The sequence below is a fragment of the Streptomyces sp. NPDC000878 genome (genome assembly GCF_053599695.1).
In genome coordinates this window covers 1-113678 of sequence record NZ_JBSFMT010000022.1, presented here as the reverse complement: position 1 = coordinate 113678, position 113678 = coordinate 1, and the positions used below count along the sequence as shown (strand labels likewise).

The window sequence follows — 113678 nt, the reverse complement described above, 5'->3', positions numbered from 1 at the left end:
TGACGTACAGCGGAGCGGTGAAGGTCGGCGGCCCCGCCGATGTGCACGAGTTGCAGGACCTGATGATCACCAAGGTCGCGGTCGGCCCGATGAACAACAACGCCTATCTGCTGCGCTGCCGGGCCACGGACGAGCAGTTGCTGATCGACGCGGCGAACGACGCCCATACGTTGATCACACTGATCGGCGACGACGGCATCGCGTCGCTCGTCACCACGCACCAGCACGGGGACCACTGGCAGGCACTCGCGGAGGTCGTCGCGGCCACCGGCGCCCGTACGTACGCGGGCCGGGACGACGCCGAGGGCATCCCCGTACCGACCGACGTACCGGTCGACGACGGAGACACGATCCGCGTGGGGCGCGTGGAACTCACCGCGCGCCACCTGGTCGGACACACGCCGGGCTCGATCGCGCTCGTCTACGACGACCCGCACGGGCATCCGCACGTGTTCACCGGGGACTGCCTCTTCCCCGGCGGCGTGGGCAACACACGCAAGGACCCCGAGGCCTTCGCCAGCCTGATCCACGACGTGGAGACGAAGATCTTCGAGCCGCTCCCGGACGAGAGCTGGGTCTATCCGGGGCACGGCAACGACACCACCCTGGGTGCGGAGCGGCCCCACCTGCCGGAGTGGCACGCACGGGGCTGGTGAGCCCGCCGAACCCCGTTCCAGGGGCGCGCAGTTGGTGAACGCGCGCCCCGTGTGAAACGAACACGCACGCTGGCGCCGTACACGCGCTCCCGGCGTGCGCCCTGGCGCAGTCCACTGGAGGCAGCCCCGCGCAGGATGACGGCTCCTGGGCGGCACGGGCCGCCGACCTGTCGATCCCCGCCCTCGGTCGGCGGCCCCGGCGTTCACAGGGAGCGTTCACAGAAACGCAACACACGTTCCCACTATGCGGACAATTCCGCCTGTGACCTGGACAAATGGCACGCCTCGCTGCCACTCTCCCGCCATGCACCTTGCCCCTCACCTGCTGCGCCGCGCAGTCGCCGCCGCCACCGTCGCCCTGCTCGCCACCGCTGTCGGCTGCGCCCCGCAGCCGGAGGAGGAGAGCGCCGCCAATCCCACCGGGACGGCCGCAGCCACCTGCGCCAAGGGCAAGTTGGCCACCGAGACCTCGGGCAAACTGACGATCGCCACCGACGAGCCCGCGTACGAGCCGTGGTTCAAGGACGACAAGCCCGCCAACGGCGAGGGCTTCGAGTCGGCGGTCGCGTACGCAGTGGCGAAGCAGCTCGGCTACGACAAGGCGAACGTGGTCTGGCAGAGCGTGCCCTTCAACAAGGCGTTCGCGCCCGGGGAGAAGACCTTCGACTTCGACATCAACCAGGTGTCGATCAGCACCGAGCGCAAGAAGGCCGTGGACTTCTCGTCCGGCTACTACGACGTGCGCCAGGCCGTCATCGCGCTGAAGACCTCCAAGGCCGCCAAGGCGACGAGCATCGCGGACCTCAAGGGCCTCAAGCTGGGCGCCCAGGTCGGCACCACGAGCCTCAACTACATCGAGGACGTGGTGAAGCCGACCCAGGAACCGGCCGCGTACGCCAAGAACGACCAGGCCAAGTCCGCGCTGCAGAACGGCCAGGTGGACGCCATCGTCGTCGACCTGCCGACCGCCTTCTACATCACCGCCGCCGAGGTGACCGACGCGAAGATCGTCGGGCAGTTCGAGAACCAGGGCGGTACGCCGGAGCAGTTCGGGCTGGTGCTCGACAAGGGCAGCGCGCTCACCTCCTGCGTGACGACCGCGGTGGACGCCCTGCGCAAGGACGGCACGCTCGCCTCGATCGAGAAGCAGTGGCTGTCGGACGCCGTCGACGCTCCGGTGCTCAAGTGACCGCAGTGAAGGAGGAGTCCGGGCAGGAGGACCCGGGCGACATGCCGGACCGGGGCGACGGTTACGTCCCCTCGCAGCGGCGGATCGACCGTGAACGGTTCAAGCGCACCCGCGCGCGCCGCGCCACGTCGATCGCCGCGGTGTCCACCCTGGTCACCGGGGTCGTCCTCTACCTGGTCGTCGTCAACGCGCCGGGCTGGCCGCGCACCAAGGAGACGTTCTTCAACGGGGAGTACGCGCGCGAGGCGTTCCCCAAGGTCCTCGAAGGGCTGTGGCTCAACGTACGGCTGCTGCTGATCTGCGGCGTCGCGGTGCTCGTCCTGGGCATGCTGATCGCGATCGCCCGTACGCTGCGCGGCCCGGTGTTCTTCCCGGTGCGCGCGCTGGCCGCCGCGTACACGGACTTCTTCCGCGGCCTCCCGCTGATCATCAACCTGATGATCGTCGTCCTGGGCGTCCCGGCGCTGCGGCTCCAGGGCATCACCGTGGACCCGGTGCTCCTCGGCGGTACGGCGCTGACGCTGACGTACTCGGCGTACGTCGCCGAGGTGTTCCGGGCCGGCATCGAGTCCGTGCATCCCTCGCAACGGGCGGCGGCGCGCTCGCTCGGGCTGACCAACCGGCAGGCGCTGCGGCACGTCGTGCTGCCGCAGGCCGTACGGCGCCAGGTGCCGCCGCTGCTGAACGACCTGGTGTCTCTGCAGAAGGACACCGGGCTCGTCTCGATCGGCGGCGCGGTCGACGCCGTACGCGCGGCCGACATCATCGTGGGCCGCAGCCTCAACTACACGCCGTACATCGTCGCGGGACTGGTCTTCGTCGCGCTGACCATCCCGATGACCCGCTTCACCGACTGGGTGACGGCCCGGATGGACCGGCAGCGGGCGCAGGGAGGAACACTGTGAGCGACATCCCCGAGGGCTCCTCCCCCGTGCTGCGTATGGAGTCCGTACGCAAGACGTTCGGCGAGACGGTCGTCCTGCGGGACGTCGATCTGGAGGTCGCCTCCCACACGGTGACCGCCCTGATCGGCGCGTCCGGTTCCGGCAAGTCCACGCTGCTGCGGTGCGCGAACCTGCTGGAGGACATCGACGACGGCGCGATCTGGCTGGACGGCGAGGAGATCACCGACCCGCGCACCGACCAGGACGCTGTGCGCCGCCGGATCGGCGTGGTCTTCCAGGCGTACAACCTCTTTCCGCACATGACCGTCCTGGAGAACATCACCCTCGCCCCGCGCCGCGTCCACGGCGTGGACCGCGCGGAGGCCGAGCAGCACGCCCGTGAGCTGCTGGAGCGGCTCGGGCTCGGCGCGAAGGCGGGCGAGTATCCGGACCGGCTGAGCGGCGGCCAGCAGCAGCGGGCCGCGATCGTCCGCGCCCTGGCCGTACGCCCCCGGCTGCTGCTCCTCGACGAGATCACCGCTGCCCTCGACCCGGAACTCGTGGGCGAGGTCCTCGCCGTCGTCCGGGATCTGAAGGGCGACGGCATGACGATGGTCCTGGCCACCCACGAGATGGGCTTCGCCCGCGATGTCGCGGACCAGGTGTGCTTCCTGGAGGGCGGCGTCGTCCTGGAACGCGGCACGGCGGACCAGGTGTTCGGCGATCCGCAGCAGGAGCGCACCCAGCAGTTCCTGCGGCGGATCGTGGAGGCGGGGCGGCTGTAGGGGCGGTGGGGGCCGATGGTGTTCGGTGAGTTGTGGTCATGCGTCGATGGTGGCATCCACCACTGACAACCGGACTCTCCGCCTCCGCTTGTCCGGCGTACGTCACGCCTCCGCCGCCGCCCCCACCAGCGCGGCGACCCGCTCCACCCCGAACACGTACCCCTGCACACCGCACCCCGCGATGACGCCGTCGGCGCGCAGGGAGACGTACGAGTGGTGCCGGAACGTCTCGCGCTGGTGGATGTTGGAGATGTGGACCTCCAACACCGGCAGGCCGTCGCAGGTGTTGAGCGCGTCCAGGATCGCGACGGACGTGTGGGAGTAGGCGCCGGGGTTGATGACGATGCCGGCGTGGTGGAGGCGTGCCTCCTGGATCCAGTCGACCAACTCGCCCTCGTGGTTGGACTGCCGGAAGTCCACCGTGCCGCCGTGCCCGGCCGCCGCCTTGGCGCACAGGGCTTCGACGTCGGCGAGCGTGTCGGAGCCGTAGATCTCCGGCTGGCGCTGGCCCAGGAGGTTCAGGTTGGGCCCGTTGAGGATCATGATCGGGGCGTTGGCAAGGGTGCGGGGCACAGTTCCTCCGGTCCGTTCAGGGGTGGCGGCCTGTCGAGGACCGCTGCTCAGCCCCGGTTTATCACGGTGCGCCGACAGCGCGGTGGCCCGTACGCTCCCGGCATGACGACGCCCGCCTGTCCCCCCAAGCCCTCACCCGGCGACCGCATCGCCGTCATCTCGCCGGGCGCCGGACTGCCCGGGCTCTTCCCACGCCCGCACGAACTGGGGCTGGAGCGGCTGCGCAAGGAGTTCGGACTCGAACCGGTCGAGTACCCGGCGACCCGGAAGATGGGTGCGACGCCTCAGGAGCGGGCCGACGACATCCACGCGGCGTTCGCCGATCCGGACGTCAGGGCGGTCATCGCGTCGATCGGCGGCGACGACCAGATCACCGTGCTGCCGTTCCTGGACCGGGAGTTGATCCGGGCGAACCCGAAGCCGTTCTTCGGGATGAGCGACAACACCTGCCTGTTGGCGTACCTGTACAACACCGGGATCGTCGGCTTCCACGGCGCGACCGTGATGACGGCGCTCGGGCGTCCCGTGGCCATGGACCCGCTGACCGCCGAGTCCCTGCGGGCCGCCCTGTTCACCTCGGGCGAGTACGAACTGCGGCCCGCCGAGCGCTGGAACGACGTCAACCGCGACTGGGCCGACCCCGCGACCTTCGACAGCGAGCCGGAGACCCGGCCCGGCACCGGCTGGACCTGGGAGAACGCCGACCGTGTGGTGGGGGGCCGCAGTTGGGGCGGCTGTCTGGAGATCGTCGCCTGGCTGCTGATGGCCGACCGCGAGATCTCCCACGATCTGACGGAGTACGACGGCGGCGTGCTGTTCCTGGAGACCTCGGAGGAGTTGCCGAGCGGGGAGGAGGTCTTCCGCATCCTGCGCAACATGGGTGAGCGCGGTCTGCTCCAGCGCTTCTCCGCGCTGCTGATGGCCCGCGCGAAGACCTGGTCCTTCGAGTGTCCCAACAGCCCCGAGGAGGGCGCCCGTTACGCCGCCGAGCAGCGGGAGGCGGTCCAACGCGCGCTGCGCGCCTACGCTCCCGGCATGATGGCCGTCTTCGACGTGGACTTCGGACACACGGATCCGCAGATCGTCATCCCTTATGGAGGGTCGATAAGGGTGGACGGCCTCGACCGGCGCATCACCGTGACGTACTGATCCCGGCCGGCCCCCGCACGCCCCCGTAACGCGCGGTCACCGTGGGTAGTTGACCCGGCATGCACGATGTACGCACGGTAAAGGCGCCTTCCATGGTGCGGCTGGCCACCGCCTCGCTCGCGGGGACGGCCATCGAGTTCTACGACTTCTTCGTCTACGGCACCGCGGCGGCGCTGGTTCTGGGGCCACTGTTCTTCCCGACGTTCTCGCCGCTGGCCGGGACGCTGGCCGCCTTCGGGACGTTCGGGGTGGGCTTCGTCGCCCGGCCGCTGGGGTCGGTGCTGTTCGGGCACATCGGGGACCGGCGCGGGCGACGCCCGGTCCTCGTCGCCTCGCTGCTGCTGACCGGTGCGTCGACGGTCGCGGTCGGCTGCGTGCCGACGTACGAGTCGATCGGCATGGCCGCTCCCGTGCTCCTCCTGGTGCTGCGTTTTCTCCAGGGGCTCGGGCTCGGCGGGGAGTGGGGCGGGGCGGTCCTGCTGACCGCGGAGCACGCGCCCGCCGAACGGCGCGCCCTGTGGGCGAGCTTCCCGCAGATCGGCCCCGCGGTGGGCTTCCTGCTCGCCAATGGCGTGATGCTGGCCCTGTCCGCGTCGCTCACGGAGGCGCAGTTCGCCTCGTGGGGGTGGCGGGTGCCGTTCTGGGCGGCCGGGGTGCTCGCGGTGGCGGGGCTGTGGCTGCGTTCGTCGCTCGCGGAGAGCCCGAGCTTCCTGGAGATCGACGACCACGCGCGCGTGCCGCTCGCCGAGGTGGTGCGCGACCATTGGCGGCTGGTCCTGCTGACGGCGGGCGCGCTCGCGGTCGGCTACGCCGTGTTCTACGCGGTGACGACCTGGTCCCTCGCCTACGGGACGGAACGGCTCGGGGTCAGCCGTACCGTCATGCTGGGCTGCATCATGGCCGCGGTGGTGGTCAAGGGCGCCCTGACACCGGTGGCGGCTCTTCTGGGCGACCGTTACGGCCGCCGGCCCCTGTGTCTCACGGGCTGTGCCGTCGCCGCTCTGTGGATGTGCCCGATGGTCGCGCTGCTGTCGACGGGCGAACCGCTGCCGATGTTCCTCGGCTTCCTGGTCGCGATGATCGCGTTCATCACGATGTTCGCGGTGATCGCCGCCTATCTGCCGGAGCTGTACGAGCCCCGCGTACGGTGCACGGGCGCCGCCGTCGGCTACAACCTCGGCGGGGTTCTGGGCGGCGCGCTCACGCCGATCGTGGCGACGGCGCTGGCCGAGCACGGGGGCCGGATCCCGTGGGGCGTGGGCGTGTATCTGACCGGGATCGCGCTGTTCAGCCTGGGGTGCTTCGCGTTGCTGCCGGAGACCCGGCCGGTGCCCCACCTCGCCGCCGCCGTACCGGCCACGGAGTGACCTGCGGCGGCGGTCAGGGGTTGATCGCCAGCTCCAGGTAGGCCGCGAACAGCACCAGGTGTACGCCTCCCTGGAGCGGCGTGGCCCGCCCGGGCACCACCGTGAGCGAACCCACCACCACGGTCAGGGCGAGCAGCACCATGTGCGTGGCGCCGAGGCCGAGGACCAGTGGCCCGGAGAGCCAGACGGACGCCAGGGCCACGGCGGGGATGGTCAGGCCGATGCTGGCCATCGCGGATCCTAGGGCGAGGTTCAGGCTGGTCTGCACCCGGTCGCGGCGTGCGGAGCGCAGCGCGGCGATGGTCTCGGGAAGCAGCACGAGCAGGGCGATGATCACACCGACGACGGCATGCGGCAGGTCGGCCGCCTCCACGCCGGACTCGATGGTCGGCGACACTCCCTTCGCGAGGCCGACCACACCGACCAGCGCCAGGCTCAGCAGTCCCAGGCTGACCCTGACATCGCGGGCGGTCGGCAGCTCCGCGTGACCGTCCGCGGTGATGACCTCGCCCTGGCTGGTGATCGGCAGGAAGTAGTCGCGGTGCCGCACGGTCTGGGTCGCGACGAACAGGCCGTACAGGGTCAGTGAGGCGAGCGCGGCGAAGGTGAGCTGGGCGGTGGAGAACTCGGGGCCCGGCTTGCTGGTGGTGAACGTCGGCAGCACCAGGCTGAGCGTGGCCAGCGTCGCGACCGTGGCGAGGGCGGCGCCGGTGCCCTCCGGGTTGAAGACCGCGGTCCCGTGGCGGAGCGAGGCGGTGAGGAGGCTCAGCCCGACGATGCCGTTGCAGGTGATCATCACGGCCGCGAAGACGGTGTCCCTGGCCAGGGTGGAGCTCTTGTCCCCGCCGTCGGCCATCAGCGTGACGATCAGGGCGACCTCGATGATCGTGACGGCGACGGCCAGCACGAGGGAGCCGAAGGGTTCACCGACGCGGTGGGCGATCACCTCGGCGTGGTGCACGGCGGCCAGCACCGCTCCCGCGAGCACCAGCGTCACCAGCCCGACGACCACACCGGGAAGGTCGCGCCCCCACGTGAACACGAGCAGGACGACCGCGGCCACCGGCACAACGGCCGTCCACCGCGTCACGAGCGACCGCAGCCGGACGATCATTCAGCGATCGTCGCAGAGGGACCCGGGCCCCGCATGCGCACGCCGACCCGCTGCCCGCCCCTCACACCGCCCCCCTGACGGACTGCGCCCTGGCCCGCGCACCAACCCCTCTGCCGCGCGCCAGGCTCGCGCCGCGAACCGGCTCGTGTGCCCGTGCCCCACCCCGCGCGCAGCCCTGCCACGCGTCGGCCCCGTACCCCGCCCCCGTCCCGCCGCGCACTGCCCTGCTCTGCGCTCTGCGCTCTGCGCTCTGCGCTCCAGGATCGCGCCCCGAACCGAGCTCGGGCCCCGTACCCCGGGCCCTCTCACCGGCCTCCCGCAACCGGTTCGCCCGGCCCGGAGCCCCACGGCGGCAAGGCCCGCCGCCTGCGGGAATTCGCCGGCCTCCGCAGTACGGGTGCTCGGCTCCCAACGAAGCACCGGGAACGGTGGTCGGCGATTCGCCGCGCACCGCTCCCGATGTGGTTGCTCCTGCGTCCGACGCGGTCAGGCGCCGATGCTGTCCTTCGGAGCGCCTTCGCTCTCCTCCTGCGCCGCCTCGGCCGCCGCCTGCTTCTTGGAGGCGATCAGGCTGGTGATCGTGGTGACGATCAGGACCGCGCAGATCACGCCGAGGGAGACCGGTATGGAGATCTCCGGTACATGGACGCCGGACTCGTGCAGCGCGTGCAGCACCAGCTTGACGCCGATGAAGCCGAGGATGACCGACAGGCCGTACGAGAGGTGGACCAGCTTCTTCAGCAGGCCGCCGATGAGGAAGTACAGCTGCCGCAGACCCATCAGGGCGAAGGCGTTGGCGGTGAAGACGATGTACGGGTCCTGGGTCAGGCCGAAGATCGCCGGGATCGAGTCGAGGGCGAACAGGACGTCCGTGGTACCGATCGCGAGCATCACGACCAGCATCGGCGTCATGACGCGCTTGCCGTTCTCCTCGATCCACAGCTTGGTGCCGTGGTAGCGGTCGGCCACACCGAACCGCTTCTCGGCGGCCTTGAGCAGCTTGTTCTCCTCGAACTCCTCGTCCTCGTCGTCGGTACGGGCCTCCTGGATCAGCTTCCAGGCGGTCCAGATGAGGAAGGCACCGAAGATGTAGAACACCCACGCGAAGCTCGCGAGGATCGCGGCGCCGGCGGCGATGAATATCGCACGCAGGACGAGCGCTATGAGAACGCCGACGAGGAGCACTCGCTGCTGGTACTGCGAGGGCACCGCGAACTTCGCCATGATCAGGACGAAGACGAAGAGGTTGTCGACACTCAGCGACTTCTCGGTGATGAAGCCCGCGAAGAACTCGCCGCCGGACTCACCGCCGCCGAACACGAGCAGCCCCAGGCCGAAGAGCCCGGCCAGGGCTATCCAGACGACCGTCCAGATTCCGGCTTCCTTGATCGATACGTCGTGTGGCTTGCGCCCGATGAAGAAGTCCACCGCGATCAGAGCGGCGAGACCCACGATGGTCAGGACCCAAAGGGTCGGGGAAACATTCACTGCGCCTCCGGCAGTACGTAACGGCAAATTTCAGCGTCGTCGCTACCGGAGGTCTCTTCCACCCGCGACAACCCGGCTCCTTCACGCGCCCGGTGCCTGCGGGCCGACGCCCCGGGATCTGGATTGATCCGTATTGACGGGTACGCCGCAGCAGGTAGGGAGTACTCCCCTCCGTGTGGAGAACAGTACCCCAATCACCAAGGAAAGGTAAAGAGATTGGTAAAATAGAATCAAAATCCGCAGGTCAAAGGGCTTTACTGATGCTTGGTGAAGTGCTCGCGGGCGTCAGCGGTTCCATGAACGGCGGGCCGCCGCGACCTGGCTGAGTACCTGCTGGAGCACCTGGCTGCCCTGCGGCACGACCGACGGCTCGTACGTCCAGGCATGGCCGACCCACGGGTCGGCAAGGTGGTCGTCGGGCACCGGGGTGAGTCGCAGAAGCGAACGCCAGAGGGGGTCGAGCAACGGCCCGTACGCGGCGGCGTCCTCGCGGTCGGCGACCATCATGAGATGGACGCCGACGGCAGGGCCCTCGTCCGCGAGATAGCGCAGCTGGGTCACCGCCCGGTCGTCGAAACCGTGCGGGAAGTCGTTGACGATCAGCAGCTGCTGAGCGGTGTCGAGATCGGGCGGCAGCGAGTCGGCCGCGCCGGCGCGCAACGCCATCTGCACCAGGTCGACACGCTGGGTCAGCCTGCCCAGGACGTCAGTGACACCGGCGGCCCCGGCGGCAGGCGGACCCGCGAGCACACCGGTCCGCACGAGTGGTGCGAGAGGCGGGGCGCCCGCGCCCGCCGGGTCGATGACGTGCACGGCGAACTCGCCCGCCGGATGGACGGCCAGCAGCCGGGCCGCGTGCGTCACCGCCGTGTCCATGGCGAGCCGGCGCAGCTCGTCGGAGTCGACGAGCGAGCCGTCGGCCGACTCACCACCGCTGTCGATCCACAGGCCGCGCTCCAACGGCAGCCGGACGAGCATCGGAATGCTCAGGTCGACGCTCTCGGGCAGCCGCAGGTCGCCCAGCCGCAGTGCCATGGGCATCTCCATCGGCACGCGATAACCGCGCCAGACGGGGCTGTCCCAGCGTGCGTACGCCAGGGGCAGCGCGGGCTCGACGACCTCGGCCTCGGCGGTGAGCTGGGAGAGGTCGCGGTCGAGGGCGGCGCGGGCCTGGTCGACGAGCTGGGCGTGCTTGGCACGGGCCGCTTCCCGGGCGCCGTCGCCCTGCCCGCCGAGCCGGTTGCGGGGATCGGCCAGCGCCCGGTCGATCTCCTGTTCCAGGCGCGAGTCAGCGAAGTCCACCGCACTGCGGTACGCGGCGGCGGTGCGCGCCAGGTCCTCGAACATCCCCCAGACCTGGTTGTAGAGCCGCTCGTCCATGGACCACCCGGTCGCGTCACCCGCGACCGGCCGCGGCGGCTGTCCGGGCTGGACCGGGGGTGCGGTCGGTGGGGCCGGTGGCGGAGCTGCCGTACGGCGGCCGGGGTGGCTGTAGTTGACCGGGCCGGCGGCCTGCGTGGCTTCCCCGGCGTGGCCCGCCTGGGGCGAAGCGTCCGGTTGGCCGGCCCGCGCCGGGGTGTTCTGCGGGCCCTCACCCCCGTACGGCGATGAGGGCTGCGGGGAGGCAGAGCCGCCCTGGACCACGGAACCGGCCTGCTCCGGTGTGCTGGAAGGCGGGGTGTCCTGCGGCGCCTGGGCCGCGTACGGCGACGCGGACTGCGCGGGTGCGGGGGATGCCGTCCGACGGGTGCGGTCGCTGTCCGGCGTACGGGGTGGAGGGGGTGCCACCGAGCGGGAGTGGGCCTGGGACACCGCCTCGTTGATGGTGTCCGCGAGGCGGCGGGCCTCGGGGAGGCCCTGGTCGGTGAGGAGTTCAGCGAGGCCGCCGGAGTACCCCTGGCCGATGGCGCGCACCTTCCAGGTGTCCTGTCTGCGGTACAGCTCCAGGGCGACGACGGCCGACTCTGCTTCCAGGCCCGTGATCGTGTAACTGACGACCTCGGCGCCGTCGAGCCCGGTGACGGCGACGAAAGGGGCGGCCACGGCGCCGAAGCGGACCGGGCCGCCCACACCGGACGGCAGGGCGAGCAGCACGCTGATCCGGTGCACGGACTCCGGCATGGCACCCAGATCCACGGCGAGCCGGTGGTCGGCAGCCGCCTGCTTGGAGACCTCCAGGCCGGGGAGCGTGGGAGCACCGGGGTGGGCCACCCACTCGACGCCGTGGACCTTGCCCTGCTCGTCGCCGATCGTGGCCCCCGCCACGATCGGCGCGCCGGCCGAGATCCGCACTTCGAGGCGGACCTGGGAGAGCGGATGGTTCTGCCCCCGGACCAGCTCGGCCGTCATCGCCTTCGTCCCCCCGTGTCGTTCTCTTGCTTCCTTGGGCTGCGCGGGCCCGCTTACAGGTGCGGCAGGATCGCCGGCATCAGGTCCTGGAAGGTGCGGCCGTTGGCCGGGGTACCGAGGGCCGTCATCTGCCAGCCCGCGCCCGCGCGGTGCACCTTCGCCATGATCTGGGCCGTGTACTGGCCACCGCCGTCCAGTGTGTAGCGGGCGAGTTCGTCGCCGTTGGTCTCGTCGACCAGTCGGCAGAACGCGTTCTGCACCTCCTGGAAGGTCTGGCCCGTGAAGGAGTTCACGGTGAAGACGATCTGGTCGATGTGGACCGGCACGCGCGGCAGGTCGACGAGGATCGCCTCGTCGTCACCACCCTGGCCGACACCGCCGACGAGGTTGTCGCCGGTGTGCCGCACGGAGCCGTCGTCACTCACGAGGTGGCGGAAGAACACGACGTCGACGGGCTGCTTGTCGGCGAAGAGCACGGCGGAGGCATCGAGGTCGATCTCCCGTGTGCGCGAGCCGAACAGGCCACGCCGGGGAGCCGCCTGCCAGCCGAGGCCCATGCGCACCGCGGTCAGGGTGCCCCCGTCACTCTTCTGCAGGTTGATGGCCTGACCCTTGGTCAGATTGACGCTGCCACTGGGCGTCCCGCCCTTGGATACGTCCACCACGCGCTGTTCCCCTCTCGAAGCGATCCCCTGTTGCCGCGGGGTCCGCGGATGACCTGAACCCTACGCACGAGCACTGACAGTGCCGAAGCCTCGGGCGCACTTTGTGTCGGTGTTGCAACACTGCGCGTACGACGCAGCTCATGCAGGCCGGCCGGGGTGCCCGACCGGTGCGGCGGCCGGCGCCCCGTGTGCCCTGTGTGGCGGTCAGGCCAGGCCCGCCTCCTTCATCTGGCGCAGTTCCTTCTTCATCTCCGACACCTCGTCGCGCAGCCGGGCGGCGATCTCGAACTGGAGGTCGGCCGCGGCGGCGCGCATCCGTGCCGTCATCTCCTCGATCTGGTCGGCGAGTTCGGCCGCAGGACGGTCGGTCGGCACCGTCTGCCCTGCCTTGCCCTTGCCGGCCCTGGCTCCCTTGGCCGCCTTGCCGCCGAGCGCGGGCACCGGGGCCTTGGCGCCCTTGCCGTCCTTCGACTTGCGGTAGCCCGAGCCGAGGAGCTGTTCCGTGTCGACGTCCTCGCGGGCGATCTGCGCGACGATGTCGTTGATCTTCTTGCGGAGGGGCTGCGGGTCGATGCCCCGCTCCTTGTTGTACGCGACCTGCTTCTCCCGGCGGCGGTTGGTCTCCTCGATGGCCTTCTCCATCGACGGGGTGATCCTGTCCGCGTACATGTGGACCTGGCCCGAGACATTGCGCGCCGCGCGGCCGATGGTCTGGATCAGGGAGGTGCCGGAGCGCAGGAAGCCCTCCTTGTCGGCGTCGAGGATCGACACCAGGGACACCTCGGGCAGGTCGAGGCCCTCCCGGAGGAGGTTGATGCCGACCAGGACGTCGAACTCGCCGGAGCGGAGTTCGCGCAGCAGTTCGACCCGGCGCAGGGTGTCGACGTCGCTGTGCAGATAGCGGACCTGGATGCCGAGTTCCAGGAAGTAGTCGGTGAGGTCCTCGGCCATCTTCTTGGTGAGCGTGGTGACCAGGACACGCTCGTCCTTCTCGGCGCGTGTGCGGATCTCGTGCACCAGGTCGTCGATCTGGCCCTCGGTGGGCTTGACGACCACCTCGGGGTCGATGAGGCCGGTGGGGCGGATGATCTGCTCGACGTAGCCGTCGCCCCGGGACAGCTCGTACTTCCCGGGGGTCGCCGACAGGTACACGGTCTGTCCGATGCGCTGCTGGAACTCCTCCCATTTCAGGGGGCGGTTGTCCAGTGCGGAGGGCAGCCGGAACCCGTGGTCGACGAGGGTGCGCTTGCGGGACGCGTCGCCCTCGTACATGGCGCCGATCTGCGGGACCGTGTTGTGCGACTCGTCGATGACGAGCAGGAAGTCGTCCGGGAAGTAGTCGATCAGGGTGTTCGGCGGGGAGCCGGGGAGGCGGCCGTCGAAGTGCATCGAGTAGTTCTCGACCCCGGAGCAGGAGCCGATCTGGCGGAGCATCTCCAGGTCGTACGTCGTCCGCATCCTCAGGCGCTGGGCCTCCAGGAGCTTGTTCTGTTTCTCCAGTTCGGCGAGGCGTTCGCCGAGTTCCTTCTCGATGTCGTTGACGGCCCGGGCCATGCGCTCCGGCCCTGCCACGTAGTGGGTGGCCGGGAAGACGTACATGTGCTCGTCTTCGCTGATGATCTCGCCGGTGAGCGGGTGCAGGGTGGAGAGGGCCTCGATCTCGTCGCCGAACATCTCGATGCGGACGGCCAGTTCCTCGTAGACCGGGAAGATCTCGATGGTGTCGCCGCGCACGCGGAACGTGCCGCGGGTGAAGGCCAGGTCGTTGCGGGTGTACTGGATGTCGACGAAGCGGCGCAGCAGCTGGTCCCGGTCGATCTCCTCGCCGACCTTGAGGGGGACCATCCGGTCCACGTACTCCTGCGGAGTACCGAGGCCGTAGATGCAGGACACGGAGGCGACCACGATGACGTCCCGCCGGGTGAGCAGCGAGTTGGTCGCGGAGTGGCGCAGCCGTTCGACCTCCTCGTTGACCGAGGAGTCCTTCTCGATGTAGGTGTCCGACTGAGGGACGTACGCCTCGGGCTGGTAGTAGTCGTAGTACGAGACGAAGTACTCGACGGCGTTGTTCGGGAGGAGTTCCCGGAACTCGTTCGCCAGCTGGGCGGCCAGGGTCTTGTTCGGCGCCATGACGAGCGTGGGGCGCTGGAGCTTCTCGATCATCCACGCGGTGGTGGCGGACTTGCCGGTGCCGGTCGCGCCGAGGAGCACGACGTCCTTCTCACCTGCTTCGATGCGCCGAGCCAGCTCGGCGATGGCCGCCGGCTGGTCGCCGCTCGGCTGATAGGGGCTGACGACCTCGAAGGGCGCCACCGTGCGTTCGATCTTGGAAACTGGCCGCATGGCATCCACCGTACGACCACCCACTGACAACGGGTCCTGATCACCGGTTCTGCGGGGTGCGGGAGCTGCGGTGTTCGTGCCGCTGGCCGGGGCGCGGCGAGGGGCGTCGGCCGGGGTGCGGGACGGCGGGGTGGGCCGGGATGCCGGGCTTGTTGTCGGCGGGGCGCCGGTCGGGCTTGCCCATGACCATCAGCGGGTCGAACATCACGACGACGCCGGCCAGCAGGAGGAAGGCCAGCGGGCCGATCATCAGGGGGGCCAGCAGGGCCGCGGGCGAGTCTCCGTCCGGGGTCCCGGACGTGGTGTGGAGGTGGACACTCAGGGCGGCCATGCCCGTGTAGTGCATGCCGCTGACGGCGAGCCCCATGACGAGGCTGGCGCCCACGCTCCACAGGAAGCCGCGGATCTGCCCGGCCGCCCACAGGGCGGCGGTGGCGGCCACGACGGCTATCACGACCGAGGCGGAGACGGTGAGGGTGTTGTACTCCAGCTTCCCGTTGAGGCGCATTCCGGCCATGCCCAGGTAGTGCATGGACGCTATGCCGAGGCCCGTGATGGTGCCGCCGGTGAACAGTGCCGTTCCGCTCGCGCCCCGGTAGCCGACGATGAAGATCCCGATGCCGACCATGAGGATGGCGACGCCCAGGCTGGCGAAGGTCAGCCACATGTCGTACTTGATCGGGGTCTCCTTGACCTTGAACCCCATCATGGCGATGAAGTGCATGGTCCATATGCCGGAGCCGATCGCGGCGGAGCCGAGCGCCAGCCACCCTGGTCGCCACGACTGGGCGACCAGCATCGATCTGGTGGTGCAGCGCAGGCCCAGCGCGCCGCCCAGGCAGGCCATGAGGTAGGCCACCAGCGGTGTGACGAGTCCGTAGCTGAATCCGTCGACCGTGCCCTGCATGTGCGGCTGCCCTTCCGCCCTGTTGCGTCCCGGAATTCCCTGAAATGCGCCCCCGCCCCAGGACCGGCCAGCGGTCAGGGTTGTGGCAGAGAGTATGACTGGCTCCGGAAGGGTCGAACGATTTTCCGGCAAAGAAACACGGCCTTGCCCCACTTGTGCGGCAGGAGTGTGCGGACTCGGGCATCTCCGTTCAATCTGTGTCTGTGCCGCACCTCTCCGTCCGTTGTTCCTCCGCTGTCACTTGTCACTCATGGCTCGTCCGAGCCCGCTCGGCACCCGCGCGCCGGGCGTTGTCAGTGGTGGGTCGTACGGTGGGGCGCATGGACAGCCATGGGCGGGACGAGCGGCGGGAACCGGGGAACCGGCAGCAGGTCGTGTGGGCGGTCGTCGGCACCGACATCGGTCCGCTGCTGCTGGCCGCGACGCACGAAGGTTTGGTGAACGTGGTGTTCCATGCCACGGAGCCGGTGCGTGAGAAGACTGTCGAGCGGCTCGCCTCCCGGCTGGGCGGGGAGCCCGTCGAGGCGCCCGGGTCCCCGCTCCTGGCCGAGGCGATACGCCAGTTCGCGGCGTACTTCGCAGGCGAGCGGCACGATTTCGAGCTGCCGCTCGACTGGTCCCTGATCTCCGGCTTCAACCGCCAGGTGCTGCGCGAACTGGCGTCCGGCGTGCCGTACGGCGCGGTCGTGGGGTACGGCGACCTGGCCGGGCGGGTCGGCCAGCCCGGTGCGGCCCAGGCGGTGGGCGCGGCGATGGGCGCCAATCCGCTGCCGGTCGTGGTGCCGTGCCATCGGGTCGTGGAGAGCGACGGCGGCCTCGGCGGGTTCGGGGGCGGCCTGGAGACCAAGCGGAAGCTGCTCGCGCTCGAAGGGGTGCTGCCCGAGCCGCTGTTCTGAGGGTTCATCTGCGGGACCCGAGGGTTTCATCCAGGAAGGCCCGTCAATACGAGGAGAGGGTCCCGTACGGGAAGAGGTTCCGTGGGGGAACACTGTGCGGAAGCAGGGGGGATCGCACCGGTGACCACATCGTCGGCCCGCGCGGGCGGGGAGTTGGCCGTGCTCCGGCGCCGGATCTCCGGTGTGCTGGTCGCGAGCCAGATTCTCGGCGGGCTCGGCGTGGCCACCGGCGTCGCGCTCGCCTCCGTACTGGCCCAGCGGATCAGCGGTACGGAGTCGCTGTCCGGGCTCGCGCCCACCGCGATGGTCGCGGGCACCGCGGTCGCCTCCCTGCCGCTGGCGGCGCTGATGACCGCGCGCGGGCGGCGGCCAGGGCTGGTCCTGGGCTATCTCGTCGGTGCCCTGGGGGCAGGCGTCGTCGTGATCGCGTCGGTCGTCGACAGCTTTCCGCTGCTGCTGTGCGGCATGGCCGGGTTCGGCGCGGCCTCGGCGGCGAATCTGGGGGCGCGGTTCGCCGCCGCCGATCTCGCCGAGCCGGACCGGCGGGCCCGGGCCATCTCGAACGTCGTGTGGGCGGCCACCATAGGGGCGGTCCTCGGGCCGAACATCGCCGCTCCGGCGGGGCGCAGTGTGTCCGGGCTCGGGATACCCGAGACGGCGGGCCCCTTCCTGTGGGCGGCCGGGATCTTCCTGGTCGCGGCGGTGACGGTGGCCGTCCTGCTGCGCCCCGATCCGCTGCTCACGGCCCGGTCGCTCGCCCCGGTGGAGGAGCGGTCGGCCGAGGGCCGGTCCCTGCGCGCGGGCCTCGCCGCCGTCACCGCCTCGCCGCGTGCCCGGCTCGCGCTGATGACGGTGGCCATGTGCCACACGGCCATGGTCTCGGTCATGTCGATGACCCCGGTCGCACTCGGGCACCACGGCGCGGGCATCGATCTGATCGGGCTGGTCATCAGCGGTCACATCGCGGGCATGTACGCGTTCTCGCCGCTCATGGGGCGGCTGTCCGACCGGGTCGGGCGGCTGTCCGGCATCGGTCTCGCCGTGGGGCTGCTGGCCTGCGCCGCGTTCCTCGCGGGCACGGCCGGCGGCAGTCACGGCCGCACCGCGGTGGGGCTCTTCGTCCTGGGGCTGGGCTGGTCGGCCGGGCTGGTCTCCGGGTCCGCCCTGCTCACGGACTCCGTGCCCGAGGCCGCGCGCGCCGCCGCTCAGGGGCTGTCCGACCTCGTCATGAACACCTCGGCGGGCCTCGGTGGGGCGGCCTCCGGGCTCGTGATGGCCCAGGCGGGCTACGGGTGGCTGAATCTCGCCGCCGCCTGCCTGCTGATACCCGTGGGCGCGCTGGCCCTGTTCACGCGGAGCGGCCTGCGGCGGGTCCGGGGCGCGACAGCGGGCGGCTGAACCGGTTCGGGCCGGTCCTCGCGCCAGGGCCTGTCGTCAAATTCCCGTCGTCCGCCCGAAGGGCGGGCCTCGCGGCGCCAGGTGCGTGCTCTCGGCGTGCCGGACGCGGGCCCTCGTACTGGTTGTACGTGGGCCTGTGTCCGGTGCGGCGAGTGGGGGTCCCCCCTCTGGGGGAGCGTGCATGGCGCCGCGAGGCAGGCGGGAATTTGACGACAGGCCCTAGGGGTGGCCAGGACGCGGGAGCGGTAGCAGACTCCGCCGTGCGCACAGCCGCTGGCATCCGAAGTCACGGGGCCGAAGGGACGGCGATCACGTATGAGCGGGAACAGGGCAGTCGCGTATCTCAAGCCGGGCGCGGTCGAGGTCAGGAGCATCGACTACCCGACGCTTGAACTCCAGGACGGGCCGGGAGTCGCTCCCCAGAACGTCGGCAGGAAATGCCGGCACGGGGTGATTCTCAAGGTGCTCGCCAGCAACATCTGCGGAAGTGACCAGCACATGGTGCGGGGCCGTACGACCGCGCCCGAGGGGCTGGTCCTCGGACACGAGATCACCGGAGAGGTCGTCGAACGCGGGCCGGACGTCGAGTACGTCGACGTCGGGGACATCGTCTCCGTACCGTTCAACATCGCCTGTGGGCGGTGCCGCAACTGCAAGGAAGGCAAGACCGGCATCTGCCTGAACGTCAACCCGGCCCGTCCGGGGGCGGCTTATGGCTATGTCGACATGGGTGGCTGGGTAGGCGGGCAGGCCGAGTACGCGATGGTGCCGTACGCGGACTTCAACCTGCTGAGGTTCCCCGACCCCGACCAGGCGCGCGAGAAGCTCCTCGACCTGACCATGCTGTCGGACATCTTCCCGACCGGTTTCCACGGCGCGGTCACCGCGGGCGCGGGTGTCGGTTCGACGGTGTACGTCGCAGGGGCGGGCCCGGTCGGCCTGGCCGCCGCAGCGTCGGCACAGCTCCTGGGCGCCGCCGTCGTCATCGTCGGCGATCTCAACGCCGAACGCCTCGCCCAGGCGCGGAGTTTCGGCTGCGAGACCGTCGACGTCTCACGCGGCGACATCGAGGGGCAGCTCGCCCAGATCCTCGGGGAGCCCGAGGTGGACGCGGCGGTCGACGCGGTCGGCTTCGAGGCCCGGGCGCACGGCCCGGACGCCCCGGAGGCACCCGCGACGGTCCTCAACTCCCTGATGGGTGTCACGCGCGCGGGAGGCGCCCTGGGCATCCCGGGGCTGTACGTCACGGACGACCCGGGCGGCATCGACGGGGACGCGAGGTCGGGGACCCTGAAGATGCGGCTCGGCCTCGGCTGGGCGAAGAGCCACGCCTTCACCACCGGACAGTGCCCGGTGATGAAGTACCACCGTGGGCTGATGCGGGCGATCCTGCACGAGCGCGTGCACATCGCCAAGGCCGTCAACGCGACCGTGATCGGCCTGGACGACGCCCCGCGCGGCTACGCCGAGTTTGACCAGGGCGCGAGCCGCAAGTACGTCCTCGATCCGCACGGGGCGCTGGCCGACGTACGACCGGTCTGATCTCCCGAGACCGGTCTCCGGCGCTCGGAAGGGGGTGCCCACGCGCGGGCACCCCCTTCTCGTCCTCTCCTGTGCCCTACGCGTAGTGCCGCGCCTCGAAGACGTTGCCGTCGGGGTCGCGGAAGTAGAAGCTCCGCCTCGCCATGCCCCGGGCGCCGTAGGAGTCGTACGAGATGTCCGAGACGGGTACGTCCCGTTCCTCCAGGCGGGATCGCAGGGCGTCGAAGGAGTCCGGGGACAGGGACAGGCACACGTGGTTGACGGGGTGGCCCGCGCTGTCGGCGGACCCGGGGAGCATGTTCATGCGCTCCGCCAGGGAGAGGGGCGCGAGGTCGAAGATGGTCTCCTCGTTGAGGCGTACGGAGGGGAAGGACACCGTCCCCGCGGCGAATTCGGTGATCCTCAGAGGCTCCATGCCGACCGCCTTCTCGTAGAAGTCGGCGGCGGCGAGCGGGTCGCGTACCCAGAGGACGACATGGTCGAGACGTGTCGAGTTGTCCGTCATGAACCCCAGGCTGGTGGCGTCTGCCACAGGCCGCAAGGGTTTGACCACGTGCACCGCCCGCCAGAGATGAGGGAAGACCGAACGACAGGAAGCAGGCACGTGATGCTGGTGGTGTCCGAAGAAGTGCGGGAAGCGGTCGACGCGCGTCGACCCGTGGTGGCCCTGGAGTCCACGATCATCGCGCACGGGCTGCCGCGCCCGCGCAACCTTCAGGTGGCGCTGGAACTGGAGGACGTCGTACGGCAGGAGGGCGCCGTACCGGCCACGATCGCCGTGCTGGACGGGCGCCCCCATGTCGGCCTGGACAAGGAGCAGCTGGAGCGGGTCGCGAACGAGGACGGGATCCGCAAGCTGGGTCACCGCGATCTGCCGCTCGCGGTGGCCGCCGGGGCGAGCGGGGCGACCACCGTGTCGGCGACCGCACTGCTGGCCGCACGCGCGGGCGTACGGGTGTTCGCCACGGGTGGGCTCGGCGGGGTGCACCGGGAGTGGACGGTGACCCAGGACGAGTCGGCCGACCTGGGGCTGCTGGCGCGCACCAGGATCACGGTCGTCTGCGCGGGCGTGAAGTCGATCCTGGATGTGCCGGCCACCTTGCAGCGGCTGGAGACCCTCGGGGTCGCCGTGGCCGGTTTCGGCACCGGCAACTTCCCCGGCTTCTACCTCTCCGACTCCGGGCACCCGGTGGACTGGACGCTCGACACGCCGGAGCAGGTCGCGGACGTGATGCGGGCCCAGGACGCGCTCGATTCGCCGGAGTCGGCGTTCATCGTCGCCAATCCGGTGCCCGCGGAGGAGCAACTGGATCCCGGGCTCCACGCGCGCGTGCTGGCCGACGCGCTGCACGCGCTCGAAGAGCAGGGCGTGAGCGGGCAGGCCGTGACGCCGTTCCTGCTCGACTACCTGGTGCGGCACACCGACGGCGCCTCGCTGAGCGCCAACCTGGCAGCGGTCCGCGGCAACGTACGGCTCGCGGGACGGATCGCGGCGGCCTGGGCCGGGGCGTGACGGAGCCGGGCGGAGCGCTGCTCGTCGTCGGGGACGTCATCACGGACATCGTCGCCCGGCACCGGGGTCCGCTCGCGGCGGGGACCGACACGACCGCCGCGATCCGGACCCTGCCGGGCGGTGCGGGCGCCAACGTGGCCTGCTGGGCGGCCCATTGGGGCCGCTCGGAGGTCCGGCTGCTCGGACGGGTGGGTGCGGACGCGGCCGAGTGGCACGAGCGCGAGCTGACGGCCTGCGGGGTACGGCCCCACCTCGTCGTCGATCCGGAGGCGCCGACCGGGACGGTGATCTGCCTGGTGGACGCGGACGCGGCGGCCGAGCGCACGCTCGTGACCCAGAGCGGTGCCTCGCTGCGGTTGAACCCCGCCGACTGGTCGGACGCACTGCTCGACGGGGTCGCACGGCTGCATCTCTCGGGCTATCTGCTGTTCTCGGAGCCGAGCCGGGCGCTCGTGGCGGTGGCCCTGGAGTCGGCACGCGCGCGTGGCGTACCGGTGAGCCTGGATCCGGCGTCGGCGGGCTTCCTCGTCGAACTGGGGGTCGACCGCTGCCTGGATCTCATGTCCGGGGTGGACATCCTGCTGCCGAGCCGCGACGAGGCCTGTCTCCTCACCGGGTTGCCCGACCCGGCGGACGCGGCGGCCAAGCTGAGCCGCCACGTCCCGCTGGTGGTCGCCAAGCAGGGTGCCGAAGGCGCGATCGTGGCCCGCGCGGGGACCGTGTGCGCCCGTGTCCCGGCCGTGCCCGCGACGCCCCGGGACACGACGGGCGCCGGCGACGCCTTCACCGGCGCGTTCCTCGCCGCCCTGCTGACGGGCGCCGGACCCGAGGACGCGGCGGCGGAGGGGTGCCGGGCGGGCGCGCGGGCGGTGGAACGCGTGGGCGGGAGGCCGCCGGTTGCCAGTTGAGCGGTCGGTGAGCCGTGCCGCCGACCGCCGTCGGCTACCCCTTGCGTCCCCACGCCGAGATCATCGGTGCCGTGGCCAGGTCCATCCCGCCCGCGGCGACGTTGGCCAGGTGGCGGTCGATGTCCTCGTCCGTGGCATGCCCCCCGGCGACGAGCCGCTCCCGGATCTGACGGATCGTCGCGGACTCCAGCGCGGCGCAGGCGGGCGAGGTGACCGGGAAGTACGCGTCGGCCTGGACGTTGCGCAGGCCCGCCTCGCGCAGCAGCCGCGGGAGTTTGCGGCCGTACGCCAGATCGGCACCGCTGTCCGCGAGCAGCTCGCGGAAGCTGTGCCGCAGCCGGTTGGCGAGCTGCTGCTCGGGGCCGTGCTCGTCGGGGCAGAGCAGGGGCTGCAGAGCGGGATCGGCGTCCTCGACCAGCAGGCGTCCGCCGGGGCGCAGCGACTTGATCATCGAGCGCAACGCCCGTTCCCGGTCCGGCACATGGACGAGGACGAGCCGGGCGTGCACGAGGTCGAACCCCTCCCCCGGCGGCTCGTCGGCGCCGACGTCGTGGACGCGTACGTCGACGGGCGGACGGGCTGCCGGGGCGACCCACGTGGTGTCGAGGTCGGTCGCGACGACCTTTCCGGTCGGGCCGACCTTCTTGCCCAGCCAGGAGACCACCGAGGTGCCCCCGACGCCGACCTCCCAGCAACGCCAGCCGGCTCCGACGCCGAACCCTTCGAAGTGCCGGAAGGTCGTGGGATCGAAGAGGGCGGCGAAGGCGTCGAAGCGTTGTCCCGCCTCGGTCTGCCGGTTGTCGAGGAGATACCCGTCGGTTCGCGTCATGCCGAGATCATCCCAGTCATCCGCTTTGTTCGGCCGGGTCGACGCTCCCGTACGACGAGATGTCCGACGGTCGAGCCCTCCCCCGACGAAAACGGAGCGGAACCTTCCGTTCCCACAGGCTCCTCCGGCGTTCGCGAAGGGCTGGCAAACTGGCGAGCCAGACGCACGGTGCGGACAGTGCGGCACGAGGAGAGTCACGCGAGGAGATCCGAAGGAGGTCCAGATGTCCATGGCAGGGAATCTGCGGAGGGTCACGAGCCTGGGCAGGGTCGGCGGTCTCCGCGGAGTGGCACGGCTGGCGCGGCGGCGCCCGCGTGTCGACCTGAGTCACCACGCCCGGTCACCGCTGGGCTCCGCGGTCGTGAACTGCGTGGCCTACGAGGACGGCGTCCGGGTCCCGGCCGGCCGGGACCTGGTCGACGCCGTGCGGCGGGTCCGCAAGAGCGACGAGGGCTTCGTCTGGCTCGGCCTCCACGAGCCGACGGACCAGGAGTTCGCGGGCATCGCCCAGCTCTTCGACCTGCACCCGCTCGCGGTCGAGGACGCGGTCGACGCCCACCAGCGCCCGAAGCTGGAGCGGTACGGCGAAACACTGTTCGCGGTGTTCAAGACGGTCTGCTACGTCGAGCACACCGAACTCACGGCGACGAGCGAGGTGGTGAACACCGGCGAGATCATGGTCTTCGTCGGCCAGGACTTCGTGATCACGGTACGACATGGCCGGCACGGCTCACTGGGCCCGCTGCGCGAGGGCCTGGAGGCCGACCCGCAGCAGCTCGCCAAGGGCCCGGCAGCCGTGCTGCACGCGATCGCGGACCATGTGGTCGACGACTTTCTGCAGGTCACGGACGCGGTGCAGGCGGACATCGACCAGGTCGAGACGGATGTGTTCGCGATGAACGGCGCGCGGGTCGACCCCGGCCGGATCTACCAGCTCAAGCGTGAACTCCTGGAGCTGAAGCGGGCCGTGGCTCCGCTGAACCGCCCGCTGCAGGAGCTGGCGACGCGGCCGATACGGGTGATCGACCCGGAGATACAGGCGTACTTCCGGGACGTCTCCGACCATCAGCTGCGGGCGACGGAGCAGATCGCGGCGTTCGACGAGCTGCTCAACTCGATTCTGCAGGCGCACCTCGCGCAGGTCACGGTGGCGCAGAACGAGGACATGCGCAGGATCACCGCGTGGGCAGCGATGATCGCCGTACCGACGATGGTCTGCGGTGTCTACGGCATGAACTTCGATCACATGCCGGAGCTGCGCCGGCAGTTCGGCTATCCGCTGGTGATCGGCCTGATATCCGTCGTTTGTGTGGTGCTGTACCGGAGCTTCCGGCGCAACGGCTGGCTCTGACACGACCGGTCCCGTCCACACTCCCGCCCGGCGCGGGCGGCCGGGCGGGAGTGCGTGACGGGACGGTGGGATCAGCGCATCGTGGTCCGGGCGTAGACGCTCTCGGCCCAGGACGCGATCTGGTCGTCCGTGAGGTGCTGGGCCAGATCGGCCTCGCTGATCATGCCGACCAGACGCTTGTTCTCGATCACCGGAAGCCGGCGGATCTGGTGGTCCTTCATCTCTTCGAGAACCTCGCTGACATCGGCGCTCGCCTCGATCCAGCGCGGGGTGCCCTGGGCCATCTCGCCCGCGGTGACCTTCGCCGGATCGTGGCCCATGGCCACACAGCCGACGACGATGTCGCGGTCCGTGAGGATGCCGCAGAGGCGTTCGTTCTCGTCGCTGATGGGCAGGGCGCCCACGTTGAGTTCACGCATCAGCTGGGCGGCCCGGTCAAGGGTCTCGTGGGCAGGGATCCACTGGGCGCCGCGGTGCATGATGTCTCCGGCTGTGGTCATGAAGTACCTCCCGGTGCCGGACGGCCGGCGCGGCACGGAGGCACCGCTAGTCCCGGCGCCCTACATTCTCGCCGCGCTCCTGGGGATGCGCACCCGGAAGTCCGCGGCTTTCGGGCGCCGTGTCCAGGGCGGGTCCGGGCCGCGGGGCCGCGTCAGCCGTTCCACGCCGGGTGCCGCGGGTCGTCGGCGCGCACCAGGACGTCGGCGGTGGCGGCGGGGTCCGTCTCGCTCTCGTAGCGCGCGAAGGCGGGGAGGGTCCAGTGCTCGGCCTCGGGGGTACGACGGCGCAGGGCCGCCGGGGAGAGGAGGACGTGGACGGTCAGGTCGAACGGGAACCAGTGGCGCAGCAGGAGGGGGCCGTGCAGCAACAGGATGCCGCCGGGCGGGAGTTGGACGTAGGGACTGCGGGTGGAGCGGTCGGTGAGCGGGTCGCGGAGGTCGGGCAGGACACGGCCGTCGCCATCGGGTTCGAGGGGGCCGAAGACCTCGCGCCAGAGGGCGCCGGTGTCGAACCAGCCGTCGTAGTAGGCCTCCACGTCCTCGTGGCCGTACTCCAGCCGGAGGGAGGCGGGTCGCAGAAAGCCGGCGGTGCCGATGGCGAGCGAGGGACGGCCGCGTATGCGCAGTGCCTCGGCCACGCGTTCGGCGAGGTCGCCTGGGCGGGCCGCCGGGGCTCCGTCGAAGGCGATGCGCGGCCAGGGACTGCCGTCGTCCGGCTTCATGTCGAGCACGCGTTCGGCGAGGAGGTCGCCGAGCCGGTCCCAGGTGATCGCTTCCAGTCGCACACGGCCCATGATGCCGTGTGGCCGTCGGCGGCCGGGAGCGGAGCCGGTGGGAGCGGACACAGAGCGCTGGGCCTGTACGGGGATTCCTGGTCACCGGCGGGAATCAAGCAGCTATGACCAGCCGCACAACTCCCCCGATCCGCCCCGGACTTCTCGTCGTGCAATCGCTCAGGCGGCGGCACTGCGCCGAGTGCGGGCGAGGGCCGTTGACGTTGCTCGTGCTGGAGGAGGGGACGCCCCGGTGTCTCGACTGTGCCGATCTCGGGCATCTGGTGTTCCTACCGAGAGGCGACACCGCGTTGACGCGCAGGTCGCGGGAGGAAAGCGGGCTGTCGGCGGTGGTCGTGCGGTTCAACCGGCGGCAGGGGCGGTACGAGCGGCAGGGCGTCCTGGTCGAGGAGGCCGGGCTCGCCCGGGCCGAGGAGCGGTGCCTGGCGGACGCGGAGGCACGGCGGCGGCGCCGGGTGCGGGACGCGCGGCGGCGGGCCGCGGAGGATCTGCGGTTCACGGAGGCGTTCGCGCGGGAGATCCGCCGGCTGCTGCCCGGGTGTCCGGCGGACCGGGCGGAGGCGATCGCCGCGCACGCCTCGGTGCGAGGCAGTGGGCGGGTGGGGCGGAGCGCGGCGGGGCGTGCGCTGTCCGAGGGGGCGGTGGTCTCGGCGGTCGTGGCGTCCGTACGGCATGTGGACACGGCGTACGACCAGTTGCTGATGAGCGGGGTCGCGCGGCACGAGGCTCGGCGGCGGATCTCCGGTGCCGTGGAAGCGAGGCTTCGGGAATGGGGGACGGAAGCGGGTGCGGATGTGAGCGACCGGCGGGCCGAGTCGGCGTAAGGGTGACGGCGGGCCCCGTGAACCGCTCCCGCCCGGTTCCGGCGCCGCCGCTGGACGCTCGCGTATGGCCTCGCGTCGTTCAGCCATGGGCGTTGTCAGTGGCAGGGCGTTCACTGGAGGGGAACGGATGGGGATCGACCTGGGAGTCGGCATGATCGATGGGGCGTACTTCGTACTGGTGGTGCTGGGTGTGCTCGGTACCGGGCTGGTGGCCGGGGTGTTCTGCGGGTTCTCGACCTTCGTGATGAGGGGGCTCGCCGCGCTGCCGCCCGCGCAGGGGGCCGCGGCGATGCGGGCGATCAACGTCACCGCGTTGAACCCGCCCTTCATGCTCGTGTTCATCGGCTCGGCCGCCCTGTGTCTGGTGATCGTCGTGGTCACGCTGGCGGTGTGGCCGGACGAGGGCGCGGTGGAGCTGTTGGTGGGCAGCGCGCTGTATCTGCTCGGGTCGTTCGGGCTCACCATGGGCGCGAACGTGCCGCGCAACAACGCACTGCTGAAGCTGGAGCCGGACACGGCGGAGGCCGCCGCGTACTGGCCCGTGTACGTGCGCGAGTGGACCCTGTGGAACCACATACGCACGGTCGCCTCGGGAGCCGCCTCGGTGCTGTACGTCCTGGCCGTCGCCTGAGCCGGCGTCCCGCTCGGCGTACGGGCCCGACGAGTCGTATCGTGGCCGGAAGGAAGCGCCGCCCGACGACGCACGGCCCCGTCACGTGTACGCAGGGAAGACGGCAAGGACACGGCCATGGGCGATCCCAGGGGTTTTCTCACCACAGCACGCCAGGACTGGCCTCGCAGGCCCGTCGAGGAGCGGGTCCGTGACTGGGACGAGGTGTACGTCCCGGGAGCGCTGCTGCCCATCATCAGCAGACAGGCCGATCGCTGCATGGACTGCGGCATCCCGTTCTGCCACGAGGCCTGTCCGCTCGGGAACCTGATCCCCGAGTGGAACGACCTGGTCTCCCGGGAGGACTGGCGTGCGGCGAGCGACCGGCTGCACGCCACGAACAACTTCCCCGAGTTCACGGGGAGGTTGTGCCCGGCGCCGTGCGAGGCGGGCTGCGTGCTGGCCATCAACCAGCCCGCGGTGACCATCAAGAACGTCGAGGTGGCCATCGCCGACCGGGCCTGGTCCGAGGGCTTCGCGCCACCGAGCCCACCGGACCGGCTGTCCGGGCGTACGGTCGCGGTGATCGGGTCGGGGCCCACCGGGCTCGCCGCGGCCCAGCAGCTGACCCGGGCCGGGCACACCGTCGCCGTGTACGAGAAGAACGACCGGCTCGGCGGGCTGATGCGGTACGGCATCCCCGAGTTCAAGATGGAGAAGCACCATCTGGAGCGGCGCGTCGAGCAGATGCGGGCCGAGGGGACCAAGTTCCGTACGTCGACCGCCGTCGGGCGGGACATCGGGGCCGCCGAGCTGAGGACGCGCTACGACGCCGTGGTGCTGGCCGTGGGGGCCACGGCGTGGCGTGATCTGCCGCTGCCCGGGCGGGAGTTGACCGGCGTGCATCAGGCGATGGAGTATCTGCCGCTGGCCAACCGAGTGTGCCAGGGGGATCTGGCGGCGTCCCCGATGTCCGCCGCCGGGAAGCACGTCGTCATCGTCGGCGGCGGTGACACGGGAGCCGACTGCCTGGGTACCGCGGTGCGTGAAGGGGCCACCTCCGTCACCCAGTTGGACATCTACGCCCAGCCCGGCGCGGAGCGCGACGAGGACTCCGATCCCTGGCCGACGTACCCGAAGGTCTACCGGCTGTCGGCCGCGCACGAGGAGGCCCGCGACCTGGAGTCGGCGCCCGCGGCGGACGCCGACGCGCGGCTCTTCGCGGCGTCCACGCTCCGCTTCACGGGCGACGCGGACGGGCACGTACGGGAGTTGCATCTCGTCGAGGTGGACGCGGAGCGCCGGCCGCTGCCCGGTTCCGGGCGGACGCTCCCCGCCGACCTCGTGCTGCTCGCCCTCGGCTTCTCCGGTCCCGACCGGGAGGACGGCCTGGTCGAGCAGCTCGGGCTCGTCCTCGACCCGCGCGGGACGATCGCCCGTGACGCGGACTTCGCGACGAACGTGCCGGGGGTGTTCGCGGCGGGGGACGCGGCCCGTGGGCAGTCGCTGATCGTGTGGGCGATCGCGGAGGGGCGGGCGGTGGCGGCGGCCGTGGACCGCCGTCTGACGGGCACCACACGGCTGCCGGCGCCCATAGGGCCGTATGACAGGCCGATGACCGTGTAGACCCGCCCACCGGCCTCGTGACCGCCCTCCAGTCCTGCCCGAGGCGGGTCAGCGCCCGTCCGTGCCCGCCACCATGCGGGTCGCCAGAGCGACTCGGTTCCAGGTGTTGATCGTGAGGATCAGGGACAGGACCTGGGCCAGTTCCCGCTCGTCGAAGTGGGCCGCGGCCTCGGTGTAGACGTCGTCCGGGACGCCCGCGTCGGCGATCAGGGTGACCGCCTCCGTGAGGGCGAGTGCCGCCTGTTCCCTCGGGGTGTAGAAGTGGCGGGCCTCGCGCCACGCCGCGACCAGGTGCAGCCGGTCCTCGCTCTCGCCCGCCCTGCGCGCGTCGTTCGTGTGCATGTGGAGGCAGTACGCGCAGTGGTTGAGGTGCGAGGCGCGGATCTGGATCAGTTCGACCAGCGCCGGGTCGAGGCCCTCACGGGCCGCCGCGTCGAAGCCGACGAGGGCGCGGAAGACCTTGGGGGCCGTCTTCGCGAAGTTCAGCCGGGGCTCTTCCGTCACCTCCGTGAGGTGGGCGGTCGTGGGGTTCGCAGTGCTCGTGTTCGTCGTCATGAGTACGAACCTACGAGCCGAAAAGACCGGCTGTAGGGTGCATTTCTGTGGCAGAAACGTGGGTCAATTCAGCGGAGCGGATCGGCGCCGACCTGCATCTGGAACTGGAGCTGTCGGGGTCCGGTGGGCGGCGGGCCGCGTTGATCCGTGCCCTGCGGGACGCCGTGCAGGGTGGTCGGCTGGCGCCCGGCACCCTGTTGCCGCCGTACCGGTCCCTCGCCGCCGATCTCGGCGTGGCCCGCAACACGGTGGCCGATGCCTACGCCGAACTCGTCGCCGAGGGCTGGCTGACCGCCCGCCAGGGCTCGGGCACCCGGGTCGCCGAGCGCGCCGAACCCGTGAGGGCGGCCTCCCGTGTCCCCGTAAAGGCACCTCCACGCGCGCGGGGGCCACGACACGACCTGCGTCAGGGCAAGCCGGACGCGTCGGAGTTCCCGCGCTCCGCCTGGCTGGCCTCCTACCGGCGGGCGCTCCAGCAGGCGCCCAACGAGGCGTTCGGGCCCGGTGACCCGGCCGGCCGGGTCGAACTGCGGGAGGCGCTCGCGGAGTACCTGGCACGCGCGCGTGGCGTCCGTACCGAGCCCGCGCGGATCGTCGTCTGCTCGGGCTTCGCCCACGCCCTGCGGCTCCTCTTCGGCGGCACGAGCGGCAGCGGAGGCGCGGACGCCGTACTGCGCGGGCCACTGGCCGTGGAGGCGTACGGCCTCGGCTTCCACCGGGAGCTGCTGGCCGCCGCCGGGGTACGGACCGTACCGCTGCCCCTGGACGAGGACGGCGCACAGGTCGGCCTGCTCGACCGGGAACGGGCCGTACTGCTCACTCCCGCACACCAGTTCCCGACCGGCGGCCCGCTGCACCCCGAACGCCGCGCGGCCGTGATCGACTGGGCACGCGCGCGTGGCGGGCTGGTTCTGGAGGACGACTACGACGGGGAGTTCCGCTACGACCGCCGTCCTGTCGGCGCCGTACAGGGGCTGGACCCGGAGCGGGTGGTCCACCTCGGCTCGGTCAGCAAGAGCCTGTCCCCCGCGCTGCGGCTGGGCTGGATGGTGCTTCCGGAGCGGTACGTGGAACCCGTGCTCGCGGTGAAGGGCGAGCGCGAGGGGTGGGCGAGCGCGCTCGATCAGCTGGCGCTCGCGGACTTCCTCGGGTCCGGGTCGTACGACCGTCATGTGCGGCGGATGCGGCAGCGGTACCGGCGCCGCCGTGACCGGCTCGTCGCCGCGCTCGCCGCGCACGCGCCGCAGGTCGAGGTCACCGGTGTCGCGGCCGGGCTGCACGCGGTGCTGCGGCTGCCGCCCGGGACGGAGCGGTCGGCGGTGAAGGCGGCGGCCTGGCGTGGAATCGCCCTCGACGGGCTCGCGGAGTTCCGGCATCCGGAGTTCCGCACCCCGGAAGGGGGCCGGTCCGACGGGCTCGTCGTGGGGTACGCGGCACCCTCCGAGGGTGCCTACGGGGCGGCGTTGGAGGCGCTCTGCCAGGCACTTCCTCCGGGTTGAGCGAGCGCCGACAACGCGAACGGCCCATACATGGTTGCTCTGGGTGACCTTATTCACGGTGGCCGGAAAACGGCTTCCGGCAGACGTGGAACAAGGCCCTCGATGGGATCATTGACGTCAGGAGACAGGCCTCACGGGGTCTGCCGCCACAATCCTTCGTTCCGTCGTCAGGCGCAGGGCCAACCCTACGCGTCCCCCCTGTTGGCGGTCGGTCCTGGAGGGTGTTCTATGACGACGCTCGATGAACGTCACGGAGAAGGCGCGCGCGACGGGGACGACCCCCGCGGCGGGGCGGTCCTGAACGCGGTCGGGGCACACGGCCTCCTCGACCCGGTCGGGACACACGGCAGGGAAGCCGTCCCCCTGGACCAGCCCGCCGCCGCACTCCCCCTGCTCGCCGGTTCCAAGGCGGCCAACCTCGCCCGCGCGGCCCGTGCCGGACTGCCGGTGCTGCCCGGATTCGTCATACCGCACCCCGCGTCCGCCCCCGAGGCCCACGGCCCGATCGGCGGCCCGGCCGACGCCCTGACCGGCGACCTGTCCGCGCTGCGCGACGCCTGGGACAGGCTCTCCGACGGCGGTGAGCGCCCGCTCGTCGTGCGGTCCTCCTCACCTCAGGAGGACACCCAGGGGTCGTCCCTGGCGGGCCAGTTCGCATCCGTGCTCGACGTCCGCGGCTGGGCCGACTTCCTCACGGCGGTACGGACCGTGCTCGACTCCGCGCACCGGCCCGGCGAACCCCCCGCCCCCATGGCGGTGCTGGTCCAGCCGATGCTCACCGCGCGCGTGGGAGGGGTGATGTTCGGCGCCGACCCCGTCGAGGGGCGCGCCGACCGGATGCTGGTGAGCGCGGTGCGCGGCGGCCCCGACAGCCTGGTCAGCGGGGAACAGGCGGGCACCAACTACTGGCTGAGCCCCCGTGGCCGCATGCTGCGCACGGAACCGGTGGACGCCGAGCCGCTCCTCGGCACCTTCGAACTGCGCCGGCTGGCCCGCCTCGCGCAGCAGGCCCGCAAGGTCTTCGACGGGCCGCAGGACATCGAGTTCGGGTTCGACGACCACGGACAGCTGTGGCTGTTCCAGAGCCGCCCGATCACCGCGATGGCCGTCCGCCCGTCACGCGGGGCCCGGCTGCTGGGCCCCGGCCCGGTCGCGGAGACCCTCCCGGACCAGCTGGAGCCGCTGGAGGAGGACCTGTGGGTGGCCCCGATGGCCCGTGGGCTCGCCGCCGCGCTCGACATCGGGGGCACCGCACCCCGGCGCCGGCTGCGTGCCGTGCCGGTGGTCACCGCGGTCGGCGGACGGGCCGCCGCGGACCTGGAGCTGCTCGGCGCCGCCCGGCCCCGGCACCGCTGGCTCGCGCTGCTCAACCCGGCGCCGGGCGGGCGCCGCCTCGCCGCCGCCTGGCGGACGGGACGGCTGGCCTCGGCGCTGCCCGGGCTCGCCGTCGACCTGGTGGCGGACGTCGACCGCCGGCTGGCCGAGACCCCGCCGCCCGCCGAGATCCCGGCGAGCGGACTGGCGTCCACCCTGCGCTGGACGCGTACGACGCTGGTCGCGCTGCACGCCCAGGAGGCGCTGGCCGGTGCGCTGCTCCCAGAGAGCCCGGGCGGCAGGTCCGGCAGCAGCCGTACGGCCGCCGGTGCCGCCCTCTCCGCGCTCGCGGACGCCCGCGCCCAGGGACTGCCCGACGAGCACGTCGTGACCGCCGAGCCGGTGGTCCTGGCCCTGACGGCACCGAGCCTGCGCGGCCGGATCCGGCTTCCGGTGGCGCCGTCGGCGCAGGAAGGCGGTCCCGACGGCACCCCGCGCGCGGGACACCGTCCCGACCTGAACGAACACCGCCCCGACGCGGACGGACACCCGCGTTCGGCGACCGTCACCGTCATACGCCCGTTCCGGCACCCCGTCGACAAACCGGCCGCCCCCGCGCCCGTGCTCCCGCCCCGTGAGGCGCTCCGGCTCCGGGTCCGGTGGGTGCAGGAGCTGCAGGTGCGGCTCGTACGGGAAGGGGCGCGCAGGCTTTTCGTACGCGGGGGGCTGGACGACGGCGCTCGGGTCGGGCTGCTGCGGTGGCCGGAGTTCATGACCGCGCTGGAGGGCGGGCCGCTGCCCGAGGACGTACGGAAGAGGCAGCCGCAGCCCGTGTCCGCCCCGCTGCCGGACTCCTTCCGGGTCGCCGAGGACGGGACGGTGGTCGCCGAGCGGAGCACCGACTCCTCCGGCGACGGCGGCCGGGGGGTGTCCGGCGGGCGGGCCGCCGGGACCGTCTGGGACGGCACCGGGACCCCGCCCTCGGACGCGGTGCTCGTCGTCCGCACCCTCGATCCCGCCCTCGCCCCGCTGCTGCCGGGGCTCACCGGCCTGGTCGCGCAGACCGGCAGCCCGCTGTCCCATCTCGCCGTGCTGGCACGGGAGTTCGGGCTGCCCGCGGTCGTCGGCGCGACGGACGCCGTGATCCGGTTCACGCCGGGCACGCGCCTCACGGTCGACGGCACCACCGGCGAGGTGCGCATCGGGGACGCGACCGGGACGGAGGATGGCCGATGAGGCGCATCGCCTATGTGTTCGCATGGCTGGCCGCCGCCGGGGCGGGCACCTACGTCGTCATCTACCTCTACCGCTGGCAATGGCAGCGGGCCGTTCTGTGCGGGGTGCTGCTGCTCGTCGTCGAGGTGATGCTGCTCGGGATCATGCTGATCGGACGGCTCTCGCGGATCGAGGAGCAGATGCGCGAGACCCAGGACCAGGTACGGGAGTCCGGCCGGCGACAGCAGGACGTGCTGGCGCGGCTGCGGGAGTCGCCGGCCCGGCAGGGCGCAGGGCGGTTCCGCTGGCTGGACGAGCCCGCCGAGCGCACCTACGTCTTCGTGCCGGTGCTCATGGTCACCGGTGTGCTGCTGTCCGGGCTCGCCTGGCTGGTGCAGCGGGTCGCGTCGGTCACCGCCAGGCCCGCCGAGCGGCGGCTCGCCGCACGGCTGGCCGTCCTGGCCGCGCCCGATCCGGCCGCCGACACCGACCTGGAGGACCTGCCCCCGGCGGGCGGCCGGCGGTCACCGGGCCAGGTCGCGCGGACGACGGCCGTCGGTGTCGTCGGTGTCGCGCTGCTCGGCGCGCTCGTCGTCGGGCTCGCGGACCTCACCCAGACCCGCGAGCAGAAGACGGACGACGACAGCCGGGCGACCTCCGTCCTCGTCCAGGTCGACCTGCGCGGCACCGGCAACGTCATTTCGGAGGAGCGGCGTTCCCTCGCCGCGCACCAGGTCTGGGAACAGTGCCGGGACTCCACCTCGGTGCCGCTCAACCGCGCGGCCCTCGGTGATCTCGGCGACGGTGTGTTCGCCGGTGTGGTCCGGCCCGCGCTCACCGAGCACGACCGGATGCGGCTGCGCGGCTGCCTGGAGGACACCACCCTCGACCGCGCCCACCTCACGGTCGTCGGGATCGGGGACTCGGAGTCGAACAGCAACTGAGAACACTTCGATCGGGACAAAAGAGCCCATACAGGCAAAAAGGATGCGTACGTCACGTAAAGACTTCGCTGTCAGTGGCCCGGGTTACGATGCAAAAGCGCTCTCGTCCCCTGCACGACACACGATCGCGCCCCCGTCCCCAACCCCCTCGGGTCCGCCATGGCTGCCGTCACCGCTCCCCCGCCCCCGTTTCCGCTGCCCACCCGCCGGGTGGCCCGCCGCGCCCTGCGGATCCTCGGCAGAGTCGCGATCGGCTATCTCGCCCTGTGGGCCACGGGCGCGCTCGGCATCCTGGCGGTGTCGCACTGGGTCGGCGAGGAGACTCCGGCGCCGCCGGGGACGCGTACGGTCCAGGGCGTCCACCACTTCGAACCCGTGGACAGCCAGGGGCGGTTGTGGCGCGGAGCGGCGCCCTCGCCGGTCGGTTACCGGGCGCTGGCGGGCCTCGGCATCACGACCGTCGTCGATCTGCGCGCCGAGGACCTGAGCGCGGCCCAGCTCGCCGAACCGGCCAAGGCCGGGCTGAACGTCGTACGCCTGCCGATACGTGACGGGCAGACGCCCACGGCGAAGCAGGTACAGCGGTTCCTCGATGTCGTCGCCTCGTCGTCCGGGCCGGTGTTCGTGCACTGCGGTGCCGGCGTCGGCCGTACGGGGACGATGGCCGCGGCGTATCTCGTCCAGGCCGAGAAGCAGTCACCGTCGGCGGCGGTCCGGCGCAATCTCGCGGTCGGACCACCGTCGATCGAGCAGATCTACTACGGGCTGAGCCTCGGCCGGGAGAAGGCCGAGCAGCCGCCGCTCGCGGTGGTGGCGGTCAGCCGGCTGGTGGACGCGCCGCGCCGCATGTGGTCGTGGATCTGAACCCGTAACCCACCGCTCACCACTCCCCGTCAGGACGTGCGGCCCACCGCCCCGTACCCGGGAATCACGCCGTCCTCCTGTCCGGGAACAGGTTCGCCCAGTTCCGGGTGCCACTTGTCGACCACCTCGACGCCGGGCTCGATCAGGTCGAGGCCGTCGAAGAAGCGGGCGAACTCGGTGCGGGAGCGCAGGGCGAGGGTGACGCCCGCGGCCTTGAGCTTCGCCGTGGCCGCCGCTGACTCCTCCGGGGTGAAGTCGGCGGTCGCGTGGGTCATCACCAGGTAGCTGCCGGCGGGCAGCGCGGCCAGCAGCCGGCCGACCATGTCGTGCGCGCCGTCCTCGTCGGAGACGAAGTGCAGCAGGGCGACGAGGGAGAGCGCGATGGGCCGTTCGAAGTCCAGGATCTTCTTCGCGCCCTCGATGATGGCGTCCGGGTCGCGCACATCGGCCTGGAGGTACTCGGTGACGCCCTCCTCCGTACCGCGCAGCAGGGCCGCCGCGTGGGCCAGCACGATGGGGTCGTTGTCGCAGTAGACGACCCGCGCGTCGGGGGCGATCTCCTGGGCGATCTGGTGGAGGTTCGGCTCGGTCGGGATGCCGGTGCCGACGTCCAGGAACTGCCGGACGCCGTGCCCGGCGAGCCAGCGCGTGGCGCGGTGCATGAAGGCGCGGTTGACCTTGGCCATCACCGGCACGCGCGGGTCGAGGGCGAGCATCTGCCGGCCCATCGCCTCGTCGACCGGGTAGTTGTCCTTGCCGCCCAGATACCAGTCGTACATCCGTGCGGGATGGGGCTTGCTGGTGTCGATCTCGATGGAGGGCTGCCCGGTCATGACGAACTCCGTAAGTCTCTTCGGGGTCTTGCGTGGCAAGTGATCAACTGAGCACCAAAATTAGGGGAATTGACTGAACACAGTGGAACGAACGGCGCACAAACGGCCGGAAACGATCCTCAGGAGAGCAGGAAGTCGGCCTCCCCCGCCTTGGCGCCCTCGATGAAGGCGAGCATCTCGTCGGTGGTGTAGATCAGCGCCGGTCCCTCCGGGTCGGTGGACTGGCGGAGGGCGATCCGGCCGTCGGCGAGCTTCATCGCCTCCAGGCAGTTGCCGCCGTTGCCGCCGCTCCACGGCTTGTGCCAGCCCTCACTGCCGAGTTCGCCGGCGGGCATGCCGTTGTAGATACGGGCGCTCGCCCGCTCGGTGAGCCGTTCAGTGGTCAGCTCATTGATTCGCTCGTGGCGTATCCGGGCCTTGGACGTCATGCGATCCATGCAGAGATTCAGAGCTCCTTGCGGAGATCCCGGAGGATCTCCTTCGTGCGATGTGCTGTAGCGGACTGAGCCGCCATGCGGTCCATGACCTCCAGGTGGGTTGCCACCTCGGTGCGCGAATCCAGATAGATGGCGCCGGTCAGGTACTCGCTGTAGACCATGTCCGGGAGTTCCGGCACGGCAAAACGAAAGAGCACGAAGGGCCCGTACGTGCCCGGGTGCGGCCCCGATGTGAAGGGGGCGACCTGGATGGTCACGTTGGGCAGGTTCGTGGCTTCGAGCAGTTTGTCGATCTGCGCACGCATCACCTCCGGTCCGCCCACCGGGCGGCGCAGGACGGTCTCGTCCATCACGACCCACAGCCGGGGCGCTCCGTCGCGGGTGAGCAGCCCCTGGCGTTCCATACGCAGCGCGACATGGCGCTCGATGTCCTCGGGTCTGGTCTGGCCGATGGCGCCCGATTTCAGGACACCAAGGGCGTACTCCTCGGTCTGCAGCAGTCCGGGGACGAAGTGGGGCTCGTACTGGCGGATGAGGCTCGCCGCGCCCTCCAGGCTGACGTGCATGGAGAACCAGCCGGGCAGCACGTCGTGGAAGCGCTGCCACCACCCGGGCTGGTTGGCGTCCTCGGCCAGCTGGACGAACGCCTCGGCCTCGTCGTCCGAGACGCCGTACGACTTCAGGAGGAGCTGGAGGTAGGGAATCTTGAGCGCGACCTCGGCCATCTCCATACGACGGACGGTGGCGGGGGCGACCCGGAGGATGCGCGCGGCCTCCTCGCGCCGCAGGCCCGCGCGCTCCCGCAGGTCCAGCAGGCGCCGGCCGAGGACGACCTGTCCGACCGTCGGCGCGGACCGCGGTTCGCTCACGCTCCACCTCCATCGAGCACCGGCATACCCGGTGAAGATTCCTGACAGCCCGGCGGCGCCAAACCGGAATCTGTTCGAAGGTTTATTCGAAAACCTGCCGAAAGTCCCAACTGGCGCCGCTCCGCGTGCTGTTGCGAGCAGTGTGCCACGCCGTTCCACTCCGTCACACCGCACTCTGCATTTTTCAGAGTGACACTTGCCAAGTGTTCACGGCGGGGAGATAGTGGCAAGCGTGATCCCGTCCCCGCCCTTAGGAACAGACGCCGCCGCGGACCGCTCCGGTCCCGGGTCCGCAGCCTCGCTGCGCCCCGGTACGGCGGCCGAGCGCCGGTTCCGCTTCGAGCTGGCCGCCCATCCGGGCTCGCCCGCGCAGGCCCGTCGCCTGACGCGCGCCCGGCTCACGGGCTGGTCGGTCTGCGAGGACACCTGCGACACGGCGGCTCTCGTCGTCACCGAGCTGGTCACCAACGCCATCGTGCACACCGCGAGCAGCCACATAGTCTGCGAGCTGCACGACGGCGACGACCTGGTGCGCATAGCCGTGCGTGACGAGGGCTGCGCGCCCGGCGTGCCCCATCAGTCGCCGCAGCGCCCCGACGACGAGCAGGGGAGGGGGCTGCTCCTCGTCGAGGCCATGTGCAGGGCCTGGGGGGCCCAGGAGCACGGCCCCGGCCTGCTGGTCTGGGCGGAACTCGCCCGCCGCGCCGACGCCCAGGACGGCACGGCGGCCCGCGGCGACCTGGGCTGGGGCGCGCCACCGCCCCGCCCCGGCACGGGCGGCGACCCGGAGCCGGAGCCCGCCGACGACACACAGCCCGAGAACGGGCACCACGGGCGGCACCGGTTTCAACGGCACGCGACATCGGGGACGGGGACAGAGGCCGAATGGGTGTAAGGGGCAGTTCCACGGGGGGCCGTGTCGTCAGCATGGACACGCTGGTGCGCATGAAGCGCGGTCTGCACAGTCCGCCCCGTACGGGAACTCCCCTGCGCCTTCCGATACCGGAGGGCATGACCGCCCCCCTGGGCTGCGACGCGGTGGCGGTACCCGCCCGCTTCGGCCCCCGGGTACTGCCCCGGCTCCCGCGCGTGGGCTGTGTGTACGCGGACGCCGGCCGTTGGTGGTGGCTGGTCCCCGCCGACTCCGACTACGCCCTGGAGTGGCCGGCCCCGTCGCACTACGCCACGGGAGCGGTGGTCCTCGACGCCCCGCGTGTCCCGTCGCTGCTGCACCGCCCGGCGGACACCCTGCCGTACACCCCGCCGATCCCGCTCTACCTCGCCCTGTGCCAGGTGACGGGGACGACTCCCACCTGGTCGAGGCCGATCAGCGCCTGAGCCGGCGGCCCGCCGCCGTCACGGAGGTCACTCGCCGACGGCCCCGCCCCGGACGATCACCAGGAACGTGTCGGTCGCGAGGTCCATGACGACCTCCGCCGCCTGGCCCTCCAGACGGCACGCCTGTGCGAACTCCTCCGCCGGCCAGGAACCGCGCGGTCCGCCGGCGGGAAAGCGCTCGAGCACCATTCGCCTGTTCACCCTGCACCTCCATGTAGCGCTGATCTCGTAGAGTTAAACGCTCATCATGGGGAAAAGGCCTCGCCGAGTGACCGTACTGAGACGTAGTTGACACTCGTTCACCGGCAGATGTGAGGATCACCTCACCCTGTTACATCCCCCGGCGCCCCTCTTGTCACCTTGCGCATCAGTCCTCGTACTCGTCGTGACGACGCACGCGCGCGTGGCCGTCGGACGTCCCCAAGGGCATGAGGTCCAGGAAACTCGTGGCCGAGCCGAGGCCGTCGAGGCCGCGTCCGTACGCCGAGTACGTATGGAAGACCTGGTCCCGCTCCCGCAGGAAGCAGCTCACGCCGGACCGCTCGACGACCTCCTCCGCGCTCCCGGACGTCACCAGGAAGTCGCGGTTGAAGTCGTTGCCGTAGGACGAGTACCAGGGAACCGTCCACCCCATGCGCGCCTTGAACGGCAGGATCCGCGTGTACGGCGCCCGGGACACGACCGCGAACGAGGCGTCGCGGGCCCACAGGTGCGCCAGGTGACCGACGTTGTCGAGGAACTCCGAGCAGCCGGCGCAGCCCGCGGCCCACTCGGGGGCGAACATGAAGTGGTGGACGACGAGTTGACGGCGGCCCTGGAAGAGGTCGAGCAGGGTGGCTTTGCCGTCGCCGCCCTCGAACACGTACTCCTCGTCGACCGCGGCCATGGGCAGCCCGCGCCGCTCGGCGTTCAACGCGTCACGCGCGCGCGTGACGACCTCCTCCTTGACCAGCAGCGCCTCGCGTGCCGCCCGCCATTCGTCGCGCGAAACGATCCGCGGAAATGTCATCGCCCCTCCAGGCCCCCGTTGTGGAACGGTCCGTTCTCGGGGGTGGACCGGCGGGGCGCGCGGAACTCATCGCCGCTCGGAGAAAAATCTCAGGTGTCGTACTCCTGGATCCGCTTTCCGTGACTCCGGTCGACCAGCGCGGGCAGCCGCTCCCCCAACTCCCGGACGATTCCCGGAACGTCGAGGGTGAGCAGCTCGCGGTCGCGCATGAGGACGCGGCCGTCGACGATCGTCGTACGCACGTCCGAGGAGCGGGCACTGTGGACGAGGGTCGCGGCGAGGTCGTGCACGGGCTGGGTGTGCGGCCCGGTGAGGTCGACGAGGACGATGTCGGCCCTCCGGCCGGGCGCGAGGCTGCCGATCCGCTCGCCGAGTCCCACCGCCCGCGCGCTCTGCAGCGTGGCGTGGTGCAGGGCCTGCCGGGAGGTCAGCCAGCGGGGGTCGCCCTCGGTCGACTTCTGGATCAGCGAGGTGAGCGCCATCGACTCCCACACGTCGAGCGAGTTGTTCGAGGCGGCGCCGTCCGTCGCGAGCCCGACGGGGACGCCGATCCCGCGCAGGGCGCGTACCGGAGTGGTGGTGGGCCAGGCGAACTTGAGGTATCCACGGGGTGCGGTCGCCACGGCCGTACGTCCGTTCGTGCGCTCCAGGACGGGAAGGTCACGCTCGACGATGCCGGTGCCGTGCGCGAGGAGGACGTCTAGGTCGCCGGTGAGGACGCCGGTGCGGGCCAGGACCTCGATCGGGGTGAGGCCGTGGCGGGCGAGGCTGGTGTCGGTCTGGTCGCGGTTCTCGGCGGCGTGGATGTGGATGGGCAGGCCGTGTTCGCGGGCGAGGTCGGCGGTGGCGGCGAGGTCGGTGTCGTCGACGGTGTACGGGGCGTGCGGGGCGAGGGCGGTGGTGATGCGGCCTCCGGCTCCGCCCCGGTGCCGCAGCGCGAACTCCAGTGACCTCTCGCGCCCTTGGGGCCCCTGCGAGGAGAAGTACGCCTCTCCGAGGTGCGCGCGGATCCCGCACTCCTCGACCACCGCGGCGACGGTGTCCATCGAGAAGTAGTGGTCGGCGAAGCAGGTGACACCGCCGCGGATCATCTCGGCACAGGCGAGCCGCGCGCCCAACTCCACGTCACGGTCGGTGAGGTTGGACTCGATCGGCCAGACGACGTCGTTGAACCACTCCTCGGTGGGCAGATCCTCGGCGATCCCGCGCAGCGCGACCATTGGGGCGTGCGTATGGCAGTTGACGAGCCCGGGCATGGCCACCTGCCCGCGCGCGTCGATGCGTTCAACGGCGTCCGGGAGGTCGACGCCCACGCCGATCGCCTCGATGACCCCTCCCCGTACGACGATCGAGGTGTCCTCGGCGAACTCGATCCGTTCGTCGGCGCCGGTGTGCCGGAGGGCGGTGCAGCCGGTGATGACGAGATCCGCCGGAGCGGCGGGAGAAGGCGTCATACGGCCACCGTACGACGCACTCCTACCGGTGGGCGACGTGAACCGCGCATCCCCGCGTCGCTCTGTCGCCGGAGGCGGCGGCCCGGGCACGCTGGACGCACAACGTGACACACCGTCCGGAACTGACCGGAACGTGCTCGAAGTTACTGGAAGTTACTGGAAGTTACTGGAACCGAGGGGGAGCCCGGCATGCTCGTCGCCACCTGGAACCTGGAGAACCTCTACCGCCCGGGCGGCCCGTTCGGCCCGAAGAACAGGACGGCGTACGAGGCGAAACTCGCCGCCCTCGCCGCCGTGATCACGGAACTCGACCCGGCGCTGCTCGCCGTCCAGGAGGTCGGGGACGTCGAGGCTCTGCATGATCTGGTCGACCTGCTGGGCAGCGGCTGGACCATCGCGACCTCGCGGCTTCCGGACAGCCGGGGCATCCGGGTCGGTTTCCTCGGCCGTGTGTCGTTCGAGGTACTCGCCGACACGAACGTGTTCCCGGAGAGGCTGCGTCCGGTGCAGGTGGACGACTCTGGCCTGGAGGTCTCGGTGACGGGCCGTGGCTTCCTGGCCGTGGAGGCCGACACCGGGGGCGGTCCGCTGCGGGCGGCGGTCGCCCATCTGAAGTCCAAGCTGCTGTCGTACCCGAACGGCCGCTTCCACCCGCTGGACGAGGGCGAACGGGCCCGGTACGGCGCGTACGCCCTGTACCGGCGCGCCGCCGAGGCGACCGCGCTGCGGGCCCTCGCCGACGACCTGCTGGCCGACGAGGGACGTACGCGCGATCTGGCGGTCCTGGGCGACCTGAACGACGAGGTGCGGGCGGCGACCACCCAGATCCTGCTCGGCCCGCCCGGCTCGGAGATCGGCACGCCCGGCTACGACCACGACGACAAGGGCGACGCGACCCGCCTGTGGGACGTGGCCCCGCTCATCCCGGCCGACCAGCGCTACTCGCGCATCAACTCGGGCCGCCGCGAACTGATCGACCACGTCCTCCTGAGCCACCACCTGCTCCACCGCACGACGGAGGCGGGCACGGGCCTGCCCGGAAACGGCGCGCCGGCCCTCCCCTCGATCGGCCCGGACCCGGAGACCCGACGCGACGCACCGGGCTCGGACCACGCACCGGTGTGGGTACGGATCGACTGACGCGGAGCGGCCCTCGGCCGACGTGGGCGGCATCCCGTCCTCAGCCCGCGAGAGGCGCCTCACCCACGCGCGCGGGACACGCGCCTGGAGGAAGCGACGATCGGCCGGGGGCCGGGTCTCACCCGCGCGCGGGACACTCATCCGCCGACGCGGAGCCGCCCTCGGCCAGCGCGGGTGGCGTCCCGCCCTCAGCCCGCGAGGGACGTCTCACCCGCGCGCGGGACACGCATCCGCAGCCCGGGCGAGGCGCACCAGGCCGGCTCCACACCCCGTGCGGATACGGATCGACCGTCGCGAAGTCTCCTCAGCCCGCGAGGGGCGTCTCGCCCACCCCCGACCCCCGCACCCGCATGCGCAGCCCCGCGCGCTCGCGCCGCTCGGCGAGTTCGTCCAGGAGTTCGGTGAGGTGTTCGGTGTGCCGGCGGGTGAGGAGGCCGGTGTCGTCGAGGTGCACGGCACAGGCGGTCGTCGTGTCGACAAGTCGTTCGAGGGTGGATGCGACCTCCTCCGTGCCCTCGGTGTGCCGTGCCAGGGCGGGCAGTTCGGCCGCGGAGTGCCCGATGGCCGTACGGGCCTCGGCGAGCGCTCGATAGGCCTCCCGGCGCAGCACCCAGCGCGCCTGGCGGTCGTCCGAGCCGCTCATCACATGCTGGAGGTAGGCCTGCGCGGCCTCGGCGGCCCGCGCCAGTCGCGACCGTACGCCCCCGCCGCGCTGCCCGGGCATCGGCAGATGTCCGACGACGAGTACGAGGGCACAGGCGACCAGAGTCTCGAAGATCCGACTCCACGACGCCTGAGGCTCGCCACCGACCATCACAAGGGCGAGCACCAGCACCGTGACGACGGCGGTCTGCGCGGCGAAGTGCCGGGTGGCAACGGGGATCAGCGCACCGCTGACGGCGACGAGCGCGACGAGCCCCTCGGGCCGGGGCAGTACGGCGGCGAACCCGGCGAAGACGACGGCCCCGAGGACGGTCCCCGCCGCCCGGCACAGGACGCGCGACACGAGCGGCCCGAGGTCGGGCTTGACTAGGAAGACCGCGGTGGCCGGAATCCAGTACCAATGGTCGTGATGCGTCGCCTGCGCGACGGCCGCACCGGCCCCGAAGCAGAGCGCGACCCGCAGCCCGTACTCACGCCCGCCGGAGTCGACGGCCGTACGCAGCAGGGCCGCGACGGTACGGCCCCGCTTGTGCAGGTCGTCCGTGTCGCCGCCCCGGTCGAAGGCGTCGGCGGCGTGCAGCAGCGCGTCATCGAGGGCGCGCAGCCCCGGCGCGCTGCGGGCGGGGGCGGGCAGCGGCCCGGTGTGCGTGTTGGTCCGTACGGCGGCGGCGAGGCGCCGGGGCCCTTCGGCCACGCGCGCGTGGAGGGCGTCCCCGCTCCAGGCGAGGGCGGTCGCGGCCTCGGCGAGGGGCAGGGCGGCGGCGTACTGGGTGCGCAGCCGTCGCTCGTCCGCGGAAGTGGCGTACTGGCGCAGCCGGGGCCCGCCGAGCGCGTCCTGGGCGTGGTCGAGGGCTGCGGTGAGGGCGACTCGCCGGGCGCCGGCATCCGCCGTACCGGCCGCGTCGAGCAGATCGGCGACGGCGTCGTACACGGCGGCGACGGCGGTACGTTCCCCGTCGAAGCGGAAGTCACCGGCGGTGGCGCCGGGCGTGGGCAGCGCGAGGCGCAGGGCGACCAGCCAGCCGGCGCCGGCGACGAAGAACAGCGCCCGTTCCCAGCCCGGCTCGGGCAGCGGCATCCCGGCCCCGATGGCGGCGGCGACGAGCAGTTGCGTACCGGCGCCGGACGCGACGGGCCCGATCGCGCTGATACCGCCCGCGAGGAGCCCGAGGGCGGTGAGGACAAGGGTCAGCGGTACGGCTCCGAACTGCTGTCCGGCGTACGTCCCGACGACCAGTCCGGCGGCCCCGGCCAGCGCGGGCACACCGAGCCGCCTGACGGAGGAACGCCTGCTGCCCGGGCGGTCGTTGATCCCGGCGAGCATGGCACCGAGCGCGGCGACGACACCGAGGGAGGTGCGGTCGGCGAGCACTCCGGCCAGCAGCAGCGGCCCGGCGGCCAGCGCACCCCGGATGACCGCGTTCCAGGGCACGGGCCCGCGCTGGGCGCGCAGCGCGTGGGCGAGCCAGGGCGGCAGGGCGAAACGCGGGCGCGTGCTGCTGGGGCGTGACACGGGGCTCCTGTCGTGACGAGGGCGGCGGTGCGATGCCTTCGGGCGACGATGGCCGGGCTGTGGTGTCCAGCGTAGATCGGGGTGTTGGAGGAGATGGGGCGCAAGTATTTCGGGGAAGTGACGGTTCGCCGGAAAGGCGCGTTCTTTATGAACGCAAGGGCGGGCGGAGGGGACGAGGCCAGGGGGACGAGGGCCAGGGGCTCGGGCCGAAGGGCTGCTGAAGGGTGATTGTCAGTGGTGGGCGCTTCAATAGGAGATGTCGTCACAGAGCGTCACGACTGAGCTACGGGGGAGGTAGCGATGGCCTGCCATGCCGGCGATCGGGGCTACGAGAAGAGTCACGGGGAAAGCCGGGAGCATCAGAGCTCTCAGGGCTCCCGGAGTTCTGAGAGCAACGACCATGAAAACGACCATGAGGAGGACGGACAGCGGTACGTCTCTCTGGCGGGGCTCCGTGCCCGCGGATGGACCGGCGGGATGGTGCACCGGCTGCTCGGGGCGCCGGACCGGCTCAGTGTCAATCCTCGGCTGAGGGCGGCGCCGCAGGTCCGGCTGTACCGGTTCGATCGGGTCGAGGCGGCCGAGCGGGGCGACGAGTTCCGGCGGGTGTCGGAGTCCTCGGCGCGGCGGTCGGAAGCGGTGCGGAACGCGGTGCGGCGACGGCGGCTGGAGATCCTGGAGCGGATCAGGACGGAGCCGATCGAGGTACCGCGGCTGGAACCGGGCAAGCTGGCCCTGCGGGCGGTGGAACACCGGGCACGGCAGGAGGCGGTGGCCGGCGGCCTGATCGAACTGGCCGGCGGGGACTCCGCGCAGGGCACGGGCCGCGCCTCTCTCGCCCCCTGGAAGGTCGACTACCTACGGCACCGAATGAGCCACTACCACCAACTCCTGGAGGGTCTACCGGGAGGCGAGCGGGACTCCGGCCGGGCCGAGGCCGAGGAACTGCTCCGCCGGCGGATCTGCGCGGCCATCGCTGAGGCGTATCCACCACTTGAACAGGAGTGCGAGAGGCAAACGCGCGACCAATGAGCGGGTCCACCGCCAAGGTGAACCCACCTGTGAGATCCCTTCCCGGGCCGGACGGGCACACCGCCCCTGTCCATACGCTCCGCCCATGGAAGATGATCTCGCCCTGCGCGTGCACGAACGTCTGTCGGCCTGCCCCGGCCTACGCCCGGTCGGGGCGGCCGAAGGACACCGGTTCGGCCGCTGGGACCTGGTCTCACTCGCCGAGGGCGCCCTCGGCGAGTGCACCGACCCGGACTCGCTCACGGCCTCGCACGAGAAGCGGTTACGCGTCCGACTGGGCGCGTCCGGACGGGAGTACACACACAACGACGACTACTGCAGGAGGTACTGGATCTGGGACGTGACGGAGGACGATCACGGCGGCCGTGCTGCTCGCGGGCTCGGGCGGCCGAAGGGGCCGCTCGGGACCATCGCCGTGGACACCTGGCCGAGCGGCGTGGGCTCGCTGCGCGTCTCGTCGCTGTACGTCCATCCCGTCGCCCGGCGACGCGGCCTCGCCTCGTCGGCACTGGACACGGTGTACGAGGCGTGCCGTGCCGAGAACCTGAACGGCTTCCGCCTCGACACCTGCTGGACCTGGCAGCGGAGCGTCCGCTACTACCTCAACCGGGGCCTGTGGGTGACGTCGTGGAAGCACGCGCTCGGGCTCGCCCGGCTGTCGTATCTGCCCCGGTACGAAGTCAGGGAGAACGAGGGCGAGTTGACGTTCCTGGTGGCGGGACCGGACGGGCCCGACCGGGGCGTGTGCGCGCCCGGGGTCATGGTCCCGCTGCTCGTCGCCGATGCCGTCGACGGGCGGCTGCGGTTGCGGGAGACGGAGCAGTACGCCCGTATGCGCGAGGAGCTGGACTCCGTCCGGTACTACGCGCGGTCGACGCTCGCGCTGCATCTCGCCGTGCGCGGGCTGCCGTTGGTGAGAGGGGAGGAGGAGTGGGCCGAGGCACTCGCGGGGCGGTGGTGCGACATCGGCGACCCGGAGGGGCTGGCACGGAAGATCGAGATCTTCGAGGGGGTGGCACGCGACGACGGCTGGCGACTGACGGGCCTGTACGGCAAGTCGTCGCACTCGCGCCGCGACTGACGCGACCACCCGGAAATCGAGGTGCGTCCGGCGCGGCGCATCTGACAGGCTCCGCCCCCGTGACCACCTCATACCCCGCCCCGAAGATCACCCTCCGCCGTGCGGTGGCCGACGATGCCCTCGCCGCGGCCGACGTGCTGCTGCGGTCCAGAGCCGCCGCACTGCCGACCGTTGCCTGGCCACGGTCCGACGACGAGGTCCGCGGCCACTTCCGGAACGTGGTGGTGCCGCACCGCGAGACATGGGTCGCCGAGGCGTCGTCCGGGGGCGGGATCGTCGGGGTGATGGTGCTCGCCGGTGACGAGGTGTCCCAGCTGTATCTGCTCCCGGACTGGCGTGGGCGCGGCATCGGGGACCTCTTCGTCGCCCTGGCGAAGGAACGCGGCCCGGGCGGGCTGACCCTGTGGACCTTCCAGGTCAACAAGCCCGCCCACCGCTTCTACGAACGCCACGGCTTCGTCGCCGTCGAGCACACGGACGGCAGCGGGAACGAGGAGCGCGAGCCGGATGTGCGGTACGTCTGGCAGCCGTGACGCACCCGCCCCGGGCTCGCGAACCCGGGCTCACGGGCGTGCGTTGCGGGCGAGTTCGAGGGCGTACGACGGCCACCACTGACCGGCCGCCGGGCCGCCCCGGCAGGTGCCGTCGGACTCGCCCGGCCGTTTGATCCACAGGTGGGCGTCGAGCGGAGGACGGCCCGTGACCGTCGTGGGCGGTGTCCCCAGGGCCCGCCCCGGCGGATTGCACCACGACTCCGCGTCCGTGCCACCGGCACCGGAATCGGTGTAGGGACCGTTGCCGTTGCGGCTGGTGTCCACGACGTAGTGCTTGCCGCCGAGGGCCTTCGACAGGGCGTCGCCGTAGGCCTGACTGTCCTCGTCGGTGCGGAAGTTGGAGACGTTCAGGGCGAACCCGTCGGCCTGTCCCACGCCCGCCGCACGCAACGCCTCGACCAGTCGCGTCGGTTCCGGGATCCAGCCGGAGTTGCCCGCGTCGAGGTACACGCGCGCGTTCTGCTGCCGTTTGATCCGCTCGACGGCGTACGCGAGCAGCGCGTACCGGTCCGCCGCCACGACCTGGGCGCAGCCCGCGACCACCTGCGCGACGGCATCCGGTTCGACGATCACATACGCGGCCCGGTCACCGAGCCCCGCCGCGAACTCGTCCACCCAGGCGCGGTAGTTCGACGCGGTCAGCGCGCCGCCGCCGGAGTACTGGCCGCAGTCCCGGCCCGGGATGTCGTACGCCACCAGCACGGCCGTCCGCCCGGCGCGCGCGGCGGCCGTGGTGACCGTCTGGACGGTGGCCCGGGGGCTCGCCCCGGTCACCCACTCGGCCTGGGGACGGCTCGCGATCCGGTCCATCAGCGCGGCGTCCGCGTCACGCCCCACCGCCCGCCACTCGACGGCCTGCCGCGCCGCACTCGACCGGGGATCCACCCAGAGCAGTTCGAAGGCAGCCCCCTCACCCCCGCCACCCCCACCCGCGTGTTCCCCGACACCGGCACTCGCCCCCGCCCCCGCCTCCGTCCCCGTCATCCGGGCGCTCCTCTCCCCCAGCGCCCCCACACTGCAACCCCCCACGAGCAGTACGACGACACAAGCCCTCGGCAACCACTTGGGCAAGGTGGTTGACCTGGGCGATCTACGCATCCTGGGCACCGACGACTCCATTCCCGTCGCCGACGGGCCGCGCCGACGACGATCCGACCTCCCCGGAGTCTGCGGTCACCGCCGCCCCGCACCGCGCACAGCCCCACCGAGCCGCCCCAAGATCACCCCACCGGCGCCCATCGCCGGCCCACCCCCGGCCGGACCATCCAGCCCGGCCGGGGCATTTCAGCCCGTCCGGCGTTTGAGGACGAGGCCGTTCAGGCCGAAGGGGGGTCTGGGGGCGCAGCCCCCAGGAAGGGATGGGACGGGTAGGGGGCGGCGAGGGCGAGAAAACCCACACCGCACCCTCACTCCCCCACCCGCCCCCACCCCCGCCGCTTCGGCAACGGCTTCGCATAGCTCCCCGACCGGCTCGTCGTCAGCCCCAGCGTGACCAGCGACTCCGCCAGCTTGACCGCCGCGCCCACCCCGTCGACCACCGGCAGCCCCAGCTTCTCCCCCACCGCCCGCTGCAGTCCGGTCATCCCGGCGCAGCCCAGGACCAGGACCTCGGCCCCGGCCGCCACCGCCCGCTCGGCCGCCGCGACGAACGCCTCCTCGGTGCGCCGGTCGTCGCCGAGGTCGAGGACGCCGAGCCCGGTGCCGACGACGGCGGCGCAGTTCCGGCCGACGCCGGCTGTGTCCAGGCTGTCCTCGATCTGGCCGCACGACCGTTCGAGCGTGGTGACGACCCCGTACCGCCGCCCGAGCAGACAGGCGAGGTGCGCGGCGGCCTCGGTGATGTCGACGACGGGTACGTCCACCAACTCCCGTACGCCTTCCCGCCCGTGCTCGCCGAACCCGGCCATGACGACGGCGTCGTACGGACCGTCGTACGTCCGCAGGGTGTCGAGGACGGCGGCGGCCGAAAGATAGCTGTCGAGCCAGCCCTCCGCCGACTCGGGGCCCCACTCGGGGGTGAGCCCGAGCACGCTGGTGCCCGGGCCTGCGGCGGCCCGGGCACCTCGTACGATCTCCTCGGTCATCCCCTGCGTCGTGTTGCAGTTGGTGACGACGATCCGCACGCTCAGCCCTCCACAGAAGCGGAAGCGGAAGCAGACGGTGATTCCGCGGCCGACTCGGCCCGCTCGTCGCGGCACAGGAGTGCGTACAGCCCCGCCGCCAGCGCCGTACCGATGAACCACGAGTACGGGGCCACGTCGCTGAAGGCCTTCACCAGCGCGAGCACTGCCGCGACGCCGGCCGCGGGCAGAAAGGCCCACAGGGCCTTGGGGTTGACGCCCTTGCGGTAGTAGTAGCGCGATCCGGGCTGCGCGTCGAAGAGTGCGTCGACGTCGATTCGGCCCTTCTTGACCCAGAAGTAGTCGAGCATGATCACGCCGAACAGCGGTCCCAGGAACGCGCCGAGGCCGCCGAGGAAGTACTGGACGACCGTGGGGTTGGAGAAGAGGTTCCACGGGGTCACCACCAGCGCGGCCACCGTGCTGATCATGCCGCCGACCTTGAAGGTGATCTTCTGCGGCCAGACGTTGGCCAGGTCGTACGCGGGTGAGACGAAGTTGGCGACGATGTTGACGCCCATGGTGGCGATGGCGAAGGTCAGCGCCGCCAGTACCAGCACCCAGGTGTTGCCGACCTTGGCGACCAGCTCCGCCGGGTCGGTGATGGCCTCGCCGAACACCTCGATGGAGCCGGCCGTGACGATGACCGAGACGATCACGAAGGCCGTCGAGTTGAAGGGCAGGCCCCAGAAGTTGCCGCGCTTGACGGTCCGGTAGTCGGGCGCGAAGCGGGAGAAGTCGCAGAAGTTGAGCATCAGCGTGCCGTACGTGGCGAGGATCAGCCCGATCGCGCCGAACCACTGCCGCCACTGCTCACCGACGGAGACCGGGTTCGGCGTGGAGGTCAGCGAGATGGTCCAGCCGGCCTTGGCGAGGACCCAGACTGCGAGCGCGATCATGACCAGCCAGATGGCCGGACCGCAGAAGTCCTGGAACTTCCGTACGGATTCCATGCCCTGGCTGATGATCAGCGCCTGGATCAGCCACAGCGAGACGAAGGACAGCCAGCCGAGCGCGTCGAGCCCGAGGAACGAGCTGTGCGTCCAGGATTCGAGGCCCGGCCAGGCCGCGAGCAGCATGACGTTGACGGCGACGGAGGCCAGATAGGTCTGGATGCCGTACCACATGATGGCGATGACGGCCCTGATCAGCGCCGGGATGTTGGCGCCCCAGACACCGAAGCTGATCCGACTGACGACGGGGAACGGAACGCCGTGCCGCTGGCCGATCCTCCCCATCCAGTTCATGCCGACGTAGATGAGCACGAAGCCGACGAGCAGGGAGGTGAAGATCTGCCAGACGTTCATGCCGAGGACCAGCAGGCCCGCCGCGAACGTGTAGTTGCCGAGGTTGTGGACGTCGGACATCCACAACGCGAAGAGGTCGAAGACCTTCCAGTTGCGCTTGCCCGCGGGCGCGAGGTCTTCGTTGGTGAGCCGGGGATCGGGGACGAAGGCTGGGGTACCGGTGGCTTCGGCACTGTCGGCGAGGGACACGGGGGCTCCATGGGCGAGGGGACGAGGACGAGGGCGGGGGCAGGGGGCCAGGGGGCAGGGGGACCAGCCAGGGGGTTGTTTGGTATACCAAACTGACGCCATGCTCCTCCCGTCAAGAGTCCGGTCCGATGTCCGCTCCGTTACGGCTCCGTAAAACACGCCCGGGTCGGCGAAGATGGGCCCATGACGAAGATCGAACCGCTCGGAGCGGTGCGCGAGCGTGTCCTGGCGGCTCTGCGGGAGGAGATCATCGCGGGCCGCCTCGGCCCCGGCGACCGACTGGTCGAACGCGAGCTGGCCGAGCGTTTCGGGGTGTCCCGGGTTCCCGTCCGCGAGGCGATCCGGGCCCTGGTCGCCGAGGGCTTCGTCCTCTTCGAGACCCCGCGCCGCACGGTCGTACGCCGTCTCACCCCGACCGACGTGGATGAACTCTTCGAGCTGCGCGAGGCGTTGGAGGTCTACGCGTCCGGCCTCGCCGCGTCCCGCGCGACCCCGGCGGACCTGGCGGAACTGGCGGAACTCCTCGACCGGGCCGCCGCGGCGACGGCGGCGGGCGACGCGGAGACGATCACCGACATCAACACCCGCTTCCACGACCGCATCCTGGCCACGGCCGGCAACAGCCTGCTCATCTCGGTCATGGAACCGGTCGACGGCCGACTGCGCTGGCTCACCCGCCGCAACGAGGAGTGGCCCCAACTCCTCACCGAACACCGCGAGTTGTACGAGGCGATCGCGTCCGGCGACCCGGCGCGGGCCCGTGCCCACGCCCTGACCCACGTCCAGGCCAACCACCGCTCGACGGTACGGCACCTCTTCGGAACGGAGGGCGACCTGTGACCGCCCGTACGGTGATCGGCGCCGCCCGCACCCGCCCCTGCACTCTGGTCGTCTGCCGTGGCTGCTGCTGCGGCGACCCGCGCAAGTACCCCGGCTACGACCACGACTGGCAGCTGGACCGGCTGCGCGCGGCGGCCACGGCCTCCGCCGGGCGCCTCGCGGTCCGTACGTCGGACTGCCTCGGCCCCTGCGACCAGGCGAACGTCATCGTCGTACAGCCGTCGGGCGAGGGCCGCAGGCGTGGCGGCAGGGCCGTGTGGATCGGCTGGTCGATGGGCGACGACTGCACCGACGAGATACTCCGCTGGGCGGAGGCGGGCGGCCCGGGCGTCGTCCCTCCCCCGCCCGCACTGGAACTCCAGTTCGTACAGTCGGCGGGCGAGCGTGATCGAGCCCGTCGACGGTAGTCGGAAGGCTGTAGGCGCTAGGCGGAAGCAGCTCAGCGGTCAGCGGCTCAGCGGCTCAGCGGCTCAGCGGCTCAGCGGCTCAGCGGCTCAGCGGCGGGCCGCGTACCGGTCCGTGGCCGCGACCAGCTCGTCCACCATGCCCGGCGCTCCCGCGTTGTGCCCGACCTCGTCGACCACGATCAACTCGCTGCCGGGCCAGGCGTGATGGAGCCGCCACACCGTGCCGAGCAGGTTCCCGGGGTCGAGGCTGCCCTGGACGAGGGTGCCGGGGATGTTCTTGAGCAGGTGCGCGTCGCGCAGGACGACGCCGTGCGCGCCCTCGTTCCCCTCGCCCAGGAAGTGGTCGTTGCCCCAGTAGTGGGTGACGGTCCGGGCGAAGCCCATGCGGAACACCGGGTCCTCGTAGCGCGGTACGGAACGGGGCGGGGCCGGGACCATGGCCGTCTCCCAGTCGGTCCACGCCCGCGCGGCCCGCTCCCGTACCTCGGGGTCGGGCGACTCCAGCAGCCGGTTGTACGCGGCGGCCAGGTTCCCGTCCCGTTCGTCCTCGGGCACCCCGGCGCGGAACTTCGCGAACGCCTCGGGGAACAGGTTCCCCAAGCCCCTGGTCAGCAGGGCCACTTCGGCGTCGGCGCCGGTCCCGACCGCGGTGAGCACCAGCTCGGACACCACCTCCGAATGCGTCTGCGCATACCGCAGCCCGAGCACCGACCCCCACGACACACCCCACACCAGCCACCGCTCGATCCCCAGGTGCCGCCGCAGCAGCTCCAGATCGGCCATGACGTGGTCCGTCGTGTTGACGCTCATGTCGGTGTCGTACGCGCTCGCGTGCGGTGTCGAACGCCCGCATCCGCGCTGGTCGAGCAGCACGATCCGGTACGCGGCCGGATCGAAGTACCGCGGGAAGCGCGGGTTCGCCCCCGACCCCGGCCCGCCGTGCAGCATCACCGCCGGCTTGCCCCGCGGATTCCCGCAGACCTCCCAGTGGACGCGGTTGCCGTCCCCGACATCGAGCATGCCGTGGTCGTACGGTTCGATCTCCGGATACGGGCCCATCGGGGCAACGTAACGTGCGTGGGCCGGTCCGGTCACGCCAATTCTCACCACCGATCCACTACTCACTGCCGATGCGGGAGGCCGGCGGCGCTCGCCGCGTCACGCAGAACCTCGCGGAGCATCTCGGGAGTGAGGCGGCCGGTGAAGGTGTTCCGCTGGCTGACGTGGAAGCAGCCGAAGAGCCGCAGCCCGTCGCCGAGCGTGACCCTCGCCCCGTGCGCGAAGGCGGGGCGCGGACGCGGCACGCTCCAGCCGGCCGCGTGGAGGGCGGGCAGCGTGGCCTGCCAGCCGAACGCCCCGAGCACCACCACGGCCCGCAGTGTCGGCCGGAGCAGCTCCAGCTCGCTCACCAGCCACGGCCGGCACGCGTCCCGCTCCTCGGGCGTCGGCTTGTTGGCGGGCGGAGCGCAGTGCACGGGCGAGGTGATGCGTACGCCGTACAGTTCGAGCCCGTCGTCGACGCTCACCGATCCGGCCTGCGACGCCAGCCCCACCTCGTGCAGCGCCGCGTACAGCACATCTCCGGAGCGGTCCCCGGTGAACATCCGCCCGGTCCGGTTCCCGCCGTGGGCCGCGGGCGCCAGCCCGACGACCAGCAGCCGGGCATCCGCCGGCCCGAACCCCGGCACCGGCCGCCCCCAGTAGTCCCAGTCGGCGAAACCGGCCCGCTTGGTACGGGCGACCTCCTCCCGCCAGGCGACCAGCCGAGGACAGACCCGGCATCCGGCGATCCGCTCGTCGAGCCCGGTCAGTCCGGTCGGCCCGGCCGGATCACTGGTGTCCATACGTCCACGGTAGAGCGGTGGCCCGGAGCACAGACACAAAGGCGCACAGGGGCACAGGGGCACATGACCCAAAAACCCGTCCGGTCCGCCCGGCCCCGAGTACTAAAGTCGAGGGCATGGCATCTGGCAGGGCTTCCGAGGACCCGGACACCGAAGGTGGCGCGCCCACCGGAGACGGCACAGTCGCCGACACGGCACCGGTCTCCCCGGCGGTGGCCGCGGCCGACGCCGCCGGTCCGGCGAGCGGCGAGACCGTCCGTATCGACAGCTGGATCTGGTCCGTACGTCTCGTGAAGACCCGTTCCATGGGCGCGACCGCCTGCCGAGGCGGCCACGTACGCGTCAACGGCGACCGGGTGAAGCCCGCGTACGCGGTGCGCGTCGGCGACGAAGTACGCCTCCGGCACGACGGTCAGGAACGGGTCGTCGTGGTGAAGCGCCTGATCCGCAAGCGGGTCGGACCCCCGGTGGCCGTCCAGTGCTACGTCGACAACAGCCCTCCGCCGCTCCCCCGCGAGGCCATCGCCCCGGCCGGCATCCGCGACCGCGGCACGGGCCGCCCGACCAAACGCGACCGCCGCGACATGGAACGCCTACGTGGCCTCACCGGACCCGGCCCGGCCGGTACTGCCGGCCCCGACACCACCTCGTAGGAACCTCCGGTCCCAGTGGCCGAGGGATTGCGCAGCCCGTTCACCGTCAGCACCACGTCGTCGCCGATGCACAGCAGGGCGCCGACCGGCAGCGCGAGCAGATCAATGCCCCGGGTGGTGATGTTCTCGCCGAGCTCTCCGGACGCCACTCTCCGTTCTCACCCCCTCACCCTCTCACCGCCTTCACCCAGATCCCGTCCTCCGTCAGATACCGGTCCACCCTCAACCCCGCTTCCCCCAGAGCCTCCTCGAACTGCTCCTGGGTCAACGGCCGGGCCAGGAAGGTCTGTGTCCATACCGCGTCCGGGAACTCGTACTCCGCGCGCACCGAGTTGACGCCGTCCTCGACCGGCTCCGACGACACCATCCGCAGAGTGAACCCGCTCGGGTCGACCCGCTCGCGCGGCAGGTTCGTGTGGTAGTCCGCGCCCTCGCGCTGGATCAGCACATGACCGCCCTCCGCTACGTGCCGGACGCAGGTGCGCAGCAGCCCCCGCCGCACCTCGGCGTCCCCGGCGTGCACGAGGAACGACGCCAGCATGACCACGTCGAACTTCTCGCCCAGGTCTAACCCCTCGATCGGGCCGCATATCGTGCGCGCTCCCAGGACGCGCTCCAGCATCTCGGCCGACTCGTCCACCGCCGTGACCGTGAAGCCGCGCTCCAGGAGCGGGTGGGTCATGCGTCCGACGCCGCTGCCCAGTTCCAGGATGTGCGCGCCCGCGGGCACCGCCGCGGCGATGATGTCCGGCTCGTCCCCGATCGGCAGCCGTGAGTACAGTTCGACCGCGCAGCCGTCCGGAGTGATCGCACCAGGACCCGTGCCTTCATATCCTTCTCGCATCTCCAGTTTCATGCCCGCACAACGGCCCACGCCCGCACGGCCGTTCCCCATCCCCGCTTGTTCACTCGTTCGAGTCACATCGTCGGCAGCGGGAACCATCCGTGCCCGATGTACCAGTGGCCGCCCGCCCGCAGATGGTCTCCGACGGCCCGTTCCACCGTGGTCCGACGGGGCAGGTCGGCCACCGGCAGATCGGGATTCCCGAACACGAACTGGACGGGTTCGGTGTCGGCCGGCTCACTCGCCTCCCCCGCGATCCGGAAGCGTTCCTGGAAGCGGACGATGTTGGAATCCGCCCCCAGATACCGCTTCAGCTGCGGATCCAGCAGCCAGGAGTGACAGACCCCGGCCGTGTACCGCTCCCCGGGAAAGTGCCGTGCGAAGAAGTCCGATGCCAGCGCCAGGGACCGATCGCAGGCGGCCGGGGACAGCGGCCCGTGAAAGTCGGAGATGTGCACGCTGAGACACATCGCGTCGGCGTCAGCGGCCAGACCGGTGCCGGCGAGCAGCCCCGCCGTCCGCTCCCCCACCCGCGCCCGCTGGAACTGCAGCCGCCCCAGCTGGAACAGCTCCCCGTGGAAGTGCAGCGCGATCCACCACGGCGCCTGGAGGCCGCCCCGGCCGTACCTCCTGCGGTACACGGCCATGTTCCGCCCGAGGTCGGCGAGCGTACGGCGGGACACCTCGGGCGGCACCCCGAGCGCGTGGTGGTGGGCCCGTACATACGGAAGCGCCGCGAGGAACACGTACACCGCGAAGTACCGCCCGAGAGCCCCCGGCTCCCCACTCCCACGCCCATCCGCCTGTTCGTCCGCCTGCCCAGTGAGCTGTTCCGTGATCCGGTCGCCGGGCCAGGGCGCCGCCCCGCCGATCTCCCCCATGTCCCGCACAAGCCCTTCGACGCACTCCTCCAGGAGCCGCATCGCGCCGGAGTCGTGGGTCAACGGGCGTCGCAGTGCGATCAGTTCGTTGATGTCCTCATGGGGTACGGCCAGGTCGAGCAGGATCTCGGGAAGGTCGTCGGCGTCCGGCAGCACGGTGTGGTTCCCCCGGTCGTTTTCGGCGGCCGGCGGCTCGTCCGACGGCCCTTGGTGAACGTCCGGAGCGAAGAGTACGTTGCAGGAAGGAGCAGTGGTCCCGATGCGTACAGGCAGTGAGCCGACGACAGCGCGCAGTGCTCTGCGGGCGCGTCTCTGGCTGAGCGTGTGGGGGCTGGTCTGGGCGGTCGTGGGGACGGTCGCGTTCGTGCTCGCCGGACGCCCAGGGTGGGCGGCTGCCTGCGGTGTCCTGTGGCTGGTCGTCACTGTCGACCTGGCCATGATCCTCCGGCACATCCGGCAGGGCCCGCACTACCAGCCGGGCCCCGACATCCCGCCGTACCGGCCGCCGGAACAGCGCGGCCCGTGAACCCGCACGCGCGCGCGGACCCTCAGGACGGCGAGTCGTCGAAGCGGGCCGCTTCCAGGTAGCGCGGGTTCGGGTCGAGCGCCGCCGCCAGCCGGAAGTGGCGCTTGGCCTGCTCGGGGCGGCTCTGGCGCTCGTAGGTGCGGGCGAGCGCGTAGTGCGCGAACGCGTTGTCCGGCTCGCGCTCCAGGACGATCGTGAACTCCAGCTCGGCGGGGCGCAGTTGGGCGGCGGCGAAGAACGCACGCGCGCGCAGCAGCCGGGCGGCCGTGTTCTCGGGGTGGGCGGCGATCACGGGGTCGAGCAGTTTCACCGCGCCACGGGGATCACGCGCGGCGAGCAGTCGCTCTGCCGCGCGGAAGTCGATGACATGCGTCTCCGGAGTTCGTCCGGTCCATCCGCTGGTCTCGGGCACGGCTGAGTCCTTCCCTCACTACGGCGGTTCAACGCCCGGACACGGCAACGCTATTCCTGGGACGCCCGCGCTCTGCGTACGAGATCGGCCCATACATCCGTTACGCGCTGTTCCAGCTCTGCCAGGGGTACGTCGTTGTCGATGACGACGTCCGCGATCTCCAGGCGTTTCTCGCGGGTGGCCTGGGCGGCCATGCGCGCGCGTGCGTCGTGTTCCGTCATTCCGCGCAGCCGGATCAGCCGGTCGAGCTGGGTCTCGGGGCTCGCGTCGACGACGATCACCAGGTCGTACAGCGACTTGAGGCCGTTCTCCGCGAGCAGCGGTACGTCGTGGATCACGACGGCGTCCTTAGCCGCGGCGGCTTCGAGGGCGCGGGAGCGGGCACCCACCAAGGGGTGCACGATCGAGTTCAGCAGGGCGAGCTTCTCGGGGTCGGCGAAGACGATCGAGCCCAGCTTGGGCCGGTCCAGGCCGCCGTTCTCGGCGAGCACCTCCGGACCGAAGGCGTCGACGACCGCCGCGAGGCCCGCGGTTCCCGGCGCGACGACCTCGCGCGCGATGCGGTCCGCGTCGATCAGGACGGCGCCCCGCGCGACGAGCAGCCGCGACACCTCGCTCTTGCCGGCCCCGATGCCGCCGGTCAGGCCCACTGTCAGCATGCCCGGCAGCTTAGGGCCTGTCCGGCGGATCATGCCGGGGACGCGGGGCTTGGCACGCACATCTGCGGCGTTGTCGTCGGTTGCCGAAGCTCCGCTTCGCCGCCCTCCTCCGCCTTGCAGCTGCACGCACCAAGCCCCGCTCACGTGAGCCGACAAGGAGCCGCTGCTTTCCCCCGACCTGATCCGCCGGACAGACCCTAGGGCCTGCCACTGACAGCGTCCCCGACAGGGCACCGGCGAGGGCTCAGCCCTCGCCCTCCCGCTCCGCGAGGAAGCGCTCGAACTCCAGCCCGATCTCGTCGGCGGACGGAATGTCGACCGGTTCGGCGAGCATGTTGCCCCGGCTCTCGGCGCCCGCAGCAGCGTCGTACTGGTGCTCAAGACCCTGGACGAGGGCCACGAGGTCCTCGTCGCCCTCCTGGATCTGGCGGTCGATCTCCGTCTGGGTGCGGTGGGCGTCCGTGCGCAGCGTGTGCGCGATGCCGGGCAGGACCAGGCCGGTGGCCGCCGTGATGGCCTCCAGGACGGTCAGGGCGGCGTCCGGATACGCGGAGCGGGCGATGTAGTGCGGGACGTGCGCGGCGACGCCCAGGACGTCGTGACCGGCCTCCATGAGGCGGTACTCGACGAGCGACTCGGCGCTGCCGGGGACCTGCGCCTCCTCGAAGGGGCTGCGGTGGCCCGGCACCAGTTCGTTGCGGTTGCCGTGCGGGGTGAGGCCCACGGGGCGGGTGTGCGGCACGCCCATGGGGATGCCGTGGAAGTTCACGGACAGCCGGACGCCGAGGCGCTCGACGATCTGCTGGACGGCCGCGGAGAAGCGCTCCCACTCGACGTCCGGCTCGGGTCCGGAGAGCAGCAGGAAGGGCGCCCCGGTGGCGTCCTGGACGAGCCGCACATCGAGCGTGGGGACCTCGTAGTCGGTCCAGCGGTCGCGCTTGAACGTCAGCAACGGGCGACGGGCGCGGTAGTCCACGAGCCGGTCGTGGTCGAAGCGGGCCACCACCTGGTGGGGCAGTGTGTCGAGCAGCCGGTCGACGATCTGGTCGCCGGTCTCGCCCGCGTCGATGTATCCGTCGAAGTGGTAGAGCATGACAAGACCGGCCGACTCCTGCGCCAACGCCATGTCGACGACAGCCAGGCCCTTCGGCTCCCATGCGTACAAACCCTGCGGATCAAGCACAGTGACCGCTCCTCCTCGTGTTCGTACTGCACAACGTGGCACGGGGCGCGGGCATTCCCGCCCGCACCCCGCTCACAGGTACGACTTACCCGTCCACGACGCGCCCGCGGTGCGTCAGGAGGACAGCACGCGCGCGTGGAGCGCGGTCACGGCCTTGCGGGCGGACGTGAACGCGCCATGCTGCCAGGCGTCGGTGTAGCTGAGCCAGTCACCGGCGAAGTACACGCGCCCGGTGGGCTCGTTGAGCGGCTTGTAGCGGGCGTCGTCGGGCCCGCCGGGGGTGGAGTGCCAGGCCGCCTCCAGGTGGGGCGTCTGACGCCAGTGGTGGGAGAAGGAGGACGCCAGTTCGGTGCGGTACTTGTCGCCGTAGATCTTCACGCCGACGGCCACCGCCCGCTTCTCGCGCTCCTTGGGGGTGAGTCGCGCGTACGAGTCGGCGTCGGTGCCGTAGTTGTAGTAGCCGATGACGATGCCTCGCTCCCCGTGGTAGCCGTTCGACGGGTGCCAGATGTGCACGACGTCCTGGTCGGTCTCGGTGATGCCGCCGTAGATCCGGTGGTCCAGCTCCCACCAGCGGGACCGGTACTCCAGGCCGATCTTGGCGGCGGACGACGGAGTGATCGCCTCCAGGGCGGACTGCACTCCGGAGCCGAGGTTGTGCGGGATCTTCGCGAGGATGTTCGGCGGCAGGGCACCTATGCAGTAGTCGGCGTTGACCACCCTGGTACGGCTGCCCTGGGTGTAGGTGACGGAAACACCGCTCCCGGTGTCGGCGATTTTCGAGACGACCGCTCCGGTACGGACGCGGTGGGCGCCGATCGCCCTGGTGAGCGCCTTGGGAATCTGGTCCATGCCGCCCACCGGCTGGAACATCAGCATGGCCTGGTCGAAGCCGAACTCGAAGGAGAAGTAGCGCCCGACGCCGCTGGCGAACACCTCGGAGGCGGTCGGGACGTCGCCGAGCAGCACACCGGGGGTGCCCGCGGCGCCGGGAACGGTCGTGTATCCGCGGCGCTCGCCGCCCTCGTACTTCAGGGTGTCGCCGAGTTCCCCGTAGTCCTTGAGGAACTCCACGAGCCGTTCCCGGTCGGCGGCCGTCAACTCCTCGTCGAGGGCACCCCTGTCGGTGGCCTTGGCGAGCAACTCCGAGACGTAGCCGTACACATCGGCCTTGGCCGTGCGGTAGCGCACCGGCGCGGTCATGCCGGCCGACTCGTTGTAGAGGTAGGCGTCCGCGTTGACGTTGGTGAACACCTCCACGGGGACGCCGAGTTCGCGGCAGTAGTCGAGGGTGACCATCCACTGCGGGAGGCGGGCGGGTCCGGCGTTCATGTAGTGGCCGTCGGCGAACCGGGCCGTCTGCCGGTTGCCGTCGAGGTCTGTGGTCGAGTCACCGCCCCGGACGGTGAAGTTGCGTCCACCGGTGCGGTCCCTGGCCTCCAGGACCGTACAGTCGTAGCCGGCCTTGCCCAGTTCGTACGCGGCGGCCAGCCCCGCGATGCCACCGCCCACGATGACGACCTTGGCGGCGGCTCGCCCGGTGAGCGTGAAGTCGCCGGGCCTGAGCGCCTGGAAGGACTGCTCACGCTGGGCGGCCTGCGCGGTGGGCGCGAGGCCAAGGGCCCCCATGGTGGCGAACATCGCCCCGGCGCCCCCGCTGAGACCCACGTTGCGCAGAAACGCACGGCGACTACCGCCAGAACCACTCTGAGACTGCGTCATGTCCTCGGCTCCCCTTTGTCCCGACCACGAATGACCGGCGAAGCCTCCCAACGGCCGGTTACGGCCCGTCAGTTGCTGCTGTATCCCCCACGTTTCTGCAAGACGGCAAGGACAACCCCCTTAAGGGGCGCGGGGAACTGCGCGACCAGCCACAGCGGGCCCGCAGCCGAACGACAACCGGCAGCCGACAGCCCAAAAAACGACTGAGGGGCCGTACCTCGAAAGGTACGGCCCCTCAGCTACCGACTAAGCCTCGGCTTCAGAGGCGAGCGTCAGCTCTGACCACCGGCCAGCTTCTCGCGCAGAGCGGCCAGCGCCTCGTCCGACGCCAGGGCGCCAGACGTGTCGTCCGACTCCGAGGAGTACGAGCCGCCGCCACCGGAGGCAGCCGGAGCCGCACCCGGGGTGGTGACACCCTCGGCCTCGGCCTGGGCGTCCGCCTCGCGGGACTTGATGACCTGAGCCTGGTGCTGCTCGAAGCGCTGCTGCGCCTCGGCGTACTGGTTCTCCCACACCTCGCGCTGAGACTCGAAGCCCTCGAGCCAGTCGTTGGTCTCGGGGTCGAAGCCCTCGGGGTAGATGTAGTTGCCCTGGTCGTCGTACGACGCGGCCATGCCGTAGAGCGTCGGGTCGAACTCGACCGAGGCCGGGTCGGCGCCGAAGGACTCGTTGGCCTGCTTCAGCGAGAGGCTGATGCGACGGCGCTCAAGGTCGATGTCGATGACCTTGACGAAGATCTCGTCGTTGACCTGGACGACCTGCTCCGGGATCTCCACGTGGCGCTCGGCCAGCTCGGAGATGTGGACCAGACCCTCGATGCCCTCGTCCACGCGGACGAACGCACCGAACGGAACGAGCTTCGTGACCTTACCCGGGACGACCTGACCGATCTGGTGGGTCCGGGCGAACTGCTGCCACGGGTCTTCCTGCGTCGCCTTCAGCGACAGGGAGACACGCTCACGGTCCATGTCGACGTCGAGGACCTCGACAGTGACTTCCTGGCCGACCTCGACAACCTCGGAGGGGTGGTCGATGTGCTTCCAGGACAGCTCGGAGACGTGCACGAGACCGTCGACGCCACCCAGGTCCACGAAGGCACCGAAGTTGACGATCGAGGAGACCACGCCGGAGCGGACCTGACCCTTCTGCAGGGTCGTGAGGAACGTCTGGCGCACCTCGGACTGGGTCTGCTCGAGCCAGGCGCGGCGGGACAGGACCACGTTGTTGCGGTTCTTGTCCAGCTCGATGATCTTCGCCTCGAGCTCCTTGCCCACGTAGGGCTGGAGGTCGCGGACACGGCGCATCTCGACGAGGGAGGCCGGCAGGAAGCCACGGAGGCCGATGTCGAGGATGAGACCACCCTTGACGACCTCGATGACGGTGCCGGTGACGATGCCGTCCTCTTCCTTGATCTTCTCGATGGTGCCCCAGGCGCGCTCGTACTGGGCGCGCTTCTTCGAGAGGATCAGGCGGCCTTCCTTGTCCTCCTTCTGGAGAACAAGGGCTTCGATCTCGTCGCCGACCTTGACGACCTCGTTCGGGTCGACGTCGTGCTTGATCGAGAGCTCGCGGCTCGGGATGACACCTTCGGTCTTGTAACCGATGTCGAGGAGAACCTCGTCCCGGTCAACCTTGACGATGACGCCGTCGACGATGTCGCCATCGTTGAAGTACTTGATCGTCTCGTCGATAGCGGCGAGGAATGCTTCCTCGTCACCGATGTCGTTGACCGCAACCTGCGGAGTGGTGGCGGTGATCTCGGTGCTGCTCGTCATGTGGGAAAGGGCTCCGGTACGGACAGAGAGTCGTAGGTACTGCTTACGCCGGGAGCCCGTTTCGCTCTGCAGAAGGCCGGACAGCCAAGGAAGCGCCACACCAGGACCCGAAGATCCGGTGGCGCCTCGACAACCGAGGGGACATACATACAGATGCGAGCGCAACCTGCTACGTCTGAGGTGCGCAGGCCCGCAGCGCAACTTGTAGCATACGGGGGCAGCCGGGCAGGGTCAATGCGCGAAGGCGCACACCCGGGGCGGATCGCCGCATACCCGGCACAAGACGTGTCCCAGGAGGCCACGCGGGCGCGTAGACGCCCCATTCGTGACGACCGCCGGCACAGGTCGGACGGAAGACCCGCAGACTAATACGAGGGAGCCGATCATCCAAGAGCCCGAATCGTCCGAGCCCGAGGCCACCCGGCGTGCGGCCGGAGTCACCGAAAGCTCCCGGGCCAACCGGGGCTGGTGGGACCGGAACGCGGACGACTACCAGAACGAGCACGGCACCTTCCTCGGCGACGACCGCTTCGTCTGGTGCCCCGAGGGCCTCGACGAGGTGGAGGCGGAGCTGCTCGGTCCGGCCGAGGACCTCAAGGGCAAGGACGTCCTGGAGATCGGCGCCGGCGCGGCCCAGTGCTCCCGCTGGCTGGCCGCCCAGGGCGCCCGTCCGGTGGCCCTGGACCTCTCCCACCGCCAGCTCCAGCACGCCCTGCGGATCGGCGGCGGCATCCCCTTGGTGGAGGCCGACGCGGGCGCCCTGCCCTTCGCGGACGGCTCCTTCGACCTGGTGTGCTCGGCGTACGGGGCGATGCCCTTCGTCGCCGATCCGGTGCTGGTGCTGCGCGAGGTGCGCCGAGTGCTGCGCTCGGGCGGGCGGTTCGTCTTCTCGGTGACGCACCCGCTGCGCTGGGCGTTCCCGGACGAGCCCGGCCCGGAGGGCCTGTCCGTCTCGGGTTCGTACTTCGACCGCACGCCGTACGTCGAGCAGGACGACGACGGCAACGCGGTGTACGTCGAGCACCACAGGACGGTCGGCGACCGCGTCCGGGACGTCGTGGCGGGCGGCTTCCGCCTGGTGGACCTGGTCGAGCCGGAGTGGCCGTCCTGGAACACGTCCGAGTGGGGCGGCTGGTCCCCGCTGCGCGGCAGCCTCGTCCCGGGGACGGCGATCTTCGTCTGCGAGCGCGACTGAGACGGCCGGCTTGAGAACTTGAGAAAACGCCCTCCACGCACGCGTGGAGGGCGTTTTCCATGGACGTACGACACTGGGGGACGTGATCCGTTACGACGCCCTGGACGTCCTGCCCGTACGCGGTGCCCTGCCCGGCCTGACCGACGCGCTCGACGCGCACGGCACCGCCGTCCTCGTGGCGCCGCCCGGCACCGGTAAGACGACGCTGGTGCCACTGGCCCTGGCGGGGCTGCTGGAGGACGGCGGGCCGGTGCGGCGGGTCGTGGTCGCCGAGCCGAGGCGGATCGCCGCGCGGGCGGCGGCACGGCGGATGGCGTGGCTGCTGGGCGAACAGGTCGGCGCGAGCGTCGGGTACACCGTGCGCGGGGAGCGGGTGGTCGGGCGGCACACGCGCGTGGAGGTCGTCACGACCGGTGTGCTGCTGCAACGGCTGCAGCGGGACCAGGAGTTGCCCGGCGTCGACGTGGTCGTGCTCGACGAGTGCCACGAACGGCACCTGGACGCGGACACGACGGCGGCGTTCCTGGTCGACGTACGGGCTGCGCTGCGCCCCGAACTGCGGCTGGTGGCGGCGTCGGCGACGACCGACGCCGAGGGCTGGGCGGGGCTGCTGGGCGGGGCGCCGGTGGTCGAGGCGGCGGGGGTGTCGTACCCGGTGGAGGTGGTGTGGGCGCCGCCGGTACGTCCCGTACGGCCGCCGCACGGGATGCGTGTCGACCCGGCGCTGCTGACGCATGTGGCGTCGGTGGTGCGGCGGGCGCTGGCCGAGCGGGCGGGGGACGTGCTGTGTTTCCTGCCCGGAGTCGGTGAGATCGCGCGCGTGGCAGGGCAGTTGCGGGACCTTGGGTCCGCGGTCGAGGTGCTCCAGGTGCACGGGCGGGCACCGGCGGCGGTGCAGGACGCGGTGCTGTCGGGCGGGGCGAGCCGCCGGGTGGTGCTGGCGACGTCCGTGGCGGAGTCGTCGCTGACGGTTCCCGGGGTGCGCGTGGTCGTCGACTCGGGGCTGGCGCGGGAACCGAGGGTGGACCACGCGCGCGGACTGAGCGCGCTGGCGACGGTGCGGGCCTCGCAGGCGGCCGGGCGGCAGCGGGCGGGGCGGGCCGGGCGTGAGGGGCCGGGGGCGGTGTACCGCTGCTGGGCGGAGGCCGAGGACGCCCGCCTGGCGCGTTTTCCGTCGCCGGAGATCAAGGTGGCCGATCTGACGGCGTTCGCCCTTCAGGCGGCCTGCTGGGGAGATCCTGACGCCTCCGGGCTGGCCCTGCTGGACCCGCCGCCGGGCGGCGCGATGGCGGCGGCGCGGTCGGTACTGACGGCGATCGGCGCGGTGGACGCCACCGGCCGGGCCACGGACCGGGGCGTCCGCATGTCCCGCCTCGGCCTGCACCCCCGACTGGCCCGTGCCCTCCTGGACGCGGCGCCCGAGGTGGGCTCGGCCCGGGCCGCCGAGGTGGTCGCACTGCTGAGCGAGGAGCCACCACGGGAGTACGGCGACGACCTCGCGACGGCCTGGCGCACGGCCCGCCGCGCCAACGACGCCTACGCGACCCGCTGGCGCACGGAGTCCCGCCGCCTGCGCTCGGCAGCACCGGACCCGGCACCCCACGGGCCGACCCTCGCCACCGGGGACGACCGGGCCGTCGGGCTGGTTGTCGCGCTCGCGTTTCCCGAGCGGGTCGCCCGGGCTCAGGGCGGGTCGTATCTGATGGTGTCCGGTACCCGGGCGGAGGTCGGTGATGGTTCGGCGCTGCGGGGTGCCCCCTGGATCGCGGTCGCTGTGGCGGACCGGCCGGTCGGGGCCGGGCACGCGCGTGTGCGGCTTGCCGTCGGTATCGACGAGGACACCGCTCGGTCGGCGGCCGGCGCCCTGTACGCCACGGGCGAGGAGGTCCATTGGGCCGACGGGGACGTGGTGGCCCGGCGGGTCGAGCAGCTCGGGGCGGTGGAGTTGGCGGTGCGTCCGCTGCGGAACCCCGACCCCGTCCTCGTACGCGATGCCCTGCTTGAGGGGCTGCGGCAGGACGGGTTCGGGTTGCTGCGGTGGTCTGCGGACGCTGGGGTGCTGCGGCAGCGGCTGGCCTTTCTTCGGCTGCATCTGGGGGCTCCCTGGCCCGACGTTTCCGAAAACGCCCTCCACGCGCGCGTGGACGAGTGGTTGGAGCCCGAGCTGAGCCGGGCGCGGCGGCGGGCAGACCTGGGGCGGATCGAGGCCGGGCAGGCGCTCAATCGGTTGTTGCCTTGGGCTTCCGGGGTGGCCGGGCGGCTCGACGAGTTGGCGCCCGAGCGGTTGGCGGTGCCGAGCGGGTCCAGGATTCGGATCGACTACTCCGATCCCGAACGGCCCGTGCTCGCCGTGAAGTTGCAGGAGATGTTCGGGCTGCGGGAGTCACCCGCCGTCGCCGGCGTGCCGGTTGTCGTCCATCTGCTGTCGCCCGCCGGGCGGCCCGCCGCCGTCACCGCCGACCTCGCGTCCTTCTGGAAGGACGGCTACAAGGGTGTGCGTGCGGAGTTGCGCGGGCGGTATCCGAAGCATCCGTGGCCCGAGGACCCTGCGACCGCCGAGCCGACCCGGCACACGAACGCGCGGCTCAGGCGGTGACCGGCTCGGGGGCGGAGGTTTTCGTGGGGGCGGGGTCGGCGGGCCTTCGGCCGCGCGCCTCCAGGTAGAGGGCTAGGGCCAGCAGGAGCACACCCAGGGAGAGGAAGCCCCAGGGCAGGTACGACGTCATCAGGAGGACGAGTGTGCGCTGGGACTTGACCAGGTCGACCGTCGACCTGATGTAGTCCTCGCGCATCTTCACGTGCCCGGCGAAGGCCGTCACCTTTTCGCGCCCCCCTAGGAGGGTGCCTCCGCGCAGTTCCTCCTGGTGGATCTCCTCGCCGTAGACGGGTGCCCCGGTGACCGGCTCCACCCAGAACTTGCGGACCGTGGTGTACCAGCGGGTCGTTCCGGTCGCGGCGACATCCTCGGGCGTGATGCCCTTGACCGGCATGGACTTGGGGAACGGAACCTTCGTCCAGGGGATGGTCTGTTCGAAGTAGTAGACCGAGACGCCACGGAAGTCCCGGGTGCCCTTGTAGTGAATGGGGGCCGTCACGCGCGCCTGTGCGTCGAAGTACTCGTAGTCCCGCTTCTCCACCAGGAAGGGCCACTTGAACTCGATGCCCTCCCGTTTCACCGGGTCGCCGTCGACCGTCTCGCCGGTGGCGTGGACCGGTTCCTGGGTGTGCGCGTCGAAGATGTAGCGCTCGGGGATCTTCGAGACCATCTTCCCGTCGGGCCCCTGGACATAGGAGAGGCCGTCCCAGACGACCACGTCCCGTCCCGCCGTCCGCTCGATCGCCTCCGAGGCCTCGACGTTGCCCTTGAGGGTCTGCACGATGGTGACCTTGGAGACCTTCTTGGCCTTGAACGAGTCGTAGTCGAGCAGGGTCGCGTCCTTCGCCTCCAGCACCATGTCCTGGTACTGGTTCGCCGGGACCTTGGCCAGGCGCGGGAAGGCGTACCAGCGCAGCAGCGGGGACAGCGCCGCGAAGAACACGGCGAGGGCGAGCAGGACCAGGCCGGACTTGCGGCGCATCTCGGCCTCCCTCCCGGAGAGGTACGGCGGCTACGGGTGTGACGGAACCGTGGTCAGCATCGGCTTCGGGGACGTCGTATCCGTCGGTGCGCCCACGGCCGTGATCGTGAGGACGAGCGCGAACGCGACGGCGAGACCGGCCGCCGCGGCGATCAGAGCACGCATAAGGGGCCTCCCCGGCTGCCGACGGTGAGCTGATGGGGTGTCAGGTCGGGCACCGTAGCAACGGGCGGCCGAGATGAGAACAACTCGCGCACACGAAAGCGGCACCCCTCGCCATGAACGGGGTGCCGCTTTCGTCCGTATGAATGCGTACGAACGAACGAGAACTAACCGAGTACGGCTGCTTACGCGCTCGGGGAGGCGGAGGCCGACGGGCTGGCCGACTCCGTCGGGGTGGCCGATTCCGTGGGGGTGGCCGATTCCGTGGGGGTCGTCGATTCCGTGGGAGTGGGTGCCGCCGTCACGGTCAGTTCGACCGTCAGGGTGGCGCCGCCTGTGGTGGTGATGCGGAGCAGGAACGTGCCCGCGGTGTCGTCCGCGTACAGCTTCGGCAGCTTGAGCAGGCCGTTGGCGTCCGTTTCGAGGCCCGTGAGGGTGCGGACCGTGTTGCCGTCCGCGTCCTTGAAGTAGGGGCCCTTGTCGTTGACGGTCGCGTCGGTGGCCGAGGTGATCAGGGTGGCGGTGGCCGCGACGCCGTCCGCGACGGCGCTGTCGTACGTCGCCTTCACCTCGACCTGGTCGGCGAACTCGCCGCCCGCCACGCAGGTGAGCGCGGTGGTGCTGGTGCGGGCGAGGGTGTCGGCGGCGCGGGCGGTGACGGTGGCCGAGTAGTCGAGGGCGCTGACCGTACGGCCGACGACGACCGCGCGGACCGTGAAGTCGCCCGCCTTCTCGCCCGCCTTGAGTGCGGGCGCGACCGCGACTCCCACACCGTTGGTGACGACCGTGGCGACGCTCTCGCCGCCGGTGAAGGTGGTGTCGGTGTCGCCGACGATCGTGAAACGGATCCTGACCTTGCCGACGGCCTTGCCGGCCGAGGTCTCCGCGCGCGTGCTGATCTTCTTGGTGAACGCGTCGCCCGCCGTCGCGGTGAGCTTGGCGGTACCCGCGTCCTCCAGGTGGTGCACCGTGTCGGTGGGCGTGGGCACGGGGGTCGGGGTCGGCACGGTGGGCTTTTCCGGCTTCGGCGGGGCCGGGGTGCTCGTCCCCGGTGTGCTCGGGCCGGTGCTCGGCGTCGTCGTGCTCGGCGACGGCGTGGCACTCGACCCGGAGTTGTCGTCGCTGCGGTTGACGGGCACCGTGCCCGTGCCGTCCGGGACCTCGTGGGTGCCCTTGCGGTAGTACTCCAGCCACGACAGGACGAGGTTCAGATAGTCCGTCGAGTTGTTGTAGCTGAGGATCGCGCGGTTCAGGTCGGCCTGCGTCGACAGGTCCCAGCCGTACCGGCACAGGTAGTGGCCGGCGGCGAGGGCCGCGTCGTAGATGTTGTTGGGGTCTTCCTTGCCGTCGGCGTTGCCGTCGCGGCCCGCCCACGCCCAGGTGGACGGAATGAACTGCATGGGCCCGACGGCGCTGTCGTAGCTGCTGTTGCCGTCGTACGCGCCGTTGTCGGTGTCCCTGATGAGCGCGAAGCCGTTGCCGTCGAGCTGTGGGCCGAGGATCGGGCTGGTCGTGGTGCCGTTCGCGTCGACCTGGCCACCGCGGGCCTGACCGGACTCGACCTTGCCGATGGCCGCGAGGAGCTGCCAGGGCAGGTTGCACTGGGGCTTGGCCGTGCCCAGCGCCGCCTCGGCCTTCTTGTAGGCGTCGAGGACGGTCGCGGGAATACCGGCCTCGGCCTCGCCGCGCGACACCGGCGTGCCTATGGTCGACGACTGCGACGGGCTGGGACTGGGGTTCGGGCTGTTCAGGGGCGGAAGGTCCGTGTAGTACGGCGAGTTGCCGGTCGCGCTCGCGCTGTCGTCGGCCGTCGCGTCGGGCGTGGGCTGGGAGTCACTGGCGGTCTGTCTGCCCTGGTCGTCGACCACCGCCCCCGGAGCCTGGGACGCGGACAGAGCCGCGACCGCGAGCGCGGCCACAGCGGTGGTCGCCGCTCCCTTGCGGAGCCTCCTGCCGATGTACGCCGCCATACAGAGAACCCCTCCCGTGGGCGACAAGTCGCCCTGTTCCGCCTGTTTCCGCCCGGTTCCGATCGATCCAGATCAGTCCCGACCGGCCTCGGTCAGCCTTGCAAACCGGCCATTTCGCCCGTTTTCGCGCCTTGTTCGCGTGTTACGCCTTCATTGCGCCTCGGTGTTCGACCATGCTCCCCAGCAGGCCGACCCAGGCGACCCTACGACAACTTGCATTGCACGGACACCCGTTCGTGCCCGTTATTCACCGATTGGCCACCTGTGATTGTGCCGCGTTCCGCAGGCCCGGGTGGCCCGCACGCGGCATTTCACTCACCTCTCCGACCGTCCTTCCACCGCCCGCCGCAGCGTACGGCCGTCCCGCATACTGGACGCCGGTGATCATCGGGGTGGTTCGCCCCTCGTCAACATCCGCTCCAGGGAGCCCACTTGCCGTTCACTCTCAGCCATGCGGCGGCCGTACTGCCCGCCGTACGCGCCGATGGAACCGGACGCGGCCGACTGGTACCGGCGGTACTCGTCGCCGGCTCCTTCTCCCCCGACCTGACCTACTTCGCGGCGAGCGTCCTGCCCGAGGCCATGCAGTTCGGCACCGTCACCCACTCCTTCCCGGGCGTCTTCACCATCGACGTGGCCATCGCCTGGGCACTGGTGGGCCTGTGGCTGTTCCTGCGCGAGCCCCTGGTGGCCCTGCTGCCCCGCGCCCACCAGGGCCCGACGGCGACCCTGCTGCGCTGCGGCACCCCCCGCGCGCGGGTGACCCCGTCCCTGTTCCTCCGGTGGTACGCCTCGGCCGCCCTCGGCGCCCTCACCCATGTCGTCTGGGACGCGTTCACCCACCACGACCGGTGGGGCGTACGGCTGTTCCCCGTCCTCGACCACGAACTGCGCGGCTCCCCTCTGTACTGGTACCTGCAGTACGGCGGTTCCGCCCTGGCCGCGGTGATCATCGCGGGGTTCGTGTACTACGCGCTACGGCGGACCGGCGCGGGCCTGCCCACGGGCGTACCGCTGCTGTCGGTACGGGACCGGTGGCTGGCCTGCGCCGTGATCGGCGGCTGCGCGGCGGTGGGGGCGGTACAGCGGCTGCTGCGCTGGTGGGCGCACTGGGGTGCGACGGCCAAGCCGTGGGAGGTCATCCCGACCCTGTGCTTCGGAATCGGCGCGGGCCTGCTGCCGGGGCTGCTCCTGTACGCGGCGGGGGTGCGGGCCCGGCGGCCCGGGGGGCGGGCAGGGAATCCTGCCCCTGGGGACCAGCACCGCCGTACAGAAGGCCGTACGAAGGGTCCTGCGGAGGGTCGTTCAGAAGGGCACGCGGACGATCACGCGGGCGGGCGGGCCGGGGGGCGTACGGGTTCCCGCTGACCGGTGCGGAGGGGTTGGCGCAGCCACCGGCGTTTCCAGCCGGCCCAGAAGTGCCGGGCCCGGCCGGAGCGCGGGGTGAGGTGTGCGGTGACGGGGGTGCTGCCGGGAACGCGGACGGTGCTGGCGTCGGCCGCGAATGTCTGCACCGAGGAGGTTCGCGTGGGGGCCGTCCGGCGGATGAGCGTGCGTATACCCATGCCCGCATCCTGGTGGGCGTGCCCTGGGGAGGCGTGTTCGCGGGGGCCACGCGAGTGACGGGCCCTCCGGGGGTCGGAAGGTTCATTGTCGGGTGCGGGCCCGGTGGGGGCTGGTCGCGCAGTTCCCCGCGCCCCTAAAAGACGAAAAGCACGGGGCGCAGCCCCTGCTTTTCAGGGGCGCGGGAAACTGCGCGACCAGCCGCGACGGCGCCGCAGACAACGAACCGCCCAACCAGCGGAGCTAATGTGCCGCCGATTCCCAGTCGGGGCCCGAGCCGACCGAGACGTCCAGTGGGGCCCGGAGATGGACGGCGTCAGCCATCTCCCGCCGGACCAGCTCCTCCGTCGCCTCGCGCTCGCCCGGGGCGATCTCCAGGACGATTTCGTCGTGGACCTGGAGCAGCATGCGGGACTTCAGTTCCGCCTCCTCCAGTGCCTGGCCCACCTTCAGCATGGCGATCTTGACGATGTCCGCCGCCGTGCCCTGGATCGGGGCGTTCAGGGCCATGCGCTCGGCCATCTCACGGCGCTGACGGTTGTCGCTGTTCAGGTCGGGCAGGTAGCGGCGGCGGCCGAAGAGGGTCTCCGTGTAGCCCGTCGCCCTCGCCTCGTCGACGGCCCGGCGCAGATAGTCCCGTACGCCGCCGAAGCGCTCGAAGTACGTGTCCATCAGGACGCGTGCCTCGCCCGCGTCGATGTTCAGCTGCCCGGACAGGCCGAAGGCCGACAGGCCGTACGCCAGGCCGTACGACATCGCCTTGATCTTGCGGCGCATCTCCGCGTCCACCGCGGAACCCTCCACGCCGAACACCTGGGAGGCGACCGTGGTGTGCAGGTCCTCGCCGGACGTGAACGCCTCCAGGAGGCCCTCGTCCTCCGACAGGTGGGCCATCACCCGGAGTTCGATCTGGCTGTAGTCCGCGGTCATCAGGGACTCGAAGCCCTCGCCGACCACGAAGCCGCGGCGGATGGCCCGGCCCTCGTCCGTACGGACCGGGATGTTCTGGAGGTTGGGGTCCGTGGAGGACAGTCGGCCCGTCGCCGCCACCGTCTGGTTGAACGTCGTGTGGATACGGCCGTCCGCCGCGATCGTCTTGATCAGGCCCTCGACGGTGACGCGCAGCTTCGCCTGCTCGCGGTGGCGGAGCATGATGACCGGCAGGTCGTTCTCCGTCTGGTCCTTCAGCCACGCCAGGGCGTCCGCGTCCGTCGTGTAGCCGGTCTTGGTCTTCTTCGTCTTCGGCAGGCCCAGCTCCCCGAAGAGGACCTCCTGGAGCTGCTTGGGCGAGCCGAGGTTGAACTCGTGGCCGGCCGCCGCGTGCGCCTCCTTCACCGCCTGCTGCACCGCGCCCGCGAACATCTGCTCCATGGCTTCCAGGTGGGCCCGGTCCGCCGCGATGCCGTGCCGCTCCATCCGGGCCAGCAGCGCCGACGTCGGCAGCTCCATGTCCCGCAGCAGATCCGCCGCACCGACCTCCTGGAGGCGCTCGCCGAACGCCTCGCCCAGGTCGACGATCGTGCGGGCCTGCACCATCAGGGACTCGGCCTCCGCGCCGTCGTCCGCGCCGAAGGCCAGCTGGCCGTCCGCCGTCGCGGCGGGCGCCAGCTCACGGCCGAGGTACTCCAGGGACAGCGCGTCCAGGTCGAAGGAACGGCGACCCGGCTTGACCAGGTACGCGGCGAGTGCCGTGTCCATGCTCACCCCGGCCACCGTCCAGCCGTGCTCCGCGAAGACCCGCATCGCACTCTTGACGTTGTGGAACACCTTGGGCCGGTCCGCGTCGGCCAGCCAGGCCGCGAACGCGTTCTCGTCGCCCTGGTCCAGCTCCGCCGGGTCGAACCAGGCCGCCGCTCCCCCGGCCGCCGCGAGCGCGACCTCGGCGACCGAGCCACTGCCCAGCGCCCAGGTGCCGACCGTGGCGACGCCGAGCACCTCCGTGCCGTGCTCGGTCAGCCAGGGGGCCAGCTCGCCCGTGCCGAGCACCGTCCCGTCCACCTCGACACCGCCCTCGGCGACCGGGCCCGCGTCGGCCTCCTCCGCGCCCGGATCGACGGCCAGCAGCCGCTCGCGCAGCGAGGGGTTCCGGATCTCCAGGGTGTCCAGGACCATCGCCACCGCCGTACGGTCGTACGCGGCGCGCTCCAAGTCCGTGACCGTCTTCGGGAGTTCGACGTCCCGGACCATCTCCGTGAGCCGGCGGTTGAGCTTGACGGCGTCCAGGTGGTCGCGCAGGTTCTGCCCGGCCTTGCCCTTGACCTCCTCGACCCGCTCGACCAGATCCGCGAACGACCCGAACTGGTTGATCCACTTCGCCGCCGTCTTCTCACCGACCCCCGGAATACCGGGCAGGTTGTCGGACGGGTCGCCGCGCAGCGCCGCGAAGTCCGGGTACTGGGCCGGCGTCAACCCGTACTTCTCGAAGACCTTCTCCGGAGTGAACCGGGTCAGCTCCGAGACACCCTTCGTCGGATACAGCACCGTCGTGTTCTCGGTGACCAGTTGGAAGGAGTCCCGGTCGCCGGTGACGATCAGCACCTCGAAGCCCTCGGCCTCGGCCTGTGTGGTCAGCGTCGCGATGACGTCGTCGGCCTCGAAACCGTCGACCGCGAACCGCTCCGCGTGCATCGCGTCGAGCAGCTCGCCGATCAGCTCGACCTGCCCCTTGAACTCGTCCGGGGTCTTCGACCGGTTCGCCTTGTACTCCGTGAACTCCTCGGAGCGCCAGGTCTTGCGGGACACGTCGAACGCCACCGCGAAGTGCGTGGGCGCCTCGTCGCGCAGCGTGTTGGCGAGCATCGACGCGAAGCCGTAGATCGCGTTCGTCGGCTGACCCGTCGCGGTCGTGAAATTCTCCGCGGGCAGCGCGAAGAACGCGCGGTACGCCAGCGAATGCCCGTCCATGAGCATCAGCCGGGGGCGGCCCGCGCCGGAGGTGTTCTCGGTCTTCTTCGATGCTGAATCTGCCACGACCCCGATCCTGCCACGTGCCACTGACAACGCGGGCCGCCCGGGACCTGACACCGCCGTTGTCACTGCCGCGTGCGAGGATCGAAGAGGTGGCACACGCACAGGTGAACCGTGCGCACGCGCACCACGTGCAGGCGGAGAGACACGTGCAAGCGAAGGGGTTCAGCCATGGCCAGCAAGCCGCCCAAGAGTGATCCGGTCCAGGACGCGCCGCAGGTCACCGACCCGAAGCATGCCGCGGCCGGACTGCCCGCCATCGGCCACACCCTCCGCATCGCCCAGCAGCAGATGGGCGTCCGCCGCACCGCGCTCACCCTCCTGCGCGTCAACCAGAAGGACGGCTTCGACTGCCCGGGCTGCGCCTGGCCCGAGCCCGAGCACCGGCACGCCGCGGAGTTCTGCGAGAACGGCGCGAAGGCGGTCGCCGAGGAAGCCACCCTGCGCCGCGTCACCCCGGAGTTCTTCGCCGCGCACACCGTGACCGACCTGGCCGGCCGCAGCGGCTACTGGCTGGGCCAGCAGGGCCGCCTCACCCAGCCCATGTACCTGCCCCAGGGCGCCGACCGCTACGAACCGGTCTCCTGGGACCGTGCCTTCGACATCGTCGCCGAAGAGCTGAAGGCCCTCGGCTCGCCCGACGAGGCCCTCTTCTACACCTCGGGCCGCACCAGCAACGAGGCTGCCTTCCTCTACCAGCTGTTCGCCCGCGAACTGGGCACGAACAACCTCCCCGACTGCTCCAACATGTGCCACGAGTCGTCGGGTTCGGCGCTCTCCGAGACCATCGGCATCGGCAAGGGCAGCGTCCTCCTGGAGGACCTCTACAAGGCCGACCTGATCATCGTCGCCGGCCAGAACCCCGGCACCAACCACCCCCGGATGCTCTCGGCCCTGGAGAAGGCGAAGGCGAACGGCGCGCGGATCATCAGCGTCAACCCGCTGCCCGAGGCGGGCCTCGAACGCTTCAAGAACCCGCAGACCCCCCAGGGCATGCTCAAGGGCGCGGCCCTCACCGACCTGTTCCTGCAGATCCGCATCGGCGGCGACCAGGCCCTCTTCCGCCTCCTCAACAAGCTGATCCTCGACACAGAAGGCGCGGTCGACGAGGCCTTCGTCGGCGAACACACCCACGGCTACGAGGAGTTCGTCGACGCGGCCCGCGCCGCCGACTGGGACGAGACCCTCACCGCGACCGGCCTCACGCGCGCGGAGATCGAAAAAGCCCTCTCCATGGTCCTCGCCTCCGAACGCACCATCGTGTGCTGGGCGATGGGCCTGACCCAGCACAAGCACTCCGTGCCCACCATCCGCGAGGTCGTCAACTTCCTTCTCCTGCGCGGCAACATCGGCCGCCCCGGCGCCGGCGTGTGTCCGGTCCGCGGCCACTCCAACGTCCAGGGCGACCGCACGATGGGCATCTTCGAACGCCCCGCCCCCGCCTTCCTCGACGCCCTGGAGAAGGAGTTCGGCTTCGCCCCGCCCCGCGAACACGGCTACGACGTCGTACGGGCCATCCAGGCTCTGCGCGACGGCGAGGCGAAGGTCTTCTTCGCCATGGGCGGCAACTTCGTCTCCGCCTCCCCCGACACCGAGGTCACCGAGGCCGCCATGCGGCGCGCCAGCCTCACCGTGCACGTGTCGACGAAGCTCAACCGCTCGCACGTCGTCACGGGCGCGCGTGCCCTGATCCTGCCGACCCTCGGCCGTACCGAGCGCGACCTCCAGGGCAGCGGCGAGCAGTTCGTGACGGTCGAGGACTCCATGGGCATGGTGCACGCCTCCCGGGGCCGCCTGGAACCGGCGAGCACGCACCTGCTCTCCGAACCGGCCATCGTCTGCCGCCTGGCCCGGCGCGTCCTGGGCGAGGAGTCCCGTACGCCCTGGGAGGAGTTCGAGAAGGACTACGCCACGGTGCGCGACCGCATCGCGCGCGTGATCCCTGGCTTCGAGGACTTCAACGCGCGCGTGGCCGACCCCGCCGGCTTCACCCTCCCGCACGCTCCGCGCGACGAGCGCCGCTTCCCGACCGCCACCGGCAAGGCCAACTTCACCGCGGCCCCCGTCGAGTTCCCGAAGCTCCCCGAAGGCCGGCTGCTGCTGCAGACGCTGCGCTCGCACGACCAGTACAACACCACGATCTACGGCCTGGACGACCGCTACCGGGGCATCAAGAACGGCCGCCGGGTCGTCCTGGTGAACCCCGAGGACGCACAGGCCCTCGGGCTCGCCGACGGGTCGTACGTCGACCTCGTCAGCGAGTGGAAGGACGGCGTCGAGCGGCGGGCGCCCGGGTTCCGGGTCGTGGCCTACCCCACGGCGCGGGGCTGCGCGGCGGCCTACTACCCGGAGACCAACGTCCTGGTCCCGCTGGACTCCACCGCGGACATCAGCAACACCCCGGCCAGCAAGTCCGTCGTCGTACGTCTGGAACAATCGGCGACCGACTGAGCGTTTGCTCAGGCGGCTGGAGGTAGGCGTACGGACGCCGTACCGACACGACGAACGGAGCCGGGTCCATGGGTGAGCAGCAGCACGTGAAGTTCCCGCAGGAGGTCATCGACGAGTACGCGGCGCTCGGTGTCGACGTGGTCGCCATGTTCTCCGCGGGACACCTCGGGAACCGGATGGGCGTCCAGATCGTGGAGGCGTCCGCCGACCGGGTCGTCGGCACGATGCCCGTCGAGGGCAACACCCAGCCGTACGGGCTGCTGCACGGGGGTGCGTCCGCGGTGCTGGCCGAGACGCTCGGGTCGGTGGGGTCCATGCTGCACGGGGGCAGCACGAAGATCGCCGTCGGCGTGGACCTCAACTGCACCCACCACCGGGGTGCCCGCTCCGGCCTGGTCACGGGCGTGGCCACGCCCGTCCACCGGGGGCGCTCGACAGCGACGTACGAGATCGTGATCACGGACGAGAACGACAAGCGGGTGTGCACGGCACGTCTGACATGCCTGCTGCGGGACGCACCTGCGACGGCGGGCTGAGGCCCAGGGGGAGTTTTCCGCCCCCGCCGCCCCTACCCGTCCCATCCTCGGGGGCTGCAGCCCCCAAACCCCCGCTCCGGCCCTGAACGGGCCTTGTCCTCAAACGCCGGACGGGCTGGAGATGCGGGTCGGCGCTGAAGTGCGGCGGGGGCAGGTGGGCGGGGAGAAGGGTGGGCTGGGCGCGGTTGTCATCGAACGCCTAGGTATTTCAGCCCGTCCGGCGATTGAGGACGAGCGCGTCCAGCGCGAGCCTTTCCCAACCCACCCCCACTCAGCCCGTCCGGCGTTTGAGGACGAGGCCGTTCAGGCCGACAGCGGGGGTCTGGGGGCGGCAGCCCCCAGGGATGGGACGAGTAGGGGCGGCGGGGGCGAAGGAAACCAGACAGGGGCTGCAACCGCCCCACTGCCGGAGGCACTACCGTTCCCCCATGAGGCTGCGACCATGACCGGCATCGGCCCCGTCGAACCCGTCAACTCGCCGGACGCGCAAGAGACTTACGAAGTCATCGGTGCCGACACACCACGCCTCACGGACCGCTGGCAGGCACTGTCCCCGCGTGCCCGCAGAGCGGCGCTCGGCGTCGCCGCCCTCGCCGCCGCGACGGCCGGAGTCGTCGTCCTCCTGCCGCCGAAACCGTCGCCCGCCCCGGAGAACGTGCTCACGCCCATGCCCTGGCCCGCGGACGTCACCACGTTCCGCTACACAGGGCTCGCCGCGACCTTCGACTCCGCGCCCGCCAGTGGCCTGTTCCGGTTCGCGGTGACCGTACACAGCGGACCGCCCGTCACCGTGCGCGTCACCGGCGCCGCCTTCGACGGCCTCACCGCCCTCATCTCCCCCACCGACACCACCACCGTCAACGCCGGGACCACCCGTCGGATCACCGTCCAGATATCCGTGGTCGACTGCACGGACCTCCCCCTCGACGCAGACCTACCATTTCTTGACGTAACGCTGCGTAACACGCGCGCAATACAGCACCACAGCTTCGCCTTCGGCGGCGCCTACCCCGACGACCTTTTCCAGCTGTTCAGAGCAGCCTGCGACCCGTTGCCCTCGCGGCCAAGCCCACGGGCAACTGGAAGTGCACATTCTCAAAATGTGGACGGAGGACAGATTTAGCCGAACCGTCCGAAACTCCACTCCCCCAAGCCATACCAACCAGCACGTCATAACAAGAAAGTCACAAGCCAGCCCACCCCGATGCCCCCGCGCGTAGACCGGGCTTAGAGTCACGGCCAGTCACCGCTCCACCGGGAGTTCGGTACCAGCGCCGCATCTGTCGCATCCCCCAGGGACGACACGTCTGCGGAAAGGACTGATTGTGCGACAGCGTTCTTTGGTGATACTCACCTCCATTCTCACCACCGGAGCTCTGACCCTCACCGCGTGCGGCTCCCGAGACGACAGCGGTGACGGCGACAGCGGTGACACCACCACCCTGACCATCGGCGTCGACGCGCCCCTGTCCGGCGACAACTCGACCACCGGCCTCGGCATCCAGTACGGCGCCCAGATCGCCGTCGACGACGCCAACAAGAACAAGCTCGTCCCGGGCGTCACGTTCAAGATCAAGGCCCTCGACGACAAGGCCCAGCCCGCCACCGGCCAGTCCAACGCCACGGCCCTCGTCGGCGACAAGACCGTCGTCGGCGCCGTCGGCCCGCTGAACTCCGGCGTCGCCCAGTCGATGCAGCAGGTGTTCGAATCGGCCAACATGGTCGAGATCTCCCCCTCGAACACCAACCCCGAGCTGACCCAGGGCAAGAACTGGCAGACGGACAAGCAGCGCCCGTACAAGACGTACTTCCGCACGGCGACCACGGACGAGCTCCAGGGCAGCTTCGCCGCCGAGTACGCCTACAGCGGCATCAAGAAGACGAAGGCCTTCGTCGTCGACGACAAGCAGACCTACGGCGCCGGCCTCGCGAAGATCTTCAGCGACCAGTTCAAGAAGTTCGGCGGCTCGGTGATCGCCACCGACCACGTGAACACCGGCGACAAGGACTTCGGCTCCCTCGTCACCAAGATCAAGACCTCCGGCGCCGACCTGCTCTACTACGGCGGCCAGTACGACGAGTCCTCGCTGATCACCAAGCAGCTCAAGGACGCCGGCGTCAAGATCCCGCTCTTCGGCGGCGACGGCATGTACGCCAGCACCTACATCGAGACCGCCGGCGCCTCCGCCGAAGGCGACCTCGCCACCGCCATCGGTGTCCCCGTCGACACCCTGCCTGGCGCCAAGGCCTTCGTCGCCGAGTACAAGGCCAAGGGCTACAAGGGTGACTACGGCGCCTACGGCGGCTACTCCTACGACGCCACCACCGCCATCATCAAGGCCGTGAAGGCCGTCATGGACGCCAACGACGGCAAGCTGCCCGACACCAACGACCTGCGCGCCAAGGTCGTCGAGGAAGTCCAGAAGTCCGACTTCGAAGGCATCACCGGCAAGGTCTCCTTCGACGAGTACGGCGACACGGGCAACAAGCAGCTCACCGTCTACCAGGTCACCAACGGCGAGTGGAAGGCCGTCGACTCCGGCACCGCCAACATCAAGTAGTCACGGACTCGGTCGGTCCGGTCATCCAGACGATCCCCGCGATCATCAACGTGACCAGCTGACCGGCCGAACCGAGCCCAGCACCACCGCACCACGGGCCGCGCGGCAGGAGGACCCCACCGCGCGGCCCGTTGTCACACCCCACCCCCACCCGGCACGCACCAGTGCACACGACCACCAGCGACATGGAGGCCACGCGGTGAACACCCTGCCGCAGCAGCTGGCCAACGGGCTGCTCCTCGGCTCGATGTACGGGCTCATCGCCATCGGCTACACGATGGTGTACGGCATCGTCCAGCTCATCAACTTCGCGCACGGCGAGATCTTCATGACCGGGGCCTTCGGCGCCCTCACGGTCTACTTCTACATCCTCCCCGACGGCACAGCGATGATCGTCGCCGTACCCCTGATGCTGATCGGCGGCGCCATCGTCGCCATCCTCATCGCCGTCGGAGCGGAACGGTTCGCCTACCGCCCACTACGCGGAGCACCACGACTGGCGCCGCTCATCACGGCCATCGGCCTCTCCCTGGCCCTCCAGGAGGTCGTCCGCAACTTCTACCCCGACGCCGACCGCGCCCGCGCGTTCCCCGGCCTCGACGCCACCCACGACATCGGCTCCGTCACCATCAAGGACGCCGACATCTTCCTCGTCGTTGCCGCCATCGTCTGCATGTCCGGCCTCGCGTTCTTCGTCAACCGCAGCCGCACCGGCCGCGCCATGCAGGCCACCGCACAGGACCCCGACACCGCACAGCTGATGGGCATCGACACCAACCGCATCATCGTCATCGCCTTCGCCATCGGCGGATTCTTCGCCGCGGTCGCCGCCCTCGCCTACGGCCTCAAGTACGGCAACGTCGACTACCGCATGGGCTTCCTGATGGGCCTCAAGGCCTTCACCGCGGCAGTCCTCGGCGGCATCGGCAACATCTACGGCGCCATGCTGGGCGGCATCGTCCTCGGCGTCGCAGAAACCCTCGCCTCCGCCTACATCGACGGCATCCCCGGCATGCAGCAGCTCGGCGGCCAGGGCTGGTCCAACGTCTGGGCCTTCGCACTCCTCATCATCGTGCTGCTCGTCAGGCCACAAGGCCTGCTCGGCGAACGCGTCGCGGACAGGGCGTGATCACGTTGACCGACCTCACCAAAACGACGCCCGCCACCGAGCCGGGCCTCATCCCGCTGCCGCCCACCGCGGCCCGCGCCCTCACCCTCGTCGGCGCCATCGCCACCGCGGCCTCCGCATTCCTCGCCTGGACCTGGACCTCCGAGTTCCCCGGCGACCTCACCATCACCGGCTACCCCGGCGGCCTCCAGTGGCTCACCTTCACCGGTGGCATCCTGATCACCCTCTTCGCCCTCTCCGGCTACGGCATCCGCGGCCTCGGCTGGCTCCTGCCCGCCGGCAACAACGGCCCCGCCGTACTCACCGCCCTGGGCGCCTTCGGCACCACCTGGTTCACCGTCATCGCGATCGCCGTCAACCTCGACGGCCTCGTCAACCTCGAACCGGGCGCGTACGTCGCCGCCGTCGCCTCCCTCCTCGCGGTCATAGGCGCCTTCGCCCTCCCCGCCGGAGCAGACGAGACCCACAACGCCAAGGCGGCCTTCGACGCGGGCCTGCGCAAGGGTGGCATCCCCTCCAACACCCGCATCGTCATCGCCACCTTCAAGGGCCTGGCCGCCTACATCGCCAAGCCCGACCGCGTCCCCGCACCGGGAGCACTCGCCCCCTGGATCGAGCGCGCGGTCATCACCGCCGTCACCGCCGTCGGCCTCGGCGTCTTCACCTACGGCATCGACACCGAGTACGGCGAGCTGTTCATCGGCTACCTCATCCTCGTCGTCTTCGCCATGTGGGCCCTGCACTCCGCCGGCCTCACCGACCGCTTCTCCCGGCTCGTCGCCCACCACCGCGGCTTCACGCTCGCCATGGGCTTCGCCGCCGCGATCGCGTTCCCCTTCACCCAGACCGACGACCACTACGCCAACATCGGCGTCAACATCCTGATCTTCGGGACCGTCGCCCTGGGTCTCAACATCGTCGTCGGCCTCGCCGGCCTCCTCGACCTCGGATACGTCGCCTTCCTCGGCGTCGGCGCCTACACCGCCGCCCTCGTCTCCGGCTCCGAGTTCTCCCGCTTCTCCGGCGTCCAGTTCCCCTTCTGGGCCGCCGCCCTCTCCGGCGCCGCCGCATCGCTCATCTTCGGCGTCCTCATCGGCGCCCCGACCCTGCGACTGCGCGGCGACTACCTCGCCATCGTCACCCTCGGCTTCGGAGAGATCTTCCGCATCGCCGTCAACAACATGGACGGCGTCTCAGGACCCGACATCACCAACGGGCCCAACGGCATCCCGTCCATCCCCGACCTCGACTTCTTCGGATTCAACTTCGGCCAGGCCCACGACGTCGGCGGCTTCACCCTCGGCCGGTTCGCGAACTACTACCTCCTCATGGTCCTGATCATGGCGATCGTGGTTCTCGTCTACACCCGCGCCGCCGACTCGCGCATCGGCCGATCCTGGATCGCCATCCGCGAGGACGAGACCGCCGCCACCGCCATGGGCATCAACGGCTTCCGCGTCAAGCTCATCGCCTTCGCCCTCGGCGCGTCCCTCGCCGGCCTCGCCGGCACCGTCAGCGCCCACGTCACCTACAGCGTGGTCCCCACCCCGTACCAGTTCGCCGGCTCGACGCCCCCCAACTCGGCGTTCCTCCTGGCCGCGGTGGTCCTCGGCGGCATGGGCACGGTCGCCGGCCCGATCCTCGGCGCGGCCCTGCTCTACCTCCTGCCCGAGAAGCTCGTCTTCCTCCAGGACAAGTCGCTGCTCGCGTTCGGCATCGCCCTGATCGTCCTCATGCGCTTCCGCCCCGAGGGCATCATCGCCAACCGCCGCAACCAGCTCGAATTCCACGAGACCGGCCAGCTCGACGTACCCGACACAGAAACACTCGCCGACGATCCGGCCGTCACCAAGGCGGGGGCGTAACCACCATGACCACAAGCACACCCACCCCCGTACTCGAAGCGCGCAACGTCACCATGCGCTTCGGCGGCCTCACCGCCGTCCGCTCCGTCGACTTCACGGTCAACAGCGGCGAGATCGTCGGCCTCATCGGCCCCAACGGCGCCGGCAAGACCACGTTCTTCAACTGCCTCACGGGCCTGTACGTCCCCACCGAGGGCACGGTCTCCTACAAGGGAACCGTCCTCCCCCCGAAGCCCCACCTGGTCACCCAGGCAGGCATCGCCCGTACGTTCCAGAACATCCGTCTGTTCGCCAACATGACGGTCCTGGAGAACGTCCTCGTCGGCCGCCACACCCGCACCAAGGAAGGCCTCTGGTCCGCCCTCCTGCGCGGCCCCGGCTTCAAGAAGGCGGAGAAGGCCAGCGAGGAACGGGCCATGGAACTCCTGGAGTTCATCGGCCTCGCCCACAAGCGCGACCACCTCTCCCGCAACCTCCCGTACGGCGAACAGCGCAAGCTGGAGATCGCCCGCGCGATGGCGTCGGAGCCGGGCCTGCTCCTCCTCGACGAGCCGACGGCCGGTATGAACCCCCAGGAGACGCGGGCGACCGAGGACCTGGTCTTCGCCATCCGTGACAAGGGCATCGCCGTCCTCCTCATCGAGCACGACATGCGCTTCGTCTTCAACCTGTCCGACCGCGTCGCCGTCCTCGTCCAGGGCGAAAAGCTCGTCGAGGGCACCTCCGAGGTCGTCCAGGCCGACGAACGCGTCATCGCCGCCTACCTCGGCGAACCCTTCGAAGGCGACCCCGGCCAGGCAGAAGTCGCAGAGGTGGAAGCCGCCGAAGCCGCCGCCGACGCGGCGAGCACCACCAGCACGAAGGGAGAAGGCCAGTGACCGCACTCCTCGAAGTCGAGGACCTCAGGGTCTCGTACGGCAAGATCGAAGCCGTCAAGGGCATCTCCTTCAGCGTCGAAGCAGGCCAGGTCGTCACCCTCATCGGCACCAACGGCGCCGGCAAGACGACGACCCTGCGCACCCTGTCGGGCCTCCTGCAGCCGACCTCCGGCAAGATCCTGTTCGACGGCAAGCCCCTCAACGGCGTCCCCGCCCACAAGATCGTCTCCCTCGGCCTCGCCCACTCCCCCGAGGGCCGGCACATCTTCCCGCGCCTCAGCATCTTCGAGAACCTCCAGCTCGGAGCGTTCCTGAGGAAGGACAAGGAAGGGATCGAAAAGGACATCCAGCGCGCCTACGACCTCTTCCCCATCCTGGGTGAACGCCGCAGCCAGGCCGCGGGAACCCTCTCGGGCGGCGAACAGCAGATGCTCGCCATGGGCCGCGCCCTGATGTCCCAGCCCAAGCTCCTCATGCTCGACGAGCCCTCCATGGGCCTCTCCCCGATCATGATGCAGAAGATCATGGCGACAATCTTGGAGCTCAAGTCCACGGGCACGACGATCCTCCTGGTCGAGCAGAACGCCCAGGCGGCGCTGTCACTGGCCGACCAGGGCCATGTCATGGAGGTCGGCAACATCGTCCTCTCCGGCACCGGCCAGGACCTCATCCACGACGAGTCGGTACGCAAGGCGTACCTCGGCGAGGACTAGGTTCTTCGAGAGCACGTACGAGGAGGCCCGCACCCCTGGCCGGGGGTGCGGGCCTCCTCGTACGCCTGTCTGTGGCTACGTCAGTCCTTGGCGGCCTTCTTCTCCTCGGCATCGGCGATGACCGCCTCCGCGACCTGCTGCATGGACATACGCCGGTCCATCGACGTCTTCTGGATCCACCGGAACGCGGCCGGCTCGGTCAGGCCGTACGACGTCTGGAGGACCGACTTCGCACGGTCGACCAGCTTGCGGGTCTCCAGACGCTGGGTGAGATCCGCGATCTCGTTCTCCAGCTGGCGCAGCTCGCTGAACCGCGAGACGGCCATCTCGATCGCCGGCACGACATCGCTCTTGCTGAACGGCTTCACGAGATACGCCATGGCTCCGGCGTCCCGGGCCCGCTCGACGAGGTCGCGCTGCGAGAAGGCGGTGAGCATCAGTACCGGGGCGATGGACTCCTCGGCGATCTTCTCGGCCGCCGAGATGCCGTCGAGCTTGGGCATCTTCACATCGAGGATGACGAGATCGGGCCGGTGCTCACGGGCAAGCTCCACGGCCTCCTCACCGTCACCGGCCTCGCCGACGACGGTGTAGCCCTCTTCTTCGAGCATCTCCTTGAGGTCGAGCCGAATGAGCGCCTCGTCCTCGGCAATGACGACACGGGTCGTCAGCGGAGGCACGTGCGACTTGTCGTCGTCGGGCGCGTCTGCGGGCTGGGGCGACTCGGGGGCGGTCACGGGGGCTCCTTGATCAGGGCGGGGTGCTGCTGACAAGAGCGTACCTAGCTGCGGTAAGGTAGTCGGGCAGCGGGTCGAGGCAAACCTTCGATTCACTGGGCCCCGGTAGCCCAATTGGCAGCAGGCAATGGATTCAAAACCCATACAGTGTCGGTTCGAGTCCGACCCGGGGCACTTTTCCTTCAATTCGAAGGTTTCCCTCAAGAAGCGGATGTTCCCGTTCTGGTGAACATCCGCTTTTTGCTGCGTGTCGCAGCGATCACTCGCACAGGGTGTCCACATGTACGACATTGGCACTCGCAAGCGAGCCCTGGTGCCAGTCGGCCCCGAGTCATCCCGAAGACACCGCCGCCTACTCCTACCTTCTCGGCCTGTATCTCGGCGACGGATGCATCAGCGCCCATTCCCGCACGGGGCACTACTTGCGCATCGCGTGCGCAGACGCGTGGCCCGGTCTGATCGACGCGTGCGAAGCCGCCGTCCAAGCGCTCAACCCGGGAAAGCGCGCGTACCGAGTCCAAGCCAAGGGCTACGTTTCCGTGGTCGGCTACAGCGCCCACTGGCCCTGCTTCTTCCCTCAGCACGGGCCCGGCAAGAAGCACGAACGCCGGATCGTTCTCGACAACTGGCAGCAGGAGATTGTCGACTCGCACCCATGGGAGTTCATCCGGGGCCTCGTCCACTCCGACGGCTGCCGAATCACCAACTGGACCGAGAAGGTCATCACTGGTGAACGCAAGCGCTACGAATACCCCCGGTACTTCTTCACGAACCTCTCCCCCGATATCAGGCAGCTCTATACCGACACCCTCGACAAAGTGGGCGTCGATTGGAAGCAGGCGAACGCGCAGAACATCTCCGTCGCCCGCAAAGCCTCCGTAGCCCTCATGGACACCCACGTAGGCCCCAAGCACTGAACCCCAAAGGGCCCCTCCACCCAGGAGGGGCCCTTCGCTCCACGCTTACTTGGGGCTGTCGTCCTCGCCGATGTGGTGCACCCTCACCAGGTTGGTCGAGCCCGAGACGCCGGGCGGGGAGCCAGCCGTGATGACCACCACGTCGCCCTTCTGGCAGCGTCCGTACTTCAGCAACAGCTCGTCCACCTGGTCCACCATCGCGTCCGTGGAGTCGACGTGCGGGCCCAGGAACGTCTCCACTCCCCACGTCAGCGTCAGTTGCGAGCGCGTCGCCGGGTCGGGAGTGAAGGCCAGCAGCGGGATCGGGGACCTGTAGCGCGACAACCGCTTCACCGTGTCGCCGCTCTGCGTGAACGCCACCAGGAACTTCGCGCCGAGGAAGTCGCCCATCTCAGCTGCCGCACGCGCCACCGCACCGCCCTGCGTACGGGGCTTGTTGCGGTCCGTCAGGGGCGGGAGGCCCTTGGCCAGGATGTCCTCCTCGGCCGCCTCCACGATCTTCGCCATCGTCCGGACCGTCTCGATCGCGTACTTGCCCACGCTCGTCTCGCCGGACAGCATCACCGCGTCCGTGCCGTCGATCACCGCGTTCGCGACATCCGACGCCTCCGCCCTCGTCGGACGCGAGTTCTCGATCATCGAGTCCAGCATCTGCGTCGCCACGATCACCGGCTTGGCGTTGCGCTTCGCCAGCTTGATCGCCCGCTTCTGGACGATCGGGACCTGCTCCAGCGGCATCTCGACGCCCAGGTCGCCGCGCGCGACCATGATGCCGTCGAAGGCGGCAACGATGTCGTCGATCGCCTCGACCGCCTGCGGCTTCTCCACCTTCGCGATGACCGGCAGGCGGCGGTGTTCCTCGTCCATGATCCGGTGGACGTCGTCGATGTCCCGTCCGCTGCGGACGAAGGACAGCGCGATGACGTCGAAGCCCGTGCGCAGCGCCCAGCGCAGGTCTGCCTCGTCCTTGTCGGAGAGGGCGGGGACGGACACCGCTACGCCGGGGAGGTTGAGGCCCTTGTGGTCGGAGATCACTCCGCCTTCGACGACCCTGGTGTGGACACGGGGTCCGTCGACGGCGGTGACTTCGAGGCAGACCTTGCCGTCGTCGACGAGGATGCGTTCGCCGGGGGTGACGTCGGCGGCGAGGCCGGCGTAGGTCGTCCCACAGGTCTGGCGGTCGCCCTCCACGCCCTCTTCGACGGTGATGGTGAAGGTGTCTCCGCGTTCAAGGAGTACGGGGCCTTCGGCGAAGCGGCCGAGTCGGATCTTCGGGCCTTGAAGGTCGGCGAGGAGGCCGATGCTGCGGCCGGTTTCGTCGGCTGCCTTGCGGACGTGCTGGTAACGCACCTCGTGGTCGGCGTAGGTGCCGTGGCTGAGGTTGAAGCGGGCGACGTCCATTCCGGCGTCGACCAGTGCCTTGATCTGGTCGTACGAGTCGGTGGCGGGGCCCAAAGTACAGACGATTTTCGCTCGGCGCATGTTTCGAGCGTAGGCCTTACCGGTGGGTAGGGAATTGGCCCTGCATGACTACTCAACAACCTTTGCGTGAAGGGTTATTGACAACTGTTGAATTGTGCGCCGGGTTGCTCTGATGAGCATCCGATGAGCGTTTCAACCGAGTATTTCAACAGCCTGTTTACAGCTGTGGCGGCACCATGGTGAAGCGGGCGTTCACCTGGGCGTACACCTGTTGCCGTTGCGGTTCGAGGTCGAGTGGTGCCGCTTCGTCCGCAACCTCGGCTCCGGCGAAGGCGGCGCGGCGCAGGGAGCGTGACTGGGCCTCGTACCCCATGGGCTGTGCGGCTTCCGCGCCCACGTCGGCCAGCTCCACGAGCGCCGCCAGTGAGGTCCCCAATGCCTCGGCGTACTCGCGGGCTCGTTGTACGGCTTCGCGTACTGCTTGGCGGCGGGCGTCGCGGTGGGCCGGGGAGTCGGGGCGCAGGGCCCACCAGGGGCCGTCTACGCGGGTGAGGTCGAGGTCGGCGAGGCGGCTGGTGAGTTCGCCGAGGGCGGTGAAGTCGGTGAGTTCGGCGGTGAGGTGCACGCGGCCGTGGTAAGCGCGGACCCGTTCGCCTCTGCCGTGTTTGGTGAGTTCCGGAGCGATGGAGAAGGCTCCTGTTTCCAGGCGTTCTACCGCGTCGCCGTATGTTTTCACCAGGTCGAGGACAGTGGCGTTGCGGCGGGTCAGGTCGTCGAGGGCTGTGCGGCGGTCTGTTCCCCTGGCGCTGACGGTGATGCCGATGCGGGCGATTTCGGGGTCGACTTCGAGGTGGGCTTCGCCTCGGACGGCTATGCGGGGGGCGTCGGGGGTGCCGTAGGGGACGGCGGTGGGGTGCTCCGGGGTGGAGGTCATACGTCCCACTCTGTCACTCATGGGGTGGTTGCGGGCCCTGTTGCCGTCCCTGCCGGTCATCAGATCGAAACCTTCGGGGGCTGTTGCGGCCGGTCATGCTCGGGTCAGAATCTACGCGCGTCGTTGACCATTCCCCGAGGAGCCCGAAACATGCCGTTGAACCGCCGGAAGTTCCTGACGAAGTCCGCTGTGACCGGGGCGGGGGTTGCTCTGACCAGCGCTGTCGTGGCTCCTGCTGCGCAGGCCGCGGAGGCGAAGAAGCCCGCGAGGCCCTCGAAGCCGGTGAAGCGGTACTCCCTGACCGTGATGGGCACGACGGACCTGCACGGGCACATCTTCAACTGGGACTACTTCAAGAACGCGGAGTACTCCGACGCGAAGGGCAACGCGCAGGGGCTGGCCCGGATCTCGACGCTGGTGGAACAGGTCCGTAAGGAGAAGGGGCGTCGCAACACGCTGCTGCTCGACGCGGGCGACACGATTCAGGGCACGCCGCTGACGTACTACTACGCGAAGGTGGACCCGATCACCGCCAAGGGCGGGCCGGTTCACCCGATGGCGCAGGCGATGAACGCCATTGGGTACGACGCGGTGGCGCTGGGCAACCACGAGTTCAACTACGGCATCGAGACGCTGCGCAAGTTCGAGTCGCAGTGCCGTTTCCCGCTGCTGGGTGCGAACGCGCTGGACGCGAAGACGCTGAAGCCGGCGTTTCCTCCGTACTTCATGAAGACGTTCCGGGTGCAGGGTGCTCCGCCGGTCAAGGTGGCTGTGCTGGGGCTGACGAACCCGGGTATCGCGATCTGGGACAAGGCGTATGTGCAGGGGAAGCTGACGTTCCCGGGTCTGGAGGAGCAGGCGGCGAAGTGGGTGCCGAAGCTGCGTTCGATGGGCGCGGATGTCGTTGTGGTGTCGGCGCACTCCGGGTCTTCGGGGACTTCTTCGTACGGTGATCAGCTGCCGTACGTCGAGAACTCGGCGGCGTTGGTGGCGCAGCAGGTGCCGGGGATCGACGCGATTCTGGTCGGGCACGCGCACACGGAGATCGCCGAGCTGAAGGTGACGAACACGGCGACGGGGAAGACGGTGGTGCTGTCGGAGCCGCTGGCGTACGCGGAGCGGTTGTCGCTGTTCGACATCGAGCTGGTGTTCGCGAAGGGCAAGTGGGCCGTCGAGTCGGTGGCGGCGACGGTGCGTGACTCGAAGACGGTCGCGGACGACCCAAGGATCACGAAGCTGCTGAAGGACGAGCACGACGTCGTCGTGGCGTACGTCAATCAGGTGGTCGGGACGGCGACGGACACGTTGACGACGGTGGACGCGCGGTACAAGGACGCCCCGATCATCGATCTGATCACCAAGGTCCAGGAGGACGTGGTGCGGGCGGCGCTGGTGGGGACGTCGTATGCGTCGTTGCCTGTGATCGCGCAGGCGTCGCCGTTCTCGCGGACGTCGGAGATCCCGGCCGGTGACGTGACGATCCGGGATCTGTCGAGTCTGTATGTGTACGACAACACGCTGGTCGCGAAGTTGCTGACGGGTGCGCAGGTGCGGGCGTATCTGGAGTACTCGGCGCAGTACTTCGTGCAGACGGCCGCGGATGTGACGGTCGATGTCGAGAAGTTGACGAACGCGGGTGGCCGGCCGGACTACAACTACGACTATGTGTCGGGGTTGACGTACGACATCGACATCGCGCAGGCGGCGGGTTCGCGGATCAAGAACCTGGCTTACAACGGTGCCGCGCTGGATGACGCTCAGCAGTTCGTGTTCGCGGTGAACAACTACCGGGCCAATGGTGGTGGGGCGTTCCCGCATGTGGCGTCGGCGCAGGAGTTGTGGTCGGAGTCGACGGAGATCCGGACGCGGATCTCCGAGTGGGTGACGGCGAAGGGTGTGCTGGATCCGGCGGAGTTCGCGTCGGTGGACTGGAAGTTGACGCGGGACGGTACGCCTGTGTTCTAGTCACCGGCTTCTGTGGCGCGGTTGCCTCAGATTCCGTCCACGAGAGGGGTCAGCACTTGGTGCTGGCCCTTTCCTCGTTCCTGGCTCTGGCGGGGGGTGGGGACCTGGGGCAGTGGTTGTTCGAGGCCGAAGGTGGTGAAGGCGGTTCTGGTCGGGAGGGGGTAAGGGGCCCGGCCGGTGAGGGAGTTGAGGATGGTGGCGCTGCGCCAGGCGACGAGGCCGAGGTCGGGGGTGCCGACGCCGTGGGTGTGGAGTTCGGCGTTCTGGACGTAGACGTGGCTGCCGGAGCCGGTGATGGCGGGGTCGAGGACGAGTCTGTACTGGTCGTCGATGCGGGGGCGGCCGGCGTTGTCGCGGCGGAGGTAGGGGTCGAGGCCGGCGAGGATGCGGTCGAGGGGGCGGTCGCGGTAGCCGGTGGCGAGGACGACGGCGTCGGTGGTGAGGCGGGTGCGGGTGCCTCGTTGGGTGTGTTCGAGGTGGAGTTCGACTTTGGTGGTGGCGACGCGGCCGGCGGTGCGGACGTGGACGCCAGGGGTGAGGACGGCTTCTGGCCAGCCGCCGTGGAGGGTGCGGTGGTAGAGCTCGTCGTGGATGGCGGCGATGGTGTCGGCGCCGATGCCTTTGTGGAGTTGCCATTGGGCGGCGACGAGGCGGTCGCGGACGGGTTCGGGGAGGGCGTGGAAGTAGCGGGTGTGGTCGGGGGTGAAGTGTTCGAGGCCGAGTTTGGAGTACTCCATGGGGGCGAAGGCCTCGGTGCGGCCGAGCCAGTGGATCTTCTCGCGTCCTGGGGGGCGGTGGCGGAGGAGGTCGAGGAAGATCTCGGCGCCGGTCTGTCCTGAGCCGATGACGGTGACGTGTTCGGCGGTGAGGAGTCGGTCGCGGTGGGCGAGGTAGTCGGCCGCGTGCAGGACGGGCACGGTGGGGGCTTCGACGAGGGGTTTGAGGGGTTCGGGGATGTGGGGTTCGCTGCCGATGCCGAGGACGACGTTCCTGGTGTAGGTGCGGCCTAGGGCTTCGGCTTCTCCTTCGGCGTCGAGTTGGGTGTAGTCGACTTCGAAGACGTCTCGTTCGGGGTTCCAGCGGACGGCGTCGACCTGGTGGCCGAAGTGGAGTCGGGGGAGGTTCTCGCTGACCCAGCGGCAGTAGGCGTCGTATTCGGCGCGTTGGATGTGGAAGCGCTCGGCGAAGTAGAACGGGAAGAGCCGTTCACGGGTCTTGAGGTAGCTGAGGAAGGACCAGGGGCTTGCGGGGTCGGCGAGGGTGACGAGGTCGGCGAGGAAGGGGACTTGGACGGTCGAGCCGTCGATGAGGAGTCCGGGGTGCCAGTCGAAGCGGGGGTGTTGTTCGTAGAAGACGGTGTCGAGTTCGGGGAGGGGGTGGGCGAGGGCGGCGAGGGAGAGGTTGCAGGGGCCGATGCCGATGCCGACGAGGTCGTGGGGGGTGTCGGGGGCGGGCGCGGACGTCGGATCAACGGCGGGCGTGGGGGGTGGCAGTGGTGTCATCGGGAGGTGTTTCCTTCCACCAGCTTCAGGAGTGCGGCCAGGTCGTCCGGCCGGGTGTGGGGGTTGAGGAGGGTGACCTTGAGCCAGAGGCGGCCGTGGAGGAGGGCGCGGCCGAGGACGGCGCGGCCTTCGTGGAGGAGTTTTCGGCGTACGGCGGCGACGGCGTCGTCGGTCGCGTCGGTGGGCCGGAAGAGCACGGTGCTGATGGTGGGCGGGTCGTAGAGCTCGAAGCCGGGGTGGGCCCGGACCTGGCGGGCGAACTCGTGGGCGTGGGCGCAGACCTGGTCGACGAGGGTGCCGAGTCCGTCGCGGCCGAGGGTTTTGAGGGTGACGGCGATTTTGAGGATGTCGGGGCGCCGGGTGGTGCGCAGGGAGCGGCCGAGGAGGTCGGGGAGGCCCGCGTCGGTGTCGTCGTCGGCGTTGAGGTAGTCGGCCTGGTGGGCGAGTGCGGTGAGGTCGCCCGGGTTTTTGACGGCGAGGAGGCCTGCGGCGACGGGTTGCCAGCCGAGTTTGTGCAGGTCGAGGGTGACGGTGTCGGCGTGTTCGAGGCCGGCGAGTTTGGGGCGGTGGCGTTCGCTGAAGAGGAGTCCGCCGCCGTATGCGGCGTCGATGTGGAGGCGGGCGCCGTGGGCCGCGCAGAGGGCGGCGATCTGGGGCAGCGGGTCGATGAGTCCGGCGTCGGTGGTGCCGGCGGTGGCGGCGACGAGGAGTGAGCCTCGGGGGCCGGGCAGTTCCGTCAGGGCCTCGTCGAGGGCGGCGGGGTCGAGGGTGCCGGCGGGGGCGGGCACCACGACCGGTTCCGGGAGTCCGAGGAGCCAGGCGGCGCGGGGCAGGGAGTGGTGGGCGTTGGCGCCGCAGACGAGGCGGACGCCTGGGTGTGTCTCGCGGGCGAGGAGCAGGGCGAGTTGGTTGGACTCGGTGCCGCCGGTGGTGACGAGGGCGTCCCCTTCCGTTGGAGGCTCGGTTCGCCTCCGGGGCGCTACAGCCGGTGTCGGGACCCCGGCCGTGCTCGGCCCTTCGGGCCTCCGCGCGCTCGTGCTCTCGACACCGGCGCGCCCCTTCGGCCCACTCGCCCTTGCGCCCCCGTAGATCTCGGCGGCGAGGGTTCTCGTGACCAGCGCTTCGAGTTCGGAGGCGGCCGGGGCCTGGTCCCAGGAGTCGAGGGAGGGGTTGAGGGCACTGGCGGCGAGGTCTGCGGCGGTGGCGACGGCGAGGGGCGGGCAGTGCAGATGGGCGGCGCAGTGGGGGTGGGCGGGGTCGGCGGAGCCTTCGGCGAGGGCGCGTACGAGGTCGTAGAGGGCGTTGGGGTCGCCCTGGTCGGGCAGTACGTCTCCGGTGGCGTCGCGGACCTGCTGCGCGACGGTTTCGGGGCCGCCGGCCGGGAGTGGCCCGCCGCGCGCGCGTGCGCCGTCCGTGAGGGCGTCGAGGACCGTCTCGAGCAACGGCCGCAGGGCGTCGGGGCCTTCGGCGCCCGAGGCGAGGGGCGGCGTACGCATGATGGTCCTCCCGGGGCGCGTGGCTGGGGAGTTCCAGCTTGGACGGGGCGGGGGCGACGCGCCCGGGAAGACCAACGATCGGAACCCGAAAGGGGGTACGGGGGGTTGTGCGGGGAGGGTGTGCGAGGCAGGGGGTGGGCGCCGAACGGGTCGGGCCCATCTCCCGTAGGGGCGCTCGCGGCTGAGTCCCACGGCCGACGGCGACCGCTCGCGAAGTCCCCTTCTGTGGACAGGCGTTCGACAGGCGCGGCCCGGTGCGCATGTGCCCCGCGTCCCCGGCCCTACGCCTGTGCCGGGCCATGATGAAGCTACGGACGTCCGGCCGAGGTGGGCCGGCCCTCCTGGCGTGAGGAAGGCCGACGCGCCCAGTGGTCCCCCGTACCCCCGGCACTACGTCTGCGCAGCAGTGCCGGGCCCTGGCGGCGCGGTTACGCCTGTTCCCGCGCCCCTTCCGTAACCCCCTCGCGTACGCGCAGTGCGCGTGCCAGGTCGTCGAGTTGGTCGACGAGTTTGCGGCGCAGGGACGGTATCGGGTCGGCGTCGCGCAGGCATTCCTCGCCGAGGCGGAGGGTTTCGGGGGTGGCGAGGTGGGCGGGGAAGGCCCAGCGGCCGGCGGCGTCGGCTATGGCGGGGCCACGGCGGGCGGCGACGGCTACGGAGTCGGTCCAGTAGCGCTTGACGTACTCGTCGGTGAGGTCGGCCTGTTCGGGCTGCCAGAAGCCCTGGGCGGTGGCGACGAAGAGGTAGTTGGAGAGGTCGTCGGAGGTGAACATCTGTTCCCAGGCCCGGAGTTTGGACTCGGGGTCGGGCAGGGCGGCGCGGCAGCGGGCGGCGCCTTCCTGGCCGGAGGCGCTGGGGTCGCGGGCGAGTTCCGCGTCGATCTCCGTCTCGTCGGTGGCGCCGAGGACTGCGAGCCGGGCCAGGACGCGCCAGCGCAGTTCGGGGTCGAGTTCGGGGCCGCCGGGGACGGTGCCGTCGACGAGCCAGGCGGCGATGGTGTCGGGGTGGGCGGCGACGTCGATGAAGTGGCGTACGGCGATGAGGCGCAGGCCGGGGTGGTCGCCGTCCTCGGTGCGGCGGATGAGGTCGCGGCACAGGGAGGCGAGGGTGGCGAGGGCCGCGGGGCGTTCCTGCGGGGGCAGGTAGCGGTCGGCGACGACGGTGGAGGCGAAGGTGAGGACGCCCTGGACGAGGGCGAGGTCCGTTTCGCGCGGCAGGTGGGCGCGGACGGTCTCCAGGTAGTCGGCGGGCGGGAGTTGGCCGTCGCGCAGGGCGTCTCGGAGGGCGTTCCAGACGACCGCGCGGGTGAGCGGGTCGGGGAGGCCGGAGAGGGCCGTACGGACGGTTTTGAAGGATTCGGGGTCGAAGCGGACCTTGGCGTAGGTGAGGTCGCCGTCGTTGACGAGGAGGAGGGCGGGCCGCTTGCCGATGGGCTGCGGGGCGTCCTGGGGGATGTCGAGGTCGACGCGTTCGCGGAGGGCGAGGGTGCCGTCTCCGGCGCTGTCGTGGTCGTAGAGGCCTATGGCAACGCGGTGGGGGCGGCTGCCTTCGTGGCGGACGGTGAGGGTGTGGGTGCCGCCGTCTCCGTTGGTGAGGCGGGGGGTGAGGGTGTCGACGCCGGTGGTGCGCAGCCAGGCGTCGGCCCAGGCGTGGACGTCGCGTTCGGTGGCGGCGGAGAGGGAGTCGATGAAGTCGGCGAGGGTGGCGTTGCCGAAGCGGTGGCGGGCGAAGTGGGTGTTGATGCCGGCGAGGAAGTCCTTCTCGCCGAGCCAGGCGACGAGTTGGCGCAGGGCGGAGGCGCCCTTGGCGTAGGAGATGCCGTCGAAGTTGACGAGGGCGGCGGCGGTGTCGTCGACGGCTTCGGGGGCGACGGGGTGGGTGGAGGGGCGCTGGTCGGCGTCGTAGCCCCAGGCCTTGCGGGAGACGCCGAAGTCGGTCCAGGTGTCGGTGTAGCGGGTGGCTTCGGTGAGGGTCTGGTAGCCCATGTACTCGGCGAAGGACTCGTTGAGCCAGATGTCGTCCCACCATTGGAGGGTGACGAGGTCGCCGAACCACATGTGGGCCATTTCGTGGGCGATGACCATGGCGCGGGTCTGGCGTTCGGTGTCGGTGACGGCGGAGCGGTAGACGAACTCGTCGCGGAAGGTGACGAGGCCGGGGTTCTCCATGGCGCCGAAGTTGAACTCGGGGACGAACGCCTGGTCGTAGGAGTCGAAGGGGTAGGGCTCCTCGAACTTCTCGTGGTAGCGGTCGTAGCACGCGCGCGTGATGTCGAGGAGTTCGTCGGCGTCGGTGTCGAGGTGGGGGGCGAGGGAGCGGCGGCAGTGCAGGCCGAAGGGGAGGCCGCGGTGTTCGCTGCGGACGGAGTGCCAGGGTCCTGCGGCGACGGCGACGAGGTAGGTGGAGATGCGGGGGGTGGGGGCGGCCTGCCAGAGGCCGTCGGCGGTCTCGGTGGTGATGCCGTTGGCGAGGACGGTCCAGCCCTCGGGGGCGCGCACGGTGAACTCGAAGACGGCCTTGAGGTCGGGCTGGTTGAAGTTGGCGAAGACGGCTGCCGCGTCCTCCAGGGACATCTGGGTGTAGAGGTAGGTCTCGCCGTCGGCGGGGTCGGTGAAGCGGTGCATGCCCTCGCCGGTGCGGGAGTAGCGCATCGCGGCGTCCACGCGCAGTTCGTGTTCGCCCTCGGCGAGGCCCTTGAGGGGCAGTCGGCCGTCGGTGAGGGCGGCGGGGTCCAGGGGGTGGCCGTCGAGGGTGGCGGAGCGCAGCTCGGCGGGCCTGACCTCGACGAACGTGTCCGCGCCGGTGTGGCCCGCCGTCACCGCGAAGCGGATCACGGTACGGGAGTCGAAGGTCTCGTCCCCGGTGGTGAGGTCGAGTTCGACCGTGTACCGGTGGACGTCCAGGAGGCTGGCACGGGCTTGCGCTTCGTCGCGCGTCAGTACGGACATGGAGGACATGCTGCCTGATGCCGCTGACAGGGCACAGGGGCGGATCGGTACACGGCCTTTGTCCGGACGCGCGCCCCCGCCCCCGAAAGGCCCTCGGGGGCCGCCTGTGGGGCCTCAGGCGCGGTCCTCCAGGGCGTGTTCGGCGAGCAGTCCGTGGTCCTTGACGCGGGCGCGGAGTTCCCGGACCTCCTGTTCGAGGGCGAGGTGGCGGCGGTGGGCGTCGTACAGGTAGCGGACCTTGGTGCGCAGGGTCCAGGGGTCGACGGGTTTCATGACGAGGTCGGCGACGCCGAGGCCGAAGGCGGTGGAGGTGAGTTCGGCGTCGGGGCCGAAGCCGGTGAGCAGGACGACGGGGATGTGCTGGGTCTGTTCGAGGCGGCGCATGTAGCGCACGACGTCGAGGCCGCTGACGCCCGGCATGCGGACGTCGAGCAGGAGGAGGCCGACCTGGCCGCGCAGTACCTGTTTGAGGGCCTCGTCGCCGCTGGTGGCGCGGGCGAGCCGGTAGCCGAGCGGGGCGAGGGCGCTCTCCAGGGCGTACAGGGTGTCCTCGTGGTCGTCGACGATGAGGATCTTGGCATCCGAGGGCATGGCCCGACGTCCCTCCCACGTGGACAAGCCAGACGGCACCCGTGGCGCTGACGCGCAGTGCTCGTCGGCTGACAACGAGTGCGCGGTGAGTGCACAGGGCAGCATGCGCCCGCGGGGGCCCGGCTGTCACGCCCCGGGGGTCAACTCACCGGTGGTTTCCCGCCGTTCACGGCGTCGTCGGCGATGCGCTCGTGGTGTCTGATCACTTCGGCGATGATGAAGGTGAGGAGTTTCTCGGCGAACGCGGGGTCGAGATTGGCGTTTTCGGCGAGTCGGCGCAGGCGGGCGATCTGCTGGGCCTCGCGGTTCGGGTCGGCGGGCGGCAGTTGGTGTGCGGCTTTGAGGTGGCCGACCTGCTGGGTGCACTTGAAGCGCTCGGCGAGCATGTGGACGACGGCGGCGTCGATGTTGTCGATGCTCTCGCGCAGCCGGCCGAGTTCCGCGCGGATCTCGGGCTCGACTTCGCGGTTGTTGCTGGTGGTCATGGGCGTCCACCCTACGTGGCGCGGGGTGGGCGGGTTCGTGGGGCGCCGGGGTCGCGCGAGGTGGGCGAGAACTCGGCGTTACGTGACGTGCGGGTGTTCGATCATCGGTGGGTCGGCGGGGTCGGGGACGCGGTCGCTCCAGCCGCCGGGGACCGTGCGTCCCTGCTGGGCCCGGAAGTGGACGGGGGCCATGCCGACGCGGCGGGTGAAGAGGCGGGAGAAGTACGCGGGGTCGTCGTAGCCGACGCGGCGGGCGACGGCGGCGACGGGGAGTTCGGTGGCGGCGAGGAGTTCCTTGGCGCGGCTCAGCCGGATGCCGAGGAGGTAGTCCTTGGGGCTGCATCCGGCGCCGCGTCGTACCGCGGTGCGCAGTTCGGCGGGGGTCATGCCGTGCCGGGCGGCGTGTTCGGCGACGGTCAGGGGGCGGCAGGCGTCCCGGGCGAGGGCGGCGAGGACCTGGTCGCCGTCGGGGGCCAGATCGGCGCGGGTGCGGCGCAGGGCGACGAGGAGTTCGTGGACGGCTGCGGCCGTCTCGACCTCCAGGACGGGGTTGTCGCGGCGTGCGGCGCGGGCCATGCGTCCGATCACGGCTCGGGCGGGGCCCGCGTCGGTGAGGGGTACGAGGGGCCGCTCGGGTTCGATGTAGCCGAGTTCGGCGTAGGTGGCGGTGGCGGGCCCGGTGAAGTCGACGAAGGCCTCGTCCCAGCCGGTGTCGGGGTCGGGCCCGTAGTGGTGGGCGGTGCCGGGGGTGAGCCAGATCAGGGTGGGCGCGGTGACGGTCCTGCGGCGGCCGTCGGTGCCCTGGAACCAGCCCCGGCCGCCGCTGACGACGACGGCCACGTGGTGGTCGAGGACGCGGGGGCCGACGGTGGGCAGGGCGCCGTGCTGGAGGCCGACGCCGAGGCAGACGAGGCCGAGGCGGTGGTGGGCGGGCGCGGGGCTGAAGAAGCGCATCCAGGTGCGGTACATCCGCGGTCCTCCCGCCTGTGCCGTGCCCGTCTCCACCCATTGGAGGGGCGAAAACCTCGGTCCAACTGGCGCTGATCTTTGTCCATGGACGCTGTCGGCCGCCAGAGGTGAGGGTGGGGCACATGAGCGAGTTCACGGTGGGCGACACGGACTTCCTGCTGGACGGCCGTCCGGTGCGACTGCTGTCGGGGGCGCTGCACTACTTCCGGGTGCACGAGGAGCAGTGGGCGCACCGGCTGGCGATGCTGCGGGCGATGGGCCTCAACTGTGTGGAGACGTACGTCCCGTGGAACCTGCACGAGCCGCGTCCCGGTGACTTCAGGGACGTAGGACAACTGGGCCGGTTCCTGGACGCGGCACGGGAGGCGGGGCTGTGGGCGGTCGTGCGGCCGGGCCCGTACATCTGCGCGGAATGGGAGAACGGCGGTCTCCCCCATTGGCTGACGGGACACGCACGCACGCGTGACGCCCGTTTTCTGGGTCCTGTGGAGCGCTGGTTCGGGCGGCTGCTCCCGGAGATCGTGTCGCGGCAGATCGACCGGGGCGGCCCGGTGCTGATGGTGCAGGTCGAGAACGAGTACGGCAGCTACGGCTCCGACCGTCAGTACCTGGACCGGCTGACGGGCCTGCTGCGGGCCGGGGGTGTGAGCGTCCCGCTGTTCACGTCGGACGGTCCGGAGGACCACATGCTGACGGGCGGCTCGGTGCCGGGCGTCCTGGCGACGGTGAATTTCGGCTCCCACGCGCGCGGGTCCTTCGAAACGCTGCGCAGGCACCACCCGACGGGCCCCCTGATGTGCATGGAGTTCTGGTGCGGCTGGTTCGACCACTGGGGCGCCGAACACGTCGTACGCGACCCCGAGGACGCCGCACAGGCCCTCCGCGAGATCCTGGAGTGCGGCGCGTCGGTCAACATCTACGTGGCGCACGGCGGTACGAGTTTCGCAGGCTGGTCGGGCGCGAACCGGGCGGCCGGCGACGGCGCCCTCGGAGAGGCTCACGAGGGCGCCCTGGAGCCGGACGTGACGTCGTACGACTACGACGCGCCGATCGACGAACACGGGCGCCCCACGGAGAAGTTCTGGCGCTTCAGGGAGGTCCTGTCGGCGTACGCGGACACCCCTCCGCCCGAACCACCGTCGGCCCCCGCCCCGTTGGGCGCCCAGGCCGCCGTACACCTCACGGAATGGGCCCCCTTGTCCAGCGTGCTCGACACGCTCGGCGGCCCCGAGACGGAGCAGGCCGTGCCGCCCACGTTCGAGGAACTGGACGTGGACCGCGGTCTCGTGCGCTACGCGGTGACCGTTCCGGGGCCGCGGCGGCCGTATCCGCTGTCCGTGCGCGGGCTGCGGGACCTGGCGGTGGTGTACGTCGACGAGGTGCGGGCCGGGGTGCTCGGCGAGGGGGACGTGCGGCTCGCGGAGCCGGTCGCGGGGCACGCGCGCGTGGAGTTGTGGGTGGAGTCCCTGGGGAGGGTCAATTACGGGCCGCGTATCGGCGAGCCGAAGGGCATCACCGGGGGTGTGCTGCACGAGCGGCAGTTTCTGCACGGCGTGCGGGCACGCGGGCTGCGGCTGGACGCGTTCGAGGAGGATGCCGTGAAGGAGGTGCCCTTCAGGGGGCTGCCCTCTGAGGACGACGAGGCCTCCCCGGGGCTGTACCGGGGGGCCGTGACGGTGCACGGGGCCGGGGACGCGCGGCTCGAACTGCCGGGGTGGACGCGGGGGTTCGCGTGGGTCAACGGGTTCGCCCTGGGACGGTACTGGTCCGTGGGCCCGCAACGCTCGCTGTATGTCCCCGGGCCGGTACTGCGGGAGGGCGTGAACGAGGTGTGGGTACTGGAGTTGGAGGGGGCGGGGCGGGCGGGGGCGGTGCTGGTTCCGGTGGGCGTGGGCCTGGGCGGGGGCTGAGACGACGTACCCGCCCGCCGGGGCCCGCCTCTCGGGGCCGGGCAGGCAGGGCCTGTCCCGGAACCGGCCTCCCCGGCCCCGCAACACCCGCTGCACATGCCCAGGCCGGCGCTAGCTCCGGTGAGCCCGGACAGGCACTGAGGCGACGTACCCGCCTTCCGGCGCCCGCCTCTCGGGTCGGGGCTCCTGGGGCCGGAGTCCCAGGGCTGGGTCCCGGATCCCGTCTCCTGGAGCCTGCCTCTCGGGGCCGGGCTCCCGGATCTCGGATCCCGGGGCCTGCCTCGGTCCCTCGGATCCCGCGTCGCCGAGTCCGTCCCCCAGGTCCGGCGGAGCCAGGTGCCCCGCCGGACTCGGGGCGCCCTACAGCGCGGAGGCCGCGCGGGCTATGTCCTTCGCGAAGGTGGACACCTGGGAGTAGACGCCGGGTACGCCGGGGCGGGCGCAGCCGTCGCCCCAGCTGACTATGCCTACCTGGATCCAGGCGCCGGCATCGTCCTTGCGGAACATGGGGCCACCGGAGTCGCCCTGGCAGGTGTCGACGCCGCCCGCGAGGTAGCCGGCGCAGAGTTCGTCGCCGGGGACGAGCCGCTTGCCGTAGTGCAGCTTGCAGCCCGCGTCGCTGACGTAGGGGACGGTGGCCTTCAGGAGCTTGGTCGTGCCGGTGCCGGCGTTCTCCTGGGTGTCGCCCCAGCCCGCGATGGTGAACGTGCCGCGGTTGTACTGGGTCGTCGTGGCGATCTTCAGCGTGGGCTTGTCGATCGGCCGGGCGAGCTTGATGAGCGCCCAGTCCTTGCCGGTGCCGTTGTAGCCCGGGGCCTGGCGGACCTTGGTCGACTTGACCTTGATCGCCCCCGAGGCGTTCAGGTCGGCGACGCCGGCGGTGACGGTGATGCCTGTGTTGGCGCCGGAGCCGTCCACGCAGTGGGCGGCGGTGAGGACGACGTCCTTCTTGTAGAGCGCGCCGCCACAGCCCATCGAGAGGTGCACCAGCCACGGGAACTCGTTCTGTGCGGCGGGCGTTCCTCCTACGACGGGCGCGGGCGCGGCCTGTGCGGCGAGCGGCTGGAGGCTCGCGATCGCGAGGGCCGCGGCACCGACCGCCGCGGCCCGCTTGACCAGGGAGAGACCTCTTCCGACCGACGAGGTGTGGGTCAACGTACGTCCTTTCGTGGGGGGTGGTGGTGACGTGGTGACAAAGAACGCAAGTATGAAGATCAAGGCGGGTGCGGAACAAGGGCGGATATCACGTGCCCGCGGCGGAACCCGACGGTAGGAAATCCGCTCTTACCGACAGCTCCCCTGCACGTAAAGTGGAGAGGAGTTCAGGGCGTCTTGGGGGTACGGACGTGGCGAACGACGGACCGGTCGAGCACGGCTACCCACATCTGGAGACGGTGCGGGCCGCGATCAACGCGCTCTACAAGAGGCTGTCGTACGACACCGTCCAGACCTTCGCGACGAGTGTGGCCCCGGTCGACGTGGCGTTCTGCGACACCGACGACCTGCATCTGGGCGCGCAGCGCGTGGCCCGTGAGATGGTGCGGCACTACCGGCTCCCGGACGCGCGCATGATCGTCGGTTTCCGCGAGATGACCCACGCGGCGAATGTCGAACTGGCGGCGGGGCCCGAGTACTTCATCGAGCTGAACGACCGTTTCCGCACCCACCGCAGGGACATCGGCGCGGCCCTCGCGCACGAGGTGATGCACGTCTATCTGCACCGCCTGGACCTCTCCTTCCCGGGGACACGCGACAACGAGATCCTGACGGACACGGCGGCTGCGTATCTGGGCGCGGGCTGGCTCCTCCTCGACGCCTACCGCGAGGACGCCGACTCCTCGCAGAAGCTCGGCTATCTGACCCCGGAGGAGTTCGGGTACGTCCTGGCCAAGCGGGCCCTGCTCTTCGACGAGGACCCCGGGATCTGGTTCACCAGTCCGCAGGCGTACACGGCGTACGCGGCGGGCATGGAGCTGGCCCGCCGCGACTCGCGTCAGCCCCCGCTGACGGCGGCGGGCTGGGCGGGCCGCCGTCGGTACGCGCGCGACCGCCGTCATGCGCAGGGCCGGCACGGGCCGGGTGCGTCGCAACCGGGCGTCGTCCCGTACAGCTTCACCCCCGATGCCCCCGATGCCTCCACCGGCTCCGCCACCTCTGGTGGCCCCGACGGTCACGGTCCGCTGCGGGTCTCGTTTCCCTGTCCGACGTGCCATCAGCGCATCCGGGTGCCGGTGCGGGGGCGGGTGCGGGCGCGGTGCGGGGTGTGCCGGACGGTCCTCGAGTGCGACACGTGATGCCGGGGAGACGTGGGGCATTTCACCCCGAAAGCCTTTGCTTCACCGGCACTTCGCGAGCGAAGGTCGGAAGGTATGAACGGGCAAGAACCGCCACAAGGCAGTGATCACGCCCTCTTCACCGCGATGTACGAGGGTGATGAGGACGCGGTCCTACGGCTGCTGCGGCTCGGTGTGAGCCCGGAGGCGCTGGACGAGGACGGCCAGACCGCCCTGTACGTCGCGGCGGTGAGCGACGCGCCCGGCATCGTACGGCTGCTGCTGTCCGCCGGCGCGGCGCCCGACCGGCTGAGCGCGGGCTCGGACCTCCCCCTGTGCGGGGCGGCCTGCGGCGGCCACACGGAGGTCGTCCGCGCGCTGCTGGCCTCGGGGGCCGTTCCCGACGCGGTGGAGGCGTTCGGCTTCACGGCTCTGGCGTGGGCGCTGCGCTGCGGTCACGCGGCGGTGGCGGAGGCCCTGCTGGCGGCGGGCGCGAACCCGAACCGCCCCGGCCCGACCGGCGAGCCCCCGTTGGTCACGGCCGCCCGCCGGGGTTCTCCCGCCTGCGTACGGTCCCTGCTGGCGCGGGGTGCGCGGTCGAAGGGGGAGGCGTTGGCGGAGGCGCGGCGCTGGACGCGGCTGGATGTGGCGACGGAGCTGCAGGCGGGGCTGGCGCGGGCGCATGGGTTCGGCGGGGAGTATGTCACCCGACGGTGGGCGGAGGGAGTTGCTGTGGAGCTTGTGCGGGACGGGGGTGTGGTGGCGGGGGTTGATCAGGGGACGGGGCATGCGGAGATCGTGGCGGTGCTGGAGGAGGTGCTGGGGGTGGCGTGAGCTTTTTCTTCGCCCCCGCCGCCCCTACCCGTCCCATCCTTCTGGGGGCTGCGCCCCCAGACCCCCGCTGTCGGCCTGAACGGCCTCGTCCTCAAACGCCGGACGGGCTGGACGGGGTGCGGGCGGGTGGGTGGGCAGAGGCGGGCTGAGCGCGCTCGTCCTCAAGCGCCGGACGGGCTGAGTGGGTGGTGCGGGCCGGTGGTGAAGTGCGGTGAGGTGGGTGGGGAAAGGCTCGCGCTGGACGCGCTTGTCCTCAAGCGCCGGACGGGCTGGAATGCCCGGCCGGTGCTGAAGAGGCACCGTCTGTGCTGCGGAAGCGGCGCGGGCGGGTGGGCGAGGCAAGGGTGGGCGGGGCGTGGTTGTCCTCGAACGCCGGCCGGGGCTTGGTCTTTCAGCGCCGGCCGGCACCATCCAGCCCGTCCGGCGTTTGAGGACAAGGCCCGTTCAGGGCCGGAGCGGGGGTCTGGGGGCGCAGCCCCCAGAAGGATGGGACGGGTAGGGGCGGCGGGGGCGGAAACAACTCTGCGCACGGCCAGCCGGGTGGCTTCCTGTGCCACACCCCCTTCCCAATGCCGAGTTTGTCTGATTAGCGCGTATCGTCGCCGCATGCCCACGCCATTCGGATCTCGCGGCGGCATGGCGTTCGGTGCGGAGGAGCTGCGTGTGCTCCGCCGTGCTCTCGCCCTCGCCCTCCACCCCGGCCCCGCCTCCGCGGAGGACGTCCAGGACTGTCTCCGGCTAGCCGAGTCCGTCGACGAGGCGACGCATGAGGGAGCCAGGCTGCGCGCCTTCCTCGTGGCCGACCTCGCCCGCTACCGCGCCGCCCTGCCCGGCACCGCCGCCGGCTATCTCACGCTCCTGGAGGAGGCACTGGGCGCCGGGTACCGCCCGGACCCGGACGACCTCGCCGCCCTCCGGGCCCTGCGGGGCAACCCGGTCGCCGCCGCCCTCCTGGACCGCTGTCTGCGGCACGCGGAGCGGAACGTACGGGCCCGACTCGGCGCCCGAGTGTCCGGCCGGGCGCCGGTCACGCCGACGGTGCCCGCATCCCGGACCCGGCTCCTGGCCCTGCCCGGCGGTCTCTCCGCCCAGGAACCCGGCAGGAAGCCAGGCGAGAAGCCCGCGGAGAAGAAGCCGCTCGAACGCCCCGCCCCGGCACCCCGGCCCGCGCCCGAAGCCCCCAAGCCCGGCCGGCCCATCCCCACCCCCGGCGAGGTCTTCCCGCGCCGCAAGCCGACCCCGCCCGCGAATCCCCCGCAGCAGCTCGCCGCTGGCTGAACCGAGCCGCTGTACGGAGCTGGAATCACCGAAAGGCCCGGGCCCCCGCCCGGGCCTTTCGGCGGCCCTGGCTACTCTGGTCGCATGGACTACGTCTCCGCGCTCGTGCCCCCCGTAGTGATGGCCGCGCTCTTCATCGGTGTGATCGTGACGATGGTGAAGAGTCAGGGTGGTGCCAACAAGGCCAAGGAGGACGCCGTCGTCGACGCGACCCTCGCCCGGGCCGAGCAGACCCGCCAGGCCGGACAGGGCGAGTAGGGGCGCCCTGTTTCGTGGGTGTTTGATGGTGTTTGACGGTAAAAGTGCACGTCCTTCGCGCTATTCACCCGTTCTCCCACTACTGTGCTGAGTTGTGCCTCGCCCATTGGGAGAACTCGAAGACGCGGTCATGACGCGGGTGTGGAAGTGGAACCGCCCGGTCACCGTTCGAGAAGTCCTGGAAGACCTTCAGCAGGAACGGTCCATCGCGTACACCACGGTGATGACCGTTTTGGACAATCTCCATCAGAAGGGCTGGGTCCGTCGCGAGGCGGAAGGCCGGGCCTATCGATATGAGGCGGTCTCCACCCGAGCTGCCTACGCGGCGGCGCTGATGAACGACGCGTGGTCGCAGAGCGACAACCCCGCCGCCGCTCTCGTCGCCTTCTTCGGCATGATGAGCGAAGAACAGCGGCGGGACCTCAGGGATGCCGTTCGCATCGTCCAAGGGCCGGAACAGCCCGAACAGCCCGAACAGCCCGAACAGCCCGAACAGGCCGGGCAGACGGAAGCCGTGGAACATACCGGCTACGAGAACCCCGCCTCGGCCCAGGGGCCCACCGGGCGATAGCGTCCGCTCATGTCAGCGATGCGTCCCGAAGTCACAGCGAAAGCCATCACCGTCCGGCGGGCCAGGACCAGCGATGTCCAGGCCGTACGCGGACTCCTTGACTCGTTCGTCCGGGGCCGTATCCTGCTCGACAAAGCGACGGTGACGCTTTACGAGGACATCCAGGAGTTCTGGGTCGCAGAACGCGACGACAACGGCGAGGTCGTGGGGTGCGGTGCACTCCACGTGATGTGGGAAGACCTCGCCGAAGTTCGTACTCTCGCCGTGAACCCGGACCTCAAGGGTTCCGGTGTCGGGCATCAGTTGCTGGAGAAGTTGCTGCAGACCGCCCGCTGGCTCGGTGTTCGACGCGTTTTCTGTCTGACCTTTGAAGTGGACTTCTTCGGGAAGCACGGCTTCGTGGAGATCGGTGAGACGCCCGTTGACACCGATGTCTACGCCGAGCTACTGCGTTCCTATGACGAGGGCGTCGCGGAGTTCCTCGGTCTCGAACGAGTGAAACCGAACACCTTGGGCAACAGTCGGATGCTTCTGCATCTGTGATCGGGCATCGGTGATCGGGCATCGGCAATTCCTGTGAGCCGCCTGCCCAGGTTCCCTATGTCCGAAACGCGTACGTTTCCGGTCGGGGGAAGGGAGGTCGGTCTCTCCCGGGGGTTTGTGTTTTTCCGGCAAAAGCGGTTTGCTTTCCGACGTACTGCAGTACTGCATAAAACAGGGGATGCGAAACAGCGGCGCACGCCGTGGGCATCGGCTCCCACGTTATCGATGAAAGGAAATCCGGTGGCACAGAAGGTTCAGGTCCTTCTTGTCGACGACCTCGACGGCGGCGAGGCGGACGAGACCGTGACGTTCGCGTTGGACGGCAAGACGTTCGAGATCGATCTCACGACTGCCAATGCTGACAAGCTTCGCGGTCTTCTGGAGCCCTACGTCAAGGGCGGTCGCCGTACCGGGGGCCGTGCTTCGGGTGGGCGTGGAAAGGCGCGTGTCGCTTCCGGCGGAAGCCAGGACACCGCGCAGATCCGTGCTTGGGCGAAGGAGAACGGTTACGAGGTCAACGACCGTGGCCGTGTTCCCGCGTCCATTCGTGAGGCTTACGAGAAGGCCAACGGCTGAGCGCACGCGCGCCGCAGTCGGACGCGTTGGCACTGTGTCGCCAGCGTGTCCACCAGCCGTACGAGATCGGGGGCGCCTCCGACGCCCCCCAGGGCCGACATCGTCGGCAGCGGGACCGCCGTCCCGCACCCTGTTTCAGGGGGCCGCAGCCAGACAGCGGCCCCCTGCGGATTTGTACGGGCCTCAGAACCGCTCTGAGAACGGGCCTGAGAGCCAGGAGAGCTGCCCGCCGGTACGGGGGAACCGGGCGGCCCGGGCGGCGGGGGCGCCTCGATGTGGCCGCCCGCGCCGATCGCCCTCAGATCCGGTGCGAGCCCGCCCCACTCCAGCCAGTCCAGCAGCCCCGGCAACTCGTCCGCGCTGCCCGCGGCCACCAGCAGCAGCATCCGGTCCCCGTGCAGGGCCACCGGGGAAGCCGGCGCCCGCACCTGCCCCCGGTGCCGCAGCGCCGCGAAGCCCGCCTCGGCCGGCACGTCGAGCACGTCGAAGCTCCGGCCCACGACCAGCCGTACCGGAAGACCCCCGCAGCCGGAACCGGGCACTGTCGCCCATCCCAGTTCGTTCTCGTACCAGTGCCGGACATCGTTCGTGGTGTCGCCCGGGTCGAGAGGGCGGCGAGGAAGGGGGACCGTGGGAACCATGCGAAGCCAACCGCCGCGAAGGGCCGCGAGTTACGCTGGGTGCCCTTGCGGATGCGCGGAGTTCCGATTTCGGGGATGCGCGGAGCAGTTCGGCGGCGCAAGGTTGTTCGCCCGTAGCGGAGGGAACCGGTGCATCCGGCATGGAGTGTCGGTCCGTACGGGTAAGACATCCCTAGTGGGAGGGGGCGACACGCAGAAAAGGCCGTCTCACGTTCGCCATCGGCGTACTGATAGTGGGGGTAACTGCCTGGCCTGCGGGAACATCGTCTCGCACGATCGGGTTGGAGCATATGTCGGCGTTCAGGGTCAGGAGGCTGTGTTGGTTCTCGGTCCGGTGTCGGCAGTTGGAATGAGCGGTCCCCGCTTGCGGGACTAAGCTGCGGAAGGACAGGGAGGGGAGCGTCCCCTTACTGCCTGACCGCTCTGAGGAGCGATTAACGATGTTCGAGAGGTTCACCGACCGCGCGCGGCGGGTTGTCGTCCTGGCTCAGGAAGAAGCCCGGATGCTCAACCACAACTACATCGGCACCGAGCACATCCTCCTGGGCCTGATCCACGAGGGTGAAGGTGTCGCCGCAAAGGCCCTGGAGAGCCTCGGCATTTCGCTTGAGGCGGTCCGTCAGCAGGTGGAGGAGATCATCGGTCAGGGCCAGCAGGCCCCGTCCGGGCACATCCCCTTCACCCCCCGTGCCAAGAAGGTCCTGGAGCTGTCGCTCCGCGAGGCCCTTCAGCTGGGCCACAACTACATCGGCACGGAGCACATCCTGCTCGGCCTGATCCGTGAGGGCGAGGGCGTCGCCGCCCAGGTCCTGGTCAAGCTGGGCGCAGACCTCAACCGCGTGCGGCAGCAGGTCATCCAGCTGCTCTCCGGTTACCAGGGCAAGGAGACCGCCACCGCCGGCGGCCCCGCCGAGGGCACCCCCTCGACGTCCCTGGTCCTCGACCAGTTCGGCCGGAACCTCACCCAGGCCGCTCGTGAGTCCAAGCTCGACCCGGTCATCGGGCGCGAGAAGGAGATCGAGCGGGTCATGCAGGTGCTGTCCCGCCGTACGAAGAACAACCCGGTCCTCATCGGTGAGCCCGGCGTCGGCAAGACCGCCGTCGTCGAGGGCCTCGCCCAGGCCATCGTCAAGGGCGAGGTGCCCGAGACCCTCAAGGACAAGCACCTCTACACCCTGGACCTCGGCGCGCTGGTCGCCGGCTCCCGCTACCGCGGTGACTTCGAGGAGCGCCTGAAGAAGGTCCTCAAGGAGATCCGCACCCGCGGCGACATCATCCTGTTCATCGACGAGCTGCACACGCTCGTCGGCGCGGGTGCCGCCGAAGGCGCCATCGACGCCGCTTCGATCCTGAAGCCGATGCTGGCCCGCGGTGAGCTGCAGACCATCGGTGCCACCACGCTCGACGAGTACCGCAAGCACCTCGAGAAGGACGCGGCCCTCGAGCGCCGCTTCCAGCCGATCCAGGTGGCGGAGCCTTCCCTCCCCCACACGATCGAGATCCTCAAGGGCCTGCGCGACCGGTACGAGGCGCACCACCGTGTCTCGATCACCGACGAGGCCCTGGTGCAGGCGGCGACGCTCGCCGACCGCTACATCTCGGACCGCTTCCTGCCGGACAAGGCGATCGACCTGATCGACGAGGCCGGTTCCCGGATGCGCATCCGCCGGATGACCGCGCCGCCGGACCTCCGCGAGTTCGACGAGAAGATCGCCGGCGTCCGCCGCGACAAGGAGTCCGCGATCGACTCGCAGGACTTCGAGAAGGCCGCCTCCCTGCGCGACAAGGAGAAGCAGCTCCTCGCCGCGAAGGCCAAGCGGGAGAAGGAGTGGAAGGCCGGCGACATGGACGTCGTCGCCGAGGTCGACGGCGAGCTGATCGCCGAGGTCCTCGCGACCGCCACCGGCATCCCGGTCTTCAAGCTGACCGAGGAGGAGTCGAGCCGCCTGCTGCGCATGGAGGACGAGCTCCACAAGCGGGTCATCGGCCAGAAGGACGCCGTCAAGGCGCTCTCCAAGGCGATCCGTCGTACGCGTGCCGGTCTGAAGGACCCGAAGCGTCCCGGTGGTTCGTTCATCTTCGCGGGCCCGTCCGGTGTCGGTAAGACCGAGCTGAGCAAGGCCCTGGCCGAGTTCCTCTTCGGTGACGAGGACGCGCTGATCTCCCTCGACATGTCGGAGTTCAGCGAGAAGCACACGGTGTCGCGTCTCTTCGGTTCGCCCCCCGGTTACGTGGGCTACGAAGAGGGCGGCCAGCTGACCGAGAAGGTCCGCCGCAAGCCGTTCTCCGTCGTCCTCTTCGACGAGGTCGAGAAGGCCCACCCGGACATCTTCAACAGCCTTCTCCAGATCCTGGAGGACGGTCGTCTGACCGACTCCCAGGGCCGGGTCGTGGACTTCAAGAACACGGTCATCATCATGACGACCAACCTCGGCACGCGGGACATCTCCAAGGGCTTCAACCTGGGCTTCGCGGCCTCCGGTGACAAGAAGTCCAACTACGAGCGCATGAAGAACAAGGTCTCGGACGAGCTGAAGCAGCACTTCCGGCCCGAGTTCCTCAACCGCGTCGACGACGTGGTCGTCTTCCCGCAGCTGACCCAGGACGACATCCTCACGATCGTCGACCTGATGATCGGCAAGGTCGACGAGCGCCTCAAGGACCGGGACATGGGCATCGAGCTCTCCCAGTCCGCGAAGGAGCTGCTGTCCAAGAAGGGTTACGACCCTGTCCTGGGCGCCCGCCCGCTGCGTCGCACGATCCAGCGCGAGATCGAGGACACGCTCTCGGAGAAGATCCTCTTCGGCGAGCTGCGCCCCGGTCACATCGTGGTCGTCGACACGGAAGGCGAGGGTGAGGCGGCGACCTTCACCTTCCGCGGCGAGGAGAAGTCGGCACTGCCCGACGTCCCGCCGATCGAGCAGGCGGCCGGCGGTGCGGGGCCGAACCTGAGCAAGGAGGCGTAAGCCTCAGGGCTACGTCAGAAAGGGGTCGGTGCTTTCCAGCACCGGCCCCTTTCGCATGCCCGACGGGGGCCTGATGGGGTCGATTACGACAGCTGGCCGTCGTAGTCCGGCAGCTTGTACGTCTTCTCGGCGTGGCCGCCCGACAGGTCGGTGGCGCTGTTGCCGATGTTGGCGATGATCGTGTAGCCCTTCGACTCGATGTCGACGCGCTGCGCGGTCTTGTACTCGGCCACGTCCCTGAAGAGGTCGATCAGATTGCGGACGTACAGCCCGGTGACGTCGTAGCCGACGTACGTGAGGTTGTACTGCGTCAGGGCCTTGATGATGTCCGGGCGCGCGGTGACGAAGAACAGGGCGACGCCGTGCTCCTGGGCGTACTGGGCCACCTTCAGCACGGGCGCGTTGGCCGGCGACGGGAAGCTGAAGCCGAAGTCGGTCTCCAGGGTGGTGTTGTCGATGTCGAAGACGATCGCCGGCTTCTCGCCCGCGGGGGCGGCGGCGATGCGCTGCTTCAGGTAGGGCAGTGCCTGGTCCATCACGGCCTGGCAGTCCAGCTGCCAGGTGGCGTAGTCGACGTCCTCGGCGGCTGCGGTGGCCGACACGGACGTGGTGGACGCGGTCGTCGCGGCCTGGGCGGTGCCGGGGCCGGTCAGGGTCACCGCGGCGACCGCTGCGACGGCGGTCAGGCCGATACGGCGCGTCCAGGGCGTCCAGGAGCCTGTTGTCATCGGGGTGGGGGTCCTCTCACGTGGGTCCGTGCGGTGCCGGGGACTGCGGATCTCAGCAGATGTCAGGGGCATGCTTGCGGGAGTGAGTGGCGCGGGTGGGAAGGGAACATTACTCACGGGTAGCGGCGAGATGCCAGTAGTCGGAGGGGGTTTGTTCGGCCCGGTGCCGGTGTTGTTCCGGGGTGCCGCAGAGGTGGCGTAGGTCCCGTTGTGCGTGTCACAGTCGCCGCTCTCCGACCTCGCGGGCCGGGTGACATGATGCACAGGCGAAATGTCCGTTACTAGGGTGGTTAGTGGGTTGTCGGGTGGGTGGAGTGTGGTTTGTGTAGTGCGGTGGCTTCGCTCGCTTTGTCAATAAGTGGGTAAATTTACAGTTAACTACTACCTTGTGCCGTAGAGCAGGGGTTTGGGGCTGGGTGGGGGGTGGGGGTACCAAGGGGTTTCCCATCCGGCGAGGTCGCCTGTGCCGGGTGGTTTTTCTGTCCCCGTCCCCATGAGGTTCTGATGTTCCAGCGCGCCACCACCCGTGTTTCCCGCATCTCCGTTCTGGCCGCAGGGCTCGGGGTGTCGGTCGTGCTCGGGGCCGCCGGGGTCTCGGCCGCCGCCGACACCGGTACGACGGCGAGTGCCGTCCAGGTCCAGACCGTCGCGAAGAAGGCCGCCGCCAAGAAGGCCGCCTCCTGGGTGGACCCGGTCAAGAAGTACACGCTCAGCGCCAGCTTCAACCAGGCCGGCAATATGTGGTCGTCCACCCACTCCGGCCAGGACTTCGCCGTGCCGAGCGGTACGAAGGTCTTCGCCGCGCACGGCGGCACCGTCGTCAAGACCGGCGGCAACGGCGCCGGTGACGGATCGGCGTACGGCAATGCCATCGTCATCAAGCACGGCAACGGGACGTACTCGCAGTACGCCCATCTGTCGAAGATCAACGTGAAGGTCGGCCAGGTCGTGGCCACCGGGCAGCGCATCGCCCTGTCGGGCAACACGGGCAACTCCAGCGGGCCGCACCTGCACTTCGAGATCCGGACGACCGCGAACTACGGCTCTGCCGTGGACCCGGTGGCGTTTCTGCGGGCCAAGGGTGTGACTGTCTAGCGGAGGGCTGGGGGCTGGGGGCTGTGATCTACGGCTGTTCCGTGCCCTCGTGGGCCTGGGTGACCAGGCCGATCGCCACCTCCAGGACCGCCTTGCGCTTCTCGTCCGCGTCGCCCGCGAGGTCCTGGAGCACGAACATCCCGGCGTGCAGTGTGAACATCGCGCTGATGCAGCGGACCTGGTCGACCAGGGCGGCGTTCGGGTCGATGATGATCTCCCGCATGCCGAGCATCCGCGTCTTGAACGTGTCGCCGATGCTCAGGTCCCGTACCGTCGCCTGGTTCTCCTGCATGAAGCGGAAGAGCGGCACCGCCTCGCCGAGCGCCTCGCTGTAGCGGCGTACGATCTCCTGCTTCGTGTCGAGGGTGTGCGGCTGCTGCCTGCCCCACTCGATCAGGTCCTCGATCGGCTTCGTCAGATCCTCGAACAGGCTGACGATGATCTCTTCCTTGGTCTTGAAGTGGTAGTAGAGCGCCGCCTTCGTGACGTCGAGGCGCTCGGCGATCTCCCGCAGCGAGGTCTTCTCGTAGCCCTGTTCGGCGAAGAGTTCGAGCGCCACGTCCTGGATGCGCTGGCGGGTGTCCCCGCGACGGCGCTGCTTGGTGCGGTCCATTGCTCGTACTCCTGCTCGTGAATGCCCTGGGTGGGCGCCCGGGGCACGCCCTTGGGACAAAACTTACTTGACGCCCGGCTAGTTAGAGGTCTAGCTTCCCCAGTGTAGTCAACTTGCCGGGCGGCAAGTAAGTAAGAGTACGTGGGGGAGTGGGGCGGAGACGATGGCGGACGCACGGGTGGTAGAGGACCGGCCTGACGGGGCCGACGGGCAGGGTGAGCAGGGCAAGCCGGGTGAGTCCGGGGAACAGGGCAAGCAGCCGCGGAGTGTGCGTGTCGTGCTGCTCGCGCTCATGATCGCGATGATGCTCGCGATGCTGGACAACATGATCATCGGTACGGCGATGCCGACGATCGTCGGTGAACTGGGCGGGCTCGAACACCTGTCGTGGGTCGTGACGGCCTACACGCTCGCGACCGCCGCCTCCACCCCGATCTGGGGCAAGCTCGGCGACATGTACGGGCGCAAGGGCGTCTTCATGACGTCGATCGTGCTCTTCCTGATCGGGTCGGCGCTCAGCGGTATGGCCCAGGACATGGGGCAGCTGATCGGCTTCCGGGCCGTCCAGGGGCTCGGCGCCGGTGGTCTGATGGTCGGGGTCATGGCGATCATCGGGGACCTGATTCCGCCGCGTGAGCGTGGCAAGTACCAGGGCATGATGGCCGGCGTGATGGCGCTCGCCATGATCGGCGGACCGCTGGTCGGCGGGGCGTTGACGGACCACCTGGGCTGGCGCTGGTCGTTCTACATCAACCTGCCGCTGGGTGTGGTCGCGCTTGTCGCCATCAGCGCGGTGCTGCATCTGCCGAGGAAGCGGGCGCAGACGCGGATCGACTATCCGGGCGCGGCGCTGCTGACTGTCGGTATTACGGCGATCGTTCTGGTGACCACCTGGGGTGGTACGGAGTACGCGTGGGGCTCCGCCAGGATCATGGAGCTGATCGGGATCGGCGTCGCCTCGCTCGTCGGGTTCGTGTTCTGGCAGACCAAGGCCGCCGAGCCGATCATGCCGCTGCACATATTCCGCAGCCGGAACTTCTCGCTGATGGCGGTCATCGGGTTCGTCACCGGGTTCGTGATGTTCGGTGCGGTGCTGTTCCTGCCGCTGTACCAGCAGTCCGTGCAGGGCGCGTCCGCGACCAACTCGGGGCTGCTGCTGCTTCCGATGCTCGGCGCGATGATGGTCGTGTCGATGATCGCCGGGCGGGTGACCACCAGCAGTGGCAGGTACAAGGTGTTCCCGGTGGTCGGCAGTGTGCTGATGATCGTGGGGCTGTTCCTGCTGGCGCAGATGGACACCGGGACCTCGCGGGTGACGTCCGGTGTGTACATGGCGATCGTCGGTGCCGGTATGGGCTGTCTGATGCAGATCACCATGCTGGTCGCGCAGAACAGTGTCGAGATGAAGGACATGGGTGTCGCGTCCTCCGGGGCCACGCTGTTCCGGACGCTCGGGGCGTCGTTCGGGGTCGCGATCATGGGGGCGTTGTTCAACAGCCGGGTGCAGGACGTGATGACCGAGCGGGCTGGGGCGCTGGGGTCCAAGGTGACCGAGCAGTCGGCTCAGCTGGATGCGGCGAGCCTGGCGAAGTTGCCTGCGGCGGCGCGGGAGGCGTATCAGTACGCGGTGTCTTCCGGGACGCACTCGGCGTTCTTGCTGGGGGCTGTGGTGGCGGTTGCGGCGCTGGTGGCGGCGGTGTTCGTGAAGGAGGTTCCGTTGAAGGGGGCGGGGCCGGAGAAGAAGGATGAGGGTGCTCGGTCGGGTTCGGCGGAGCAGGGGGCTGTGGCTGAGGTGGTGTGAGTCTCGCCCCCGCCGCCCTTACCCGTTCCCATCCCCTGGGGGCTGCGCCCCCAGACCCCCCTATGGCCCTGAACGGGCCTTGTCCTCAAACGCCGGACGGGCTGACTAACCCAGCCCGTCC

General features: G+C 70.4%; 102 protein-coding genes, 1 tRNA gene and 1 pseudogene (1 of these 104 running past the window's edge). 54 read left to right on the top strand and 50 right to left on the bottom strand.

Translation table 11 applies throughout. The annotated features are described in order from the left end of the window. From ACWDR4_RS21390 to ACWDR4_RS21375, 4 genes are all read left to right on the top strand, one after another. A protein-coding gene (locus ACWDR4_RS21390; protein ID WP_369033699.1) for an MBL fold metallo-hydrolase crosses the window boundary here: on the top strand, positions 1 to 656 show its 3' portion. 1 nt of this gene lie to the left of the window's left edge; the window shows 656 of its 657 coding nt (coding positions 2-657); the start codon is cut by the window's left edge — 2 of its three bases fall inside, at positions 1 to 2; it ends in the stop codon at positions 654 to 656. 304 nt (positions 657 to 960) lie between these two features. Continuing rightward, a complete protein-coding gene (locus ACWDR4_RS21385) occupies positions 961 to 1845 on the top strand; it encodes an ABC transporter substrate-binding protein (RefSeq protein ID WP_450410596.1) in 885 nt (294 codons plus the stop codon). Next, positions 1842 to 2750 carry an amino acid ABC transporter permease gene (locus ACWDR4_RS21380; RefSeq protein WP_450410595.1) on the top strand — a complete coding sequence of 303 codons (909 nt, stop codon included), beginning with the start codon at positions 1842 to 1844 and terminating at the stop codon, positions 2748 to 2750. Before ACWDR4_RS21385 ends, ACWDR4_RS21380 begins: the two co-directional genes overlap by 4 nt. A 35-nt stretch (positions 2751 to 2785) precedes the next feature. Beyond that, complete coding sequence (locus ACWDR4_RS21375; protein WP_450410632.1) at positions 2786 to 3514, top strand: amino acid ABC transporter ATP-binding protein; 729 nt, start codon at positions 2786 to 2788, stop codon at positions 3512 to 3514. A gap of 102 nt (positions 3515 to 3616) precedes the next feature. On the opposite strand, the gene aroQ is transcribed toward ACWDR4_RS21375, so the two are convergent. Further along, positions 3617 to 4087: a type II 3-dehydroquinate dehydratase gene (gene aroQ, locus ACWDR4_RS21370; RefSeq protein ID WP_450410593.1), complete on the bottom strand. Its 471-nt coding sequence runs from the start codon at positions 4085 to 4087 to the stop codon at positions 3617 to 3619. 102 nt (positions 4088 to 4189) lie between these two features. On the opposite strand from aroQ, the gene ACWDR4_RS21365 reads away from it, so the two are divergent. Further along, positions 4190 to 5236, top strand: coding sequence for a S66 family peptidase (locus tag ACWDR4_RS21365; protein WP_450410592.1), 1047 nt, complete (start codon positions 4190 to 4192; stop codon positions 5234 to 5236). A gap of 59 nt (positions 5237 to 5295) precedes the next feature. After that, positions 5296 to 6603 (top strand): MFS transporter, encoded by a 1308-nt coding sequence (locus ACWDR4_RS21360; protein WP_450410590.1) that lies wholly within the window; start codon positions 5296 to 5298, stop codon positions 6601 to 6603. 13 nt (positions 6604 to 6616) lie between these two features. On the opposite strand, the gene ACWDR4_RS21355 is transcribed toward ACWDR4_RS21360, so the two are convergent. From ACWDR4_RS21355 to ACWDR4_RS21330, 6 genes are all read right to left on the bottom strand, one after another. Further along, on the bottom strand, positions 6617 to 7717 hold the full coding sequence (locus ACWDR4_RS21355) for a calcium:proton antiporter (RefSeq protein ID WP_450410588.1): 1101 nt from the start codon (positions 7715 to 7717) through the stop codon (positions 6617 to 6619). A gap of 486 nt (positions 7718 to 8203) precedes the next feature. Next, positions 8204 to 9205: a TerC/Alx family metal homeostasis membrane protein gene (locus ACWDR4_RS21350; RefSeq protein ID WP_450410586.1), complete on the bottom strand. Its 1002-nt coding sequence runs from the start codon at positions 9203 to 9205 to the stop codon at positions 8204 to 8206. Positions 9206 to 9490: 285 nt separating this feature from the next. Continuing rightward, on the bottom strand, positions 9491 to 11554 hold the full coding sequence (locus ACWDR4_RS21345; protein ID WP_450410585.1) for a TerD family protein: 2064 nt from the start codon (positions 11552 to 11554) through the stop codon (positions 9491 to 9493). A gap of 53 nt (positions 11555 to 11607) precedes the next feature. Continuing rightward, the gene (locus ACWDR4_RS21340) at positions 11608 to 12174 is read right to left on the bottom strand and encodes a TerD family protein (RefSeq protein ID WP_369033716.1); all 567 of its coding nucleotides are present in this window, start codon (positions 12172 to 12174) and stop codon (positions 11608 to 11610) included. A 249-nt stretch (positions 12175 to 12423) separates the two neighbouring features. Next, positions 12424 to 14562, bottom strand: a complete 2139-nt coding sequence (gene uvrB / locus ACWDR4_RS21335) for an excinuclease ABC subunit UvrB (RefSeq protein WP_450410584.1) — start codon at positions 14560 to 14562, stop codon at positions 12424 to 12426. Positions 14563 to 14602: 40 nt separating this feature from the next. Further along, entirely contained in the window at positions 14603 to 15469 is an 867-nt protein-coding gene (locus ACWDR4_RS21330) for an MHYT domain-containing protein (protein ID WP_450410583.1), read from the bottom strand. 320 nt (positions 15470 to 15789) lie between these two features. On the opposite strand from ACWDR4_RS21330, the gene ACWDR4_RS21325 reads away from it, so the two are divergent. The 3 genes from ACWDR4_RS21325 (at position 15790) to fdhA (ending at position 19305) form a co-directional block, all read left to right on the top strand. Beyond that, positions 15790 to 16365 (top strand): methylated-DNA--[protein]-cysteine S-methyltransferase, encoded by a 576-nt coding sequence (locus ACWDR4_RS21325; protein WP_450410581.1) that lies wholly within the window; start codon positions 15790 to 15792, stop codon positions 16363 to 16365. 120 nt (positions 16366 to 16485) lie between these two features. Then, complete coding sequence (locus tag ACWDR4_RS21320; RefSeq protein ID WP_450410579.1) at positions 16486 to 17763, top strand: MFS transporter; 1278 nt, start codon at positions 16486 to 16488, stop codon at positions 17761 to 17763. A 315-nt stretch (positions 17764 to 18078) separates the two neighbouring features. Next, positions 18079 to 19305, top strand: a complete 1227-nt coding sequence (gene fdhA / locus ACWDR4_RS21315; protein ID WP_450410577.1) for a formaldehyde dehydrogenase, glutathione-independent — start codon at positions 18079 to 18081, stop codon at positions 19303 to 19305. Between the two features lie 76 nt (positions 19306 to 19381). Here the strand turns inward: fdhA and ACWDR4_RS21310 are convergent, their stop codons facing one another. Next, positions 19382 to 19810: a VOC family protein gene (locus tag ACWDR4_RS21310; protein ID WP_450410576.1), complete on the bottom strand. Its 429-nt coding sequence runs from the start codon at positions 19808 to 19810 to the stop codon at positions 19382 to 19384. 99 nt (positions 19811 to 19909) lie between these two features. Here ACWDR4_RS21310 and ACWDR4_RS21305 point away from each other — a divergent pair, with 99 nt between their 5' ends. Next, positions 19910 to 20818 (top strand): pseudouridine-5'-phosphate glycosidase, encoded by a 909-nt coding sequence (locus ACWDR4_RS21305; RefSeq protein WP_450410574.1) that lies wholly within the window; start codon positions 19910 to 19912, stop codon positions 20816 to 20818. Then, entirely contained in the window at positions 20815 to 21726 is a 912-nt protein-coding gene (locus ACWDR4_RS21300; protein ID WP_450410573.1) for a carbohydrate kinase family protein, read from the top strand. Before ACWDR4_RS21305 ends, ACWDR4_RS21300 begins: the two co-directional genes overlap by 4 nt. Before the next feature lie 34 nt (positions 21727 to 21760). Here ACWDR4_RS21300 and ACWDR4_RS21295 read toward each other — a convergent pair whose 3' ends face one another. After that, the gene (locus tag ACWDR4_RS21295) at positions 21761 to 22555 is read right to left on the bottom strand and encodes a methyltransferase domain-containing protein (protein ID WP_450410572.1); all 795 of its coding nucleotides are present in this window, start codon (positions 22553 to 22555) and stop codon (positions 21761 to 21763) included. A 223-nt stretch (positions 22556 to 22778) separates the two neighbouring features. On the opposite strand from ACWDR4_RS21295, the gene ACWDR4_RS21290 reads away from it, so the two are divergent. Next, positions 22779 to 23906, top strand: coding sequence for a magnesium and cobalt transport protein CorA (locus tag ACWDR4_RS21290; RefSeq protein WP_450410570.1), 1128 nt, complete (start codon positions 22779 to 22781; stop codon positions 23904 to 23906). A gap of 71 nt (positions 23907 to 23977) precedes the next feature. On the opposite strand, the gene ACWDR4_RS21285 is transcribed toward ACWDR4_RS21290, so the two are convergent. Both ACWDR4_RS21285 and ACWDR4_RS21280 read right to left on the bottom strand, forming a co-directional pair. Further along, the gene (locus ACWDR4_RS21285) at positions 23978 to 24406 is read right to left on the bottom strand and encodes a CBS domain-containing protein (RefSeq protein ID WP_389350024.1); all 429 of its coding nucleotides are present in this window, start codon (positions 24404 to 24406) and stop codon (positions 23978 to 23980) included. Between the two features lie 152 nt (positions 24407 to 24558). Next, entirely contained in the window at positions 24559 to 25200 is a 642-nt protein-coding gene (locus tag ACWDR4_RS21280) for a uridine kinase (protein ID WP_450410569.1), read from the bottom strand. Between the two features lie 104 nt (positions 25201 to 25304). On the opposite strand from ACWDR4_RS21280, the gene ACWDR4_RS21275 reads away from it, so the two are divergent. The 3 genes from ACWDR4_RS21275 (at position 25305) to ACWDR4_RS21265 (ending at position 28260) form a co-directional block, all read left to right on the top strand. After that, positions 25305 to 26024: a DUF2293 domain-containing protein gene (locus ACWDR4_RS21275; protein WP_450410567.1), complete on the top strand. Its 720-nt coding sequence runs from the start codon at positions 25305 to 25307 to the stop codon at positions 26022 to 26024. 151 nt (positions 26025 to 26175) lie between these two features. Further along, positions 26176 to 26655 carry an anthrone oxygenase family protein gene (locus ACWDR4_RS21270; RefSeq protein ID WP_450410630.1) on the top strand — a complete coding sequence of 160 codons (480 nt, stop codon included), beginning with the start codon at positions 26176 to 26178 and terminating at the stop codon, positions 26653 to 26655. Positions 26656 to 26772: 117 nt separating this feature from the next. Further along, on the top strand, positions 26773 to 28260 hold the full coding sequence (locus ACWDR4_RS21265) for a glutamate synthase subunit beta (RefSeq protein WP_450410566.1): 1488 nt from the start codon (positions 26773 to 26775) through the stop codon (positions 28258 to 28260). A gap of 48 nt (positions 28261 to 28308) precedes the next feature. Here ACWDR4_RS21265 and ACWDR4_RS21260 read toward each other — a convergent pair whose 3' ends face one another. Next, positions 28309 to 28815, bottom strand: coding sequence for a carboxymuconolactone decarboxylase family protein (locus tag ACWDR4_RS21260; RefSeq protein WP_450410565.1), 507 nt, complete (start codon positions 28813 to 28815; stop codon positions 28309 to 28311). Positions 28816 to 28862: 47 nt separating this feature from the next. Between ACWDR4_RS21260 and pdxR the strand changes: the two genes are divergently transcribed. From pdxR to ACWDR4_RS21240, 4 genes are all read left to right on the top strand, one after another. Continuing rightward, positions 28863 to 30314, top strand: coding sequence for a MocR-like pyridoxine biosynthesis transcription factor PdxR (pdxR, locus tag ACWDR4_RS21255; protein ID WP_450410563.1), 1452 nt, complete (start codon positions 28863 to 28865; stop codon positions 30312 to 30314). A gap of 228 nt (positions 30315 to 30542) precedes the next feature. Beyond that, positions 30543 to 32864, top strand: coding sequence for a PEP/pyruvate-binding domain-containing protein (locus tag ACWDR4_RS21250; protein WP_450410561.1), 2322 nt, complete (start codon positions 30543 to 30545; stop codon positions 32862 to 32864). Then, the gene (locus ACWDR4_RS21245) at positions 32861 to 33787 is read left to right on the top strand and encodes a hypothetical protein (protein WP_450410559.1); all 927 of its coding nucleotides are present in this window, start codon (positions 32861 to 32863) and stop codon (positions 33785 to 33787) included. Before ACWDR4_RS21250 ends, ACWDR4_RS21245 begins: the two co-directional genes overlap by 4 nt. A 159-nt stretch (positions 33788 to 33946) precedes the next feature. Continuing rightward, positions 33947 to 34651 carry a protein-tyrosine phosphatase family protein gene (locus tag ACWDR4_RS21240; protein WP_450410558.1) on the top strand — a complete coding sequence of 235 codons (705 nt, stop codon included), beginning with the start codon at positions 33947 to 33949 and terminating at the stop codon, positions 34649 to 34651. A 29-nt stretch (positions 34652 to 34680) separates the two neighbouring features. Here ACWDR4_RS21240 and ACWDR4_RS21235 read toward each other — a convergent pair whose 3' ends face one another. The 3 genes from ACWDR4_RS21235 to ACWDR4_RS21225 all read right to left on the bottom strand — a co-directional run bounded on the left by ACWDR4_RS21235 (position 34681) and on the right by ACWDR4_RS21225 (position 36790). Beyond that, positions 34681 to 35484: an SAM-dependent methyltransferase gene (locus ACWDR4_RS21235; protein WP_450410556.1), complete on the bottom strand. Its 804-nt coding sequence runs from the start codon at positions 35482 to 35484 to the stop codon at positions 34681 to 34683. Positions 35485 to 35603: 119 nt separating this feature from the next. Continuing rightward, positions 35604 to 35819, bottom strand: coding sequence for a DUF397 domain-containing protein (locus tag ACWDR4_RS21230; RefSeq protein ID WP_105973954.1), 216 nt, complete (start codon positions 35817 to 35819; stop codon positions 35604 to 35606). 110 nt (positions 35820 to 35929) lie between these two features. Next, a complete protein-coding gene (locus tag ACWDR4_RS21225) occupies positions 35930 to 36790 on the bottom strand; it encodes a helix-turn-helix domain-containing protein (protein WP_450410555.1) in 861 nt (286 codons plus the stop codon). Between the two features lie 223 nt (positions 36791 to 37013). Between ACWDR4_RS21225 and ACWDR4_RS21220 the strand changes: the two genes are divergently transcribed. Together ACWDR4_RS21220 and ACWDR4_RS21215 are read left to right on the top strand one after the other, a co-directional pair. Next, positions 37014 to 37685 (top strand): ATP-binding protein, encoded by a 672-nt coding sequence (locus tag ACWDR4_RS21220; protein WP_450410554.1) that lies wholly within the window; start codon positions 37014 to 37016, stop codon positions 37683 to 37685. Then, on the top strand, positions 37676 to 38128 hold the full coding sequence (locus tag ACWDR4_RS21215) for a hypothetical protein (RefSeq protein WP_450410553.1): 453 nt from the start codon (positions 37676 to 37678) through the stop codon (positions 38126 to 38128). Before ACWDR4_RS21220 ends, ACWDR4_RS21215 begins: the two co-directional genes overlap by 10 nt. A 27-nt stretch (positions 38129 to 38155) precedes the next feature. Here the strand turns inward: ACWDR4_RS21215 and ACWDR4_RS21210 are convergent, their stop codons facing one another. The 3 genes from ACWDR4_RS21210 to ACWDR4_RS21200 all read right to left on the bottom strand — a co-directional run bounded on the left by ACWDR4_RS21210 (position 38156) and on the right by ACWDR4_RS21200 (position 40591). Beyond that, complete coding sequence (locus ACWDR4_RS21210; protein ID WP_450410551.1) at positions 38156 to 38317, bottom strand: hypothetical protein; 162 nt, start codon at positions 38315 to 38317, stop codon at positions 38156 to 38158. 178 nt (positions 38318 to 38495) lie between these two features. Continuing rightward, complete coding sequence (locus ACWDR4_RS21205; protein ID WP_450410550.1) at positions 38496 to 39137, bottom strand: DUF899 domain-containing protein; 642 nt, start codon at positions 39135 to 39137, stop codon at positions 38496 to 38498. Between the two features lie 89 nt (positions 39138 to 39226). Next, complete coding sequence (locus tag ACWDR4_RS21200; protein ID WP_450410549.1) at positions 39227 to 40591, bottom strand: amidohydrolase; 1365 nt, start codon at positions 40589 to 40591, stop codon at positions 39227 to 39229. 189 nt (positions 40592 to 40780) lie between these two features. On the opposite strand from ACWDR4_RS21200, the gene ACWDR4_RS21195 reads away from it, so the two are divergent. Then, positions 40781 to 41731, top strand: coding sequence for an endonuclease/exonuclease/phosphatase family protein (locus tag ACWDR4_RS21195; RefSeq protein ID WP_450410548.1), 951 nt, complete (start codon positions 40781 to 40783; stop codon positions 41729 to 41731). Positions 41732 to 42035: 304 nt separating this feature from the next. Here ACWDR4_RS21195 and ACWDR4_RS21190 read toward each other — a convergent pair whose 3' ends face one another. After that, a complete protein-coding gene (locus ACWDR4_RS21190) occupies positions 42036 to 43907 on the bottom strand; it encodes an FUSC family protein (protein ID WP_450410546.1) in 1872 nt (623 codons plus the stop codon). 477 nt (positions 43908 to 44384) lie between these two features. Here ACWDR4_RS21190 and ACWDR4_RS21185 point away from each other — a divergent pair, with 477 nt between their 5' ends. The 3 genes from ACWDR4_RS21185 to ACWDR4_RS21175 all read left to right on the top strand — a co-directional run bounded on the left by ACWDR4_RS21185 (position 44385) and on the right by ACWDR4_RS21175 (position 46553). After that, positions 44385 to 44939 (top strand): hypothetical protein, encoded by a 555-nt coding sequence (locus ACWDR4_RS21185; RefSeq protein ID WP_450410544.1) that lies wholly within the window; start codon positions 44385 to 44387, stop codon positions 44937 to 44939. An 85-nt stretch (positions 44940 to 45024) separates the two neighbouring features. Further along, the gene (locus ACWDR4_RS21180; RefSeq protein WP_450410542.1) at positions 45025 to 46020 is read left to right on the top strand and encodes a GNAT family N-acetyltransferase; all 996 of its coding nucleotides are present in this window, start codon (positions 45025 to 45027) and stop codon (positions 46018 to 46020) included. Positions 46021 to 46079: 59 nt separating this feature from the next. Then, positions 46080 to 46553 carry a GNAT family N-acetyltransferase gene (locus ACWDR4_RS21175; protein ID WP_450410541.1) on the top strand — a complete coding sequence of 158 codons (474 nt, stop codon included), beginning with the start codon at positions 46080 to 46082 and terminating at the stop codon, positions 46551 to 46553. Between the two features lie 30 nt (positions 46554 to 46583). Here ACWDR4_RS21175 and ACWDR4_RS21170 read toward each other — a convergent pair whose 3' ends face one another. The 3 genes from ACWDR4_RS21170 to ACWDR4_RS21160 form a co-directional block, all read right to left on the bottom strand. Next, positions 46584 to 47558, bottom strand: coding sequence for a glycoside hydrolase family 6 protein (locus ACWDR4_RS21170; protein WP_450410539.1), 975 nt, complete (start codon positions 47556 to 47558; stop codon positions 46584 to 46586). Between the two features lie 422 nt (positions 47559 to 47980). Beyond that, complete coding sequence (locus ACWDR4_RS21165; RefSeq protein WP_450410537.1) at positions 47981 to 48697, bottom strand: aspartate/glutamate racemase family protein; 717 nt, start codon at positions 48695 to 48697, stop codon at positions 47981 to 47983. 2 nt (positions 48698 to 48699) lie between these two features. Next, positions 48700 to 50190, bottom strand: coding sequence for an NCS1 family nucleobase:cation symporter-1 (locus tag ACWDR4_RS21160; RefSeq protein ID WP_450410536.1), 1491 nt, complete (start codon positions 50188 to 50190; stop codon positions 48700 to 48702). A gap of 183 nt (positions 50191 to 50373) precedes the next feature. Between ACWDR4_RS21160 and ACWDR4_RS21155 the strand changes: the two genes are divergently transcribed. Both ACWDR4_RS21155 and ACWDR4_RS21150 read left to right on the top strand, forming a co-directional pair. After that, positions 50374 to 51030, top strand: coding sequence for a GntR family transcriptional regulator (locus ACWDR4_RS21155; protein ID WP_369033656.1), 657 nt, complete (start codon positions 50374 to 50376; stop codon positions 51028 to 51030). Beyond that, positions 51027 to 51437, top strand: a complete 411-nt coding sequence (locus tag ACWDR4_RS21150) for a (2Fe-2S) ferredoxin domain-containing protein (RefSeq protein WP_450410534.1) — start codon at positions 51027 to 51029, stop codon at positions 51435 to 51437. The genes ACWDR4_RS21155 and ACWDR4_RS21150 overlap by 4 nt, the downstream gene beginning before the upstream one ends. Positions 51438 to 51524: 87 nt before the next feature. Here ACWDR4_RS21150 and pip read toward each other — a convergent pair whose 3' ends face one another. Next, positions 51525 to 52496 carry a prolyl aminopeptidase gene (gene pip, locus ACWDR4_RS21145; RefSeq protein ID WP_450410533.1) on the bottom strand — a complete coding sequence of 324 codons (972 nt, stop codon included), beginning with the start codon at positions 52494 to 52496 and terminating at the stop codon, positions 51525 to 51527. A gap of 62 nt (positions 52497 to 52558) precedes the next feature. Beyond that, positions 52559 to 53281 carry a uracil-DNA glycosylase gene (locus ACWDR4_RS21140; protein ID WP_450410531.1) on the bottom strand — a complete coding sequence of 241 codons (723 nt, stop codon included), beginning with the start codon at positions 53279 to 53281 and terminating at the stop codon, positions 52559 to 52561. A 116-nt stretch (positions 53282 to 53397) separates the two neighbouring features. Between ACWDR4_RS21140 and ACWDR4_RS21135 the strand changes: the two genes are divergently transcribed. After that, positions 53398 to 53934, top strand: a complete 537-nt coding sequence (locus ACWDR4_RS21135) for an RNA-binding S4 domain-containing protein (RefSeq protein WP_450410529.1) — start codon at positions 53398 to 53400, stop codon at positions 53932 to 53934. Between the two features lie 23 nt (positions 53935 to 53957). Here the strand turns inward: ACWDR4_RS21135 and ACWDR4_RS21130 are convergent. The 3 genes and pseudogenes from ACWDR4_RS21130 to ACWDR4_RS21120 form a co-directional block, all read right to left on the bottom strand. Next, positions 53958 to 54083 (bottom strand): annotated as a pseudogene (locus tag ACWDR4_RS21130) (MOSC domain-containing protein); the annotation flags it as partial. 17 nt (positions 54084 to 54100) lie between these two features. After that, on the bottom strand, positions 54101 to 54778 hold the full coding sequence (locus ACWDR4_RS21125; protein ID WP_450410527.1) for a class I SAM-dependent methyltransferase: 678 nt from the start codon (positions 54776 to 54778) through the stop codon (positions 54101 to 54103). A 74-nt stretch (positions 54779 to 54852) separates the two neighbouring features. Beyond that, positions 54853 to 55815, bottom strand: a complete 963-nt coding sequence (locus ACWDR4_RS21120) for an acyltransferase domain-containing protein (protein WP_450410525.1) — start codon at positions 55813 to 55815, stop codon at positions 54853 to 54855. 103 nt (positions 55816 to 55918) lie between these two features. Between ACWDR4_RS21120 and ACWDR4_RS21115 the strand changes: the two genes are divergently transcribed. Beyond that, positions 55919 to 56185 carry a DUF6343 family protein gene (locus ACWDR4_RS21115; RefSeq protein ID WP_450410524.1) on the top strand — a complete coding sequence of 89 codons (267 nt, stop codon included), beginning with the start codon at positions 55919 to 55921 and terminating at the stop codon, positions 56183 to 56185. Between the two features lie 22 nt (positions 56186 to 56207). Here ACWDR4_RS21115 and ACWDR4_RS21110 read toward each other — a convergent pair whose 3' ends face one another. The 5 genes from ACWDR4_RS21110 to rpsA all read right to left on the bottom strand — a co-directional run bounded on the left by ACWDR4_RS21110 (position 56208) and on the right by rpsA (position 61936). Then, on the bottom strand, positions 56208 to 56597 hold the full coding sequence (locus ACWDR4_RS21110) for a tetratricopeptide repeat protein (protein ID WP_450410523.1): 390 nt from the start codon (positions 56595 to 56597) through the stop codon (positions 56208 to 56210). A 50-nt stretch (positions 56598 to 56647) separates the two neighbouring features. Continuing rightward, a complete protein-coding gene (gene coaE / locus ACWDR4_RS21105) occupies positions 56648 to 57256 on the bottom strand; it encodes a dephospho-CoA kinase (RefSeq protein ID WP_450410522.1) in 609 nt (202 codons plus the stop codon). 244 nt (positions 57257 to 57500) lie between these two features. Beyond that, positions 57501 to 58439 carry a PAC2 family protein gene (locus ACWDR4_RS21100; protein WP_450410520.1) on the bottom strand — a complete coding sequence of 313 codons (939 nt, stop codon included), beginning with the start codon at positions 58437 to 58439 and terminating at the stop codon, positions 57501 to 57503. 114 nt (positions 58440 to 58553) lie between these two features. Next, positions 58554 to 60080 carry a flavin monoamine oxidase family protein gene (locus tag ACWDR4_RS21095; RefSeq protein WP_450410628.1) on the bottom strand — a complete coding sequence of 509 codons (1527 nt, stop codon included), beginning with the start codon at positions 60078 to 60080 and terminating at the stop codon, positions 58554 to 58556. A 353-nt stretch (positions 60081 to 60433) separates the two neighbouring features. Beyond that, on the bottom strand, positions 60434 to 61936 hold the full coding sequence (gene rpsA / locus ACWDR4_RS21090; protein WP_450410519.1) for a 30S ribosomal protein S1: 1503 nt from the start codon (positions 61934 to 61936) through the stop codon (positions 60434 to 60436). 325 nt (positions 61937 to 62261) lie between these two features. Between rpsA and ACWDR4_RS21085 the strand changes: the two genes are divergently transcribed. Further along, complete coding sequence (locus ACWDR4_RS21085) at positions 62262 to 63131, top strand: methyltransferase domain-containing protein (RefSeq protein ID WP_450410518.1); 870 nt, start codon at positions 62262 to 62264, stop codon at positions 63129 to 63131. A gap of 82 nt (positions 63132 to 63213) precedes the next feature. Then, entirely contained in the window at positions 63214 to 65727 is a 2514-nt protein-coding gene (hrpB, locus tag ACWDR4_RS21080; RefSeq protein WP_450410517.1) for an ATP-dependent helicase HrpB, read from the top strand. Here hrpB and ACWDR4_RS21075 read toward each other — a convergent pair. The 3 genes from ACWDR4_RS21075 to ACWDR4_RS21065 form a co-directional block, all read right to left on the bottom strand. Continuing rightward, on the bottom strand, positions 65717 to 66709 hold the full coding sequence (locus ACWDR4_RS21075; RefSeq protein WP_450410515.1) for a DUF3068 domain-containing protein: 993 nt from the start codon (positions 66707 to 66709) through the stop codon (positions 65717 to 65719). The genes hrpB and ACWDR4_RS21075 overlap by 11 nt on opposite strands. A gap of 30 nt (positions 66710 to 66739) precedes the next feature. Beyond that, positions 66740 to 66874, bottom strand: coding sequence for an SPW_0924 family protein (locus ACWDR4_RS21070; RefSeq protein WP_450410514.1), 135 nt, complete (start codon positions 66872 to 66874; stop codon positions 66740 to 66742). A gap of 182 nt (positions 66875 to 67056) precedes the next feature. Continuing rightward, positions 67057 to 68841: a lytic transglycosylase domain-containing protein gene (locus ACWDR4_RS21065; RefSeq protein WP_450410512.1), complete on the bottom strand. Its 1785-nt coding sequence runs from the start codon at positions 68839 to 68841 to the stop codon at positions 67057 to 67059. Between the two features lie 432 nt (positions 68842 to 69273). Here ACWDR4_RS21065 and ACWDR4_RS21060 point away from each other — a divergent pair, with 432 nt between their 5' ends. Continuing rightward, complete coding sequence (locus ACWDR4_RS21060) at positions 69274 to 70209, top strand: DUF4184 family protein (RefSeq protein ID WP_450410511.1); 936 nt, start codon at positions 69274 to 69276, stop codon at positions 70207 to 70209. On the opposite strand, the gene ACWDR4_RS21055 is transcribed toward ACWDR4_RS21060, so the two are convergent. Together ACWDR4_RS21055 and polA are read right to left on the bottom strand one after the other, a co-directional pair. Further along, positions 70167 to 70406 (bottom strand): hypothetical protein, encoded by a 240-nt coding sequence (locus tag ACWDR4_RS21055; RefSeq protein WP_450410510.1) that lies wholly within the window; start codon positions 70404 to 70406, stop codon positions 70167 to 70169. The genes ACWDR4_RS21060 and ACWDR4_RS21055 overlap by 43 nt on opposite strands. Before the next feature lie 241 nt (positions 70407 to 70647). Continuing rightward, the gene (gene polA / locus ACWDR4_RS21050) at positions 70648 to 73374 is read right to left on the bottom strand and encodes a DNA polymerase I (RefSeq protein ID WP_450410509.1); all 2727 of its coding nucleotides are present in this window, start codon (positions 73372 to 73374) and stop codon (positions 70648 to 70650) included. A 168-nt stretch (positions 73375 to 73542) separates the two neighbouring features. On the opposite strand from polA, the gene ACWDR4_RS21045 reads away from it, so the two are divergent. From ACWDR4_RS21045 to ACWDR4_RS21010, 8 genes are all read left to right on the top strand, one after another. Next, positions 73543 to 75822, top strand: a complete 2280-nt coding sequence (locus ACWDR4_RS21045; protein WP_450410508.1) for an FdhF/YdeP family oxidoreductase — start codon at positions 73543 to 73545, stop codon at positions 75820 to 75822. Positions 75823 to 75890: 68 nt separating this feature from the next. Further along, positions 75891 to 76358, top strand: a complete 468-nt coding sequence (locus ACWDR4_RS21040) for a PaaI family thioesterase (RefSeq protein ID WP_450410506.1) — start codon at positions 75891 to 75893, stop codon at positions 76356 to 76358. Between the two features lie 442 nt (positions 76359 to 76800). Continuing rightward, on the top strand, positions 76801 to 77481 hold the full coding sequence (locus tag ACWDR4_RS21035; protein WP_450410504.1) for a hypothetical protein: 681 nt from the start codon (positions 76801 to 76803) through the stop codon (positions 77479 to 77481). 217 nt (positions 77482 to 77698) lie between these two features. Then, on the top strand, positions 77699 to 78919 hold the full coding sequence (locus tag ACWDR4_RS21030; protein ID WP_450410626.1) for a branched-chain amino acid ABC transporter substrate-binding protein: 1221 nt from the start codon (positions 77699 to 77701) through the stop codon (positions 78917 to 78919). Between the two features lie 199 nt (positions 78920 to 79118). After that, positions 79119 to 80048, top strand: a complete 930-nt coding sequence (locus ACWDR4_RS21025) for a branched-chain amino acid ABC transporter permease (protein ID WP_450410503.1) — start codon at positions 79119 to 79121, stop codon at positions 80046 to 80048. A 5-nt stretch (positions 80049 to 80053) separates the two neighbouring features. Beyond that, complete coding sequence (locus tag ACWDR4_RS21020) at positions 80054 to 81913, top strand: branched-chain amino acid ABC transporter permease (protein ID WP_450410625.1); 1860 nt, start codon at positions 80054 to 80056, stop codon at positions 81911 to 81913. A gap of 5 nt (positions 81914 to 81918) precedes the next feature. Next, positions 81919 to 82791 (top strand): ABC transporter ATP-binding protein, encoded by an 873-nt coding sequence (locus tag ACWDR4_RS21015; RefSeq protein WP_450410502.1) that lies wholly within the window; start codon positions 81919 to 81921, stop codon positions 82789 to 82791. Beyond that, positions 82788 to 83504, top strand: coding sequence for an ABC transporter ATP-binding protein (locus ACWDR4_RS21010; RefSeq protein ID WP_450410500.1), 717 nt, complete (start codon positions 82788 to 82790; stop codon positions 83502 to 83504). Before ACWDR4_RS21015 ends, ACWDR4_RS21010 begins: the two co-directional genes overlap by 4 nt. A gap of 80 nt (positions 83505 to 83584) precedes the next feature. On the opposite strand, the gene ACWDR4_RS21005 is transcribed toward ACWDR4_RS21010, so the two are convergent. Continuing rightward, entirely contained in the window at positions 83585 to 84241 is a 657-nt protein-coding gene (locus ACWDR4_RS21005) for an ANTAR domain-containing response regulator (protein ID WP_450410499.1), read from the bottom strand. Between the two features lie 99 nt (positions 84242 to 84340). Here ACWDR4_RS21005 and ACWDR4_RS21000 point away from each other — a divergent pair. Together ACWDR4_RS21000 and ACWDR4_RS20995 are read left to right on the top strand one after the other, a co-directional pair. Next, a tRNA-Leu gene (locus tag ACWDR4_RS21000) sits at positions 84341 to 84415 on the top strand. Between the two features lie 116 nt (positions 84416 to 84531). Then, positions 84532 to 85158, top strand: a complete 627-nt coding sequence (locus ACWDR4_RS20995) for a helix-turn-helix domain-containing protein (RefSeq protein ID WP_450410497.1) — start codon at positions 84532 to 84534, stop codon at positions 85156 to 85158. A 45-nt stretch (positions 85159 to 85203) separates the two neighbouring features. On the opposite strand, the gene pyk is transcribed toward ACWDR4_RS20995, so the two are convergent. Then, entirely contained in the window at positions 85204 to 86640 is a 1437-nt protein-coding gene (gene pyk / locus ACWDR4_RS20990; RefSeq protein ID WP_450410496.1) for a pyruvate kinase, read from the bottom strand. A 157-nt stretch (positions 86641 to 86797) separates the two neighbouring features. Then, on the bottom strand, positions 86798 to 87514 hold the full coding sequence (locus tag ACWDR4_RS20985) for an SIMPL domain-containing protein (protein WP_389350076.1): 717 nt from the start codon (positions 87512 to 87514) through the stop codon (positions 86798 to 86800). A 150-nt stretch (positions 87515 to 87664) separates the two neighbouring features. On the opposite strand from ACWDR4_RS20985, the gene ACWDR4_RS20980 reads away from it, so the two are divergent. Then, positions 87665 to 89479: a bifunctional metallophosphatase/5'-nucleotidase gene (locus ACWDR4_RS20980; RefSeq protein WP_450410494.1), complete on the top strand. Its 1815-nt coding sequence runs from the start codon at positions 87665 to 87667 to the stop codon at positions 89477 to 89479. 26 nt (positions 89480 to 89505) lie between these two features. Here ACWDR4_RS20980 and ACWDR4_RS20975 read toward each other — a convergent pair whose 3' ends face one another. The 6 genes from ACWDR4_RS20975 to ACWDR4_RS20950 all read right to left on the bottom strand — a co-directional run bounded on the left by ACWDR4_RS20975 (position 89506) and on the right by ACWDR4_RS20950 (position 97470). Beyond that, the gene (locus ACWDR4_RS20975; protein WP_450410492.1) at positions 89506 to 90981 is read right to left on the bottom strand and encodes a lysine N(6)-hydroxylase/L-ornithine N(5)-oxygenase family protein; all 1476 of its coding nucleotides are present in this window, start codon (positions 90979 to 90981) and stop codon (positions 89506 to 89508) included. Then, positions 90978 to 92477, bottom strand: coding sequence for a pyridoxal phosphate-dependent decarboxylase family protein (locus ACWDR4_RS20970; RefSeq protein ID WP_450410490.1), 1500 nt, complete (start codon positions 92475 to 92477; stop codon positions 90978 to 90980). The genes ACWDR4_RS20975 and ACWDR4_RS20970 overlap by 4 nt, the downstream gene beginning before the upstream one ends. A gap of 428 nt (positions 92478 to 92905) precedes the next feature. Next, complete coding sequence (gene pepN, locus ACWDR4_RS20965; RefSeq protein ID WP_450410489.1) at positions 92906 to 95425, bottom strand: aminopeptidase N; 2520 nt, start codon at positions 95423 to 95425, stop codon at positions 92906 to 92908. A 114-nt stretch (positions 95426 to 95539) separates the two neighbouring features. Next, complete coding sequence (locus ACWDR4_RS20960) at positions 95540 to 96016, bottom strand: response regulator (protein ID WP_450410487.1); 477 nt, start codon at positions 96014 to 96016, stop codon at positions 95540 to 95542. Between the two features lie 140 nt (positions 96017 to 96156). After that, positions 96157 to 96501: a chorismate mutase gene (locus tag ACWDR4_RS20955; RefSeq protein WP_450410486.1), complete on the bottom strand. Its 345-nt coding sequence runs from the start codon at positions 96499 to 96501 to the stop codon at positions 96157 to 96159. Between the two features lie 78 nt (positions 96502 to 96579). Next, the gene (locus tag ACWDR4_RS20950) at positions 96580 to 97470 is read right to left on the bottom strand and encodes an AraC family transcriptional regulator (protein ID WP_450410484.1); all 891 of its coding nucleotides are present in this window, start codon (positions 97468 to 97470) and stop codon (positions 96580 to 96582) included. Between the two features lie 122 nt (positions 97471 to 97592). Between ACWDR4_RS20950 and ACWDR4_RS20945 the strand changes: the two genes are divergently transcribed. Next, complete coding sequence (locus ACWDR4_RS20945; protein WP_450410482.1) at positions 97593 to 99380, top strand: glycoside hydrolase family 35 protein; 1788 nt, start codon at positions 97593 to 97595, stop codon at positions 99378 to 99380. 360 nt (positions 99381 to 99740) lie between these two features. Here the strand turns inward: ACWDR4_RS20945 and ACWDR4_RS20940 are convergent, their stop codons facing one another. Beyond that, positions 99741 to 100535 carry a S1 family peptidase gene (locus ACWDR4_RS20940; protein ID WP_450410480.1) on the bottom strand — a complete coding sequence of 265 codons (795 nt, stop codon included), beginning with the start codon at positions 100533 to 100535 and terminating at the stop codon, positions 99741 to 99743. Between the two features lie 191 nt (positions 100536 to 100726). Between ACWDR4_RS20940 and ACWDR4_RS20935 the strand changes: the two genes are divergently transcribed. The 7 genes from ACWDR4_RS20935 to ACWDR4_RS20905 all read left to right on the top strand — a co-directional run bounded on the left by ACWDR4_RS20935 (position 100727) and on the right by ACWDR4_RS20905 (position 105713). Then, positions 100727 to 101674 (top strand): hypothetical protein, encoded by a 948-nt coding sequence (locus tag ACWDR4_RS20935; protein ID WP_450410478.1) that lies wholly within the window; start codon positions 100727 to 100729, stop codon positions 101672 to 101674. Positions 101675 to 101749: 75 nt separating this feature from the next. Beyond that, entirely contained in the window at positions 101750 to 102487 is a 738-nt protein-coding gene (locus ACWDR4_RS20930) for an ankyrin repeat domain-containing protein (RefSeq protein ID WP_450410476.1), read from the top strand. 636 nt (positions 102488 to 103123) lie between these two features. Then, on the top strand, positions 103124 to 103765 hold the full coding sequence (locus ACWDR4_RS20925) for a hypothetical protein (RefSeq protein WP_450410623.1): 642 nt from the start codon (positions 103124 to 103126) through the stop codon (positions 103763 to 103765). 84 nt (positions 103766 to 103849) lie between these two features. Further along, positions 103850 to 104023, top strand: coding sequence for a hypothetical protein (locus ACWDR4_RS20920; protein ID WP_389355570.1), 174 nt, complete (start codon positions 103850 to 103852; stop codon positions 104021 to 104023). A gap of 130 nt (positions 104024 to 104153) precedes the next feature. Continuing rightward, positions 104154 to 104594 carry a BlaI/MecI/CopY family transcriptional regulator gene (locus ACWDR4_RS20915; RefSeq protein ID WP_450410474.1) on the top strand — a complete coding sequence of 147 codons (441 nt, stop codon included), beginning with the start codon at positions 104154 to 104156 and terminating at the stop codon, positions 104592 to 104594. Positions 104595 to 104603: 9 nt separating this feature from the next. Further along, positions 104604 to 105137: an amino-acid N-acetyltransferase gene (locus tag ACWDR4_RS20910; protein ID WP_235475884.1), complete on the top strand. Its 534-nt coding sequence runs from the start codon at positions 104604 to 104606 to the stop codon at positions 105135 to 105137. Between the two features lie 240 nt (positions 105138 to 105377). Then, positions 105378 to 105713, top strand: coding sequence for a histone-like nucleoid-structuring protein Lsr2 (locus tag ACWDR4_RS20905; RefSeq protein WP_235475883.1), 336 nt, complete (start codon positions 105378 to 105380; stop codon positions 105711 to 105713). Here ACWDR4_RS20905 and ACWDR4_RS20900 read toward each other — a convergent pair. Continuing rightward, the gene (locus ACWDR4_RS20900) at positions 105692 to 106354 is read right to left on the bottom strand and encodes an SCO3374 family protein (RefSeq protein WP_450410472.1); all 663 of its coding nucleotides are present in this window, start codon (positions 106352 to 106354) and stop codon (positions 105692 to 105694) included. The two genes, ACWDR4_RS20905 and ACWDR4_RS20900, sit on opposite strands and share 22 nt — an antisense overlap. Positions 106355 to 106794: 440 nt before the next feature. Between ACWDR4_RS20900 and ACWDR4_RS20895 the strand changes: the two genes are divergently transcribed. Beyond that, positions 106795 to 109320, top strand: coding sequence for an ATP-dependent Clp protease ATP-binding subunit (locus ACWDR4_RS20895; protein ID WP_450410471.1), 2526 nt, complete (start codon positions 106795 to 106797; stop codon positions 109318 to 109320). An 83-nt stretch (positions 109321 to 109403) separates the two neighbouring features. Here ACWDR4_RS20895 and ACWDR4_RS20890 read toward each other — a convergent pair whose 3' ends face one another. Further along, positions 109404 to 110048 (bottom strand): HAD family acid phosphatase, encoded by a 645-nt coding sequence (locus tag ACWDR4_RS20890; RefSeq protein WP_450410469.1) that lies wholly within the window; start codon positions 110046 to 110048, stop codon positions 109404 to 109406. 504 nt (positions 110049 to 110552) lie between these two features. Here ACWDR4_RS20890 and ACWDR4_RS20885 point away from each other — a divergent pair. Then, the gene (locus tag ACWDR4_RS20885) at positions 110553 to 111143 is read left to right on the top strand and encodes a M23 family metallopeptidase (protein ID WP_450410468.1); all 591 of its coding nucleotides are present in this window, start codon (positions 110553 to 110555) and stop codon (positions 111141 to 111143) included. 28 nt (positions 111144 to 111171) lie between these two features. On the opposite strand, the gene ACWDR4_RS20880 is transcribed toward ACWDR4_RS20885, so the two are convergent. Continuing rightward, positions 111172 to 111756: a TetR/AcrR family transcriptional regulator gene (locus ACWDR4_RS20880; RefSeq protein WP_450410466.1), complete on the bottom strand. Its 585-nt coding sequence runs from the start codon at positions 111754 to 111756 to the stop codon at positions 111172 to 111174. A 163-nt stretch (positions 111757 to 111919) separates the two neighbouring features. On the opposite strand from ACWDR4_RS20880, the gene ACWDR4_RS20875 reads away from it, so the two are divergent. Next, on the top strand, positions 111920 to 113557 hold the full coding sequence (locus tag ACWDR4_RS20875) for an MDR family MFS transporter (RefSeq protein WP_450410465.1): 1638 nt from the start codon (positions 111920 to 111922) through the stop codon (positions 113555 to 113557). The last annotated feature ends 121 nt before the right edge of the window (positions 113558 to 113678 follow it).

Coding starts and splice junctions, on each gene's coding strand:
- ACWDR4_RS21385 (WP_450410596.1), top strand. CDS start 961: ATGCACCTTGCCCCTCACCTGCTGCGCCGCGCAGTCGCCGCCGCCACC.
- ACWDR4_RS21375 (WP_450410632.1), top strand. CDS start 2,786: ATGGAGTCCGTACGCAAGACGTTCGGCGAGACGGTCGTCCTGCGGGAC.
- ACWDR4_RS21365 (WP_450410592.1), top strand. CDS start 4,190: ATGACGACGCCCGCCTGTCCCCCCAAGCCCTCACCCGGCGACCGCATC.
- ACWDR4_RS21360 (WP_450410590.1), top strand. CDS start 5,296: ATGCACGATGTACGCACGGTAAAGGCGCCTTCCATGGTGCGGCTGGCC.
- ACWDR4_RS21355 (WP_450410588.1), bottom strand. CDS start 7,717: ATGATCGTCCGGCTGCGGTCGCTCGTGACGCGGTGGACGGCCGTTGTG.
- ACWDR4_RS21345 (WP_450410585.1), bottom strand. CDS start 11,554: ATGACGGCCGAGCTGGTCCGGGGGCAGAACCATCCGCTCTCCCAGGTC.
- uvrB (WP_450410584.1), bottom strand. CDS start 14,562: ATGCGGCCAGTTTCCAAGATCGAACGCACGGTGGCGCCCTTCGAGGTC.
- ACWDR4_RS21330 (WP_450410583.1), bottom strand. CDS start 15,469: ATGCAGGGCACGGTCGACGGATTCAGCTACGGACTCGTCACACCGCTG.
- ACWDR4_RS21325 (WP_450410581.1), top strand. CDS start 15,790: ATGGACAGCCATGGGCGGGACGAGCGGCGGGAACCGGGGAACCGGCAG.
- fdhA (WP_450410577.1), top strand. CDS start 18,079: ATGAGCGGGAACAGGGCAGTCGCGTATCTCAAGCCGGGCGCGGTCGAG.
- ACWDR4_RS21310 (WP_450410576.1), bottom strand. CDS start 19,810: ATGACGGACAACTCGACACGTCTCGACCATGTCGTCCTCTGGGTACGC.
- ACWDR4_RS21295 (WP_450410572.1), bottom strand. CDS start 22,555: ATGACGCGAACCGACGGGTATCTCCTCGACAACCGGCAGACCGAGGCG.
- ACWDR4_RS21290 (WP_450410570.1), top strand. CDS start 22,779: ATGTCCATGGCAGGGAATCTGCGGAGGGTCACGAGCCTGGGCAGGGTC.
- ACWDR4_RS21285 (WP_389350024.1), bottom strand. CDS start 24,406: ATGACCACAGCCGGAGACATCATGCACCGCGGCGCCCAGTGGATCCCT.
- ACWDR4_RS21280 (WP_450410569.1), bottom strand. CDS start 25,200: ATGGGCCGTGTGCGACTGGAAGCGATCACCTGGGACCGGCTCGGCGAC.
- ACWDR4_RS21275 (WP_450410567.1), top strand. CDS start 25,305: ATGACCAGCCGCACAACTCCCCCGATCCGCCCCGGACTTCTCGTCGTG.
- ACWDR4_RS21270 (WP_450410630.1), top strand. CDS start 26,176: ATGATCGATGGGGCGTACTTCGTACTGGTGGTGCTGGGTGTGCTCGGT.
- ACWDR4_RS21265 (WP_450410566.1), top strand. CDS start 26,773: ATGGGCGATCCCAGGGGTTTTCTCACCACAGCACGCCAGGACTGGCCT.
- ACWDR4_RS21260 (WP_450410565.1), bottom strand. CDS start 28,815: ATGACGACGAACACGAGCACTGCGAACCCCACGACCGCCCACCTCACG.
- ACWDR4_RS21250 (WP_450410561.1), top strand. CDS start 30,543: ATGACGACGCTCGATGAACGTCACGGAGAAGGCGCGCGCGACGGGGAC.
- ACWDR4_RS21245 (WP_450410559.1), top strand. CDS start 32,861: ATGAGGCGCATCGCCTATGTGTTCGCATGGCTGGCCGCCGCCGGGGCG.
- ACWDR4_RS21240 (WP_450410558.1), top strand. CDS start 33,947: ATGGCTGCCGTCACCGCTCCCCCGCCCCCGTTTCCGCTGCCCACCCGC.
- ACWDR4_RS21235 (WP_450410556.1), bottom strand. CDS start 35,484: ATGACCGGGCAGCCCTCCATCGAGATCGACACCAGCAAGCCCCATCCC.
- ACWDR4_RS21230 (WP_105973954.1), bottom strand. CDS start 35,819: ATGCCCGCCGGCGAACTCGGCAGTGAGGGCTGGCACAAGCCGTGGAGC.
- ACWDR4_RS21215 (WP_450410553.1), top strand. CDS start 37,676: ATGGGTGTAAGGGGCAGTTCCACGGGGGGCCGTGTCGTCAGCATGGAC.
- ACWDR4_RS21210 (WP_450410551.1), bottom strand. CDS start 38,317: ATGGTGCTCGAGCGCTTTCCCGCCGGCGGACCGCGCGGTTCCTGGCCG.
- ACWDR4_RS21205 (WP_450410550.1), bottom strand. CDS start 39,137: ATGACATTTCCGCGGATCGTTTCGCGCGACGAATGGCGGGCGGCACGC.
- ACWDR4_RS21200 (WP_450410549.1), bottom strand. CDS start 40,591: ATGACGCCTTCTCCCGCCGCTCCGGCGGATCTCGTCATCACCGGCTGC.
- ACWDR4_RS21195 (WP_450410548.1), top strand. CDS start 40,781: ATGCTCGTCGCCACCTGGAACCTGGAGAACCTCTACCGCCCGGGCGGC.
- ACWDR4_RS21185 (WP_450410544.1), top strand. CDS start 44,385: ATGGTGCACCGGCTGCTCGGGGCGCCGGACCGGCTCAGTGTCAATCCT.
- ACWDR4_RS21180 (WP_450410542.1), top strand. CDS start 45,025: ATGGAAGATGATCTCGCCCTGCGCGTGCACGAACGTCTGTCGGCCTGC.
- ACWDR4_RS21170 (WP_450410539.1), bottom strand. CDS start 47,558: ATGACGGGGACGGAGGCGGGGGCGGGGGCGAGTGCCGGTGTCGGGGAA.
- ACWDR4_RS21155 (WP_369033656.1), top strand. CDS start 50,374: ATGACGAAGATCGAACCGCTCGGAGCGGTGCGCGAGCGTGTCCTGGCG.
- pip (WP_450410533.1), bottom strand. CDS start 52,496: ATGGGCCCGTATCCGGAGATCGAACCGTACGACCACGGCATGCTCGAT.
- ACWDR4_RS21140 (WP_450410531.1), bottom strand. CDS start 53,281: ATGGACACCAGTGATCCGGCCGGGCCGACCGGACTGACCGGGCTCGAC.
- ACWDR4_RS21135 (WP_450410529.1), top strand. CDS start 53,398: ATGGCATCTGGCAGGGCTTCCGAGGACCCGGACACCGAAGGTGGCGCG.
- ACWDR4_RS21125 (WP_450410527.1), bottom strand. CDS start 54,778: ATGCGAGAAGGATATGAAGGCACGGGTCCTGGTGCGATCACTCCGGAC.
- ACWDR4_RS21115 (WP_450410524.1), top strand. CDS start 55,919: ATGCGTACAGGCAGTGAGCCGACGACAGCGCGCAGTGCTCTGCGGGCG.
- coaE (WP_450410522.1), bottom strand. CDS start 57,256: ATGCTGACAGTGGGCCTGACCGGCGGCATCGGGGCCGGCAAGAGCGAG.
- ACWDR4_RS21095 (WP_450410628.1), bottom strand. CDS start 60,080: ATGTTCGCCACCATGGGGGCCCTTGGCCTCGCGCCCACCGCGCAGGCC.
- rpsA (WP_450410519.1), bottom strand. CDS start 61,936: ATGACGAGCAGCACCGAGATCACCGCCACCACTCCGCAGGTTGCGGTC.
- ACWDR4_RS21075 (WP_450410515.1), bottom strand. CDS start 66,709: ATGCGCCGCAAGTCCGGCCTGGTCCTGCTCGCCCTCGCCGTGTTCTTC.
- ACWDR4_RS21070 (WP_450410514.1), bottom strand. CDS start 66,874: ATGCGTGCTCTGATCGCCGCGGCGGCCGGTCTCGCCGTCGCGTTCGCG.
- ACWDR4_RS21065 (WP_450410512.1), bottom strand. CDS start 68,841: ATGGCGGCGTACATCGGCAGGAGGCTCCGCAAGGGAGCGGCGACCACC.
- ACWDR4_RS21055 (WP_450410510.1), bottom strand. CDS start 70,406: ATGGGTATACGCACGCTCATCCGCCGGACGGCCCCCACGCGAACCTCC.
- ACWDR4_RS21045 (WP_450410508.1), top strand. CDS start 73,543: ATGGCCAGCAAGCCGCCCAAGAGTGATCCGGTCCAGGACGCGCCGCAG.
- ACWDR4_RS21040 (WP_450410506.1), top strand. CDS start 75,891: ATGGGTGAGCAGCAGCACGTGAAGTTCCCGCAGGAGGTCATCGACGAG.
- ACWDR4_RS21035 (WP_450410504.1), top strand. CDS start 76,801: ATGACCGGCATCGGCCCCGTCGAACCCGTCAACTCGCCGGACGCGCAA.
- ACWDR4_RS21015 (WP_450410502.1), top strand. CDS start 81,919: ATGACCACAAGCACACCCACCCCCGTACTCGAAGCGCGCAACGTCACC.
- pyk (WP_450410496.1), bottom strand. CDS start 86,640: ATGCGCCGAGCGAAAATCGTCTGTACTTTGGGCCCCGCCACCGACTCG.
- ACWDR4_RS20985 (WP_389350076.1), bottom strand. CDS start 87,514: ATGACCTCCACCCCGGAGCACCCCACCGCCGTCCCCTACGGCACCCCC.
- ACWDR4_RS20980 (WP_450410494.1), top strand. CDS start 87,665: ATGCCGTTGAACCGCCGGAAGTTCCTGACGAAGTCCGCTGTGACCGGG.
- ACWDR4_RS20975 (WP_450410492.1), bottom strand. CDS start 90,981: ATGACACCACTGCCACCCCCCACGCCCGCCGTTGATCCGACGTCCGCG.
- ACWDR4_RS20970 (WP_450410490.1), bottom strand. CDS start 92,477: ATGCGTACGCCGCCCCTCGCCTCGGGCGCCGAAGGCCCCGACGCCCTG.
- pepN (WP_450410489.1), bottom strand. CDS start 95,425: ATGTCCGTACTGACGCGCGACGAAGCGCAAGCCCGTGCCAGCCTCCTG.
- ACWDR4_RS20960 (WP_450410487.1), bottom strand. CDS start 96,016: ATGCCCTCGGATGCCAAGATCCTCATCGTCGACGACCACGAGGACACC.
- ACWDR4_RS20955 (WP_450410486.1), bottom strand. CDS start 96,501: ATGACCACCAGCAACAACCGCGAAGTCGAGCCCGAGATCCGCGCGGAA.
- ACWDR4_RS20950 (WP_450410484.1), bottom strand. CDS start 97,470: ATGTACCGCACCTGGATGCGCTTCTTCAGCCCCGCGCCCGCCCACCAC.
- ACWDR4_RS20945 (WP_450410482.1), top strand. CDS start 97,593: ATGAGCGAGTTCACGGTGGGCGACACGGACTTCCTGCTGGACGGCCGT.
- ACWDR4_RS20930 (WP_450410476.1), top strand. CDS start 101,750: ATGAACGGGCAAGAACCGCCACAAGGCAGTGATCACGCCCTCTTCACC.
- ACWDR4_RS20925 (WP_450410623.1), top strand. CDS start 103,124: ATGGCGTTCGGTGCGGAGGAGCTGCGTGTGCTCCGCCGTGCTCTCGCC.
- ACWDR4_RS20920 (WP_389355570.1), top strand. CDS start 103,850: ATGGACTACGTCTCCGCGCTCGTGCCCCCCGTAGTGATGGCCGCGCTC.
- ACWDR4_RS20915 (WP_450410474.1), top strand. CDS start 104,154: ATGACGCGGGTGTGGAAGTGGAACCGCCCGGTCACCGTTCGAGAAGTC.
- ACWDR4_RS20910 (WP_235475884.1), top strand. CDS start 104,604: ATGTCAGCGATGCGTCCCGAAGTCACAGCGAAAGCCATCACCGTCCGG.
- ACWDR4_RS20900 (WP_450410472.1), bottom strand. CDS start 106,354: ATGGTTCCCACGGTCCCCCTTCCTCGCCGCCCTCTCGACCCGGGCGAC.
- ACWDR4_RS20895 (WP_450410471.1), top strand. CDS start 106,795: ATGTTCGAGAGGTTCACCGACCGCGCGCGGCGGGTTGTCGTCCTGGCT.
- ACWDR4_RS20890 (WP_450410469.1), bottom strand. CDS start 110,048: ATGACAACAGGCTCCTGGACGCCCTGGACGCGCCGTATCGGCCTGACC.
- ACWDR4_RS20885 (WP_450410468.1), top strand. CDS start 110,553: ATGTTCCAGCGCGCCACCACCCGTGTTTCCCGCATCTCCGTTCTGGCC.
- ACWDR4_RS20880 (WP_450410466.1), bottom strand. CDS start 111,756: ATGGACCGCACCAAGCAGCGCCGTCGCGGGGACACCCGCCAGCGCATC.
- ACWDR4_RS20875 (WP_450410465.1), top strand. CDS start 111,920: ATGGCGGACGCACGGGTGGTAGAGGACCGGCCTGACGGGGCCGACGGG.